Genomic DNA, 113175 nt, shown 5'->3' with positions numbered 1-113175 from the left:
GCTCAACCTGGCCGCGATCACCGCGGCGATCTGCATGGGCCCGGAAGCGCATCCGGATCCGGCGCGCCGCTACGTGGCCGCAATGTGGGCCGGCGTGTTCTACCTGCTTATCGGCGTGTTTGGCGCCACCGTCGCCGCGCTGCTGGCCGCCTTCCCGGGCGAACTGGTGGTGGCCATCGCCGGGATCGCCCTGCTGGGCACGCTCGGCGGCAGCCTGGCCACGGCGCTGCGCGAGGAGGACGAACGCGAGGCCGCGCTGGTGACCTTCCTGGTCACCGCCTCCGGGCTGGCGCTGTTCGGCATCGGTGCCGCGTTCTGGGGGCTGCTGGCGGGCGTGGTCGTGCGGCTGGTGCTGAAGCCGCGCGCGGCGCGGACCTGACGCGGGGCAGCGGGGCGAGCCCCGCTCTACGTGGCACGTGGCAGCGGGGCGAGCCCCGCTCTACGTGGCGACGGTCGCGTCGCAGGCTCGTCACCGCACGGTCGCCGGTCGTGTGCGAGGCGGGTACGCGACCATCGTGCTGTCATCGACGCTGGCCACGCTCCCCGCGCTTCGCGGCGGTGATCATCATGACCGCATTGATCGCACGCGCGGCGTTCGCGCTGCTGGCATTGGCTGCGGGCGCAACCACCGCACACGCGCAGGGCGACGCCGAACGCCTGCGCATCCATGGTTCCAACCCGATCGACGACGCGCCGATGCCAGCACTGGTCGAGGACTGGCTGCTCTAGCGGGGCGGGCGGTTAGACTGGCGTTCCCGCCGCACCGACGGAACGCCAGCCATGCGCCTGGGCCTCGCCGCCAACCGCCTGCACCACGCCACCGAGGACGCCGCGCTGTTCCGCTGGCTGCGCGCCAGCGAGGCGGGCATCCGCGAACTGGGCCTGGAGCTGCACGCGGTCGGCCGCACCCATGATGCGATCGCCGCGGCCGGCATGCTCGCCGGCCATGCCGGGCTGAAGCGCTATCCCTACGGGCGCGAAGGCGGGCTGATGAAGCTGGTCGCCGAAGTCGTGGGCATGGAAGGCGACGCGCGCACGCTGGACGGCGCGATCTACCTCATCGATCCGGTCGACCCGTCCTCGATCTTCCCCGAAGCGGTGGCGCTCAAGCGCCAGTGCGTGATCCACGGCAAGCCCTTCATTTCCACCGTGGCCAGCGCCCGCGACTGGATCGAGAACGAGCGCATCCTCGCCGGGCTGGCGCCGGATCCGGGCGCCGACCGCCTGCACGCGTTCGAGTCCCAGACACTGGCGATGATCGCCCACGACGCGATGAAGCCGCAGATGCTGGCCTTCGCGTCGGAGCACTACGACCTGCTGTCGCGCTTCGAGCGGCGCGTGGCCACCGGCACCACCGGCCAGCGCCTCAACGAGATGGCCTGGAGCCGCGGCTGGCCGCAGGACGCGCCCTGGGTGCACCGCTTCCTCAGCGGGCCGATGGGCGGCGACGCGCAGATCGCCGACCTGGTGCTGGAGCGCCGCTGCCAGCGCGCGGTGTTCTTCGAGGATCCGCACGTGGCGCGCCAGCACGAGGCCGACATCCAGCTGCTCGAGCGCGCGGTGACGACCGTGACCGACGAGGCGGTGTGCATCACCTCGCCGGCGGTGGCCGTGCGCTGGGTCGCCGCCGCGCGCCGCCGCGCGTCGATGCGCGCCTGACCGCCGCAGGCCTGCAGCCATGTGCGTGGTCGCCTTCGCCTGGAACGCGCATCCGCGCTGGCGCATGCTGCTGGCCGGCAACCGCGACGAGTTCCACGCGCGCCCGACCGCGGCCCTGGCCGCGTGGGACGACGGCTCCGGCATCGTCGCCGGCCGCGACCTGGAAGCCGGCGGTACCTGGCTCGGCGTGGACGGACGCGGCCGCTGCGCACTGGTGACCAACGTGCGCGACCTGCGCGCGCCGCAGGACGGGCTGTCGCGCGGCCTGCTCGCCAGCGACTACCTGCGCGGCGACGAAGGCGCGGCGGTGCGTGCCCGGGCATTGCAGGCCGACGCCCCGGCGTACCGCCCCTTCAACCTGCTGCTCGCCGACGCCCAGGACTGCACCTGGACCGGCAACCTGCCGCACCCGCGCATGGCCCATCCCGGCCCCGGCGTGCACGTGCTGTCCAATGCGCAGCTCGACACGCCGTGGCCGAAGGCGGTCGCGCTCGGCGCCGCGCTGCGCCGCTGGATCGATGCTGGCGGCGACGACGACTTCGCGCCGCTGTTCGCGGCCCTCGCCGACGAAACCCGCTGGCCCGACGCGCAACTGCCCGACACCGGCATCGGGCTGGAGCGCGAGCGCTGGCTGTCGTCGGCCTTCATCCGCGGCGACGACTACGGCACCCGGGCCAGCACGGTGGTCGCGCTGGACCGCGACGGCGGGGGCGTGATCGTCGAGGCCCGCTGGGGACCGATGGGCGTGCCGCTCGGCCAGTCGCGGGTCGAACTGCGCTAGCTAGCGGCCGCCTTCCGGCCGCGGATCCGCTTCGCGCAGCTGCAACAGCCAGTGCTGGGCGTCATCGCCAGCCTGCAGCGGCTCGAACTCGAACAGCCAGTCGCGCAGCACGCCATCCTCGCCCTGCAACGGCAGGCATTCGCCGAAGGCGCGGCCTTCGCCCAGGCGCTGCTCCACCCGCGCGGCGGCCATTGCCGCCGACAGCACCGGCTCCAGTGACGCCAGCGCCTGGCCGATCAGCGCGGTGGTGCCGGAGCCGCTGGCCCGGGCGAACGCGGGGTTGGCGAATGCCAGCCGGCTGGTGGCCGGCGACCCGGTGCGCTCGATGATCGCCACGCCGTGGCGCATGCGGGTGAGGGTGGCTTCCATCAGCGCCAGGTCCTGGCGGTCGCGCTTGCGTTCCATCAACTCGATCAGCAGGCGCAGGCTACGCGCCGATTCCAGGTGCAGCGGCGACCACGGCCGCGCGCGGCCGCGCACGATGTCCTGCCACAGTTCGAAGCTCTTGCGCGGCGACAGCCTGGCGCCGGGGATGTCGGCCAGCTTGGACAGCGCGGGGTTCCCGGCCCAGTTCACGGTCCGCACCTGCTCCCGGCGCGTCCACAGCAACGCGCTGCGCGCCTTGGGCGCCAGCGGCACGTACACGAGCCCGGCCGCATCGGGCGCCAGGTCGGCCAGCTGTGGAAAGGCCTCGCCGATCGCGTCCACATGCAGCACGCCGGTGGCGTCGCCGGCGCGCGCCGGCGCGGCTGCCTCCATGGCCTCGCGGATCCGCGCCAGCGACGCCTCGTCCGGGAGCGCGCCGTGGCGGCTGACCCGGTCGCCATGGAATACCGCCACGCCGTCGGCGTCGACCACGTCGATCAGGTGCGGCGCCAGGCCGTCGAGTATCTCCGGGGTGAAGGCCTCTGCTTCGGAGAACGCCGTGATCAGCTTCTCGCGCACGGTCAGCAGCACTTCCTCGTCGGCCAGGCGCTCGATCGCGGCCAGGCTGCCCACGCGCGCGGCCAGCGCCTGGCTGATCGCCTCGCAGGCGTCGCGCAGCGGCGCGTCGATGAAGCGCGGCTGGTAGTGGTGGCCGGCGACCAGGCCCCAGAGCTGGTTGTTGACCACCAGCGACGCCACCAGGGTCGCGGCCACGCCCATGTTGGCCAGGTATTCGCAGTGCACGGGCGAGACGCTGCGCACCGCCACGTCGCTCAGGTCCACCGGCTGCCCGTCGCGCGGGTCGAGCAGCGGCTCGATCGGCACCGGCACGTAGCCGACATCGACGATCTGGCGGACGCGCATGCGCAGGTACAGCGCGCGCGCCTGCACCGGGATGTCGCTGGCCGGGTAATGCAGGCCGAGGTAGCTCTCGAGCCCGGCGCGGTGGACTTCGGCGATCACGTCGCCGTGCCAGTGCTCGTCGAAGCGGTAGACCATGACCCGGTCGTAGCCGGTCAGCGCCCGGATCTCCGCGGCGGCGTGGTGCGCGGCCAGGGCGATGCTGCCGGCGCGGTCGATCTGGCGCTGCGCACGCAAGGCGTCGGTCAGCGCCAGCGACGAAGCCCCGCGCGCCGGCTCCAGTTCCAGCAGCCAATGGCGCGGATACAGGTGCCAGACCGCGTTCCAGCCGATGTCGCCGGTCTGCACCACCGTGCAGGGCGCCGCGGGCACGTGGACGACGCCCTCGGTCGGGTGCAGCCACGCGGCCTGTCCGGGATCGACCTGCACCAGCGCGCCGAACTGCTCGCCGGCCACGCGGCCGACGCCGTCGGTCAGCAGCACGGCGGCGGCATTGGCGCTTGCCTGCAGCACGCGGCCGTCGGCCGGATCGACCACCAGCAGCACGCCGTGCGGCTGGATCGATCCGGGGATGTGGATCGGTTCGCGCGCGCAGGCGTCGAGGTCGGCAGGCCCGGTCATGCGCGAGCGCCGGCAAGGTGGTGGTGGAAGTGGGCGAACAATGCGCGCGCGCCGTCGATCGCGCGGGCAAGCGCGGTGGCATCGCGCAGGTGCCGCTCGAGCAGGGCCTGGAAGCGCGGCCATTCCTGGCCCGCTGGCGTCGCGGCGCCGAAGTGCCGCAGGGCACCGGCCAGCTCCGGCCGGGTGCGGCGCAGGTGCCGGGCGATCACCTGGCCACCCAGCGCCGAGCCTTCCACGACGTAGAGCATGCCCCAGCCACTGGCGTCGTCCACCACCCGGGGCGCCGGCATCGGCGCACCGTCCGGCGCTCCGGCCTGCAACCAGTCCAGGTCGGCGCGCAATGCCGGCGTGCGCGGCCGGTAGGCCCACGCCTGCGCCCGCAGCCAGTCCGCGTTCGCCTGCTCCCAGCCGGCATGGACGCGCCACTGCCGGCGCAGCACGTCGGTGTAGGTCGAGGGGTCGATGTCGGCGGACATCAGTGCACGCATCAGCGGCAGCGACTCCACCGCCCTGTGTGCGGAATGCGTGGCCGTGCGCATTGCGACCGCGGCTCCGGCCGTGCGTGCGCTGCGTGTGCGGGTGGCTTTGCTGGCGACTGCGGTTTCACTCATCGGGGCGCCAGCGTAACAGCCGCCCTGGCGTGGACTTGCTGCCCGGCATTCACGCCGCTGAACGGTCCCGGTATCGACATCGCCGCGTTCACCGGACCCTGAGGTGGGCCGGTGCAGGGTGGGCGTCCCCAACCCACCGGAGAACGACATGACGCTGCGCCCCCTTGCCATCGCCCTGCTTTCCCTGGCCACCGTCCCCGCCGCCTTCGCCGCCGAGAAGGCCGCGTCGTTGACCGAGCCGCAGGTGCGCGAACTGCTGACCAAGCAGGGCTACACCCGCATCGACGACCTCGAGTTCGAGGACGGCATGTGGGAAACCGATGCCACCAGCGCCGACGGCAACCGCATCGACCTGCGCGTCGACGCCACCGGCAAGGTCTATGCCGAGGACGTCGTCTCCAACCTCACCGCCGACGACGTCAAGGCCAAGGTGACCGCCGCCGGCTACTCGAAGGTGCACGACGTGGATTACGACGACGGCGTGTGGAAGGCCGACGCCGAGCGCGACGACGGCAAGAACATCGAAGTGCGCGTCGACGCGAAGGATGGCCGCATCCTGACCGTGGACAACGACTGACGCTCGCGCCGGTGGCCACCACCCGTGGCCACCGGCGGCGCGAATTGTAGGAGCCGATCCTTATCGGCGGCCCGGGGCAGTCGGGCACCCGAACCACCGGTAATGCAGGCGTCACCGCTTCCCGCGCGATGCTGCGACCGGCGGCGCCCGTGTCGCCGATAAGGATCGGCTCCTACGCAGGCGCGGGATGCCGCGGGGCGTGACGCCAACCAACGAACCAGGCGCACGCCAGCAGCAGGGCCGCCAGCAGCCACGGTGCCCCCGGCAGCTGCGCCGGCGCATCCGCACCGACGAAGATCGCGAACACGTTGGCGAACACCAGCGGCCCGGCGATGCCCGCCAGGCTGGTCAGGCTCATCAGTGCGCCCTGGATGCGCCCCTGCACTTCCGGCCCCACCTGGCGCGTGATCAGCGCCTGCGTCGCCGGCGCGGCGAGCGCCCACAACGCACTCACCGGCAAGCCGACGAGGAACAGCCAGCCGTGGCCGGCCAGGCCGTAGATGACGAAGCCGGCCACGCCGCAGGCCAGGCCGAGCAGCAGCGTGCGCCGCTCGCCGATCGCCCGGACCGTGCGCCCGACCAGGCCCACGTTGACGATGATGCTGAGCACGCCCACCGCCGCCAGCACCCAGCTCACCTCGCGCGGCCCCCACTGGTAGCGGTAGTCGGCGAACAGCACGAAGATGCTCGGGTAGACGTAGTGGGCCAGGTTGGCCAGGAACACCACCGCGGCCAGGCCGAACACCTGCGGATATGCGCGCAGCAGCACCAGCGCCCCGAACGGATTGGCGTGGGCCGTGTCGAACCGCGGCGAGCGGCGCTCCGGCGGCAGCGACTCGGGCAGCACGAACCAGCCGTAGAGGAAGTTCAGCAGCGCCAGCCCCGCGGCGAACCAGAACGGCAGGCGCAGGTCGATCCCGCCCAGCCAGCCGCCGATCAGCGGGCCGATCACGAAACCCAGGCCGAACGCGGCGCCGATCATGCCGTAGCTCTTCGCGCGCCGGTCCGGCGGGGTGACGTCGGCGATGTATGCGTTGGCGGTGGTGAAGCTGGCCGAGAAGATGCCGGAGATGATCCGTCCGGCCAGCAGCATCGGCAGCGAACCGGCCAGTGCCATGAACACGAAGTCCAGGCCCAGCCCCAGGCATGACAGCAGGATCACCGGGCGCCGCCCGTAGCGGTCCGACAGCGCGCCCTGTACCGGCGTGGACACGAACTGCACCGCGGCGAAGACCATGCCGAACACGCCGACCCAGCGCGCGGCGCTGGCGATGTCGCCGCCGGTGAAGGCCTCCACCAGGTGCGGCAGCACCGGGATGATCACGCCGAAGGCGAGCACGTCGATCAGCACGGTGACGAAGATGAAGGCCAGCGCCGCGCGCCGCGCGGCCGGCCGATGCAGGGAGGAATCCACTCGCATGTCCTGTGTGTGCCGGCGGCGTCGCCCGAAGCGCCTGCGCGTCGCAGCCCGAAGTCGCGCAGTGTACGGCCTCGCCACCTATCCGCGCCCCGTGGTGTAGGAGCCGATCCTTATCGGCGACTCCGGGGCGTCTGGTCACCCGCGATCACCTGCGGCATCGGTGTCGCCGATAAGGATCGGCTCCTACAATGGCGCCGCCGAGATCGTCTGGACCAGGGTATGGGTGGCGCCGGGTGCCAGTTCGACCACGTCGGGGCCGGCGTTGGCCGCTTCCAGGCAGACGAACTCGCGCCAGTGCGGGCCGACGTCGGCCATGCGCGCGGCGCCGGCTTCGCCCGGGTTCCACACCACCGCGCTGCGCCCGCCGCCCACCTGCAGGTCGATGCGCCGGCGCAGGCCCGGGTCGACCAGGCGGTAGCTGCCGCCGGCGCCCGGGAACAGGCGGTCGGCGCGGCCCGGGTCGCGTGGATCGTGCAGGTCCCAGTGGCCCTGCTGCACGTGGGCATTGCCGCCGTCGTTCTTGTCGAGGAAGGTCAGCCCGTCCAGGCCCTCGATCCGTACCGTGGTCGCGTCGCCGACGCGGAAATAGTTGTGCAGCGCTTCGGTGAAGCGCACCGGCTGCGTCCCCGCATTGGTCGTCGACAGGCGCTGCTCCAGGGTGCGGCCGATGCGCAGCTGCATGCGCAGGCGCAGCGCCAGGTCCTGCAGCACCGGTGGCTCCAGCTCGAGCACCACGGTGCCGTCGGCTTCGCGACTGGCGGCGACCAGCTGCCACGGCACGGTGCGGACGAAGCCGTGCGCGGGCACCTCGTTCGACTGGCCCTGGCGGCCGAAGTACGGCCAGCACACGGGGGTGCCGCCGCGGATCGGGGTCGGCAGCTCCGCCCGCAGCGGCGACAGCCAGAACACGTCCTGCTGCCCGGCCGGCGCGAACGAGACCACCTGCCCGCCGAACAGCGAGACCGCCGCCGTGGCCAGCGGCGTGTCCACCAGCAAGGCGTCCAGTCCGTGGTGCTTGCCGAGGCTGAGGCCGGGAACGTCCTGCATCTTCACTGTCCTTCGGGTGGTGGGCGAGGGCGAGTGCACCAGCGTCGCGTAAGCGGGCGGGAGCCCGAACGCCGTGGCCGGCGCGGGCGCGGGCGGGGCTGCGGCACGCAGGGCCGCCAGGATGCGCTGGCCGGCGCGGCCATCGGCCGGCTGCAGGCCCAGCCGCGCCTGCTCGGCGGCGATCGCCCGCCGGGTGGCGGTGCCGACCATGCCGTCGACCGCGCCGATGTCGTGGCCGCGGGCGAGCAGCAACGCCTGCAGCTCGCGGCGCTGCGCACGCGACAGGCCCGGATCGTCGGTCGGCCAGGCGGCGACGATGCCCGCGCCGCCGCGCAGGCGGTCGGCCAGCGTGGCGATGGCCAGGGCGTAGCTCTCGGCGGCGTTGTACGAATAGATCGCGTCGTAGTTGCGGAACACCAGGAACGCCGGCCCGTCGCGGCCGGCCGGCAGCAGCAGCGCACTGCGTTCGTCGCTGGCCGCGATCGCGCTCCCGTCGGCCCGGGCGACGCCCCGCGCCACCCAGTCCGACAGCGGCCGGCGCGCGGTGCGCCCGGCCAGCGATGCGTCGAACCCCGGCGGCAGCTTGACCTCGTAGCCCCACGGTTCGCCCGTGCGCCAGCCGGCCCGCTGCAGGTAATGGGCGGTGGAGGCCAACGCATCGGGCACGCTGGCAACCAGATCGCGGCGGCCATCGCCATCGCCATCGACCGCGATGCGCGCGTAGGTGCTCGGAATGAACTGGGTCTGCCCGAACGCGCCCGCCCACGATCCGGTCAACTGTGGATCGGACAGGTCGCCCGCCTGGAGCAACGAAAGCAGGGCGAGGAACTCGCCGCGGAAGAAGTCCTGGCGCCGGCCCTCGCAGGCCAGCGTGGCCAGCGACACCCGCAGCGGGCGCTTGCCGGTGATGCGGCCGTAGTCGCTCTCCACGCCCCACACCGCCACCACCGTCTCCGGATCGACGCCGTACTGGGCCTGCAGGCGCGCCAGCAGGTCGCGATGGGTCGCCAGCATCGCCCTGCCGTCGGCCACGCGCTGGTCGTCGACCAGCCCGGCCAGGTAGTCCCAGATCGGCGTGGTGAACTCCGGCTGCGCGTCGAGCAGCGGCAGCACCGTGCGATCGGGCTGCAGGTCGGCGGTGTAGCGCGCGAACGTGGCCGCATCGATGCCGCGCGCGGCGGCCTGCGGCTGCATCGCCGCCAGGCAGCGCTGGAAGGCCGCGTCCTGCGCGCACAGCGGCAACGGCAGCGCCAGCAGCAGCGCGAGAACCGGGGCGGAAATGCGGAGTGGAAAGGTGGGGGCGTGCACGGCTGCCGTCTCCATGGCCTGCGGTGCATTCTAGGACGCGCGGCATGGCCGGCGTTCACGGCGCCGCCAACGCACACGCGCACGCGCCGCGCTCAGTCCGCGTCGGCAGACGCTTCCATCGCTGCTGGCGCCTGCAGCAGTTCCTGCGCCAGCCGCAGCGCCGTGTCCTGCACCTGCGCGCGGCCGTCGCTGGAGTTCGCCATCACCGCCACCGCCAGCCCCTGTTCCGGCACCAGCAGCAGGAAGGCGGCGGCGCCGGCCTGGCTGCCGCCGTGGTGGACCACCTGCAACGGCCTGCCGTTGACGAACAGGCGCGTCGATTCGTCCACCCGCCAGCCCAGCGCGTAGTTCTGCGGGTTGGCGCTGCCGTCGGCCAGCGGCTGCACGGTCCACATTCGCCGGACGCCATCGGCCGACAGCAGCCGGCCGTCCTGCACCGCGACGCCGAAGCGCGCCAGGTCGGTCGGCGTGGACACCAGGCCGCCGCCGGCGATGCGGAAGCTCGAATCGACCGGGCGTGCCACGGTGTAGCGGCCGCCCTCGCCCACGTAGAAGGCGACCCGGTCGGGCATCGCGCCGGGCGTGTCGACCGCGGTCCCGGTCATGCCGGCCGGCACGAACACCTGCGCGGCAAGCAGCGCCGGGAACGGCCGCCCCGCCGCGCCCTCCAGCAGCCGCGACAGCAGCGAATAACCGAATGTGGAGTACTGGAAGCCCGTGCCCGGCGCGAAACGCAGGCGGTCGCCGGCGAACAGGGCCAGCCCGGCCTCCACGTTCGGATAGTGCTGCTGCGAGTTGGCCTCGAACCAGCCCGGCCACCACCAGCCCCAGGGCATCGGCGAGTAATGGCGGACGCCACCGGTGTGCGAGGCCAGCTGCCGCGCGGTCAGTGGCGCCAGGCCCGGGGGCAGGCCGGCCACCACCTCGGCGCCGGGCGCGTCGAGGTCGAGCGCGCCGGCTTCGGCCAGGCGCATCATCGCCACCGCGGTGATCGGCTTGGCGATGCTGCCGGTGCGATAACGCGAAGCCACGCCCGCCGCCTGGCGGCGATCGATGTCGGCCCAGCCGCTGGCGCCGGCCCAGTCCAGTCCATCGGTGCGCGCTACCGCCGCCGACAGCGACGGCAGGCCGGAGGTGCTGCGGGCCTCGCGCACGATCGCCATCAGCCGCGTGGCCAGCGCCGGATCCATGGCCGGCGCGGCGCGCTGCTGCTCCTGCGCCGCGCCCACCTCGGGCAGGGTGGCGCGCGGCCAGCTCCAGCGGGCGTGGTAGGCCAGCGTCGGCGCCGCCAGGACCAGCAGCAACAGCGCCAGCCAGGCCAGGCCGCGCAACAGGCGGCGCAGGAACCGGCGCGGCGTGTGCCCGCCCGGCGCGGGCGGCGTGGCCGCAGGGGTGCTGTCGCTGTTCATGCTGCGCCTTCCCGGTGCCGTGGTGCACCCACTCTAGGTCGGCGCGGGTCCGGCGTGACCTGCCGGAAGTCAACAGATGCGGCCGCTCAGCCCAGGTCGCCGTCGCGGTAGAACCAGCGCCCGTCGATGCGCTCGAAGCGGCTGCGCTCGACCAGGCGCTGGGCGCGACCCCCGCCGACGCGGAAGCGGGCGACGAATTCGACCTCGGCCGTGTCCTGCCCGGTGGCGCCGTGCGATTTCAGCTCCAGGCCGAGCCAGGCGGTGCGCGCGCCGGGCGCGTCGTCCAGGCCCAGTTCGTCCGCCGGTGGGCGCGTGGCGGGATGCCAGGTGGCGAGCAGGTAATCGCGCAGCTTGAGCACGTAGGCGCTGTAGCGCGAGCGCATCAACGCCTGCGCATCCGGCGCCGGCTCGCCGGCGTGCCAGCGGCCGCAGCACTGCGGATACGCCTGGCCGCTGCCGCATGGACAGGCCTGCACCGCCATCGGCGCGCTCAGCGCCGGCCGCTTTCGATGAAGCGCAGGAACTCGGCGCGCGTGCGCGCGTCCTCGCGGAAGCTGCCGAGCATCTTCGAGGTCACCATGCTCACCCCGCGCTTGTGGATGCCGCGGGTGGTCATGCACTCGTGGGTGCCCTCGACGACCACGCCCACGCCCAGCGGGTGCAGGACGTCCTGGATGCACTGGGCGATCTGCGCGGTCATCTTCTCCTGCACCTGGAAGCGGCGCGCGTAGGCCTCGACCACGCGCGCCAGCTTGCTGATCCCCACCACCTTGCCGTCCGGCAGGTAGCCGACATGGACGCGGCCGATGATCGGCGCCATATGGTGCTCGCAATGGCTTTCGTACTCGATGTCGCGCAGCACGATCATCTCGTCGTAGCCGGCCACTTCCTCGAAGGTGCGCTCCAGGTAGGCACGCGGATCCTCGCGGTAGCCGCTGAACCAGTCGCCGTAGGCCTCGGCCACGCGCTTGGGCGTGTCCAGCAGGCCCTCGCGCGCGGGATCCTCGCCGGCCCAGCGCAGCAGGGTGCGCACGGCCTCTTCGGCCTGGTCCCGGGTGACGGGGGCGGAGCTGTCCTGGTCGGTCATGGCGGGGTACCGATGGCGAAGGGGGTGCATCGTACCCGAGTCATACGCATGGCTCCGCCGCGCGGATGCCCCCGGACGGCCCGGCGGCGCCCGAACGGGCCTTCCCGCGGCCCGGAGCATGACCATCCGCATGGTCCATCGGCGCCGGTTGGGCGCAGAATCGGCTGTCCCACTCACCCGAGAGTCCGCCGTGCGCCCAGCTTCCGCCCTGACCCCCCTGGCCCTTGCCTTGTCGATGGCCTTGTTCCTGCCCGCCTGCTCGAAGCCGGCCGGCGACGCCGGCGCGCCGGCGGCCACCGAAGCGGCCGCGGCCGCCACGCCCGAGCAGATCAAGGCCGAATCCGAACGCCTCAACGCCTGGTTCGACGCCAAGTATGAAGAGCAGCTGCAGTTCAGCCCGATCCAGCTCTCGTTCCAGGGCCGCAAGGAACTGAACGACCAGATCGACGACATGTCCGAGGCCGGGATCCGCAAGCAGCTCGCGTGGCTGGAAGCGTCGGTCAAGGAAATGGAGTCGACCTTCGACTACGCCAGGCTCGATCCGGAAACCCAGCTGTCCTGGGACCTGTGGAAGCGCCAGTACGAAAGCGCGCGCGACGGCATGCCGTTCCTGGCCGACGGCTATCCGTTCGACCAGATGAGCGGCATGCAGAACCTGGTGCCGACCTTCCTGATCAACTTCCACCAGGTCGACGACGAGAAGGACTACCTGGCCTACGTCTCGCGCCTGCAGAAGGTGCCGGTGGTGTTCGACCAGCTGCTCGAGCGCACCCGCGCCTCGACCGCGCAGGGCATCCGTCCGCCGAAGTTCGCCTACGAGGGCGTGCTCGACCAGTCGAAGAAGGTCGTCACCGGCGCGCCGTTCACCGACGGCCCCGACAGCGCGCTGTGGGCCGACGCCCAGGCCAAGGCCGACGCGCTGGCCAAGGACGGCAAGGTCACCGCCGAACGCGCGGCCGAGCTGAAGGAGCTGGCGAAGAAGGCTCTGCTGGAGAACGTGGCGCCTGGCTACGCGCGCGTCATCGCCTTCGCCGAGGAGGAGCTGCCCAAGGCCGCGGTCAACGCCACCGGCGTGGGCACCACCCATCCGAACGGCAAGGCCTACTACGAGTACCAGCTCAAGCAGAACACCACCACCGACATGACCGCCGAGCAGATCCACGAGCTCGGCCTGTCGGAAGTGGCGCGTCTGCGCGGCGAGCTGGAGGCGCTGCAGAAGAAGATGGGCATCGAGGGCGACCTGCAGGCGTTCTTCGAGCACGTGCGCAACGATCCGGCGCGCGTGTATCCCAACACCGACGCCGGCCGCCAGGCCTACATCGACCAGGCCACCGCCGACATCGCCAACATCAAGAAGCACCTGCCGGAGTACTTCGGCCTGATGCCGAAGGCGGACCTGGTGGTCAAGCGCGTGGAGGCGTTCCGCGAGCAGCCCGGCGCGGCGCAGCACTACTACCCCAGCACCCCCGATGGTTCGCGTCCGGGCGTGTACTACGCGCACCTGTCCGACATGAACGCGATGCCGAAGACCGAGCTGGAGGTGATCGCGTACCACGAGGGCCTGCCGGGCCACCACATGCAGATCGCCATCGCCCAGGAACTGACCGGCATCCCGAAGTTCCGCACCCAGTACAACACCACCGCCTACGCGGAAGGCTGGGGCCTGTACTCGGAGTGGCTGGCCAAGGAGATCCCGGACACCTACAAGACCGACTACGCCGAGTACGGCCGGCTGATGTCGGAGATGTGGCGCGCGATCCGCCTGGTGGTGGACACCGGCCTGCATGCCAAGGGCTGGACCGAGCAGCAGGCGATCGATTACTTCACCGCCAACAGTTCGGTGCCGGCGGCGGCGGTCAAGTCCGAGGTGCAGCGCTACCTGGTCAACCCGGGCCAGGCCACCGCCTACAAGATCGGCATGATCAAGATCCAGGACCTGCGCAAGAAGGCCGAGGCCGAACTGGGGGACAAGTTCGACATCCGCGGCTTCCACGACACCGTGCTGGGCGGCGGCGCGATGCCGCTGGACCTGCTGGAGAAGCGCGTGGACCGCTGGATCGCGGAGAAGAAGGCCGCGGTGTAATCGCTGTTACCCGCGCCGGAAGGATGAAAGGGCAGGCCATTGGCCTGCCCTTTCTCTTTGCGGCGGCTTGGGGTGCGGCTGGCGAAGGAATCTTTGTTCGGAGCTGGCTGCCGACGTGTCGGCTTCGGAGCGCAGGTGGAAACATCGCCTTAGCGTGCCCGGCCTGGCATCGGCTTCGGAAGGGGCCGCCGTGCCCTGGGGAGAGGGCCCATCCCTCGGGACGACATCCTGTCTTTACTCGGGTCGTGGCACATCCATGTGCCACTTGGGCCCTCTCCCCAGGACACGGCGTCCTCGGGGATCTTCGGGGTCGTGGCTTCGATTGATGGTGGGACTTCGGGCAAGGACAGGGTATTGCCGTTTGCCGTTGCCGTTGCCGTTTGCCGTTGCCGTTTGCCGTTTTGGCCCATTTTTTCGCACAACGCCTGATCGTTCCAGGCGCCGGCAACGATCGAAGGCATGCCTTTGAAGCGCCAATAGGACGCCGTCCTGTCGCCATGGGGGTCGAGCGGCACAGGGATGTGCCGCGGTCGCGAGCTGAGGCAGGGACGCCGGCGCGAGCGACGACCCCCATGGCGGCAGGGCGGCGGCCCCGTCCGAAGCCGCGCTTTGAGGCCGGCCACGCAGGCGATGCGGGTCAACCCGGCACGAATCGATTCGATTCGATTCAAGGCAGGAAACGCGCGCGCCATGCCAGCCAGGCATGGCTGGCATGCCGGCGCGCCCGCCGGCTAGATTCGCCGCGAGAACCAGAGGAAAGCCGATGGCCACGCGCAGGGATCTCTTCAGGACGATGGCCGCCGGTGCGGTGGCCGCACCGCTGGCTGCGCTTTCCGGCGGCAACGCCACGGCCGCTGCGGTCGAATCGTGCGTAACGGCGCCGCCGCGCTGGCGTCGCGGTGTCGAAGGCCAGCGCCGCGCCGACCTGGGCGATGGCACCTACCTCAATCCCATCGTCGCCGGCGACCGCCCGGACCCGACCATCCTCAAGGATGGCGACGACTACTACATGACGTTCTCCTCGTTCCGCGACGTGCCCGGGATCGTCCTCTGGCACTCGACCGACCTGGTGAACTGGACGCCGCTGGGCCCCGCCCTGCACCAGTCGCTGGGCGACGTCTGGGCGATGGACCTGTGCAAGCATGGCGATCGCTACTACATCTACCTGCCGGCCAATCCGGGCGACAAGGGCTGGCGGATCTTCGTGATCTGGACCGACGACATCCGCAGCGGCCGCTGGAGCGATCCGGTCGACCTGGGCATCGAGCACTGCATCGACCCGGGCCATGTGGTCGGCGAGGACGGCAAGCGCTACCTGTTCGTCAACGGCATCCGCAAGATCCGGCTCACCGACGACGGCCTGGCCACCGACGGCGAGATGGAAATGGCCTATGAGCCGTGGCGCTATCCGGAAGAATGGATCACCGAGAACTTCGCCCCGGAAGGCCCCAAGCTGTTCTGGCGCGATGGCTGGCTGTACCTGGTCACCGCGGTGGGCGGCACCGCCGGGCCGGTCACCGGGCACATGGTCATCGCCGCGCGTTCGCGTTCGGTGCACGGGCCGTGGGAGCACTGCCCGCACAATCCGCTGGTGCGCACGCTGTCGGTCGAGGAGCCGTGGTGGTCACGCGGCCACGCCACCGTCGTCGACGGGCCGGCGGGCGATGCGTGGATGGCCTACCACGGCTACGAGAACGGCTATCGCACGCTCGGGCGGCAGGTGCTGCTGGAGCCGGTCGAATGGGGCGCCGACGGCTGGTTCCGCGCAAAGGGCGGCGACCTGTCGCGGCCCCTGCGCAAGCCGCTGCCCTCGTCCACGCCCAGCGCCGGCACCGCACTGTCCGACGATTTCTCCAGCGACCGGCTGGGCACGCAGTGGTGCCTGTTCCAGCCGGGCGATAACGGCCTGGCCCGGATCAGCCGCGGTAACGGCGCACTCGCGCTGGCCGGCGTGGGCACCTCGCCGGCCGACAGCGCGCCGCTGCTGTGCACGCTGGTCGATCGCAGCTACGAGCTCGAAGTGACGATGGACGTGCCTGACGGTGGCGAAGGCGGCCTGCTGCTGTTCTACAACCACAAGGCCTTCGTCGGCCTGGGCCTCACCCCGGAATCGGTCAAGACCTTCCAGTACGCCGAGGAGCATCCCTGGGCGCGGGTACCCCGCCAGGGCGATGGCCCGGTCCGCGTGCGGCTGACCAATGACGCGCACGTGCTGACCTGGCGCTACTCGTTCGACGGCGGCCGCAGCTGGCGGCTGCATGGCACGCGCATGGAAGTGTCAGGCATCCACCACAACGTGTTCGGCGACTTCCTCAGCCTGCGCGCGGGCCTGTACAGCGCCGGCCAGGGAGCGGTGCGCTTCCGCGACTTCCGCTATCGCGCGCTGCCGGGCTGACTGCCGCGCGCCGGCGGCGACGGCGCGATGCCGGCGTGCTCAGGACGAAGCGGCGGCCGGACGTGGCCCGCCACCCAGCAGCCGCGCCGGCAGCATCAGCAGCGCGGCCAGGAACGCGAACAGCGCGGTGAAGGTGATGCCGACCAGCCGGAACGGCAGCGACAGCAGCCACACCAGCGGCCACAGCACCAGCGCCAGCAGGGCGAGCGGCCAACACAGCACCAGCAGCAGGCACCAGGCGAGCAGGGCGATCAGGGTCTTCATCCATGGCTCCTTGCCGGCGCGAGGATGCCGGCGCTGCACAGCCTGCAACCATGGACGGGACGCGGCAATGGCGGTGCGACCGGACCGCGCAGCCGCCGACGAAGCCGGCCCCGCGGCGACGGAACCGGCGCGCCGCCGGCAGGTGCGCGACCGGTGCGCATGCAACACAATGGCCCCCGTCCACCCATGGGCCGCCCGCATGAACGAACGCTTCCGCGCCCTGGTCCACGCCACCGTGTTCGCGGTGCTGCTCGGCTGGGTGCTGCATGTCGGCCGCGACATCCTGGTGCCGGTCGTCTTCGCGATCCTGGTGGTGTACGTGATCATCGGCGCGGCGCGGCTGGCCGCGCGCCTGCCGGTGGTCGGCGCGAAGCTGCCGGTGCAGGTCCACTACCTGCTGGCCACCGCGTTGATCTTCGGCGCGCTGCTGGTGCTGGGCTGGGTGGCGCTGGACAGCGTCGACCGGCTGGTGGCGCAGGTGCCGCACTACCGCGCGCAGCTGGTGTGGATGGTGCAGCAGGGCGCAGGCCTGCTCGGCATCGAATCCGAGCCGAGCTGGCAGGGCATCCGCGACTGGGTGCTGGGCCAGGTCAGCGTGCAGGCGCTGGCCGGTTCCACCCTGGCCTGGCTCGGCGCGATGCTCGCCGGATTCACCGTGGTCGGCCTGTACGTGGTGTTCCTGATGCTTGAGCGCCGGCACTTCGACGCCAAGCTCGGCCGCCTGTCCGACGATCCCGGGCGGGTGGCGCGGGTGCGCCGGATCATCGGCGACATCAACGGCCGGATCGGCACCTACCTGGCGCTGAAGACCGCGCTGAGCGTGCTGCTCGGCTTCGCCAGCTGGGTCATCCTGGCCCTGTTCGGGGTGGAGCTGGCGCCGTTCTGGGCGCTGGTCATCGGCCTGCTCAACTACGTGCCCTACATCGGCTCGGTGCTGGGCGTGGTGCTGCCGGTGCTGTTCGCGGTGCTGCAGTTCGGCGACCTCAAGACCGCGCTGCTGCTGGCCGGCGCGCTGTCGGTGGCGCAGTTCCTCAACGGCAACCTGCTCGACCCCTACCTGATGGGCAACTCGCTCAACCTCAGCCCGTTCGTGATCCTGGTCAGCCTGACCGTGTGGACCGCGCTGTGGGGCGTGCCCGGCGCCTTCCTGGCGGTGCCGGTGACCGCGAGCATCGTGATGGTGCTGGCCGAATTCGACGGCAGCCGCCCGCTCGCGGTGCTGCTCTCGCGCAAGGGCGAGGTCTGAGCCACGCCGCCACCGGCACGGGGCCGGTGGCGGTGCGCTGACGCGCGCTGCGGCTTACCAGATCCGCACGCGGTCTTCCGGGGCGATGTACAGCGGATCGCCTTCCTTGATCCCGAACGCGGCGTACCACGCATCGATGTTGCGCAGCGGGGCGAAGGCGCGGATGTGGCCCGGCGAATGGGTGCCGTTGACCAGCTGCTGGCGCAGGGCGTCGTCGCGCCACAGGGTGCGCCATACTTGCGCCCAGCCCAGGAACAGGCGCTGCTCGCCGCTGAAGCCGTCGATCACCGGCGCCGGCTTGCCGCCGAGCGAGCGGCGGTAGGCCTCCAGGGCGATGGTCAGGCCACCGAGGTCGCCGATGTTCTCGCCCATCGCGGTGCGGCCGTTGATGTGCATGCCCGGCAGCTGCGGGAACGCATAGGCCTCGTACTGCGCGCCCAGCCTGGCGGCCTGGGCCTCGAACTTGGCCGCGTCGTCGGCCGTCCACCAGTCGCGCAGCATGCCGGCGCCGTCGGACTTGCGGCCCTGGTCGTCGAAGCCGTGGATGATCTCGTGGCCGATCACCCCGCCGATGGCGCCGTAGTTCACCGCCGGATCGGCATCGGGATCGAAGAACGGCGGCTGCAGGATCGCGGCCGGGAACACGATCTCGTTCTTGACCGAGTTGTAGTAGGCGTTGACCGTCTGCGGGGTCATGCCCCATTCGGCCTTGTCGACCGGCTGGCCCAGGCGAGCGCGGCGGTAGTCCCACTCGAACGCGCGCGAGCGCAGCGCATTGCCGACCACGTCGCCGTTGGCCACCTGCAGGCCGCTGTAATCGCGCCACTGTTCCGGATGGCCGATCTTCAACCCGAAGCCGGCCAGCTTCGCGCGCGCCTCGGCCTTGGTCGCCGGGCTCATCCACTCCAGCGTCTCCAGGCGCGCGCCCATGGCCGCCTTCACGTTGGCCACCAGCCCGTCCATCTTGGCCTTGGCGTCGGCCGGGAAATACAGCGCCACGTATTCGCGGCCCACCGCCTCGCCGAGGCTGGCTTCGACCAGGGCCACGCCGCGCTTCCAGCGCTCGCGCTGCTCGAGCTGGCCGGACAGGAACTTGTCGCGGAACTCGAAGTGGGCGTTGGCGAACGCGCTGGACAGCAGCGGCGCGGCCCCGTCGATGGCATGGAAGGCCTGCCAGGCCTGCAGGGTGGCCACGTCGGTGTCGGCGAAGATCTTCGCCAGCTTCGGGATCGCGGTGGACTGGCGCACCACCGCGCGATCGCCATGGTCGACGCCGGCGGCGGCGAAGTAGGTCGCCCAAGGGAAGCCCGGCGCGTAGGCCGCGAACGCGTCGAACGCCACCGGGTTGTAGGTCTTGTCGCGGTCGCGGCTCTCGGCGCGGGTCCAGTGCGCCTGGGCGATGCGCGTTTCCAGCGCCAGCACCGCCTCGGCGCTGCCTTTCGGGTCGTTCCAGCCGCCCAGCTCGAGCATCTGCGCGATGTACGCCAGGTAGCGCTCGCGCTGCGGCGCGAAGGTGTCGCGCAGGTACATCTCGCGGTCGCCCAGGCCCAGGCCGGACTGGTTCATGTACAGGGTGTAGCGGTCCGGGTCGCGCTGGTCGTCGGACACGCCCAGGCCGAACAGGGTGACGTTGAAGGTGTCGCGCGCGCCCATCAGCGCGGCCAGTTCGGCGTGGGTATCCGCCTGGCGGATGCGCGCCAGCGCCGGCTGCAGCGGCGCGGCGCCGAGCTTCTCGATCGCCGCCTCGTCCATGAAGCCGCGGTAGACCGCCGCGATCTTCGCGCCATCGCCGCCGGTGGCCGGGTCGCCCGGCGCATGGCCCTCCACCAGCGCGCGCACGCGCGCCTCGGACAGGTCGCGCAACACGCGGAACGAGCCGTAGCTGGACTGGTCGGCGGGGATGGGGGTGTTCTTCGCCCAGGTGCCATTGGCGAAGCCGAAGAAATCGGCGCCCGGCGAGGCCGTCCGGTCCATGCCGGCCGTATCGATGCCCCAGGTGCCGTAGCGGGTGGCGGCGGTGGTGTCGCCGCCGCCGCTGTCGCCGGCGCCCTCGTACAGCCAGTGCTGGGTGCAGGCCACGTCGGCGCATTCGTCGGTGTCGTGGGCCGTGGCCGGCGCGGCGAGGCCGAGGGCCAGCAGGGTGGCGGCGGTCAGCAGGGTCGTCTTCAAGAAGCTCTCCGGGTCGCGGCGGTCATGCCAGTCGGCCCCTCAGGTTAGTTGCAGGCGACACCGGGCACGGGTGCCGGAAGTCGGGGGTCGTGCGACGGCGTAGCCGCCAGCGGTGTGCGCCGCGGCGCGTGGCGGCCGGGATGGCACCGGCTCGGGAGGCAGGTCGCGCCGCCTATTCGGCCGGCTCGGGCGCGCTGAGGGAATTGCTGTACATGCCGGAACGGTCGAAGCAGCAGGCGCGGCGCTGGCCCTTGGCGAGCTTGTCGCAGGCCACCGCGATCCGCTTGACCCGGGTCTCGGCCTTCTTGCCGGAGGTGACCCACAGGACCCAGTCGCGGCGCGCGATCGCGGTGATGTCGTCCCAGGTGGCCCGCGCGCCGGGATTGGCGGCGAGGGCCGCTGCAAGGTCTTCGGGCACCCGCGGTTCGGGTTCCTCGGCCATCGGCGCCATCTGCACGGCCACGGTGGCGCCAGCGTCGACACCGGCGGCCCGTGCCAGCTCCGCCTCGACCTTCATCCAGTGCCCGCCCTTGCCGTCCGGATCCAGCGTGACCTGGAACGGTCGCCCGCCGAGCGTGCCCTCCACGCTCACCTGGCTGCGGGTGGGCAGCTTGTCGCTTGCCTGTTGCGGCAGCACGAAGAACAGCCAGTCCGCGTCCGCCGGCTTTGCCGGGCGCAGCAGGCGGGCCTTGAACTTGTTGGCGGCGATCGTCCTGGGCATGCGCGGACGCTAGCACGCCCGCGCCCGGCCGGCCGTCGAGGGCGGACATCGCCCGCATGGGCACATGCGACGAAGCGGCCGCGAACCCGATGCATGGAAGCAAGCGGCGGCGGACGGGGCTGGCCCGCCCGTCCGCCGGCCCGCCCCTCAGATCGCCTGGCCGCCGGACACTTCGATGCGCTGCGCGGTGACCCAGCGGTTGGAGGGCGACAGCAGGCTGGCGACCATCGGGCCGATGTCGTCCGGCTCGCCGACGCGGCCCAGCGCGGTGATCGCGGCCAGCTGCCGGTTCACCTCGGCGTTGTCGCGCACCAGGCCGCCGCCGAAGTCGGTGGCGATGGCGCCGGGCGCGACCACGTTGGCGGTGATGCCGCGCTTGCCGAACTCCTTGGCCATGTACACCGTCAGCGTCTCCACCGCCGCCTTGGCCGCGGCGTAGGCGCCGTAGCCCGGATACGCGAAGCGGGTCAGGCCGCTGGAGAAGTTGACGATGCGGCCGCCGTCGGCCAGCAACGGCAGCAGCGCCTGGGTGAGGAAAAACACGCCCTTGAAGTGCACGTCGACGAGGCGGTCGAACTGCGCCTCGGTGGTGTCGGCCAGCGGCGCGGTATCGCCATGGCCGGCGTTGTTGACCAGGTGGTCGAAGCTGTCGCGCTGCCACTCGCTGGCCAGCGCCTCGCGCACGCGGCCGGCGAAGGCGGCGAAGGTCGCGACCTTGCCGGTATCCAGCTGCAGCGCCACGGCCTTGCGACCCAGCGCCTGGATGGCGGCGACGGCCGCGGCGGCCTCGTCGGCGCCGCTGCGGTAGGTCAGGATCACGTCGCCGCCGGCGCGGGCCACGTGCTCGGCGGTGTTGCGGCCCAGGCCGCGACTGCCGCCGGTGACCAGGGTGATGGTGGGGGCGCTCTTCGGGGTCAGGGTGCTCATGGCTGGTCTCCTGTCGGGGGTGGATCGTGGAGCACAGCTTCCCTCCCGGCCCCCGCCGGCGGTTGCCGGAACCTCGCCGGTTCTTGCCTGATCCTCCAGCCCGGCGCACCGCGAACGCCCAAAGCGCTAGTCTGGCGGCATGACGACCTTGCTCGAAGCTGTGCGCCGCCATGCCGATGCCCAGGGTATCGATGGCCCCATCGCCACCCCGATCCCCGGGCTGCTCGTGGTCCGCGCCACCTCGCCCAGCGAGCTGATGCACGACGTGCAGCGGCCGCTGGTATGCCTGGTGCAGCAGGGCGCCAAGCGCGTCAGCGCCGGTGCGCGCACGGTCGAGTTCAGCGCCGGCGACTCGCTGCTGGTGACCGCCGACATCCCCACCGTCAGCCAGGTCACCCGCGCCAGCGCCGCCGAGCCCTACTACTCGCTGGTGCTGGAACTGGACCCGGCGCTGATCGTCGACCTGGTGGCGCAGATGGCGCCGCCGCCGGTCGCCGACCCGGCGCCGCTGCGCGTGGACCCCACCGATGCGGAAACCGCCGACGCCGCACTGCGCCTGATGAAGCTGCTCGAGCGCCCCGACGCCCTGCCCGTGCTGCAGGCGCCGCTGGTCCGCGAGATGCACTACTGGCTGCTGGCCGGCCGCCATGGCGATGCGATCCGCAAGCTCGGCTGGCCCGACGGCCACGTGCAGCGCGTCGCCCGCGCGGTGTCGCTGTTGCGCCGCGACTACCACCGCAGCATCCCGGTCGAACGCCTGGCCGCCGAAGCCGGCATGAGCGCCTCGGCATTCCACCAGCACTTCAAGGCGGTGACTTCGCTGTCGCCGCTGCAGTTCCAGAAGCAGCTGCGCCTGATCGAGGCCCGCCGCCTGATGCAGTCGCAGGGCGCCAGCGCCAGCCGCGCCGCGTATGCGGTGGGCTACGAAAGCGTTCCGCAGTTCACCCGCGAGTACGGGCGCATGTTCGGGAGGACGCCGGCGGCGGATGCGCGGGTGGCGTTGGGTGGAGCCGTGCAATCGGCGCAAGTGCTGCAGCGCTAGTCGAGTCGATGCGCACGCTCCCGGCCGCGACAGCACGTGCGGGGGGTCATCGGGCCAGGACAGTGAGGGGAGCGGACATCGCATCCACGCACGCATTCGGCGCGGACCACCGAATGGGCTGGGAGCGGATCGGCGTCAGCCCGGATCGGAACCGTCGCCCGCTCCCAGCCGCCAAGCCAGCCCGGATACGCGGCGGGCGTGGCGGGACAGCGCGGTGGCGAGGATGTCGGGGCTGGCGGCCAGGTGCAGTTCGCGGCGGGCGCGGGTAAGGCCGGTGTAGACCAGTTCGCGCGAGAGCACCCGCGCGTCGCGCGCCGGCAGCAGCAGCCACACCGCGTCGAACTCCGAGCCCTGCGCCTTGTGCACGGTCATGGCGAAGGCGCTGTCGTGCGCGGGCAGGGTGGCCGGGTGGAACGCGCGCGGCGCGCCGGCGCCCTCGCCCGGGAACCAGGCCATCAGCTGGCCGTCGTCGTCGCGCAGGCAGATCCCGGTGTCGCCGTTGAACAGGCGGTGGCGGTAGCTGTTCTCGGTGACCAGCAGCAGGCGGCCGTGGAAGAACGCGCCCTCGGCACGCGCGTTGCGGGCGTGGCCACGCGCGGGGGCGGCGGCGAGGCGGCCGGTCAGCGACGCCTCGATCCGCGCATTGAGGCCGCGCGCGCCCTGCGGGCCATCGCGCACGGCCGTGAGCAGGCGCAGTTCGCCGGCGCGGGCCAGCGCGCTGGCCGGGTCGGGTGCATCGGCCAGCGCGGCCCAGTGCGCGAGCAGGCGCTCGCGCTGGGATGCGTCGGCGAGCGGGTCGGCCAGCGCGGCGTGGTAGTGCACGCCATCGAGCGGGCGGCCGCGCAGCAGGCGCAGGGCTTCGGCGGCATCGCCCTCGCGCACCGCGGCGGCCAGCGGCGCCAGGTCCAGCGCGGCGGACTGGCGCCAGCCGCGCAGCAGGTGGACGTGGCGGGCGGCGAACCCGTTACGCGCGTCGTCGATGCGGGCGGCGTCGACCTCGCCCAGCAGCGGGCGCAACGCTGCCGCGTCATCGGAGGCCAGGCGCAGGCCGTCGCCGGACGCGGCGAGGATGCCGCTGAGCACGTCGCCGGCCTCCACCGAGGGCAGCTGGTCCGGGTCGCCGAGCAGGATCAGGCGCGCGCCATCGGGGACGGCCTCGACGAGCTTGGCCATCAGCGGCAGGTCGATCATCGAGGCTTCGTCGACCACCACCAGGTCCACCTCCAGCGGGTTGCCGGCGTGGTGGCGGAACTCCGGCGCGTCCGGGCGCGTGCCCAGCAGGCGGTGCAGGGTCGAGCCACTGGTGGACAGCGGCGCGAGCAGGCCGGCGTCGATGCCGTCGGCGGCGAGCAGTTGCGCGGCCTTGCGCAGGCTCTCGGCCATGCGCTCGGCGGCGCGGCCGGTGGGCGCGGCCAGGGCGATGCGCGGCGGCGGCTGGCCGGCGGCGGCGGCGCGCGCGGCCAGCAGCACCAGCAGGCGGGCGATGGTGGTGGTCTTGCCGGTACCCGGGCCGCCGGTGACCAGCAGCAGGCGCTGGCGCAGCGCCACCGCGGCGGCGCGCGCCTGGCGGTCGTCGCCGTCGGCGGCGTGCGGGAACAGGCGCGCGAACAGCGGCGCCAGTGCGCCGAGCGCGGCCTCGTCGACCGCCTCGGCACCGCCGAGGCGCTGCAGCCCGGCGGCGAGGCGACGCTCGTACTCGCGGTAGCGGCGCAGGTAGAGCAGGCCGTGTTCCAGCACCAGCGGTGCGTCGGCGGCGGTCTCCGCGTCGCCCGCCGGCGGCGTGGCGACCCAGGGCGAGGCTTCGAGCAGGCGCTGCCACTGGCCCGGGTCGGGCCACTGCACGTCGGCATCGACCAGGTCGCGCGGGCGCCCGGGTCGGAAGCCGGCATGCCCGGCCGAGACCGCCAGCGACGCCAGCGCCGCGGCGGTGGCCACTTCGTCCGGGGTGTCCGGGTCCAGCCGGCGCAGGCCCAGGCCGAGGGCGTGGTCGACGGTGCGCAGGTGGCCGGCGCGGCGCAGGTCGTCGAGCAGGCTCATGCCGCCTCCCCGCGTGCCTGGCCGGCGAACAGCGCGTCGACCGCGTGCACCAGTTCCGGCTCGAAGCGCCAGGCCTGCACGCCGGACGCGTCGCCACGTGCGGCGTCGATGCCGCGGCAGAACAGGTAGCGCACGCCGCCGAAGTCGCGCGCGTAGTCGTATTTCGCGCCGAGGCGGAAGCGCAGCCAGCGGTGCAGGGCGACGGTGTAGACCAGCGCCTGCAGGGGGTATTCGCTGTGCTCCATCGCCTCGGCCATGGCCGGCGCGTCGTAGGCCGGCAGGCGGTTGGACTTGTAGTCGAGCACGTACCAGCGGCCGTCGTGGAGGTAGGTCAGGTCGATCAGGCCGGTCATCAGGCCCTCGAGCTGGCGCCGGCCGCCGAACCCCTGGCGCGTGCGCAGCAGGCCGTGCGCGTGCAGCAGGGCGAGCAGGCGGTCGATGCGGGTCGGCGCGAGGGCGAACTGGAACTCGATCTCCGGGCGGCGTTGCGCTTCGGGCAGGTCGGCCAGGCACGTGCCTTCGGCCAGGGCGACGGTGAGCGTCTGCCCGGCCAGTCCGGTGAGCACGCCGATGCCGGCATCGACTTCGTCGGCCGCATAGCCGCCGCGGCGCAAGGCTTCGACGATGCGCTCGTGTTCGCCGGCCGGAGCCGGGTCGCCGGCACGCCAGCCGCGCCAGGCACCGAAGTCGGCGTGCTCGAACACTTCGTGCAGGACCACGCCGAAGCGGGCGCCGGCGAAGCGCGGATCGAAGCCGTCGCCGGCGTCCGCCAGCGCAGCCGCCTCGTCCGCTTCGGCCGGTTCGTCGCGGCCGCCGGCGGCCGGCTGGGTCGCGGCGCTGGAGGGATCGTGGCCGGTGTCGGCGTTGGCCAGCTGGGTGAAACTGTAGACCCACCAGTCGCTGGCGAGCGGACGGGTCGGCTGGCGCGCCGGCGGAACCTCGCCCTCGTCCTGCGGCGGCAGCCACGGCAGCGACGCCGGCGGCTGCGCCGGATCGAGGACGATGCTGCCGGGAGCGCGCGCGGCCAGCGCGGCCGGATCGCGCACCATCGGCCACAGCGGCGACTGGGCGTGGTTGTAGAACGCGCCGGCCGCCAGCCACAGCGCATCGCGGGCACGGGTGAGCCCGACATACAGCAGGCGTGCATCCTCGGCACGCTGCGCGCGCTTCCAGGCCTCGGCGGCGCCGCTCCAGCCGCTGCTGCCGGCCTGCAGCTTCCAGTGCAGCACGCGGCCGTCGTCCTCGTGCACCACCACGCGGCGGCCGGCGTCCGCCGGCTTGCCGCCGATGCCGACGAAGGGCAGGAACACCAGCGGGTATTCCAGGCCCTTGCTCTTGTGCAGGGTCACCACCTGCACCCGCCGCGCGTCCGATTCCAGGCGCAGCTGCTGCGCTTCGTCTTCGGCGCTGGCGTCGGCAATGGCCTGCTGCAGCCAATCGACCAGGCCGTGCAGGCCCAGCGCGCGTCGCTGCGCTTCCTGCAGCTGTTCGGCCAGTTGCAGGTAGTTGGTCAGGCGGCGCTCGCCGTCGAGCAGGCCGAGCAGGCGGGTGGCGTGCTGCGCGCACAGGTCGCCGACCAGCGCCAGCGGGCCGCCCTGCTGCAGGCGCTCGCGCCAGCCCAGCGCGGTGGCCTGCCACTGGCGCAGCGCGGCGCCATCGGCATCCAGCGCAGCCAGCCGGTGCGCGTCCTCGCCGACCAGCACCGTGGCCAGGGCCGCGCGCAGGCGGGCGTCGTCGCCGCCGTGCAGCAGCGCCTGCAGCAGGGCATGCAGTTCATGCGCCTCGGCGGTGGCGAACAGGCTCTGCCTGCCGGCGGCCACCGCCGGGATGCCGACCGCCGCCAGCGCCTCGCGGATGCGGGTGGCCTCGTTGTGCTTGCGCACCAGTACGGCGATGTCGCCCGGCTGCACGGGGCGGCCGTTGATGGTGGCGCGGCCGGCGCGGGCATCGGCCAGCACGGCATGGATCGCGGCGACGCAGGCCGCGGTGGCCAGCTGCCGCGAGCGGCCGGCGCTGTGCGGCTTCGGCTTGCCGCCGGCGGGTTCGTCCGGGGGCGGCGCCTGCCACAGCACCAGTGCCGGTGCGGGTGCGCCGTCGCGCAGGTAGTCGGGGTCGGCACGATGGCCGCCGGGCCGCACGGCATGGAACGCGATGCGCGGGTCGACGAAGGGCGGGTCCAGCTTGTCGTCGTCGCGGGCCGCGACCGTGGCCTGCGCGTACAGCGCCTCGATCGCGCCGAGCACGGCCGGGCGCGAGCGGAAGTTGTGCGACAGCGGCGGCGCCTGCTCCGCGGTGGCGCGCGCGGCCAAGTAGGTTTCCACGTCGCCGCCGCGGAAGCCGTAGATCGCCTGCTTGGGGTCGCCGATCACGAACAGGGCCGGATCATCGCTGCCGGCGCCGAACACGCGGTCGAAGATCTTCCACTGGCGCGGATCGGTGTCCTGGAACTCGTCGACCAGGGCGATGGCGTACTGCTCGCGCAGCTGCCTGGCCAGTGCTCCGGCGTGCGGTCCTTCCAGCGCATCGGCGACGCGGTCGACCAGGTCGTCGAATGTCTGCACCCGCAGCTGCTGCTTCTGCGCGGCCAGGCGGCGGCGCGCATCCGCGCGGATGCGATGCAGCAATGCGGCGCGGCGCGCCTCCTGGTAGTCGCCCATCGCCGCCAGCGCGCTGGCGTAGTCCTCCACCGCGGTGCACAGCGGCGAATCGGGCGTGCGCCCGGTGGCGGCCTTGGCGGTGCGCGCCTGCAGGGTCTGGCGGTGCAGCTGCGGCAGCTTGGCGTGCGCGAACGGCTGCCGCGGATCGCCGGCGGCGCACCAGCGACGCAGCGCGGCGAACAGGTCCTCGATCCATTCGGCCTTGTAGCTGCCGCCGTGCAGCACCTTGCCGTCGACCGCCGCCAGCAGCGACTCGCGGAAGCCGTCGGCATGGACGCGTGCCGATTCCAGCAGCGCGCCCGTGGCTGCCTGCAGCATCGGCGTGGGATCGGGCAGGGGACCGGGCGGGGGCGGCCGCAAGACCGGTTCGCGCACCAGCAGCGGCAGGTCCTTCGCCAGCGCCGCGTGGCCCGGCGGCCACAGCGCCGCGAGGTCCTCGACGCTGTCGTCGTCGCGGCCATGCGCGCGCCACAGGTCGGCGGCGATCGCCTCGCGCAGCACGAGGTCGCTGGCCAGCAGTTCCGGCGCATGGAAGCCCTGGCCGCTTTCCAGCGCATGCTCGCGCAGTACCCGCGCGCAGAAGCCGTGGATGGTGAACACCGCGGCCTGGTCGATGCCGTCGGCCGCGGCCCGCAGGCGGCGCCGCACCGCGTCGCGGGCCTCGCCGCTGGCGGCCAGGTGCGCGTCGATCAGGGCGGCGGTGGGTGCGGCTTCGGCATTCGCGGCATCGCATGGCGCGCCGGCGGCGATGTCGGCAGTCAGCAGCAGTCGCCGGCGCACGCGGGCGCGCAGCTCCTGGGTGGCCGCTTCGGTGAAGGTCACGGCGAGGATGCGCTCCACCGGCAGCGCGCGTTCCAGCACCAGCCGCACCACCAGGGTGGCCAGGGTGAAGGTCTTGCCGGTACCGGCGGAGGCCTCGATCGCGCGCACGCCGGACAGCGGCAGCGTGAGGTAGGTGTCCGCGCCGCTCATGCGGCGTCCTCCGCGTCCCAGGCATCGGCCAGGCCCTTGAGCGCTGCCGGATCCACGCCCGCGTAGGACTCGCCGTCGATGACCGCGGCGAACACCGCCAGGGTGGCGTCGGCGAAGCGCAGCAGCGTGGCTTCGTCTGCGAACGGATCGCGCCCGCGCAGCACCAGCCGCAACGCCGGGTCCTCGCTTTCGGCGAAACCCTGGCCGTTGCCATGCCACTTTGCGCGCGCCTGCTCCACCGCGTGCTCGAAGCGCTCGCGATGCCGGTACAGCTCCCAGCCGCTGTAGGGCGCGAACGGCAGCGGCTCGCGCAGGCCTGCCGCGCGCAGCTGCAGCAGCCGGCGCAGCGCAGCGCGCGCCTGTTCCGGCGGCAGTGGCGTGCGCACGTGCGGGCCGAGTCCCTCCTTGGCTTCGTGGAACGCCACCAGCGGCAGCGCCATGCCGGCGGCCGAAGCCAGCAGCCAGTCCAGGCCCTGGCGGATCGCGGCCGGGCCGTTGAGGGCGTCGAAGCGCAGCCGCGCCAGGCCATGCGGGTACGCGTCCTCGAGCCGGCCGTGCAGGCGCACGCCGTCGATCTCCAGCGGCGGCAGCGCCAGCGACTGCGGTGGCGCATCGCCACGCCAGCCGAGGAAGGCTTCGGCGTACGGCGCCAGTCTTCCCCGCAGCGATGCCAGCACGCGCCGGCCCGGCGCGCCGGACGGCAGCAGGCCGCGTGCGCGCAGCAGCGCATGGGTGGCGCCCGGATCCTCGCCGCGCAGCAGGCACGCGAACACCGCCTGCTGCAGGCGTGCCTTCTCCAGGCCGCGACCGGGAGCGGCCAGCGGCTCGATGTCTTCGCCGGTCGCTTCCACTTCGGGCACCTGCAGGCCGAGCCGGCGCACCAGTGCGCGCGCCGGATGCAGCAGGAAACGGCGCAGGTCGTCGATGGAAAGATCGGCGCCGTCCTCCTCCGGGGTCAGCGCCTGCCCGGCGAACCACGGCGGCAGCGCGGTGCGCCGGGTCGCCGGCTGTGCGGCCGCCGCGCGCCAGGCTTCGCGGTAGGAGAAGCGCCGCGGTTCGTCGCCGGCGCCGAACGCGGCCGGCGAGAACGGCTGCAGGGCGTGGTGCACGACCAGTTCGCGCGCGGCCGCCTGCGGGTCGGCATGCTGCGCGGCGGCGGCGTCGAGCAGCTCGGACACCAGCACCGACGGCTCGCGTTCGCCGCCGTCGCGCGGGTCCTTGCCGATCCAGCTCACGTAGAACACGTCCTGCGCGGCGACCATCAGCTGCAGGAACAGGAAGCGGTCGTCGTCGCGGGTGGAGCGGTCGCCGGGCCGGCGGTTGGCGCTGCCCAGTTCGGCGGTGAGGCGGTTGAGGCCGGCGGCCGGGTCGCGGCGCGGGAACTCGCCGTCGTTCATGCCCAGCACGCAGATCACCCGGAACGGCAGCAACCGCATCGGCACCATGCGGCCGACGCTGACGCCGCCGGTGAGCAGCGGCGCGCGGGTATCGGCCTCGGCCAGGGCATCGGCGAAGTGCGCGCGCACCGCCTCGGCCGGCACCGGGGCGTCGTAGCCGGCGCGGGTGGCGGTGGCGGCGAACGCGTCGACCAGGCTGCGCAGGCGGTCCAGCGCGCGCTGCGTGGCCGGGTTCGACGGCGGCCGCGGCAGCAGCGCCTCGAGCAGGGCGAGCAGGCGCTCGCGCCACTGCGCCGGCGGCGCCGCCTCGCCGAGCAGGCGTGCGTGGCGGGCGAGCACGCGCAGCAGCCGCACCAGCACGTCCAGCGCATCGAGCGCGCCGCCTTCAAGCAGCGGCAGCGGCGCCAGCACCTGGCCGCCGGGCAGCACGATCGGCGCGTCGCTGCCGGTGGCGTGGCCGAGCAGCAGGCGGTCCAGCGCGAACGCCCAGGTGTAGGCCTCGTCCTCGGGTGCGTCCAGCCGGGCCCGGTGGCCGGCATCGATGCCCCAGCGCGCGCCGGCGTCCTGCAGCCAGGCCTGCAGCCGTTCCAGCGCCGGTGCGTCCAGGCCGTTGGCCTCGGCCAGCGCGGGCGTGGACAGCAGGTCGAGCACTTCGTGCAGGCCGAAGCGCGACACCGGCAAGGCCAGCAGGCGCAGGAACACCTCGGCCAGCGGCTCGTTGGCCAGCGGGCTGGCGTCGGCCAGCGCATAGGGGATCGCATCGTCCTGGCCGCGGCGGCCGAATACCGCGTCCAGGTACGGCAGGTAGGGGTCGATGTCCGGCGCCAGCACCGCGACCTCGCGCGGCTGCAGCGGTGGATCGAAGCGGCGGTCGTCGAACAGTCCGCGCAGCTGGTCGTGCAGCACCTGCAGTTCGCGCAGGCGGGTGTGGCTGGCGTGCAGTTGCAGGCTCGGATCGTGGCGGTCGACCTGCGCGCGCGGCGGCGCGCCCGGCACCGGGCGGCGCTGGAACAGGTCGGACTGCAGGCGCCGCAACAGGCTGCCGCGCAGGGCGCCACCGCCTTCGCCCGGATCGGCGTGCACGGCGAAGTCGGCCGAGGCGTGCACCACCTCGTAGTCGCCGACCATGCGCATGAAGTCCACGCCGGCCGCGCCCCAGCGCTGCAGCAGCGGATGTTCGGCGGCGTCCTCGCGGGTTTCGCCGCGGCGCAGGCGCTGCAGGTCGCCCCAGTAGTCGGCCACCGGCGAAGGCACGAAGCAGTGCAGGCTGCCGACCCGCGCCTGGCTGGCGATCACCCGCAGCACGTCCGGCGAGACATTGAGCGTGGCGAAGGCCGACAGGCGCGGCGGCAGGCCCGCCGGCAACGGGCCGTCGGGCGTACCGAACCGCTCGAGGTACTGCTGGATCCGGCGGGCGCGGTGCGCGCGGCCGCCGGCGACGCGGCGCCAGAGGATCGCCTGCGGGTCGGCCGGGTCGGCCCCGGCTTCCCAGCGCAGCAGCCAGTCGCGACGCCAGGCCTGGTACTTCTCGAACACGCCGGCCAGCTCGCCGGCCAGCGCCCACGCACGCAGCGGGTCGCCGTCGCCGACATGCGCGGCGATGGCCGCCATCGGGGGCATGGCCAGCACCCCGGGATCGGTCAGCGCGGCATACACATGCCAGGGCAGGGTGGCCGCGTCGAGCTCGTCGCGCACCGGCGGTTCGCCCGGCGGCAGGTTGGCCGCCAGCGCCCGGCCGACGAACTCGCCCGGGGTGAGGAACTCCAGGTTGGCGGCCACGCCGTGTTCGGCGGCGAGGGTGGCCTGCAACCAGCGGCGCATCGCCACCTGTGGGATCAGCACCACCTCCGGGGCCAGCAGCGACTGGCCCGGCGCCGGCTCGCGCAGCACTTCGGCCAGGATCCCGGCCAGCACGTCCAGGGCATTGGAGTGGTAAAGGCGGAAGTCGGTGGCCGGGCCGGTCATCGCCCCATCTTGCCGCAGCGGTATCGCATCGGGCGAGACGCCATGCCCGCGACATGAAGCTGCCGGGAGGCGACGCCGGGCGCACGCGCAACCGGCGTGTGCGTGCTCTGGGCAGTCGCGAAGGCGTGGGAATCGTCGCGGCCCTCAAGGCGGGCCGGACGACCTTGGCCACGTCCTGCGATTGGCCCGCGACCGGGACAATTCCTGTACTCCGCAGTTCAATCGATGGGTTAAGATTCAGTTTCCGCGACGCATGATGCGTCGTTTGTGGCGCCCCACCGCAATCGCCCCCCATGCCCATCCAGACTGCCAACGCCGTCGCCTTGCAGGGCGTCCGCCTCGACCGCGGCGGGCGCACGATCCTGCGCGACCTGGACCTGGTGATCCCCCGCGGCAGCATCACCGCCGTGCTGGGACCCTCGGGCACCGGCAAGTCGACCCTGCTGGCCGCACTGACCGGCGAGCTGGTGCCGGCCGCCGGCGAGGTCCGCGTGTTCGGCCAGTCCGTGCCGCAGGGATCCCGCGACCTGCTGGAGATGCGCAAGGGGATCGGCGTGCTGCTGCAGGGTAACGGGCTGCTCACCGACCTGAGCGTGGCCGGCAACGTGGCCCTGCCGCTGCGCGCGCACACCCGCCTGCCCGAACCGCTGCTGCAGCGGCTGGTGGCGATGAAGCTCAACGCGGTCGGCCTGCGCGCCGCCGCCGACCTGTATCCGCGCGAGCTTTCCGGCGGCATGGCCCGGCGCGTGGCGCTGGCGCGCGCGCTGGCCCTGGACCCACCGCTGATGCTCTACGACGAGCCGCTGACCGGCCTGGACCCGATCGCCTCCGGCGTGATCATGAGCCTGATCCGGCGCCTGTCGCGCAGCCTGGGCCTGACCAGCATCATCGTCAGCCACCACGTCCGCGAGACCCTGCCGATCGCCGACCAGGCGGTGGTGGTCGCCAACGGCGGCATCGTCTTCGACGGCACCCCCGCGCAGCTGGAGGCCAGCGGCGACCCGCTGGTGCGCCAGTTCCTGCACGGCGAGCCCGACGGCCCGATCCCGTTCGAGGGCGCGGTGCCGAAGCCGGCGCGGGCGAACCGCGAGGTGGCGGCGACATGAGTACCGCGACCGTGGCCGCCACCCTGCAATCGCTGGGCCGCGCCGGCCTGTTCTCGCTGTCGGTGCTGCGCGCCTCGCTGCCGACCCGCGACTTCTTCGCCGAGCTGACCCGCGAGATCTACAAGATCGGCGGCCGCTCGCTGCCGATCATCGCCGTCGGCGGCGCTTTCGTGGGCCTGGTGCTGACCCTGCAGGGCTACCGCACCCTGACCACCTTCGGCGCGGCCGATGCGTTGTCCACGCTGCTGGGCCTGTCGCTGTACCGCGAACTGGGCCCGGTGCTGACCGCGCTGCTGTTCATCGGCCGCGCCGGCAGCTCCATCGCCGCCGAGCTGGGCCTGATGCGCGCCACCGACCAGATCAAGGCGCTGGAGCTGATGGCGATCGACCCGGTGGCCAAGGCGGTGGCGCCGCGCTTCTGGGCGGCGGTGCTGTGCGTGCCGCTGCTGACCGTGTTCTTCTGCTCGCTGGCGATCAGCGCGAGCTGGTTCCAGGCGGTGCAGGTGCTGGGCCTGGACAACGGCACGTTCTGGTCGGCGCTGCAGGGCAGCGTCGATTTCTGGGACGACTTCGGCGTGGCGCTGCTGAAGTCGGCCGTGTTCGGCGGCACCGCCGCGCTGGTGGCCTCGTACGCGGGCTTCCACGCCGAGCCGACGATCGAGGGCACCTCGGTGGCGACCACCCGGGCGGTGGTCAACGCCTCGCTGCTGGTGCTGATGCTGAACTTCGTGATGTCGGCCTTGCTGTTCAGGTGAGGAGCGGCGTCCCGGTCGCCTTCGTGCATGCGCGACCTCCGCCTGAACCCCGCCAGCGTGAATGCTTCACACGCCTGCACGTCCGCCCGCAGGCAATGAATGAAAACCCCGGGTGTGATCAAGCACCTTGTTGCAATCCCGTTTAGAAGCGATCCGATAGGTATCTACCCATGGCAATCCGTGGTCCCAGGCTCGAATTCGCGGTTGGCGCCTTCCTCGTGCTGGCGCTGGCGTCGCTGCTGGTGCTGGCGTTCGCCTCGACCAACCGCCAGTTCGGCATCGGCGGCGGCAGCTACCCGCTGACCGCGCGCTTCTCCAACCTCGGCCAGCTGCGGCTGCAGGCGCCGGTCAAGATCGGCGGCGTGGTCGTGGGCCGGGTCGAGAAGATCGACCTGGACCCGGTGAAGTTCGACTCGATCGTCACCCTCGCCATCGACAAGCGCTACGCCGATTTGCCGGGCGACACCTCCGCCGGCATCTTCACCAGCGGCCTGCTCGGCGAGAGCTTCATCGGCCTGCAGCCGGGCGGCGACCCCGAGCCGCTGCGACCGGGCGACGAGATCGCCTACACCCAGCCGGCGATCGACCTGATCCAGCTGGTCGGCAAGTACATGTTCGGCGGCGGCGCCGGCGCGGGCGCGCCCCCGCCGCCACCGCACGACGAAGCGACACCCTCCCCCAGCGAAGCGATGCAGCCATGAAGCCCCTCGCCTTTTCCCTCTCCTCCATCCTCTCCCTCGCCCTTGCACTGCCGCTGCTGGCGTCGGCGCCGGTGGCCGTCCACGCCCAGCAGGTCGCCACCATCACGCCGGGCAAGCAGGTCGTCGACAACGGCACCCGCATCCTGTCCACGCTGCAGCAGCGGCGTGCCGAGTTCCAGAAGAACCCGGACACCCTGCGCGCCTACATCGATGGCGAGCTGCGCAACGTGTTCGACCGCGACTACGCGGCGCGACTGGTCCTGGGCCCGCACGGCCGCGGCGCCAGCGACGCCGACGTGAAGCTGTTCGCCGACGCGATGACCGACAACCTGATGCAGCGCTACGGCGCGGCCCTGCTCGGCTTCGACGGCAAGCCGCGGATCCGCCTGAAGGGCGAGTCGCCGCTGCCGAACAACCGCGGCGTGAAGGTCTCCACCGAGATCCTGCGCGAAGGCGGCGACCCGATCCCGGTCGATTACTACGTGCGCAACAACGGCGGCTGGAAGATCTTCGACGTGATGGTCGAGGGCGTGTCCTACGTGCAGACCTTCCGCAGCCAGTTCGACGCGCCGCTTCGGCAGAAGTCGATCCCCCAGGTCGCCGCCGACCTGCGCGCCGGCAGCATCAGCCCCGGCACGGACGCCAATGGCGCGCGCTGAGGCCGCCACCGCCCTGTCGCTGCATCGCGACGGGCCGGTGCTGCGCCTGTCCGGCGCCCTGGACCGCGCCGCGGCCACCGCCGCGTGGCCGGCACTGCTGGCGCAGTTGCCGGGTGCACAGGTGCTGGACGTCGCCGGCGTGCAACGCCTGGACAGTGCCGGCCTGGCGCTGCTGGCCGAAGCCGCCGACCTGCTGTCGGCGCAGGGCGCCGCGGTGCAGGTGAGCGGCGCGCCGGAGGGCCTGGCGGAACTGCGTGCGGCCTACCGCCTCGACGCGGCGCTGGGCTTCGCGGACCCGTCGCCATGACCGGCGTGCTCCGGAACCTGGCGTCCGTCGCGATGCTGCTGGCGCTGGCCGCCTGTGCCAGCGCGCCGAAGCCGGCCGCCGCGCCCGCCGTCGCCCCGGTGGCGGGCCAGGCCATCGGGGCCGGCGTGCCGGCGGAAGCCGTGGCCGACAGTGCGCCGGTACCGGCCGATGCCACGGCGGGCGCGACCGCCGCGGTCGAGGCGGAAGCCACCGCCGACGCCGCGCCGGCCTCCGCCGATGCCGGCGCCGCGGGCGCGCCGACCGCGGCCGAGGACGATTACGCCGCGCTGTACGGGGAGGCCCCCGCCGCGGTGGTGCCGGATGGCAACGGCGGCACCGCCGCGCCGGCGCCGTTCGATCCATGGGAGCCGATGAACCGCCGGATCCATGCCTTCAACAACGTCGTCGACAACGCCATCGCCCGGCCGCTGGCGCAGGCCTATGCGACCGTGGTGCCGCAACCGGTGCGGCTGGGCGTGACCAACTTCTTCGACAACCTCCGCTCGCCGCTGACCTTCATCAACCAGCTGCTGCAGGGCCGCCCGCGCCATGCGGTGCAGACGCTGGGCAGGTTCGTGGTCAATTCGACCCTGGGCATCGGCGGCGTCTTCGATCCGGCCAGCGACCTGAAGATGAAGCGCCGCAGCGAGGACTTCGGCCAGACCCTGGGCATCTGGGGCTGGCGCAGCTCGCGCTACGTGGAGCTGCCGCTGTTCGGTCCGCGCACGGTCCGCGACGTGTTCGGGCTGGTCGGCGACGCGCCGCTGTCGGTGACCCGGCAGGTCGATGAAGACGCGATCCGCTACGGGCTGCAGGGCCTGCAGCTGGTCGACACGCGTTCGCAGCTGCTGTCGCTGGACGTGATGCGCCAGGACGCCGCGGACGATTACGCGCTGGTCCGCAACGCCTGGATGCAGCGGCGCACGTTCCAGATCGAGGGCGACCGCCGCCGGCGCGAGCAGTCCGACGGCCTGCCCGACTACCTCGAGGAAGAGGATCCGTATCCGACCGTGCCGGCCGACGCGATGCCGGTGCCGATTCCGGGCGGCTGAGGCGCAGGCCGCCACGCGCCGAAGCAGATGGAAAGCCCGGGATCGCTCCCGGGCTTTTTCTTTGCACGCCTGCGGGGCTTGGCAGGCGGTTCGGGGAGGGGCGGTTTCGTGGTCGCTGGTCGAAGATCGGCTTGGATGGCCGGAGCGTCGTCCTGGGGTTGGCCGGTTGAAGCGCCGGCTTCGGAGGAGGCGTTCAAGCGTCGGCTCCGGGGTGGCTGGCCGAAGTGCCGGCTTCGCGGTGGCTGGTCGAAGCGTCGGCTTCGGAGGGGGCCGCCGTGCCCTGGGGAGAGGGCCCATCCCTCGGGACGACATCCTGTCTTTACTCGGGTCGTGGCACATCCATGTGCCACTTGGGCCCTCTCCCCAGGACACGGCGTCCTCGGGGATCTTCGGGGTCGTGGCTTCGATCGAGGGGGTGACTGCGGGAGCAGCGCCTCGTGTCGCCGTTCCATGACTTCTGCGGAGTGCGCTATCGCTGCGAGCCCCGGGCAACGATCGAAGCCACGCCCTCGACGCGCCGGAAGGACGCCGTCCTGTCGCCATGGGGGTCGAGCGGCACAGGGATGTGCCGCGGTCGCGAGCTGAGGCAGGGACGCCGGCGCGAGCGACGACCCCCATGGCGGCAGGACGGCGGCCCCGTCCGGAGCTCGCCGGTCCGTACGCCCTTGGTCTGGCCCGCAACCGCGAGAGGAACCTCCCGCGAACGTCTTCTCAGGCAGCGAGCGCGGCGTCGATCGCCGCGCGCAGGCGCGGGTCGTCGGCGGTGACGTCCGGGGCGAAGCGTGCCACGACCCGGCCGTCGCGGCCGACGAGGAACTTCTCGAAGTTCCACAGCACCCCTGGCGCCGGATTGGCGGCGATGCCGGCGCCGGCCAGCTTCTCGCGCATCGGGCCCTCGCCCGTCGCGGCCGGCTGCGCCGCCACCAGCGCGCGGTACAGCGGATGGATGCCCTCGCCGACGACGGCGATCTTGGCGAACATCGGGAAGGTCACGTCGAAGTTGACCGAGCAGAAGCTGGCGATCTGGGCCTCGTCGCCCGGCTCCTGGCCGAGGAAATCGTTGGCCGGGAAGCCCAGCACCTCCAGGCCCGCCGCGTGCTTCTCGCGGTAGAGCTTCTCCAGGCCCTCGTACTGAGGCGTCAGGCCGCACTTGGAGGCGACGTTGACGACCAGGCGCACCTTTCCGGCCCAGTCGCCGAGGGCGGCGGGCCGGCCGTCGATGGTGGTCACGGGAATGGCGTCGAGGGTGTCGGTCACGGGGCAACTCCTGTGGGGGCGGGGCCGGACCCCGCTGGATTGGTCGGCATGGTACGGCGGCGGCCGCGAAGCGGACTCGCCGCCCGCAGGCACGGCCAGCGGCAGGGGAGTGTATCTACGCCTCGTCGGTGTCGTCGGCTTCGACCTCGTCTTCCGGACCGAAGTCGCCGAGCAGCGCCTGCGCCTGGTCCTGGCCGATCGATTCGACGCCGCGCAGCTTGCGTTCGATGGTGCGGGTCTTGCGGCTGGCATCGCCCAGGCTCTTGCCGACCGTGTTGATCTGCTTTTCGGCCTTCTCTAGGATCCCGGCAAACTTGCCGAACTCGCTCTTCACGGCGCCCAGCAGGCTCCAGACCTCGCTGGAACGCTGCTCGATGGCCAGCGTGCGGAAGCCCATCTGCAGGCTGTTGAGCAGCGCGGTGACCGTGGTCGGCCCGGCGATCACCACCCGGTGCTCGCGCTGCAGCGCGTCGGTCAGGCCGGCGCGGCGCAGGGTCTCGGCGTACAGGCCTTCGGTCGGAAGGAACATCACCGCGAAGTCGGTGGAGTGCGGCGGCGCGATGTACTTGTCGCTGATCGACTTGGCCTGGATGCGGATCGCACGCTCCAGCTGGGCGCCGGTGGTGCGCACCAGTTCCGGGTCGCCCTGTTCCTGCGCGTCGAGCAGGCGTTCGTAGTCCTCGCGCGGGAACTTGGCGTCGATCGGCAGCCACACCGGCGCGTCCGCTTCGCCGCGCCCGGGCAGGCGCACGGCGAAGTCGACCATCTCCGCGCCATCCGGGCGCACGCGCACGCCGCGCGCGTACTGGTCCTGGGTCAGGGTCTGCTCGAGGATGTTCTCCAGCTGCACCTCGCCCCAGCCGCCGCGGTTCTTGACGTTGGTCAGCACCCGCTTGAGGTCGCCCACGCCGGTGGCCAGCTGCTGCATTTCGCCGAGCCCGCGCTGGACCTGCTCCAGCCGCTCGGAGACCAGCTTGAACGAGGAGTCCAGGCGGGTGGTGAGCGTGCTCTGCAGCTTCTCGTCGACCGTCTCGCGCATCTTCTCCAGCTTGCGCGCGTTGTCTTCCTGCAGCGCGCGCAGCTGTTGCTCCAGGGTGGCACGCATCTCGCCGATGCGCTGCTCGTTGCGCTGGGTCAGCTCGCGCAGCTGCGCCGACAGCGCCTCGGTGAAGCGCTGCTGCGATTCGCCCGCCTCGAGCCGGCCCTTGCGCGCGTCCTCGGTCAGGGTGTCGCGCAGCTGGTCCAGGCGCCCATCGGTGCGCGTGCCCAGGTCGGCCAGGTGGCGGGCGAAGCCGTCGATGCGCTGGCCCTGGGTCGCGGCCAGGCCATCGAGTTGCTGGCGCAGCTCCAGGCGGCCGTCGCGCTGCTCGTTGCGCAGCGCCTCCTCCAGCCTCGCGCGCAGCGACTCGAGCGCGGCGTCGGGACGGCGCAGGAACAGGGCGATCTGGAACGCGAGCACCGCCAGCAGCAGGCCGGCGAGCAGGTAGAGCAGGGAAGTGTCGGTCATGCGCCCAGTCTAGCGGCGGCGGTCTCGGCAGGCGCGACACCGGGCGCCGCCATCGGCCTTGTCCGCACCGGACCCGCCGGCCCGGGCGGCCGGCGCCGCCCTCTTCGCGTCGTGCCCGGCGCCGCGGGCGGCCACGCCATTCACGCCACTACAACCGGATGCGCCCAGACTGCCGCCATGGCCAGCAGCGCCCGCCCTCCCATCTTCCTCAAGCGCGCCTACGAGGAGCCGGCGCCGGGCGACGGCCAGCGCCTGCTGGTCGACGGCGTGTGGCCGCGCGGGGTGTCGAAGGCGGACCTGCAGGCCGAGGCCTGGTTGAAGGCGCTGGCGCCCAGCACCGCGCTGCGGAGGTGGTTCAACCACGATCCGGCGCGCTGGGAGGGCTTCCGCGCGCGCTACGCCGCCGAACTGGAGGCCAACCCGGAGGCGCTGGCCCAGCTGCGCGGCTACCTGGTCCGCGGGCCGGTGACCCTGGTCTACGCCGCCCGCGACGAGGAGCACAACAATGCGGTCGCGCTGCGCGATTACGTCCTGCACGGGCACCGTCCGGCCCGCCGCCACTCCGGACGCGGGTCCGGCTCCGCCTGATCCGGCCGCAGCCGGGCCATGGCTTTGCTGCGCCGCATTGCGCCACACTCCGCGCTTCGCTTCCGCCGCAGGATTTCCATGAGCTGGCACCGCCGCAAGTCCCTCGACACCATCACCCAGCACGAAGAAGGCCGCCGCCTGGTCCCGACCCTGACCTGGCCGCACCTGGTGGCGCTCGGGATCGGCGCCATCGTCGGTACCGGCATCTACACCCTGATCGGCGTCGGTGCGGACAAGGCCGGCCCGGCGGTGCTGCTGTCGTTCGTGATCGCCGGCATGGTCTGCGCCTGCGCGGCGCTGGCCTATGCCGAGATGGCGACCATGATGCCGGCCGCCGGCAGCGCCTACACCTACAGTTATGCCGCGCTGGGCGAGACCCTGGCCTGGATCGTGGGCTGGAGCCTGATCCTGGAGTACTCGCTGGTGGTGAGCACCGTGGCGGTGGGCTGGTCGGGCTATTTCGTCGGCTTCATGCAGTGGGTCGGGATCACGATCCCGCCGGCACTGGCGGCCGGGCCGCACGCTGGCGGGATCATCAACCTGCCGGCGATCCTGATCACCTTCGCCGTGGCCGGACTGCTGATCGCCGGCACCCGCGAGAGCGCCACGCTCAACGCGGTACTGGTGGTGGTCAAGCTGATCGCGCTGGCGGTGTTCATCGCCATCGCCCTGCCGGCGTTCGACGGCGAAAACCTGCAGCCGTTCATGCCGTACGGCTTCCCGAAGTCGATGGGGGCTGACGGCGTCGAACGGGGGGTGATGGCCGCCGCGGCGATCATCTTCTTCGCCTTCTACGGCTTCGATGCGATCTCCACCGCCGCCGAGGAGACCAAGGACCCCAGCCGCAACCTGTCGATCGGCATCATCGGCTCGATGGTCGGCTGCACCCTGATCTACGTGCTGGTCGCGCTGGCGGCCGTCGGCGCGATGGCCTACACCGTGTTCGGGCAGAGCGCCGAGCCGCTGGCGCTGATCCTGCGCGAGCTCGGCCACGGCCCGGCCGCGGCCGCCATCGGCATCGCCGCGGTGATCGCGCTGCCGACGGTGCTGCTGGCGTTCTTCTACGGACAGAGCCGGATCTTCTTCGTGATGTCGCGCGACGGCCTGCTGCCGCGTTCGCTGTCGCTGGTCAATCCCAGGACCGGCACGCCCGTGGCGATCACCGTGTTCACCGCGATCCTGGTCGCCGCCCTCGCCGGCGTGGCCCGCCTGGACGAGATCGCCGCGCTGGCCAATGCCGGCACGCTGGTCGCCTTCATCGCCGTGTCGGTATGCCTGCTGGTGCTGCGCAAGCGCGAGCCGGATCGCGCGCGCGGGTTCCGCACGCCGCTGGCCTGGGTGGTCGCCCCGCTGGCGATCCTCGGCTGCGCCTACCTGTTCTGGAGCCTGCCGCAGAAGACCCAGCTGTATTTCCTGGCCTGGAACGTGGTCGGCTTCGTGCTGTACGTGGCCTATGCCCGGCGCAACAGCCAGCTCGGACGCTGACGCCGATGGTCCGCACCGCTTGACGTAGAGCGGGGCTCGCCCCGCTGCGCCGGTCTGGCCACGAAAACCCATTGAAGGCAGCGGGGCAAGCCCCGCTCTACGAGGGAGCTGCCTCCGGCGGCATCGCGCGCGGGTGCGTCGGGCTCAGTCCAGCACGCGGCAGAACACCGCCTTGAGGTAGCGCGACTCGGGCACGTTGGCCAGGAACGGGTGGTCGGCGCCGGCACCGGCCACCTTCAGCACCTGCACCGTGCGCCCGGCGTAGAACGCGGCGCGTCGCAGCATGTCCAGGAACTGGTCCTCGGCGACGAGGCCGGTGCAGGAGAAGGTGGCGAACAGCCCGCCCGGCTTGACCACGCCCAGCGCCAGCTTGTTCATGTCCAGGTACTTCTTCAGCGCGGTGATGACCTGGTCGCGGTCGCGGGTCATCTTGGCCGGGTCGAGGATCACCGCGTCGTAGCGGTCGCCGCGGTTGGCCGCGTCGCGCAGCCACGGGAAGATGTCGGCCTGGACGAAGCGCGGCTTGACGCCGTTGAGCCGCGCATTGCCCTTGGCGATCTCGATCACCGCCTCGTCGATGTCGATGCCGGTGACCTCGGCGGCGCCGCGCGCGGCCGCGTACACGGCGAAGCCGCCGGTGTTGCAGCACAGGTCCAGCACGGTCTTTCCGGCGACCTGCCGCGAGAACCATTCACGGTTCTCGCGCTGGTCGGCGAAGAAGCCGGTCTTGTGCGCGCCGGCCGGGTCGGCGCGGAAGCGGATGCCGTGCTCGGTGATGACCGCCGGCTCCGGCGAGCCGCCCTCGCTGTAGACCGGGCGGTAGTCGAAGCTCTCCTGCTTCTGCACGTGTTCGTCGGCGAAGCTGTAGATGCGCGCGCCGGGGAAGTGCGCGCGCAGCGCCGCATAGATCCACTCGCGGTGGCGGTACATGCCGGCGCTGAAGAATTCGACCACCAGCAGGTCGTCGTACCGGTCCACCACCAGCCCGGACAGGCCGTCGCCCTCGGCGTGGACGACCCGCCAGGCGTTGGAGACCTCGTCCAGCTTCAACACCTGGCGGCGCAACTCGACCGCCGCGCCGATGCGGCGCTCGAACCAGGCCGCATCGACGGCCACCGCAGGATCGGTTTCCAGGATGCGCAGCGCGATCCGCGAGTGGCCGTTGTAGAAACCGCGGCCGATGAACTGGCCGTCGATGTCGAAGGCGTCGACGATCTCGCCGGGCTTGGGCTTCTGCGCCGGCTTGTCGACCACCTTCTGGAAGATCCAGGGGTGGCTGGAGCGCCAGGCGTTCTTGAGCCGTACGGTGGGGTAGTGGGTATCCATGCGCGCATTGTAAAGGCCGCCCGCCGTGGCGGCCCGCACCGCCGCACCCGCCACCCGTGCGTCCATCCCGGGCGCGTCCTGCCAAGGAGGCCGGCGCGGAGCGCGCGTGGCGGGCCGATGCGAGCGTGTCGCGCGCGAACGCTGTCCCGGACAGTCCCGCGCCATACCGCCGGGCATGGCCGGCGCGCGCGCAGCGGCGGGCAAAACACGCGACAATGCGGGGGTTTCGCCGCGCCGGGCCGCACCGCTTTCCGTGCCGCCGCCGCCGGCCTTCCCGTTCCGCCTGTCGAACCGAAGAGAGCCCGCCCAGACCATGTCGAACACGCCGAAGATCATCTACACGCTCACCGACGAAGCCCCGTTCCTGGCGACCCAGTCGCTGCTGCCGATCGTCCAGGCCTTCGCCGGTACCGCCGGGATCCAGGTCGAGACCCGCGACATCTCGCTGGCCGGCCGCATCCTGTCCCAGTTCCCGGACTACCTGGGCGATGCGCAGAAGATCGGCGACCACCTGGCCGAACTGGGCGAACTGGCGACCAGGCCCGAGGCCAACATCATCAAGCTGCCCAACATCAGCGCCTCGGTGCCGCAGCTGAAGGCCGCGATCAAGGAGCTGCAGGCCCAGGGCTACCCGCTGCCGGACTACCCGGACGCGCCGAAGGACGAGAAGGAAAAGGACATCCAGGCCCGCTACGACCGGACCAAGGGCAGCGCGGTCAATCCGGTGCTGCGCGAGGGCAACTCCGACCGCCGCGCGCCGGCATCGGTGAAGAGCTATGCACGCAAGCACCCGCACCGGATGGGGCCGTGGAGCAAGGACTCGAAGACCCACGTGGCGCACATGGACGGCGGCGACTTCTACGGCAGCGAGCAGTCGGCCACCGTCGACGCCGCCGGCAGCCTGAAGATCGAGCTGGTCCAGGACGACGGCAGGACCGTGGTGCTGAAGGAGAAGGTCGCGGTCAAGGCCGGCGAGATCGTCGATGCCTCGACCATGAGCCGCAAGGCGCTGGCCGCGTTCGTCGCCGCCCAGGTCGCCGATGCGAAGGCGCAGGGCGTGCTGTTCTCGCTGCACCTGAAGGCGACCATGATGAAGGTCTCCGACCCGATCATGTTCGGCGTGGTGGTCTCGGAGTTCTACAAGGACGCGCTGGCCAGGCACGCCGAGGCGCTGGCGTCGGTGGGCTTCTCCCCGGACAACGGCATCGGCGACCTGTACGCGCGCATCGCCTCGCTGCCGGAAGCGCAACAGGCCGCGATCAAGGCCGACGTCGAGGCCGTGTACGCCGCCGGCCAGGCGGTGGCGATGGTCAACTCCGACAAGGGCATCACCAACCTGCACGTGCCCAGCGACGTGATCGTCGACGCCTCGATGCCGGCGATGATCCGCGACTCGGGCAAGATGTGGAACGCCGAAGGCAAGCTGCAGGACACCAAGGCGGTGATCCCGGACCGCTGCTACGCCGGCGTGTACCAGGCAGTGATCGACGACTGCAAGGCGCACGGCGCGTTCGACCCGACCACCATGGGCAGCGTGCCCAACGTGGGCCTGATGGCGCAGAAGGCCGAGGAGTACGGCAGCCACGACAAGACCTTCCGCATCCCGGCCGCCGGCACCGTGCGCGTCACCGACGAGGCGGGCAAGGTCGTGTTCGAGCACAAGGTTCAGGCCGGCGACATCTGGCGCATGTGCCAGACCAAGGACGCGCCGATCCAGGACTGGGTCAAGCTCGCCGTCAACCGCGCGCGGCTCAGCAGCACCCCGGCGGTGTTCTGGCTGGACACCGCGCGCGCGCACGACCGCCAGGTGATCGCCAAGGTCGAGAAGTACCTCAAGGACCACGACACCGCCGGCCTCGACATCCGCGTGCTGTCGCCGGTGGAGGCCACGAAGTTCTCGCTCGAGCGCATCCGCCAGGGCAAGGACACCATCTCGGTGACCGGCAATGTTCTTCGCGACTACCTGACCGACCTGTTCCCGATCCTGGAACTGGGCACCAGCGCCAAGATGCTGTCGATCGTGCCGCTGATGGCCGGCGGCGGCCTGTTCGAGACTGGCGCCGGTGGCTCGGCGCCCAAGCACGTGCAGCAGTTCGTCGAGGAGAACTACCTGCGCTGGGATTCGCTGGGCGAGTTCCTGGCCCTGGCCGCCTCGCTGGAGCACCTGTCCGAGCAGACCGGCAACGCCTCGGCCGGCGTGCTGGCCGCCGCGCTGGACCAGGCCAACGGCCTGATCCTGGACAACAACCGTTCGCCGGCGCGCAAGGTGGGCGAGCTGGACAACCGCGGCAGCCATTTCTACCTGGCCCTGTACTGGGCGCAGGCGCTGGCCGCGCAGGACCAGGACGCGGGCCTGAAGGCGAAGTTCGCCCCGCTGGCCAAGGCCCTGACCGAAGGCGAGGCGGCCATCATCGGCGAGCTCAACGGTGCGCAGGGCAAGCCGGTCGACATCGGTGGCTACTACCACCCGGACCTGGCCAAGGCCGGTCCGGCGATGCGTCCGTCGGCGACCTTCAACGCCGCGCTGGCGATGCTGGGCTGAGCTGCAGCGCGACGCAGGTCGCCATACGCCCCCGATGCCCGGCCCTAGCCGGGCGTCGGCGTTTCAGGCCGGCCGCGCTGCGATCCGTGCACTGGGATCTGCTTCGGCAATGGCTGCCGCGAACTGTCATCCTGGTCCCTTTCCCAGTCGCAGCGGATGAGGTCGAGGCCACCGGATCGTCATACGGCGCTGGACACCGCCTGCCCAACTGCCAGTTCTGGCCAGATCGGCCTGACTTCAATCGTTGCAGCCTTCGCCATGGGGTGCGTGAGTGCGAGCCTGACGGCAGCATCCATGCTGGCGCATTCCACCAGCTCGTAGGCACACATCTGCTCGTTCGAGCGGGAGAAGGGCCCTGCCACGACTTGCTGTCTGCCGTCCCTAATTCGGACGGTCGTTGCGGTGGCGGCGGGCTGCAAGGGATTGCCATGAATCCGCACTCCGACATGGGCGTTCTCGGAAATCCATTCATGGATGGCGCCAACAAGCTCCTGCGTTGGCGTGAATTCGTCGCCATGGGCAATGATCAGCATGAATTTCACGGCCACTTCTCCGCGCCCGGCGATCAGAGATACGCCGTGATATCCGGTGGCTCCTGGGAGTCGTGCGCCCCGTCGAGATACGAGATGCCGAACTTCATGAAATCTTCGGATGGCAGATCCAGGGTCGAGACGTTGATTGCCGCGAAGGGATGCATGGGTGAGCGCCCGTTCGAGCGGCCGAATGTCCTGATGCCGCAATGCCGGCAGAAGCAGTGCTCGACCGCTCCCTCTCCGAAGGTATAGACGCTGATGGAATCCCCTCCCTCCAGGACCTCCAGCTGGCTCGCCTGCATGGGCAGGATCCAGCTTCTGGATTTCGTGCAGACCGAGCAGTTGCAGCGGAATGTCGGCATGTCGAACGAGACGTCCGCATCGTATTGAACATTTCCGCAATGACAGCTTCCTCGCATTCGTTCACCTCTCCCGTTGATGGAGCGTGCTGTGGCCACGCGCTACCCCGCGACAGGCCACCCGGAAAGCCAGGCCTCGCCCGCCGGGTCCTGGCTCGAATCAAGGGGGTGCGTTGCAGCTACGGCAGACCTTTCATATTGATCGGTGATTCCACCATGGACTCCGGCCAGAGCTACGCGTATGCGGCGGCGGAACAAGGAAGGAACATGCCTAGGCCTCTGGGCGCAACTTCGGCAGCGCGGTGTCCGCATCCCTCCGCCACGCATCGCGACGGAGCAGCGCAGGGGCGTGAGCGCGCGCGGCTGTCTGGTCCGCCGCAGCCCGGCTACGCTGACCGCAGTCTCCGCCGGCGGCCAGGTCGTGATCGACGACGTGGCCGCCCAGGAACAGCAGGCCCTGGTACATCACGGCCAGCTGGTGCCACACCTGTTTCCGGTTCCCGCTGCCCATCACACCGCTCCTATCTGCGCCGCCACGCCGGCTTGAATGACTGCCAAGATAGGGTCACGATTTGCGCTCACATAGCGAAACATCAGCAAGCTAGGCTTGAGGTGAGTTCAAGATGAGCCGACTCCCGCTGGACCAGGTGGACGCCTTCGTCACCGCCGCCCGCCTGGGCAACCTGACCCGCGCGGCCGAGCGCATGAACCTCACCGTGAGCGCGCTGAGCCATCGCATGCGCCTGCTCGAACAGCGGCTGGGGCATCGCCTGCTGGCGCGCGGGCCGCGCGGGGTGGAACTGACCCCGGACGGGCAACGCCTGTTCGACGCGATCGCCGGTCCGCTGGCCACTATCGAGCACGCGCTGCGCCATGCCACCGTGCGCGGCGACAACACGGTGACCCTGAGCCTGATCCCGTCGATGGCGACCGCCTGGCTGGTGCCGCGGTTGCCGGCGTTCCTGGCGCGGTACCCGGAGCTGGCACTGAACCTGCAATCGAGCATCCACGTGGTCGACTTCGAGCGCGAGCCGGTGGACCTGGCACTGCGCCTGGGCGGCGGGCAGTGGCCGGGCGTGCGCGCCGAGCTGCTGTTCGACGAATCCATCGTGCCGGTGGCCAGTCCCGGGCTGGTCGAAAGGCTCGGCACGCCGGCCCCGGACCAGCTCGCACATTGGCCGCTGCTGGGCGATCCGGCCGATCGCTGGAAAGACTGGTTCGCGCGCTTCGGCGGGCAGCCGCCGGATCGCTATGTCGCGCGGTTCGACGACACCGAGACCCTGCACCAGGCAGCGGTGCAGGGCATTGGCGTGGCCTTGGCGCGCTGGACCCTGGCCGAACCACTGGTCCGCGCTGGCCGGCTGCAGCCGCTGGCGCAGGAGCGGATGCAGGCCGGCTTCGGCCACTACCTCGTGTACCCGGAGCGCAGCCTGTCGCACGCCGGCTTTGCCACCGTGCGCGAATGGCTGCTCGAACAGGCGGCCGGGACGCGCGGCTGACCGCAACGGCCACGCATTCGGGGGCCACGGCGTGGCGCATGCATGATCGATGCGCCGGCCGTCCGGCACTGCTGCGGCCCGGCATTTCCCGCCCAAGGAGTGCACGCGATGAAGAGGATCGTCTTCGCCTTCGTGTTCTGCCTGTCCGTGCTGTCCGCTTCCGCCGCGATGGCGCAGTTCACCGGACCCAGTGCCAGCGGCCAGCCCACCACCGTGTCCGCCATCGGCAACGCGCGCATCGGCAGCTACGTCACCCTGACCGGCAACATCGTCAACCACCAGCGCAGCGACTACTTCACGCTCCGCGACGACACTGGCGAGATCCGCGTGGAGATCGCCTCCGGCGTATGGGGCGGGCGACAGGCCGGTCCGGATACCCGGGTGCGACTGCTGGGCGAAGTGGACCGGGGTCCTGCCGGGCGCTACGTCTGGGTCAAGACGCTCGAGGTGCTGTCCCCGTAGAGCGGGGCCTGCCCCGCTTCTTCTCGGGACGAGATCTTTGCAGCAGCGGGGCAAGCCCCGCTCTACGGCGCGATGCGCGCGACGGAACTTGGCCGCGCGGCCGGCGCGCGCCCTACCATGTGCGCATGACCCAGGCCGATGCCATCGCCGCGCAGATCCGCGACGCCTTCGACGACTACCACGCGCGCTTCGCCGCGATCAGCCGTCGCGCGCAGAAGCGCTTCGAAACCCGCGACTGGGCCGCGGCGCGCGAGGACGCGACCGAGCGCCTGGACCTGTACGACGCCTGCATCGAAGAATGCGGCCGGCGCCTGGGCGCGCTGCTGTCCTCCGGCCAGCACGAGCGCGCGCCGTGGATCGACGTGCGCGCGGCGTACGCGGCGCTGATCGACGGCCTGGTCGACATCGAGCTGTACAAGACGTTCTACAACACGCTGACCCGGCGCTTCTTCCGCACCCGCGGCGTGGATCCGGCCATCGAGTTCGTCGCCCTGGAGATCGAACCGACCGATGCGATCACTACGCCGGTCGCCCGGCACAGCTACGCGGTGTCGGAAACGCGGCCGACCGACACCTTCATGCGCGTGCTGGAGAACTACCGCTTCGCCGTGCCCTATGCGCACCGCATGCGCTGCGCGGCGGCGATAGCCATCCGCCTGCAGGACGACCTGGCCCACTGGGGCGGGCACCCCGTGCGCGGGATCGAGCTGCTGGACACGGTGTTCTACCGCGAGCGCCGCGCCTACCTGGTCGGCCGCGTGTTCGGCGAGCACCGCTTCTCGCCGTGCGTGATCGCGCTGGTGCACGGCGACGGCGGGATCCGCGCCGAGGCGGTACTGACCCGGCGCGCCGACGTGGCGCAGCTGTTCGGCGTCTCGCGCAGCTATTTCCAGGCCGACCTGCCTACGGTCGGCGACGCGGTGGTGTTCCTGCGCACGCTGTTGCCGAACAAGCCGGTGGACGAGCTGTACACCGTGCTCGGCCGCGCCAAGCAGGGCAAGACCGAACGCTACCGCAGCTTCTTCCGCTACTTCCAGGGCCACCCGGAAGAGCGCCTGGTCCGCGCCGAGGGCACGCCGGGCATGGTCATGGCCGTGTTCACCCTGCCGGGCTACCCGCTGGTGTTCAAGGTGATCCGCGACCGTTTCGCCTGGCCGAAGGCGACCACGCGCGAGCAGGTGCAGGCGCAGTACGAGCGGGTGTTCCGGCTGGACCGGATCGGCCGCCTGCTCGACGCGCAACCGTTCCGCCACCTGCGCTTCCCGCGTGCCCGCTTCGATCCTCCGCTGCTGGCCGAACTGCGCGCGAGCTGCACCGGCAGCCTGGCCGAGGACGGCGACGACGTGGTGCTGTCGCTGTGCTACGTGCAGCGGCGGCTGCGGCCGCTGGACCTGTACCTGCGCGAGCAGGCCGGCGAGGCGGTGCGCGAGGCCGCGCTCGACTACGGCCAGGCCATCGTCGACCTGGCCCGCAACGACATCTTCCCCGGCGACATGCTGCTGAAGAACTTCGGCGTGTCGCGCCACCGGCGCGTGGTCTTCTACGACTACGACGAGATCCGTTCGGTGGGCGAGTGCCGGTTCCGCGAGTGGCCGCAGGCGCAGACATACGACGAGCAGATCGCGAGCGAGCCCTGGTTCCATGTCGCGCCGGAAGATGTGTTCCCCGAGCGCTTCCCGATGTTCATGGGCCTGCCGGGTCCGCTTGCCGCCGCACTGAAGACCGTGCACGGCCAGCTGTTCCGGCCGCAGTGGTGGTGGCAGTTGCAGGCGCAGCTGCGCAGCGGCGAATGGCCGGACACGCCGCCTTATCCGGATGCGTTGAAGCTGGCGTAGAGCGGGGCTTGCCCCGCTGCACTGGGGGTTCAAGGCGCCATCCGCCACGGCAGCGGGGCAAGCCCCGCTCTACGACGGAGCGGTTGCGGGTGCGGCCTGTCCACGAAGGCCAGGGCGCAAGTCGCGCTCCACGGCGGGGCCGATCACCCGCGCCTCTTCGGCCAGGGTCGACATTGCCGACCCGTGCACACGGGCCGCCACCGCGCGCGTGCTAGGCTCGCCGCCACCTTCCATCGACTGGAGCCTTGCGATGTCGAACCGCACCCCGCTCTCCCGCGCCTGCCTGCTGGGACTGGCCCTGGCACTCGCCGCGCCGCTGGCGCAGGCGGTCAAGCCGGCCGACAGCGCCACCCTGCCGGCGCCCGATGCGGCGCTGCAGGCGGCCATCGCCGGCAGCTGGCGCGACCCGGCCAACACAGCGCGCGACCCGTACCGCCATCCGGGCCAGACCCTGGCCTTCTTCGGCATCCGTCCGGACATGACCGTGGTGGAGATCACCCCCGGTGGTGGCTGGTACTCGGAAATCCTCGCCCCGTACCTGCGCGACGACGGCAAGTACGTGGCCGCGATCGTCGATCCGGCAGCGTTCGAGGCCGGCCGCCAGCGCGACTACTACCAGCGCGGCAAGGACGGGCTGGCGAAGAAGTTCGCCGACGGCGCCGCCCAGTTCGACAAGGCCGTGGTGGTGGCTTACGACCCGAAGGCCCCGTCGTTCGGCGCGCCGGGCTCGGCAGACCTGGTGGTGACCTTCCGCAACGTGCACAACTGGCGCAGCGCCGGCCAGGCCGAAGGCATGTTCAAGGGCTTCTACGAGGTGCTCAAGCCCGGCGGCGTGCTCGGCGTGGTCGAGCACCGCGCCAAGGGCGACGTGCCGGCCGACGACAAGAGCGGTTACGTGGGCCAGGACCAGGTGATCGCGTTGGCCAAGGCCGCCGGTTTCGAGCTGGCTGGCAGCAGCGAGGTCAATGCCAACCCGCGCGACACCAAGGACCATCCGAACGGCGTGTGGACCCTGCCGCCGTCGAACAACCATCCCGAGGCCGAGCGCGCCAAGTACCAGGCCATCGGCGAGAGCGACCGCATGACGCTGCGCTTCGTGAGAAAGTGAGAAGCGGATGGGGGTGAGCGCGCTGGGGCCGCGCCCGCGGCCCAGCCTGCACGCTGCCGCCGCGCACCGTAAACCCGCCGCACACCCATGGACCGACGCAGCTTCATCACCTTGCTGGCGGCGGGCGCGTCGGTCCTGGTCCCGCCCGTCGCGAACGGAGCCACGTCAATGTATGGATTGATCGGAAGGATGCGCGCCATTCCGGGCCAGCGCGCCGCGTTGGCCTCCGTCCTGCTCGAGGGCACTGCGGCGATGCCTGGCTGCCTGAGCTACGTCATCGCCGAAGATCCAGCCGACGAGGACGCGCTCTGGGTCACCGAAGTCTGGGACAGCGCGGCCAGCCACCAGGGCTCGCTGGCGCTGCCGGCGGTGAAGGACGCGATCGCGCGCGGGCGGCCGCTGATCGCCGGCTTCGATTCGCGCACCGAGACGCGCCCGCTCGGCGGCCACGGCCTGGCGACCGGCTGAGGTCCCGCATTCCCGATGCTGGTCGCGTTCAACAAGCCCTATGGCGTGCTGTGCCAGTTCACTGACCGCTCGCAGCCGCCGCGCCCGACCCTGGCCGGCTTCGGCCTGCCGGCCGGCGTGTATCCGGCCGGCCGCCTGGACCACGACAGCGAGGGCCTGCTGCTGCTCACCGACGACGGCGCGCTCGCGCACCGGCTGACCGATCCGCGGCACAAGCAGCCCAAGACCTACTGGGTACAGGTGGAAGGCGACCCGCGTCCGGAGCAGCTGCGCGCCCTGCGCGACGGAGTGGAACTCAATGACGGACCGACCCGTCCGGCGCAGGCCCGGTGCATCGGTGCGCCAGCGCTGTGGCCGCGCGACCCGCCGGTGCGCTATCGCAAGACCGTGCCGGATGCGTGGCTGGAACTCCAGATCACCGAGGGACGCAATCGCCAGGTGCGGCGCATGACGGCGGCCGTGGGACTGCCGACGCTGCGGCTGGTGCGGGTGGCGGTCGGCCCGTATCGACTGGACCGTGCACAGGACGGCAGGTGGCTGATGCCCGGGGACTGGGTCCCCTTGGATCGCGGCTGACGCGCGCTTGGCGGGCGCGCGTCACCGATGACGCTGGCCGGTGTAGCCCTGCGCCGCGGGCACGCTCGACGGCGCCGGGTTGGCACCATCGCTGCTGGAGACCGTGCCCGGCGCGGGGTGGATCAGGTCGACGCCGAGGTCGACGACGGCCGGCGGGGGCGGCTGGCGCGCGCGCGCGCCGAGGCGTTGCCGTTGCTGCGCGGCATGCGCCTGGACTCGCCCTCGATCGGCTCCTGCGCCTGCTGCTGCCGGCGCTTGCGATACAGCACGTAGGCCAGCACGCCGGCGCCGACCACCGCCGCGGCGGTGGCCACGGCGACCGGATGGCGGCGGACGGTGCCGCGGGCGACCTTGAAGCCGGCCTTGGCCGCGCCGAGGGCGGCGCCGGTCTTGATCCACTGTTCGGCGCCGATGCCGGCGTCGCGCAGGCTCGAACCGGCGTGGCGCAGGCCCGCGCCGGCCTGTTCGGCCAGCTCCAGGGCGCGATCGGAAATGATGGTCAGCTTGCTCATGGGGGATCCCCGCGGAGAGGTGGGAGGCGCGGCCAGTGTCGGCCACGGCATGTGGACGATACGTCAGCACCGCCGCAGCCAGGCCGTGGCGGTTCATCGGCCGATGCCTGCGGTTCATTGCCCCGATGCCGGCCCCGTGCCGCGGCGGTCGCCCCACGTTCCGGTCGGGCCGGTCAGGTGCCCCGCGGCTTGGCGCGGTGGGTCGCGGTGGCGCTCCACGGGTCGTCCGGCCATGGGTGCCGCGGGTAGCGACCCTTCATCTCCTTCCTCACTTCGGGGTAGGTGCGATCCCAGAAGCCCTTGAGGTCGCCCGTCACCTGTAGCGGCTTGCCGCCGGGCGAAAGCAGGTGCAGCAGCACCGGGACCCGGCCGTCGGCCACGCGCGGGGTATCGGCCAGGCCGAACAGCTCCTGCAGCTTGACCGCCAGCACCGGCGGGCGCGCCACGCCGTCGTCGTCCAGCGCGTAGTCGATCCGCCGCTCCATGCCGGAGGGGACGACGATGCGCGCCGGCGCGAACCGGTCCAGGTGCTGGCGCGCAGTCCAGTCCAGCGACGATTTCAGCGCCTGGCCCAGCTCCTCCTCCGACAACGCATCGAGCCGGGTCTTGCCGACGAAGGCGGGCCGCAGCCAGGCATCCAGCGTTGCCGCCAGCGCGTCGTCGCCGACGTCGGGCAGGGCCAGTTCCGGCATCCACTGCCGCAGCGAGGACGCCCGCGCCTGCCATTGGCGCAGCGCATCGGTCCACGGCAGCGCGGACACGCCTAGCTCGCGCACCGCATCGGTCAGCGCCTGCGCCGCCTGGGCCGGATCCACGCGCCCGGCCGGCCGGCTGTCCAGCACGATGCGGTCGAAGCGCGATTCGCGGCGCGCCACCAGCGCGCGCCTGTCCGGATCCCATACCGCGCCTTCGCGTTCGACGAAGCGCTGCGGGAAATCCTCGCGCAGCCGCGCCTCGTCGACCGGCGCGGCGCGCAACAGCAGGGCGTCGCCACGCGGTTCGAAGCGCAGTTCGCTGGCCACCAGCCAGGGCTCGCCACGCAGTGCGCTGTCCTCGAAAAGCCTGGCCATGCGGCCGTTGGCGAGCTGGTAGCGCAACGGATCGGCCGGATGCCGGGCGGCGATCCGGTCGGGAAAGGCGTGCGCGAGCAGGTCGCCCACTGCGTGCGCCTCGACGGTGTCCGGCGGCGCGGCGTCGCAGCGCAGGCGGCGTCGCCACTGCCGGGCGGCGGCATCGATCGCCGCCAGCGCCGTACGGCTGGCGTCGGCCGGCGTGCGGCCGCCACGGAACGCGGCCAGCGCACGCCAGCGCTCGGCCAGCGCGTCGCCGCGGCTGCGCAGCGGATCGCGCGCTTCGACCAGCGCGGCCAGGTCGGCGGCCAATGCCTGTTCGCGGGGGTCGCGCGCGGCCAGCAGCATGGCCGCCAGGCGCGGATGCGTGCCCAGCGCCAGCATCCTCTTGCCCGCGGCGGTCAGGCCGCCGCTGTCGGCCAGCGCACCGAGCCGCTGCAGCAGTTCGCGCGCGGCGGCCAACGCACCGGGCGGCGGCGGATCGACGAAGCGCAGTGCGTCGCTGCCCCAGCTGGCCAGTTCCAGCGCCAGCCCGGCCAGCTCGACCTGCGCGATTTCCGGGCGGCGCTGCGCCTCCAGGCGCTGCGACTCCGGCCACAGGCGCCAGGCCCAGCCCTCGGCAACGCGGCCGGCGCGGCCGGCGCGCTGGTCGGCCGAGGCCTGCGAGATCGCCACCGCGTCCAGGCGCGAGAAGCCGCTGTTGGGATCGAAGCGCGGCTCGCGCGCCAGGCCGCTGTCGATGACCACCCGCACCCCGGGCAGGGTGACCGAGGACTCGGCGACGTTGGTCGCCAGGACAACGCGGCGACGGCCATCCGGTGCCGGCTGCAGCACGCGCGACTGCTGCTCCACCGGCAGCTCGCCATGCAGGGCCAGCACTTCGGTATCCGCCGGCAGGGCGGCCGCCTCCAGCGCCGCCTGCAGGCGCGCGATCTCGCGCTGGCCGGGCAGGAACACCAGCACGTCGCCCGGATGCCGCGCCAGCGCCTCCGCGGTCGCCCGGCGCGCCTGCGCCTCGATCGATTCCTCCCGGCGCGCCGGAAAGTGCGCAACCTGCACCGGGAAGCTGCGGCCCTCGCTGGACAGGCGCGGTGCGTCGAGGAAATCCGCCAGGCGCTGGCCGTCGAGCGTGGCCGACATCACCACGATGCGCAGGTCCTCGCGCAGCTGGGCCTGCACGTCGAGCGCGAGCGCCAGGCCCAGGTCGGCGGCCAGGTGGCGTTCGTGGAACTCGTCGAACAGCAGCGCGGCGATCCCGCCCGGTCCGCTGCCGCCGAGTTCGGGATCGTCCTGGATCATCCGGGTCAGGATGCCCTCGGTGACCACCTCGATCCGCGTCCGCGGGCCGACCTTGTTCTCGAAGCGGATCCGGTAGCCGACGGTCTCGCCGACCGCTTCGCCGAGCTGGCGCGCCATGAACGCGGCGGCACTGCGCGCGGCGACACGGCGCGGCTCGAGCATCACGATGCGGCGCCCATCCGCCCACGCCGCATCCAGCAGGGCGAGCGGCACCTGGGTGGTCTTGCCGGCGCCCGGCGGTGCTTCGAGCACGAGGCGCGGATGCGCCGCCAGGCTGTCGGCGATGGCCGGCAGCAGCGGCGAGATGGGGAAAGCGGTGGAATCCATGCAGGCAAGGATACGGGCCCGATACCCTTGTAGGAGCCGGGCTTGCCCGCGAAACGTCACCTCGGCACTGGCGACGTCCCACGGCACCCCGACGCCCGTGTCGCGGGCGCTTTCCCACGGACGGATGTCCGGTCTCCCCGGCTCCTACAATAGCCGGCCCTCACAGGCTCACCGCTCATGCACCTGGTCGACATCGGCGCCAACCTCACCCACGACAGCTTCGACCGCGACCGCGACGCGGTGCTGGCCCGCGCCCGCGAGGCCGGGGTGGCGCAGATGGTGGTCACCGGCGCCAGCCGCGAACATTCGCCGCTGGCGCTGCAGCTGGCACGGGCGCATCCGGGCGTGCTGTTCGCCACCGCCGGCGTGCACCCGCACCACGCCACCGAATACACCGACGAGTGCGACGCGGAGATGCGCGCGCTGCATGCGCATCCCGAGGTGGTGGCGGTGGGCGAGTGCGGGCTCGACTACTTCCGCGACTTCTCGCCGCGGCCGGCCCAGCGCAAGGCGTTCGAGCGGCAACTGCAGATCGCCGTGGACACCGGCAAGCCGCTGTTCCTGCACCAGCGCGACGCCCACGCCGACTTCATGGCGGTGATGAAGGGCTTCGACGGCGCGCTCGGCCCGGCGGTGGTGCACTGCTTCACCGGCACCCGCGAGGAGATGTTCGACTACCTGGACAATGACTGGTACATCGGCATCACCGGCTGGCTGTGCGATGAGCGCCGCGGCCAGCACCTGCGCGAACTGGCCAGGCACATCCCGGCCGCGCGCCTGCTGGTGGAGACCGATGCGCCCTACCTGTTGCCGCGCACGCTCAGGCCGATGCCGAAGGACCGGCGCAACGAGCCGGCGTTCCTGCCGCACATCGTCGAGGAGCTGGCCCGGGACCGGGGCGAGGATGCCGCGGCGGTCGCTGCGCAGACCACGGCCAACGCCCGCGCGTTCTTCCGCCTGCCCGGCTGAGCCGGGCCCTCAGGCGTCCGTGGTCCGCCGTGCCGCCTGGTAGGCCTGCAGGTGGATCCAGGCCGCTTGCAGCCGCGGCGCCGCCAGCCCGGCCCGGCGCGCGCGGTGCACCATGTCGCCGACGATCTGCAGGGCCTCCACCGGGGCGCCGGCCTGCAGGTCGCGCAACATCGAGGCAGTCACCGGCGAGCCGGCGCGGGTGAGGTGGCCGCGCGCGGTCCTGGCTTCGGCATCGGGCACCGGCTGGCCTTCTGCAGCCGCGACCGCGAGGCATTCCCCGTGCAGCGCGGCCATGAACGCCTCGCCCCCTTCGCTGGCGACGATGTCGCCGACGCTGCTGCGCATCAGGCAGGTACCGGCCGCCAGCGCGGCCAGGAAGCTGAACTTGATCCACTGCGCGCGGGCGATGTCCGGCGCTAGCAGGTGGTCGACGTCCGCGGCGGCGCAGGCGGCGGCCAGCCGGGCCAATACCCCGGTGTCGGTGTTGCCTTCGCGCAGGCCGAAGGTGATCGAGGCCGGCCCGCCCATGTGCACCACCTCGCCGTCGGCGCCCAGGGTGGCGCTGATGAAGCACAGCCCGCCCAGCACCCGCGCGCGGCCGAAGCGCGCGTCGAGGCGGTCGTAGTGCAGCAGCCCGTTGAGGATGGGCAGCACGCCGGTGGAAGGCCCGACCGCCGGCGCGATCGCCTCGACCGCGCTCTCCAGGTCGTACGCCTTGCAGCTGAGCACGACCAGGTCGAAGGGCGGCAACGCCGGCAGCGCTTCGGCGGTCGTCGTGGGCACCGCCAGGTCCGCGTCGCCCAGCGCGCTGCGGATGCGCAGGCCGCGTTCGCGCAACAGCACCGCGCGCGCCGGCCGAACCAGGAAGGTCACGTCCGCGCCGGCCTGGGCCAGGCGGCCGCCGAAGTAGCCGCCGGTGCCGCCGGCGCCGAGCACCAGCACGCGCATGGCCGGGCTCAGCTGCGCAGGCCGACGCCGCGGCGCAGCAACCACAACGACAGCATCGACAGGGCCGCCACGAAGGACAGCATCAGCGCGTAGGCCACCCACAACGGCACGTCGGACGTGCCGAGCAGGCCGTAGCGGAACGCATTGACCATGTAGAAGATCGGGTTGGCGTGGGTCAGCGCCTGCGCCCAGCCCGGTAGCAGGGTGACCGAATAGAACACGCCGCCCAGGTAGGTCAGCGGGGTCAGGATGAAGGTCGGCACGATCGCGACGTCGTCGAACTTCTTGGCGTAGACCGCGTTGACGAAGCCGGCCAGCGAGAAGATCGTCGCGCCCAGCAGCACCGTGGTGAAGGTCACCAGCGGGTGCGGGATGCGTACAGGGGTGAAGAACATGGCGATCGCCAGCACGATCACGCCGACCATCAGCCCGCGCAGCACCGCGCCGGCGACGTAGCCACCCAGGATCACCCAGTTCGGCATCGGGCTGACCAGCAGTTCCTCGACGTGGCGGCCGAACTTGGCGCCGAAGAACGAAGAGGAGATGTTGCCGTAGCTGTTCTGGATCACGCTCATCATGACCAGCCCGGGCACGATGAACTGCATGTAGGTGAAGCCGCCCATGTCGCCGATCTTCGAGCCGATCAGGCCGCCGAAGATCAGGAAGTACAGCGTCATCGTGATCGCGGGCGGCACCAGGGTCTGGCCCCAGATGCGCAGGATGCGGCGCACTTCGCGGCGGACGATGGTCCCCAGTGCGGTCCAGTTGCGCGCCGCGTCGCTGCGCGGAGCGGCGATGGCGGCGGCGGTGGCGTCGGCGTCGTGCTTCATGCGGCGGCCTCCTGCTTCGGCCCGGTCAGGCGCACGAACAGCTCTTCCAGGCGGTTGCTCTTGGTGCGCATCGAGCGCACGCGGATGCCGGCGTCCTGCAGCGCGGCGAACACGCGGTTGAGGTCCATCGCCCGCGGCATGTCCAGATCCAGGGTGTGGTGGTCGAGCGCCACCAGGGTGGTGCCCTCGATCACCGGCAGCTGCGCCGGCAGCGCGCCGTCGATGTCGAACAGGAAGCCTTCCACGTCGAGCTTGGCCAGCAGCGCGCGCATCGGCCCGGACTCGACGATCGTGCCGTGGTCGATGATGGCCAGGTGCCGGCACAGGCTCTCGGCTTCCTCCAGGTAATGCGTGGTCAGGATGATGGTGGTGCCGGCGGCGTTGATCTCGCGCAGCACCCGCCACATGTCGCGGCGGATCTCGATGTCAACGCCGGCGGTGGGTTCGTCCAGGATCAGCAGGCGCGGGCGGGTCATCATCGCCCTGGCGATCATCAGGCGGCGCTTCATGCCGCCGGACAGGGTGCGGCTCATCACCCGTGCCTTCTCCCACAGGTGCGCGCGGCGCAGCTCGGCCTCGGCCATCGCCTCGGCCTCCTCGCGCGGGATCCCGTAGAAGCCGGCGTAGTTGACCAGGATGTCGAACGGCTGCTCGAACAGGTTGAAGTTGATCTCCTGCGGCACCAGCCCGATCATCCGCATCGCATCGCTGCGGCGGGTGGTGAGGTCGATGCCGAACACTTCCACCGAGCCTTCGCTGAGGTTGACCAGCGAGCTGGTGATGCCGATCAGGGTGGACTTGCCTGCGCCGTTGGGGCCGAGCAGGGCGAAGAAGTCGCCCGGGGCGACGTCCAGCGAGACGCCCTTGAGCGCCTGGACGCCGTTGTCGTAGGTCTTGCGCAGGTCGCGCACGCGCAGCGCGGGCACGGCTGCTTCGCCGGGGGAAGTCATGGACGCCTTCGCGCCGCGTACCGGCGCCTGGTTCGGGGGCTGCGGCTATTATAGGCCGCCGCCGGGTACGCTCCCGGCCACACACCGTTGCGAAAACGACCCTCGTGCCCGTCCAGTTCCCGCTCCGCCTCGTCGACCGCCGCATGCTGGCGCCCACCATCGGCCACTACGTGCTGGCCCGCGACGACGGCCAGCCACTGGACTTCATACCGGGCCAGTTCATCCAGATCCATTTCGACTACGCCGACGGCACGCCGGCGCGGCGCAGCTACTCGCTGTCCACCATCCACGACCACGCACTGGGGCCGGGCGAAGCGGTGGAGATCGCGGTGAGCCACGTCGCGGGCGGCGCGGCCACCGCACTGTTCGAGGGGATGGCCATCGGCGACCGGGTCAATGCCAGTGGACCCTATGGCCGCTTCTGCCTGATGCCCGGCGACCACAACCGCCGCTACCTGCTGATCGCCACCGGCACCGGCGTCACCCCGTACCGCTCGATGCTGCCGGTGCTGGCGCAGCGCATGGCCGAACGCGACCTGGAGGTGGTGGTGCTGGCGGGCGCGCGCACGCCGGGTGAACTGCTTTACGCGGAGGATTTCCGCGCCTTCGCCGAGGCGCATCCGCGCTTCCGCTACGTGCCTTGCCTGTCGCGCGAACTGCCCGCGGCCGGCTCGGCGCACGCCCATCCGGATGTCCGCCACGGCTACGTGCAGCAGCAGCTGGCCGAGTTCGCCCCGGACCCCACCACCGACATCGCCTACCTGTGCGGCAACCCGGACATGGTCGATGCCTGCTTCGAGGCGCTGAAGGGGTACGGACTGCCGATCCCGCAGATCCGGCGCGAGAAGTACGTCTCCAACAAGTAGGCCGCCGCGCCGCTGCCGGCGCACGCGCGGCAGCACCCGGCGGGCCGGCGGAGCGGTCCGCCTGGCTGTCAAGGAAGCTTGACAAGCCCGCGCCCGGGCCCCTATCGTCCTGTCAAGCTTCCTTGACAAGGATTTCCGCGATGGCGCGCCACCTCCGTCCTTTCCGGTGGATCCAGCCGTGAGCCGGCGCACGACCACCTGGGGCCTGCTGGCCGCGGCGGTACTGGCGGGCCTGGCCGGAGCGGTGTCCCCGCGCCTGTGGCCCGGCCTGCTGCCGGCCTGGGCCGGTCCGGTGCTGTTCGTGTTCGCGCTGGTGCTGGCCTTCGCCGCGCTGCTGCGCGGGCAGTTGCCCGAGCCCTGCGATTCGGCTTCGCCGGGCTTGCGCAGGCGCTACACCCGCGAGCTGCTGCTGGCGATGGGCGCCTACACCCTGGTCCTGTTCGCCTCGGTCTGGCTGCTGCGGCACGTCGAGGCGCCGGCGCTGCGCGCCCTGGTGGCGCTGCTGCCGGTGCCGCCGATCGCGTTCGCCCTGCGCGCCATCGTCCGCTACATCCGCGATTCGGACGAGATGCAACAGCGCATCGAGCTGGAAGCCGTGTGTATTGCCACCGCGCTGGTCTCGCTGCTCTACCTGGCGGGCGGCTTCCTGCAGACGGCCAAGGTCATCGACCTGCCTGCCGGCGCGGTGCTGATCTGGCTGTTCCCGCTGGTCTGCCTCACCTACGGCCTGGCCAAGGTCGTGGTCGCGCGGCGCTACCGGTGAACAACCGCCTGCGCGAACTGCGCGACGCGCGCGGCTGGTCGCAAGGCGAGCTGGCCGAGCGGCTGGAGGTGTCGCGGCAGACGGTCAATGCGCTGGAGACCGGCAAGTACGATCCGAGCCTGCCGCTGGCGTTCCGCATCGCGCGCCTGTTCGGCTTGAGCATCGAGGACGTGTTCTCGCCCGAGTGACCGTGCCACGCAACCGCTTTTCCATCCAGAAGTGCAACCGAGAGGGGCCGTTTCGATGATGTCCCGCAACACCCGCCAGCTCACCGCCGCCACCGTGCTCGCCGTTTCGACGGCTCTGCTCGCCGGCTGCGATTCCGCCCCGGCGCCAGAAGCGGCGACCGGCTCCACCCGCCACTACGGCGGCATCGCCTTCGAACCGTGCACGCTGGCCAGCAGCATGTCCGCCGGCAACGTGCAGGCGCAATGCGCCACGTTCGAGGTTCCCGAAGACCGGGCCACGCCCGACGGCCGCAGGATCAAGCTCAACCTGGCCTGGCTGCCGGCGACCGACGAGGGGTCGGCCACCGACGACCCCGTGTTCTTCCTGGCCGGCGGTCCGGGCCAGTCGGCGGTGCAGGTCTGGCCGCAGCTGGATCCGGCCTTCAGGGAAGTGCGCAAGCAGCGCCACGTCGTGCTGGTCGACCAGCGCGGCACCGGCGGCTCCAACCTGCTGTCGTGCGCGCCCGAAGGCGGGGACGCCGATCCGCAGGCCGCCGCCACCGTCGACGCCGCGGCGATCGCGGACTTCGCCCGGCGCTGCGCCGAACGGGCGGCCGATCGCGCCGATCCGCGCTTCTACACCACCACCGACGCCATCGCCGACCTGGATGCGGTGCGCGAGGCGATCGGTGCGCAGGAGGTCAACCTGGTCGGTGGCTCCTACGGCACGCGCGTGGCCCAGCAGTACGCCCGGCGCTTCCCGCAGCACGTGCGCAGCATCGTGCTCGACGGCGTGGCGCCGAACGACCTGGTGGTCGGTGGCGAGTTCGCGCACACCTTCGAGGATGCGATCGGCCTGCAGTCGCAGCAGTGCCACCAGCTGCCGGCCTGCGCCAAGCGCTTTCCGCAGGATGCGCGCGCGCAGCTCGGGGCCCTGGTAGCCAAGCTCAAGGACGCACCGGCGCAGGTCGAGTACCGCGACCCGGCCAGCGGCGAGAGCCGTACCGGCACGGTCAGCGCCGACACCGTCACCGGGCTGGCCTTCATGTTCTCGTACATGCCGCAGACCGCTTCGCTGCTGCCGCTGGTGCTGGACGAGGCCAGCCAGGGCCGCTACGCGCCGCTGATGTCCCTGCACGACCTGATGGGCCGCAACATGGGCGGCTCGATGGCGCGCGGCATGCAGTGGTCGGTGATCTGCGCCGAGGACGCCGACCGCTACCAGGAGGGCGGCGCCGAAGGCACCCTGCTCGGCCCGGAGGTGGCGCGCATGTTCTTCGCTGCCTGCGCCACCTGGCCGCATGGCGGCCGGCCGGAGGATTTCACCGCGCCGCTGTCGTCGGACGTGCCGGTCCTGCTGCTGTCGGGCGAGCTGGACCCGGTGACGCCGCCGCGCTACGCCGAACGCGTCCTGCAGACCCTGCCCAACGGCCGCCACCTGGTCCTGCGCGGCCAGGCCCACGGCACCCTCGGCCTGGGCTGCATGCCCAGGCTGCTGGGCCAGTTCCTCGAGTCGACCGATGCGAAGGCGCTGGATGCCGGCTGCCTGGATTCGATGACCTACGTGCCGCCTTTCACCAGTTTCAACGGATGGGAACCCTGATGCGCCGACACATTCCAGCGGGAGCCGCGCCATGATCCGCGCCCATGACCTGCACAAGAGCTTCAAGACCAAGACCGGCACCGTGAACGCGGTTTCCGGCGTCAGCTTCGAAGCCCACGACGGCCAGATCACCGGCCTGCTCGGGCCCAACGGCGCGGGCAAGACCACCACGCTGCGCATGCTCTACACGCTGATGCGGCCCGACCAGGGTCGGATCGAAGTGGATGGCGTGGACCCGGCGGCCGATCCGGTGGCGGTGCGCCGCGCGCTGGGCGTGCTGCCGGACGCCCGCGGCGTATACAAGCGCCTGACCGCGCGCGAGAACATCGCCTACTTCGGCCGCCTGCACGGCATCCCGGCCGCGCGCGTGGAAGAACGCATCGCCGCGCTGTCCTCGGCGCTGGACATGGGCGAGATCCTCGAACGCCAGACCGAAGGATTCTCGCAGGGCCAGCGGACCAAGACTGCGATCGCGCGCGCGCTGGTCCACGACCCGCGCAACGTGATCCTCGACGAGCCGACCAATGGCCTGGACGTGATGACCACGCGCGCGATGCGCGACTTCCTGCGCGGCCTGCGCGACGAGGGCCGCTGCGTGATCTTCTCCAGCCACATCATGCAGGAGGTGGCCGCGCTCTGCGACCGGATCGTGATCATCGCCAAGGGCCAGGTCGTGGCCGAGGGCACCGCCGACCAGCTGCGCGAGCAGACCGGCGAAAGCAACCTGGAAGACGCCTTCGTCAAGGTGATCGGCTCCGAGGAGGGTCTGCACGCATGAGCACGCTGTCGACGATGTGGATCGTGATGCTGAAGGAGTTGCGCGACATCGGCCGCGACCGCCGCACGCTTGCCTTGACCCTGCTGCTGGGGCCGTTGCTGTTCCCGGCGCTGATCCTGGGCATGGGCGCGCTGGCCGAGAAGCGGGCCAAGACCCAGATCGACAAGGTCCTGGAGGTGCCTGTCATCGGCATGGAGCGCGCGCCGAACCTGGTGGCGTTCCTCGCCACCCAGGGGATCAAGGCGGTGGAAGCGCCGGCGGACCTGGAAGCGGCGCTGCGCGAACAGCGGCAGGACGTGGGCCTGCGCGTCTCGGAGGGCTTCGCCGAGGACTGGCGCGCCGGCCGGCCGGCGCTAGTGGAGGTGATGCTGGACACGACGCAGCGCGACTCCAGCATTCCCGGGCAACGATTGCGCGGGGCGTTGGCCGCGTACAGCGGCCAGGTCGGGGCGTTGCGCTTGCTGGCGCGGGGCATGGACCCGTCGGTGGCGCAGCCGGTCAACACCGGCACGCTGGACGTGTCCACGCCCGAGGCCAAGCGCGGCCTGATGCTGTCGGTGATGCTGCCGTACTTCCTGATCATCACCGCCTTCCTCGGCGGCGCGGCCCTGGTGCTGGATGCCACCGCCGGCGAACGCGAACGGCAGACCCTGGAACCGCTGCTGGCCACGCCGGCCCCGCGCGGAGCGATCGTCAGCGGCAAGATCGTCGCCGCCTGCCTGCTCGGCGTGGTGTCGCTGCTGCTGTCGCTGCTGGCGATCAAGCTCAGCGCGCAGTTCGCCACCGGCATGGCCCGCTCCCTCGACATGTCGCTGATGTCCATCGCCAGCATGCTGTTCGTGCTGCTGCCGATGCTGCTGATCGGAACTTCGCTGCTCACGTTCCTCGCCGCCGCGGCGAAGAGCCTGAAGGAAGCGCAGAGCCACATGACCTGGCTGATGCTGATGCCGATGATCCCCACCATGATGCTGATGGTGAATCCGGTAAAGACCCAGCTGTGGCAGTTCGCGGTGCCGTTCCTGGCGCAGAACCAGCTGCTGCTGAAGGTGATCCGCGCCGAGCCGATCTCCGCGCAGGTCTGGGCGGTGTACCTGGGCAGCAGCCTGGGCCTGGCCCTGCTGCTGTGGCTGGCGGCGGTGATGCGCTACCGCCAGGAGAAACTGGCGATCTCGACCTGAGCCGTCGCGACCGATCCGCCGGTTCCGGAGTGGAAAAGAAAAAGGCCCGGCATTGCCGGGCCTTTTTTCCTAGCCTTCCGCCGGTGGGGCGCTGTCAGCCGCCGCCCGGGTTGAAGGCCACGGTGCGACGGGTGGTCACCGGCGCGTCGACCGGCTCGAAGCGCCAGCGGCGGACCGCATTGAGCGCCTCGCGGTCGAAGGTGCGGGCCGGGTTGGCGCGCAGCACGCGCGCATCGGTGACCGAGCCATCGGTGCCCACGGTGAACTCGATCAGGACTTCGCCCGACGTGCCGGCGCGCAGCGCGTCCGGCGGGTAGCGCGGCGAGGCCATGCTGATCGGACGCAGGTTGCGCTGGGCCGGCGCCGGTGCCGGCGTGGCGGCCTGCTGCGCGGCGGCCTGGCGGGCGGCCGCCTCGCGGGCCGCGGCGGCCTGGCGTTCGGCCGCGGCCTCGCGCGCGGCTTCGGCTTCTGCAGCCAGGCGGCGGGCGGCTTCGGCTTCGGCGGCCTGCTGCTGCGCCAGCTGCTGCTGCTGGGCCTGGGCGCGCGCCTCCACTTCGGCCTTGGCACGCGCGGCTTCGGCCTCGCTGCGCTGGGCCACCGCCTGCTGCGAATTGGTGATGCTCTGCTTGATCCGCGGCAATGCCGGCGCGGTCTTGTCGGCCTTCTCGATCAGCGCCACCAGGCGCTGGGCCTCGTCGAACTGCTCGCGGCCGACCGCCTGCTCGGCGGCGATGACGGTGTAGGGCATCAGGTCGGTCAGTGCGCTGGATACGCCCGGGTCGTCGGGCAGCTTGTCGCGCAGCGCCAGGTAGTACTCCATGGCGTTGTCCCCGGCCGGCGCGTACATCCGGTTCTCGCGCAGCGCCTGGCTGGCGGCATCGCGCAGCTGGTCGGCGCCCATCGCCTGGACGGTGGCCGCGACCGCCGGGGCGGGCGGCGCCGCCGGAGTGGCCGCGGCCGGTGCGCTCGGGGCCGGGGGCGTGGCGCCCGCTGCGGGCGCGGCTTCTTCCTGCTTGGAGCAGGCGCCGAGCGCGGCGGCCAGCAACAGGCATGCGCACAGCCGCGACTTCGGCGAAATCGTCATGGACAGCATTGGTAACTCCCCCGTGGAAAAACTCGGATACGGCATGGATCGCGTCCCCTAGATCGCGCAATCCTCCGGGGATTGTCAACCGCCGGGGGTCCGGCTACAAGCGCCGCGGTCCCTTGGCGGGGGCCGGCGGACACCGCGAAGCGTGACGCGGGTCAAGTCCCGGCGGCCTATTTGCCGATGCAGAAGCTGGAGAAGATGTGTCCCAGCAGTTCATCGGCGCTGGTCTGCCCGGTGATCCGGCCCAGCGCCCGGTGCGCCAGCCGCAGTTCCTCGGCCGCCAGCTCCATCCGCTCGGCGGACAGCTCGGCGGTGGCTGCCCTGGCGTGCGCCAGGGTCGTACGCAACTCCCCGACCTGGCGCGCGCGCGCGCTGAACTCACCTTCGACGGCCTCCGGAGCCCCTCCCGCAGCCAGCCGCCGCAAGGCCATGTGCAGTTCGTCCAGGCCGGCGCCGGTAAGGGCCGAGACCCGCACCTCGTCGGCTGCCGCTTCGCCGATGGCCGCAGGATCGGCCAAGTCGGACTTGTTCAGGATCCACAACCGTGCCGGCACTCCGGCCGACGCGGCCGCCAGCGCATCGCGGCCGGCGCCCGGTTCGCGCGCGTCGAGGACCAGCAGGGCCACGTCGGCGCGGGCCAGTTCGGCATGGGCGCGGCGCATGCCCTCTCGCTCGATCGCGTCGCCGCCTTCGCGCAGGCCGGCGGTGTCGGACAGTTCCAGCTCCAGTCCGTCGATGCGCACGGTCTCGCGCAGGACGTCGCGGGTCGTGCCGGCGACATCGGCCACGATCGCACGCGCATCGCCGGCCAGCGCGTTGAGCAGCGAGCTCTTCCCGGCGTTGGGCGGACCCAGCAGGACCGCGTGCAGGCCGTCGCGCAGGCGGCGGCCACGTTCGGCCTCGGCGAGCAGCTGGCGCAGCGCGTCGCACAGGCCGTGCAGGTCGACGCGGACGCGGTCGATGCCGAGCGTCTCGATCGGTTCGTCGACGAAGTCGATCGCCGCCTCCACGTGGATCCGCAGGCGCAGCAGGGTCGCCGCGACCGCTTCGATGCGTTGCGAGAACGCGCCTTCCAGCGAGCGCCGCGCCGCCCGCGCCGCGCGCAGATCGGCGGCCGCGATCAGGTCGGCGATCGCCTCGGCCTGGACCAGGTCGAGCTTGCCGTTGAGGAAGGCGCGCTCGCTGAACTCGCCGGGCCGGGCCGGGCGCGCGCCGAGTTCGCAGCAGCGCTCGACCAGGCGGCGCAGCAGCACCGGGCTGCCATGCGCCTGCAGCTCGGCCACGTCCTCGCCGGTGAAACTGTGCGGGCCCGGGAACGCCAGCGCTATGCCGTCGTCGATGGTCTCGCCCGCGGCATCGGAGAACATTGCGCGGGTGGCGCGCCGGGCAAGCAGTGCCCGGCCGCCGATCGCCTCGGCGATCGCCAGCGCACGCGGGCCGGACAGGCGGACGATGCCGACGCCGCCGGCGCCCGGCGCGGTGGCGATCGCCGCGATCGTGTCGTTGGCCGGACGCTCGCTCATCGCGATCCAGTCTGGCACAGCAAAAACCCGCCTGTAAGGCGGGTTTTTGCGGGAAACCGGGCCAGCGCCGCGGTCACTTGGCCGGGGTGGCCTTCGCTGCCGGCTCGCCGTGGCGCTTCATCATCCACCACTGCTGCAGCAGGCCCAGGCCGCCGTTGGTGACCCAGTACAGGACCAGGCCGGCCGGGAAGAAGGCCATCATCACGCCGAACGCCACCGGCATGAACTGCATCATCTTCTGCTGCATCGGATCCATGCCCGGCGCCGGCTGCAGCTTCTGGGTGAACCACATCACCGCCACGTTGATGATCGGCAGGATGAAGTACGGGTCGCGCGCGGTCAGGTCCTGGATCCACAGGATCCACGGCGCGTGGCGCAGCTCCACCGACTCCACCAGCACCCAGTACAGCGCCAGGAACACCGGCATCTGCACCAGGATCGGCAGGCAGCCGCCCATCGGGTTGATCTTCTCCTTCTTGTAAAGCTCCATCATCGCGGTCTGGAACTTCTGCTTGTCGTCGCCGTAGCGCTCCTTGAGCTGCTGGATGCGCGGCTGGAACTTGCGCATCTTGGCGAAGCTCTTGTACTGCGCCGCCGACAGCGGATAGAGCACCGCCTTGACCAGCACCACCAGGCCGATGATCGCCCAGCCCCAGTTGCCGAAGAGCCCGTACAGGTGGCTCAGCACCCAGAACAGGCCTTCGCCGAGGATCGCCAGGATCGAGAACTGGCTGTAGTCGACCGCGCGCTCCAGGCCCGGCACCTGCTGGGCGCGGATCTCGGAAACCAGCTTCGGCCCCACGTACAGGCGCGCCTGGGTGGTGGCGGTCGCGCCCGGGGCGACCAACAGCGGATCGCCCAGTTCGCGCACCAGGGCGCCGCTGGCCGAGGCATCCAGCGAGATCGTCGAGGCCTGCTGGCCCTCGGGGATCCAGGCGCTGAAGAAGTGGTGCTGCAGCATCGCGATCCAGCCGCGCTCGGTGCGCTGGTTGACGCGACCGTCCTCGAGGTAGTCCTCGTCGAACTTGCGGCGCTGGTACTCGCCGTTGTACCAGGCCGTGCCGGTGAAACTGAAGGATTCCGGCTGGGTGTAGCCGCGCTTGATCTGCGGCGGCTTGCGCAGCAGCTGGCGGTAGATCTGGCCCTGCCACGGCGTGCTGCCCTGGTTGACCACCTCGTCGCGCACTTCCACCGCGTAGGAACCACGGGTGAGGGTGTAGGTGCGACGGATGCTGACCCCGTCCGGACCCTGCCAGACGAACGGCACCACCACCTGCTCCTGGCCGTCGGCCAGGACGAAGTCACGCTCGGGTCCGGCCGGGACGAACCCGGACTGGTGGTTGGGCGCCGCGCCGCTGGCGCTGACCCAGCCGGCCTGGGCTGCATAGAGATGGGCCGGATCGGTGTCGAACAGGCGGACCGGGGCGCTGCCGGGCTGGCGGGTCTGCGGGAACTTGGGCAGGTCCGCCTGCAGCACGCTGCCGCCATCCAGGACCAGGTCCAGGACATCGGTGCGCACATGAACGCGGGCGGCGGCGGCCGACGGCGACACGGGGGCCTGGACGGACGCGGCCGCCGGCACGGACGCGGCGGGCACGCTCGGATCGGCGGACGGCGTGGTCGCCGCGGGCACGGCGGCGGGGATCGCGGCCGCGTCCGGACCGGCTGCCGGCAGGGACGTGGTCGTGGCCTCGGTCGGCGGCGCGGCCTGCTCCTTGCCCCATTCCATCCACAGCAGCATCGCCACCATCAGCCAGGCAAGGATCAGGAATACGCGGGTCTGGTTCATCGGGCAGGCAGGCTCGGCCGGCTCAGGAGTCCGGCGTGGAAGGGGGCGTCGGGGGACGGGGGGTGTTCGGCGACAGGGCCGCGGGCATTGTGCCGCCGGCGGCCGGGGGGGGCAATGCACCGGCACGGCGCAGCAGTTTCAGGTAGGCCTCGAGGATCTGCGCCCGCGCCGCCCGGCCGGCCGCCGGACGCGCGACCACGACATAGTCGCCACCGGCCAGTTGCGGCCGCATCCGGCGGGTCGCTTCGCGGAGGATGCGCTTGATCCGGTTGCGGCCGACCGCGCGGGGATCAACCTTGCGCGACACCGCCAGGCCCAGGCGGGCGGGCTGCGGCCCGGGTACCCAGTGCAGTCCAAGCAGGCTGTCGCCGGAACGCCGGCCCTGCTCGAACACGGCGGTGTATTCCGCGCGCAAACGAACCCGCGCGCTGCGAGGGAATCGCGCGCGCGGGTCGGAGGTCATCAGGTGTTGCGGATCGCGGCGGCCCCGCTGATGCCCGTCGATGCCGGGCAGGGACCGCGGCGCGATCAGGCGGTCAGGCGCTTGCGGCCCTTGGCGCGGCGACGCGCCAGGATCTTGCGGCCGTCGGCGGTCTTCATGCGGGCACGGAAACCGTGGTCGCGCTTGCGCTTGAGGTTGCTGGGCTGGTAGGTGCGCTTGGTGGCCATGGCGGCACTCGGCTTGTTCGGATCGAAAGAACCGGAAATTCTACGGGGCGCCTGCCGGTCGGGTCAACCCGCCTAGCGCCCGCGCCGCCGCGGGCCGCCTTGGACGCTGTGGATGCCCTGTGAATAAGTCTTGGGAAACACCGGGGCCGATGATAGTCTGCCCAGTCCCACTCCGACCCCTGCGGTCGTCCGGCGACGCGATGGCGGCGCGGCGATCGCCCCACGAGCTTTGCCTTTCCGATGGATGCCTGGCCCCGTTGTCTGGAACGCCTCGAAGCCGAATTCCCGGCCGAGGACGTCCATACCTGGCTCAAACCCCTGCAGGCCGAGGAGCGCGCCGACAGCGTCGTGCTGTACGCGCCGAACGCCTTCATAGTCGAACAGGTCCGCGACCGCTACCTGGCGCGCATCCGGGAGCTCGCCCAGCATTTCGCCGGGCTCAACGTGGCCCTGGAGATCGGGTCCCGGCCCCGGGCGGTCGAGCCGGTGCCTGCCGCCCGCCCGGGCGCGAGCGGTTCCGCGCCGGGCGCGCAGCCGCGCTCCGTCCCGGCCGAGCCGTTCAACGGCAACCTGGACACGCACTACACCTTCGAGAATTTCGTCGAGGGCCGAAGCAACCAGCTGGGCCGCGCCGCCGCATGGCAGGCCGCGCTGCGCCCGGGCGACCGCGCGCACAACCCGCTGCTGCTGTACGGCGGCACCGGCCTGGGCAAGACCCACCTGATGTTCGCCGCCGGCAACGCGATGCGGGCGGCCAATCCCGGCGCACGCGTGCTGTACCTGCGTTCGGAGCAGTTCTACAACGCGTTCTTCCGGGCGCTGCAGGAAAAGACCGCCGACCAGTTCAAGCGCCAGTTCCAGCAGATCGACGCGCTGCTGATCGACGACATCCAGTTCTTCGCTGGCAAGGACCGCACCCAGGAAGAGTTCTTCCACACCTTCAACGCGCTGTTCGACAGCCGCCAGCAGATCATCATGACCTGCGATCGCTACCCGCGCGAAGTGGACGGGCTGGAGCCGCGGCTGAAGTCGCGCCTGGCCTGGGGGCTGTCGGTGGCGATCGATCCGCCGGACTTCGAGACCCGCGCCGCGATCGTGCTGGCCAAGGCCCAGGAGCGCGGCGCGCACATCCCGGACGAGGTCGCGTTCCTGCTGGCCAAGAAGATGCGCAGCAACGTGCGCGACCTGGAAGGGGCGCTCAACACGCTGGCCGCGCGCGCGAACTTCACCGGCCGCACGATCAGCATCGAGTTCGCCCAGGAAACCCTGCGGGACCTGTTGCGCGCCCAGCAGCAGGCGATCGGCATCCCCAACATCCAGAAGACGGTGGCCGACTACTACGGCCTCCAGGTCAAGGACCTGCTGTCCAAGCGCCGCACCCGCTCGCTGGCGCGCCCGCGCCAGGTGGCCATGGCCCTGACCAAGGAGCTGACCGAGCACAGCCTGCCGGAAATCGGCGATGCGTTCGCAGGCCGCGACCACACCACCGTGCTGCATGCCTGCCGCCAGATCCGCAATCTCATGGAGACCGACGGCAAGCTGCGCGAGGACTGGGACAAGCTGATCCGCAAGCTCAGCGAGTGAGCGCAGCGGTCAGGTGCGGTAGATTCTGCTGCGGGAAGAACTTCCAGTGGAAAGCACGGGGGCGGGCTGGGGATAAGCAGGGGACAGAATCGGGCGTCGAAATCCATCCACAGCTTTTCCCGCCAGCGCACGGCACCTTGTCCGCACCCTTTGTACCGCCAAACATCTGTTTCGTTTCAATGATTTAGTGGTGTTTTCCACAGCTCCGGAGCTACTCCAGCACCACCGCTTTTAGTTTTATTCCACATTCCTTTAAAGCGTAGAGGCACGGATTCCCATGCGTTTCACTCTGCAACGCGAAGCCTTTCTCAAACCCCTGGCCCAGGTCGTCAATGTCGTCGAACGCCGCCAGACCCTGCCGGTGCTGGCCAACTTCCTGGTCCAGGTGCAGGGTGGCCAGCTGTCGCTGACCGGCACCGACCTGGAAGTGGAAATGGTCGCGCGGGCAGCGGTGGATGACGCCCAGGACGGCGAAACCACGATCCCGGCACGCAAGCTGTTCGAAATCGTGCGTGCGTTGCCCGACGGCAGCCGGGTTACCGTGAGCCAGTCCGGCGACAAGGTCACGGTGCAGGCCGGGCGCAGCCGCTTCACCCTGGCTACGCTGCCTGCCAACGACTTCCCCTCGGTCGACGAGGTCGAAGCGACCGAGCGCATCGGCGTGCCGGAAGCAGGCCTGAAGGAGCTGATCGAGCGCACCGCGTTCGCCATGGCCCAGCAGGACGTGCGCTATTACCTCAACGGCCTGCTGTTCGACCTGCGCGACCAGACGCTTCGCTGTGTCGCCACCGACGGACACCGGCTGGCGCTGTGCGAAGCGCCGCTGGAGCAAACGGTGGCGGCCAAGCGCCAGATCATCGTCCCGCGCAAGGGCGTCACCGAACTGCAGCGACTGCTGGAAGGCGGGGATCGCGCGCTCGAGCTCGAGCTGGGCCGCAGCCACGTACGGGTCAAGCGGGACGATGTCACCTTCACCTCCAAGCTCATCGACGGCCGCTTCCCGGACTACGAGGCAGTCATCCCGATCGGCGCGGAGAAGGAGGTCAAGCTGGACCGCGAGGTCCTGCGGGCCGCCCTCCAGCGTGCAGCGATCCTTTCCAACGAGAAGTACCGCGGCGTGCGTGTCGAGGTATCGCCCGGCCAACTGAAGATCAGCGCCCACAATCCCGAACAGGAAGAAGCCCAGGAAGAGATCGAGGCCGACACCCGCGTCGACAACCTGGCGATCGGCTTCAACGTGAACTACCTGCTGGACGCCCTGAGCGCCCTGCGCGAGGAGAACATCATCATCGCCCTGCGCGACGCCAACTCCTCGGCCCTGGTCCGCGAGGCAAGCAGCAGCAAGTGCCGGCACGTGGTGATGCCGCTGCGGCTGTGATTCCAGGTCGACGTCCGGACATGTTCCACGTGGAACGCGCACGACGCCCGGCTCACCCCGGGCGTCGTGCTTTGAGGCGCCATCCATGCACGTGACCCGGCTGGCCGTGGGCGATTTCCGCCGTTTCGATAGCGTGGAGATCGCGCCGGGCCCGGGCCTGAACCTGCTGCTGGGTCCCAATGGGGCCGGCAAGACCAGTGTCTTGGAAGCCCTGCACCTGATGGCTTACGGCCGGAGCTTTCGTGGCCGGGTCCGTGACGGGCTTGTCCGCGAGCACGCCCAGGCACTCGAGGTGTTCGTCGAGTGGGAAGAGGCCGGTGTCCCTGGAGAGTTGCGCAGGCGAGCAGGACTGCGCCACAGCGGGCAGGACTGGACCGGTCGCCTGGACGGGCAGGACGTCGCCCATCTGGGGCAATTGTGCGCGGCGCTGGCCGTGGTCACCTTTGAACCGGGAAGTCATGCGCTGATCGCGGGCGGCGCCGAGAACCGGCGCCGCTTCCTCGATTGGGGGTTGTTCCACGTGGAACCCGACTTCCTCCCGCTATGGCGGCGCTATGCGCGCGCGCTGAAGCAGCGCAACGCGCTGCTGAAGGCGGGGGGCAGTACCGGCCAGCTGGATGCGTGGGACCATGAGCTGGCGGATGCCGGTGAGGGGCTGACTGCATTTCGCGAACGCTATCTCGGCGAGCTCATCGCCCCCGTACGCGAGCTGGGCGCTCGACTCGCCCATGGCCTGGAGCTAGGGGGGCTGAATTTCCACCCCGGTTGGCGCCGCCAGGACCTTTCGCTGGCGGATGCGTTGTTGCTGGCGCGGGAGCGGGACCGGCTCAGTGGGCACACCGGCGTGGGGCCCCATCGGGCGGACTGGAGCCTGGCGTTGCCGGGATTGCCGGGCAGGGAGGCGCTGTCGCGCGGCCAGACCAAACTCGCGGCGCTGGTGGTGCTGCTTGCCCAGGCCGGCGACTATGCGGCGCGCCGCGGACAGTGGCCGGTCATCGCGCTGGATGACCTGCCCTCCGAGCTGGATCGCCTGCACCAGGCGCGGGTGCTGGAGTATCTGTGCGGACGCCCCGGGCTGCAGTTGTTCATCACCGCAACCGAGTCTACCGAGGCCTTGGCGGACCGAAGCGCCGGGGCAAGCGTGTTCCACGTGGAACAGGGACGCATCATCCGCCAGGCGCAGTAGGTGGGTCGGGGAGATGGCCACGGTGGGGTATAATCGCCCGTCAACCCTATAGCTAAGGTGTCCGCAGCCAACAGGCCGCGGCCCGGCCCCGATTGCGGCGAAGGCATGAGCGAGCACACCCCGAGTTCCACCCCCGGCAACGACTCCTACGACTCCAGCAAGATCACGGTCCTGCGCGGCCTGGAAGCGGTGCGCAAGCGTCCGGGCATGTACATCGGCGATGTGCACGACGGCACCGGCCTGCACCACATGGTCTTCGAGGTCGTCGACAACTCGGTCGACGAAGCCCTGGCGGGGCATGCCGACGACATCATCGTCCGCATCCTGGAAGACGGGTCGGTCGCGGTATCCGACAACGGACGTGGCATCCCGGTCGACACGCACAAGGAAGAGGGCGTCTCGGCGGCCGAGGTGATCCTCACCGTGCTGCATGCCGGCGGCAAGTTCGACGACAACAGCTACAAGGTCTCCGGCGGCCTGCACGGCGTCGGCGTATCGGTGGTCAACGCGCTGTCCGAGCACCTGTGGCTGGACATCTGGCGCGACGGCTTCCACTGGCAGCAGGAATACTCGCTGGGCGAGCCGAAATATCCGCTCAAGCAGCTCGAGGCTTCGACCCGCCGCGGCACCATGCTGCGCTTCAAGCCGGCGGCCGAGATCTTCACCGACACCGAGTTCCACTACGACATCCTCGCGCGGCGCCTGCGTGAGCTGTCGTTCCTCAATTCGGGCGTCAAGATCACCCTGATCGACGAGCGCGGCGAAGGCCGCCAGGACGTCTTCCAGTACGAAGGCGGGATCCGCAGCTTCGTCGAGCACCTGGCCCAGCTGAAGACGCCGCTGCATCCGAACGTGATCTCGGTGACCGGCGAGCACCACGGCATCGTGGTCGATGTCGCCCTGCAGTGGACCGACGCGTACCAGGAAACGATGTTCTGTTTCACCAACAACATCCCGCAGAAGGATGGTGGCACCCACCTGGCAGGTTTCCGTGCGGCCCTCACGCGCACGCTCAGCAACTACATCGAGCAGAACGGGATCGCCAAGCAGGCCAAGATCAACCTGTCCGGCGACGACATGCGCGAAGGCATGATCGCGGTCCTGTCGGTCAAGGTGCCCGACCCCAGTTTCTCCAGCCAGACCAAGGAAAAACTGGTCAGTTCGGAGGTGAAGCCCGCAGTTGAAGGCGCGTTCGGCGCACGTTTGGAGGAGTTCCTCCAGGAGAACCCGAACGAGGCCCGCGCCATCGCGGCCAAGGTGGTGGATGCGGCCCGTGCGCGCGAAGCCGCGCGCAAGGCGCGCGAGCTGACCCGCCGCAAGGGCGCCCTGGACATCGCCGGCCTACCCGGCAAGCTGGCCGACTGCCAGGAGAAGGATCCGGCGCTGTCGGAACTATTCATCGTCGAGGGCGACTCGGCGGGCGGTTCGGCCAAGCAGGGGCGCAACCGCAAGAACCAGGCGGTGCTGCCGCTGCGCGGCAAGATCCTCAACGTGGAGCGTGCGCGCTTCGACCGCATGCTGTCCTCGGCCGAGGTCGGCACGCTGATCACCGCGCTGGGCACCGGCATCGGCAAGGACGAGTACAACCCCGACAAGCTGCGTTACCACCGCATCATCATCATGACCGACGCGGACGTGGACGGCTCCCACATCCGCACGCTGCTGCTCACCTTCTTCTACCGGCAGATGCCGGAGCTGATCGAGCGCGGCCACGTCTACATCGGCCTGCCGCCGCTGTACAAGATCAAGCAGGGCAAGACCGAGTTGTACCTGAAGGACGATGCGGCGCTGGATACCTACCTCGCCAGCAACGCGGTCGAGAACGCCTCGCTGGTGCCAGCCGAGGGCGAGCCACCGGTCACCGGCGAAGGCCTGGAAAAGCTGCTGCTGGCCTACGCCGGCGCGCGCGACGCGATCGCGCGCAACGCGCACCGCTTCGATCCGCTGCTGCTCGAAGCGCTGATCGACTTCACCCCGCTCGATGCCGAGCACCTGGCGCGCAACACCGACGAGCGCCATGAGCTGGATGCCCTGGAGGCGCGCCTCAACCGGGGCAGCCTCGGCACGCCGCGCTTCGCGCTCAGGCTGCTTCCAGCCGTTCCCGCCCAGGATGATGGCCAGGCCGGGCGCCCGGCCGCGCTGCAGATCACCCGCCGGCACATGGGCGAGGAGCTGCAGCAGGTCCTGCCGCTGTCGATCTTCGAGCACGGCGAGCTGCGCCCGCTGCGCGACGCCGCGGCCCTGCTGCACGGACTGGTGCGCGAAGGCGCGCAGGTCTCGCGTGGTGGCCGCTCGCAACCGGTGACCAGCTTCGCCCAGGCCCAGGCCTGGCTGCTGGAGGAGGCGAAGAAGGGCCGCCAGATCCAGCGCTTCAAAGGCCTGGGCGAAATGAACCCGGAACAGTTGTGGGATACCACGGTGAACCCGGATTCGCGCCGCCTGCTGCGCGTGCGCATCGAGGATGCGGTGGCCGCCGACCAGATCTTCAGCACCCTGATGGGCGATGTGGTGGAACCGCGCCGCGAGTTCATCGAAACCAACGCGCTGAAGGTCGCCAATCTCGACGTCTGATCCCGCGTCGACGGACATGGCCGGGGAGCCGCGGCAGGCACGGCCGCCGGTCCCGGCCGCTTCGGTGTTCCCGCTGCTGCGCGCGTTCGCCTTCGATGCCCTGATCGCGGTCGTGCTGGTGCTTGGTGGAACCATTGCCGCGGCCGCAGTCTGGACCGCCTGGCGTGCGATGGCGGTGGCAGGCGAAGTCGGCCGCGATGCAGCCGCGATCCAGGCAGGCATCGGCCAGCCCGGTGCGCTGGCGCAGATGCTCTTTGCCTTGGGCGCGACCTCATTCGCGGCGCTGGTGCTCTACTTCTGGCGCCGACGCGCTGATGCGGCCGAACGGGCGCTGGCCCATGCCGCACTGCGGCAACGCGCTACCTGGGGGTGGACGGTGCTCGTGGGCGTGGCGGTGTTCCTCGGCAGCTCGTTGCTGGGCTGGCTCGGCGAACAGGCCGGCAGCGCGCCGATACCGACCAACCTGGCGCTGGTCGAAGAAGCCTCCCGGCAATGGCCGGTTTTCCTGTTCCTGTTCGCGGTGCTGCTGGCCCCGGCCTATGAGGAACTGCTGTTCCGGCGGGTGTTCTTCGGCCGGTTCCTGGCCGCGGGCCGGCCGTGGCTCGGCGTACTGGTGAGCAGCGTGGCCTTCGCGCTGGTCCACGAGGTGCCTGGCATCAGCGCCAATCCGCCGCTGGCGGTAGTGCAGCTCTGGCTCATCTATGGCGGCATGGGTGCGGCCTTCGCCTGGCTTTACTGGCGCACCGGATCGCTCTGGGCACCGTTCCTTGCACACGCGCTGAACAATGGCATCGCCCTGGCCGTACACGGGCTCGCCTGACGCGGGTTTGACGAAAAGTTAAGCCGCCAGCGCGGACACTGAACGCGAAAGTGAACAGGGCGGGAGCCGAACATGCGCTGGAAGCATCTGGGAGTGGCGGTGGCGCTCGGGGCGGGTCTGGCCGCATGCGCGACCACGACGTCGCCGACCGGCCGTACGCAGTACATGGCCTATTCGGACAGCCAGCTCAACCAGATGGGCGCGCAGGCGTTCGCCGAGATGAAGAGCAAGCAGAAGACCCAGACCGGGGGCCAGCAGAGCGCGTACGTGCAATGCGTGGTCAAAGCCCTGGTCGCGCAGCTGCCACCCGAATGGCGCCAGCTGCAGTGGGAAACGGCGGTATTCGTCGACGACAGTCCGAACGCGTTCGCGCTGCCGGGCGGCAAGGTTGGCGTGAACACCGGGATGTTCACGGTGGCGAAGAACCAGGACCAGCTGGCGGCAGTGATCGGCCATGAGATCGGCCATGTCTATGCGCGCCACACCAACGAGCGCGTGTCCCGGCAGAGCGCCACCTCGACCGGCCTGGCGGTGCTGGGCGCGCTGGCCGGTACCCGCTACGGACAGACCGGTTCGGACCTGGTCACCCAAGGCGGCGGCACGCTGGCGCAAATGGGCCTGCTGCTGCCGTTCTCGCGCACCCAGGAAACCGAATCCGACCAGATCGGCCAGCAGCTGATGGCGCAGGCCGGCTTCGACCCGGCCCAGGCCGTGGACCTGTGGCAGAACATGGTGGCCGCGTCGGCGAACCGCTCGCCGGAATGGCTGTCGACGCATCCCGATCCACAGAACCGGATCCGGGCGCTGGAGGCGCGGACGCCCTCGCTGCAGCCCGTTTACGAGGCCGCGCGCAAGGCCGGCCATACGCCCCGGTGCGGTTCCTGACCCGCGGTACAACGCACTTTTGGTGGCATTCCGTAAGAAAGCCGGTTCTGTTAGCGTTGCCGACCCGGTTCCCGCCCCGCCTGCCGGCGGAGCTCCGCACGAGGTGATTCAATGAAACTCCGCAGCAAGCACGTCCTCCTGTCGATCTTCATCGGCGCAGCGCTCGGTGGCATGGTGGTGGCCGACGCATCGGCCCAATCCTCGCGCTCCAGCAAGAAGTCCGAGAAGTCCGAGAAGGCCGAAGTGCTGTACCCGGAGGCGACCCGGCAGCAACCGGAAGCCAAGACGTCGAAGAAGGCGGGCAAGCCGCTGCAGAAGCTCATCGACGTGTACAACGAAGAAGACTACGCGCAGACCCGCACACTCGCCGACGAGCTGATCGCCCTGGAGGGCGCCAACGAGTACGACAAGTCGCTGGCATCGCAGCTCGCCGCGCAGGCCGCCTACAACCTCGACGACACCGCCGCGGCCAAGGCCTACCTGCAGCAGGTGCTGCAGTTCAACGGCCTGGAGAACAATGGCCACTACCAGTCGATGCTGATGCTGGCGCAGTTGCAGCTGGCCGACGACGAATACCAGGCGGGCCTGGCGACCCTGGACCGCTTCCTGGCGGAAACCAAGTCGACCAAGCCGGACGACCTGGTGCTCAAGGGCCAGGCGCTGTACCAGATGGAGCGCTTCCAGGAGGCGATCCCGGTGCTGAAGCAGGCCGTCGACAGCAGTCCCGAGCCGAAGGACAGCTGGGTACAGCTGCTGATGGCCTCCTACGCCGAAGCCAACCAGAATGCCGACGCGGTCGCGCTGGCCGAGAAGCTGGCGGCGAAGAATCCGGCTGACAAGAAGGCGCAGATGAACCTGGCCACGGTCTACGCCCAGGCCGACCAGATGGACAAGGCCGCCGGCGTCCTCGAGAAGCTGCGCGCCTCGGGCCAGCTCAGCGACGAGCGCGAGTACCGGCAGCTCTACATCACCTACGCCAACATGGACGGTCGCGAGAAGGACGTCATCTCGGTGATCAACGAAGGCATGCAGAAGGGCGTGCTGAAGCCGGACCACCAGACCTACCTGGCGCTGGCGCAGTCGTACTACTACAGCGAGCAGATCCCGCAGGCGATCGAGAACTGGCAGAAGGCCGCGCCGATGTCGAAGGACGGCGAGACCTACCTCAACCTGGCCCGGGTGCTGTGGCAGGAAGGCCGCGTCCCCGAGGCCAAGCAGGCCGCCCAGCAGGCCTTGGCCAAGGGCGTCAAGAAGCCCGAGGATGCCAGGAAAATCATCAACTTGAAGTGACGTCACGGAAAAGCGCCGCGCCCTAGGCACAGGGGCGCGGGATTGGTATATGCTTGGCGGTTCATGCGGTGTCACCCGCGAGAATCTGGGCTGCCCGGTGGAAATTCCCACCGGCGGCCTGGCCCCACACCTGAGTTACTAGGCGCATGGCTGAACAACTGGTTGTCCACAGGAACTACGATGAACCCGAGGAAAGCGGCCTGAGCTGGCCGCGAATCATCGGTATTGCGTTCGTCATCGCGCTGCACGCTGCCGCGCTCATGCTGCTGCTGATCCCCGCCGTCGCGCCGAAGGCCGAAGTGGAGAAGGAGCGCAACGTCCTCGTCACCCTGGTCGACGCGCCGCCGCCGCCGCCGCCGCCGCCGCCGCCGCCGCCGCCCCAGGACAAGCCGCCGCCGCCGATCAAGGAGCTGTCGCCGCCGAAGCCCTCGCCGGTGCCGCCACCGCCGGAAGCGCCGCCGATCGATGTGGCCGAGCCGCGTCCGACCGACGTCTACCAGGAGCCGTCGCCGCCCGCGCCGCCGGCGCCAGTCGCCGACATCTCGGCCAGCGTCGACATCTCCTCCAAGAACATGAACCCCCCGCGCTACCCGCCGGCCGCCGCGCGCGCCGGAATCGAGGGCGAGGTGGTTCTGGTCATCGACGTGGCGGCCGACGGTACGGTCACCAACGTGTCGGTCGAAAAGTCCAGCCGCAACCGCGACCTGGACCGCGCCGCCATGGAGGCCGCCCGCAAATGGCGTTTCAATCCCGCTACTGTGAACGGCCAGAAGGCGGCCGGTCGCGTCCGGGTCCCGGTGAACTTCACCCTGGGTTGATGTCCGCACTCCGTGGCGGTGTCCGCCGCCACGGCAACCGGGCCTAGCGTTTCCGCCTTCCTTCTCCACCAATCAAACCAAAGGTAAGCGTCATGCTGCAGGAACTCTTCATCGCCGCCGCCGCCGGGGGCAACGCATCGGCCCTCACGCAGATGGGCTTCGACCACCTTCTGTCCGAGATGATCGCCAATCCGGGCGAATTCGCCGTCTCCTGGATCGTGCTGCTGACGCTGGTCTTCATGTCGGCCGCGTCCTGGTACTGGACCATCTTCAATGCCATCAAGAACACCCGCCTGAAGTCGTACGCGGACCGCGTCGTCAACGCGTTCTGGGACGCCCCGAACGCCCAGGAAGCCATCCGCGTGATGGAAGAGCAGCCGCGCAGCGAGCCGTTCTCCAAGATCGCCCTGGACGCCGCCCAGGCCGCCGCCCACCACCAGCGTTCGGAAGGCACCGGTGCCGGCCTCGGCGAGACCCTGACCCGTTCGGAGTTCGTCGATCGCGCCCTGCGCCAGGCCGTGACCCGCGAAAGCTCCAGGCTGCAGTCGGGCATGGTGCTGCTGGCGACCGTCGGCGCGACCGCTCCCTTCGTGGGCCTGCTGGGTACCGTGTGGGGCATCTACGGCGCGCTGATCAAGATCGGTGCCACCGGCTCCGCCTCGATCGACGCCGTCGCCGGCCCGGTGGGTGAAGCGCTGATCATGACCGCGATCGGCCTGTTCGTCGCGATCCCGGCCGTGTTCGCCTACAACTTCTTCAGCAAGATCAACAGCTCGACGATCGCCAAGTTCGATTCGTTCGCCCACGATCTGCACGACTTCTTCGCCACCGGCTCGCGCGTTCGCTGAGCCGGTACCCCGAAGAACGATCCAGGCACGTAACGGAGAGCCCGCATGGCCTTCAGTTCTGACAACAGCGGCGGCCCGATGGCCGACATCAACGTCACGCCCCTCGTGGACGTGATGCTGGTGCTGCTCATCATCTTCATCATCACCGCGCCGCTGATGCAGCACAAAGTGAAGATCGAGCTGCCGGAAACGGACGTCGTCGCCAAGGACGAAGACGAACCGCGGGTCATGCCCATCACCATCTCGGTGAAGGAGGATGGCTCGCTGTTCTGGAACGACGAGGAGATCTCGCGCGAGATCCTCGAGTCGCGCCTGTCCAGCAGCGCGCAGCAGGTGCCCCAGCCCAAGTTGAACCTGCGTGGTGACAAGACCACGAAGATGCGCACGATCAACGACATCACCCAGATCGCGCAGCGCAACGGCATGCTGGACATCGGCTTCGTCGCCACCAAAGAGAAGGGTCAGTAAGCCATGGCTTTCAGTTCCGGTTCCGGCAAGGGCCCCATGGCCGACATCAACGTCACGCCCCTCGTGGACGTGATGCTGGTGCTGTTGATCATCTTCATCGTGACCGCGCCGATCATGACCTACCCGATCGACGTGGCCCTCCCGCAGCGGGTGATCAACCCGCCGCCGGTCACGAAGGAGCCGCCGCCGCCGATCGAGCTGCGCATCGATGCGTCGAACCAGATCTTCTGGAACAACAGCCCGGTCTCGGTGACCGCGCTGCCGCAGATGATGGAGACCGAAGTGCAGCGCGACCCGACCAACCAGCCGGAGCTGCGCATCGACGCCAGCGCCGACTCGGAGTACGAGGTCATGGCGCGGGTGCTCGCTTCGGCCAAGAACGCGGACATGAAGAAGATCAACTTCGTCCAGCCGTAGTAGACGGTGACGTCCACGGAAGCCGCCCCTGCAGCGGCGGCGACCGGGGACCCAGCGCCGTGAAACGCCGCCTCCGGGCGGCGTTTTCTTTTGCGGCCTCTTGGCCGCCGCGAGCGACGTGGCGTCAGGCCGGGTTGGCGCCTGCCGCGATGGCCAGGTAGGCGCGGACGGTAGCATCCAGGCCATCGTAGAGGGCTTCGCCGATCAGTGCGTGGCCGATCGAGACCTCCAGAACGCCCGGCACCTGTGCCAGGAACGCGCCGAGGTTCGCCTGCGACAGGTCATGCCCGGCATTGACGCCCAGTCCGGCGACCCGCGCGCGCCGCGCCGTATCGGCGCACAACGCCAGCTCGCTGGCCGCATCGCCTGCGGCGAAGGCCTCGGCGAACGGCCCGGTATAGATCTCGATGCGGTCCGCGCCGAGCGCGGCAGCCTTCTCCAGGCCGGCGACGCCCGCATCGACGAACAGGCTCACCCGGCAGCCCAGTGCCTTGAACGCAGCCACCTGCGATGCCAGCGCCGCGTTGTCGCCGTCGAAGGTGAAGCCATGGTCGGATGTCAGCTGACCGTCACTGTCCGGCACCAGCGTCACCTGCGCGGGGCGAACCTGCTCGCACAGCGCGAGCAGGCCGGGATAGCCCGGGCGCGGCGGCGCAAACGGGTTGCCTTCGACGTTCAGTTCCACGCCGAACCGTCGCACCAACGCGGCCAGCGGCGGCAGGTCTTCGGCCACGATATGGCGGCGGTCGGGACGCGGGTGGATGGTGATGCCCTGGGCGCCGGCCTCGAGGCAGGCGAGCGCGGCCGCCTGTACGTCAGGCTCGCGGCCGCCGCGCGAGTTGCGCAGCACGGCGACCTTGTTGACGTTGACGCTGAGGTGCGTGCTCATGCGGCTGGCGGTGCCGGCCCCTGCGGCGGCGCGCTTGCGGGGGCGGCCTCGCGCTTGCGCGCGTCCGCCAGCTCGCGCAGCCGGCGCAGCTCGGCCGGGTCGATCATCGCCAGCTCGTTCTGTTGGCGCCCGCCGATCCGGTCGAGATACCAGCCGCGGATCCAGGCGAGGAAGAATCCCAGCGCCGCCAGCAACGACAGCAGGAGGAGCCAGCCGTGCACGGTGGTGATCGCCAGCAGCAGCGCGCCAAGGGACAGGAGCAGGTAGAACCAGTGCATCGCGGACCTCCCCGGAAGATGGCCTGGCGGCGCGGATGCCGCCGGGCGCGGTCATGATGCCGCTTCGCCGGGCGCCTCTGCCACCCGCGCGTCCGTCGCCGCGATCCGCCCGTCGTGCCGCTACAGCAATGGCGATAGCAGGCGGGCGAACGCTTCCGGCAGGCGGTGCCGCCACAGGCCCATCGCCCGGTCGACGCGGACCCGCTCCGCCTGGTCGAACTCGCCCCCGAGCAGCCGCTCCAGCGCCTGGCAGCTGTCCTGGTCGCGCAACATCGCCGAGATCTCGAAGTTGAGCCTGAAGCTGCGGTGGTCGAAGTTCGCGCTGCCGACGATGCACAGGTCCTCGTCGACGAGCAGGGCCTTGGTGTGCAGCATCCGCGGCCCGTACTCGTAGACCTTCACGCCCGCCTTGAGCAGCTCGTCGAAGTACGACCTCGCTGCAAGCGTGGCCAGGCGGGAGTCGCTCCGCCGCGGCACCAGCAAGCGCGTGTCGAGGCCGCCCAGCGCCGCCGAGGTCAGTGCCATGCGCGCCGCCTCGCCCGGCACGAAGTAGGGGCTGACCAGCCAGACCCGCCGGCGCGCCTCGTGGATCGCCGCCACCTGCAGGCGATGGATCGCCTCCCACGAGGAATCGGGGCCGGATACCAGGACCTGCGCGCCGATCGGACCGTCCTCGACCTCCGGCCAGTACCCGGCCTCCCCGAACGCGCGCGGGTCGCAACCGGCGGCATAGACCCAGTCCTCCACGAAGACCAGTTGCAGGCTGCGTACCACCGGGCCCTCCATGCGCAGGTGCAGGTCGCGGAACGCATCGGGTCGCAGTGCTTCGTTCTCCTCGTCGGTGACATTGATGCCGCCGACGAACCCCACCCGGCCGTCGACCACGACGACCTTGCGGTGGCTGCGCAGGTTGAGCCACGGCCGGGTAAACGGCCTGAACTTCGTCGGATGGAACCAGCCGATCTCCGCGCCGGCGTCCAGCAACGGCCGCAGGTGGCGCCGGCGCATGCTGCCGGCGCCGACCGCGTCGAGCAGCAAGCGCACCTGGATCCCTTCGCGGGCGCGGTCCACGAGCGCGTCGCGCAGGCGCAAGCCGGTCTTGTCCGGTGCCCAGATGTAGTACTCCAGGTGCACGTGGTGGCGGGCATCGGCGATGGCCGACAACAGCGCCTCGTACTTCGCGTGGCCATCGACCAGCCACTGCGCGGAAGTGGCGCTGGAAGGCGGAAGGCCAGTGGTGGCCTGGCCCAGCCGCGCCAGCTCCAAGCATTCGGGCTTGTCGCCGTTGGGCGCGGAAAACTGCTCCAGGCCCGAACGCGACCGCCCGCGGCGCAGCCGCTGGCGCTGGATCTTCTGCGGACCGAGCAGGAAATAGATCAGGAAGCCGACGTAGGGCAGCAACGCCAGCGACATCACCCAGCTGAGCGTGGCCACCGGCTCCCGCTTCTGCAGGATGATCCAAAGGCTCAGGCCGAGCACGTATGCCAGCCAGGCGAGGACGAGGTAGAGCCCAAGGGCCGGCAGCTCGCCAAGCCAGGCCCAGGCCGTTTCGAAATAGGTCATGGGCGGATTCTAGGCGAGCGCGCGGCGCAGGCCCGGTGATGAACGTGGCCCCAGTGCGCGACCGCCATCGCGCCTGGCGCGACGCCGGGGGCGTAGCCTTGGACCATGGCCGACACGATCAAGGGCCGCGGCTCGCGGCAGTACCTGCCAGGGCGATTCGAAACGACCACCGTCGAGGCGGCCGATGACGGCTGGGCGCCGCTGGCGGAGCCGGAGGCGGACCCGGACCCATCGCGGCCCAGGACCGAGGTCCAAGAGGAGATCGCCCGCAGCATCGTCACCCGCAACCGCTCGCCGGACGTGGGCTTCTCCCAGTCGGTGAACCCCTACCGCGGCTGCGAGCACGGGTGCAGTTACTGCTTCGCCCGGCCTTCGCATGCGTACCTCAACCTGTCTCCCGGGTTGGACTTCGAGACGAAGATCTTCGCCAAGACCAACGCCCCGGAACTGTTGCGGCGCGAGTTCGCCCGGCCCGGCTACCGCCCCAGCCCGATCGCGCTCGGGATCAACACCGATGCCTACCAGCCGGTCGAACGCCGCCTGCAGCTGACCCGCCGGCTGGTCGAGGTCATGCTCGAGTGCCGCCACCCCTTCAGCCTCGTCACCAAGAATGCCCTGGTCGAACGCGACCTCGACCTCCTGCAGCCCCTGGCGGCGCTGGGGCTGGTGCACGTGTACTTCTCCGTGACCACGCTCGATCCGCAGCTGTCGGCGCGCCTGGAGCCGCGCGCGACGGCGCCGCATGCCCGGCTCCGGGCGATGCGGAGGCTGCACGATGCCGGCGTCCCGGTCGGCGTGCTGTTCGCCCCGGCGATCCCCTGGGTCAACGACCACGAACTGGAGGCGGTGCTGGAGGCGGCGCGCGGAGCCGGCGCCGCAAGCGCCGGCTACGTGCTCCTGCGCCTGCCGCACGAGGTCGCCCCGCTGTTCCGCGATTGGCTCGAGGCGCACATGCCGGACCGCGCCGCGCGGGTCATGGCGGCCGTGCGCCAGATGCGCGGGGGGCGGGACTACGAGTCCGGGTTCGGCGCGCGCATGCGCGGCCGCGGCCCCTATGCCGACCTGCTCGAGCGGCGTTTCGCGCTCGCCCGTCGCCGTGCCGGCTACCCCACGCAGCCCCTGGCGGCGCTGGACTGCAGCCGGTTCGTCCCGCCACTGGCCGCGCCTGCCCAGCGCGAGCTGTTCTGAGCCGACTGTAAACCCGCCGCACGGGGTGTATCACTCCTGAAACAGCATGGCGGAGGCCGTAGTGGCGGGCCCTGGCGGCCGGAACACATGTCCGCACCGCTTCACGGATGTAACACATCGGGACGGGCGCAACCTCGCGTTAGAACGCAAGCGACTGATAAATAAAATAAAAAAGGCTTGGCACGGGACGTGCGCTGTTGTCTCCGCCTATACGCGGGGACTGCATCCATGTCACGACGCCTTGTCTGCCTGCCCTTGTTCGCCTTGCTGGCGGCTCCGGCCGCCGTACGTGCCGCCGATGCCCACGTCGGCGTGCATCCGGAGCGCGGCGAGATGGTGCTGTTGCGGGACGTCAACGCCCGCCACGCCTATCGCGAGGCGCCGCCCAGTATCGCCCTGATCGTCGATCCGACCCCGAACCGGGAGATCGACCATGCCTTGGGCACCGGGGAGATGTCGGACGACGAGATCGCCGGCATGGCGTCGGGCCAACTGGACGCGCGCGGCAGCGTCACCATGCCCGAGCAGATGACCAGCCAGGCGCTGCAGCGATCGATGGGACGGCTGACGGGCGACAGCAGCGTCTTCTCCGGCAGCGGCTTCAGCCGCAGCGTCGGCGGCGCGACGGGTGCGGTGACCGGCGCCACCCGCGGCATCGGCTCGACCGTCACCGGCGCACTGTCCCAGTTCCCGCTGGGCGGCAACCAGGGAACCGGTCCGTGAGCAGGCCGGTCGCCGTCCCTCGCCCCGCACGGGGCATCTGGCAGCCACTGCTGGCGCTGGCCTGCGCCGCCTGGCTCGCAGCCGGCCCTGCGCGTGCCGCCGATGACTACGCCGACATGCTCGGCTACCTGGCGCAGACCCGGATCGCGGATCGCGCGCTGGCCGGCAGCAGCGGCGCCATCGGCGTGAACATGGCGGCCGGCGACCTCAACCAGCAGTCCAACCTGCGCGCGATCGCCATCGGCGACGGCGCGGCCATGGTGCAGGTGAGCACCTCCCAGGCACGCAGCGACGACGTCTACGACGTGCCAGTGGCCGCCAGCGCGACCATCGGCGGCTCGGCGCTGGCGGGCGCCAGCGGCATCGCATCGATCAACCAGGCCAGTGGCAGCGGCAACGCGGAACACAACGCGGTGGCGATGGTGCTGGCGCAACAGGGCATACGCGAAACGCCGGACAGCCAGCTGTCCAGTGGCGTTGCCGCGTCGGCGGAGCGGCAAACCGCCTTCAACCCGGCGGGGAGGACCGCCAGTCGCAAGGTGGCAGTGGAAGCCACCGCGCTGCGTGGGTTCGAAGGCGTTTTCCAGCTCAATCAGATCGCGGGTTCGGCCAACGAGACCGGCAACGTCCTGACGTTGTCGCTCCCGCCCGGCCCGTGAGGCGGTAATCCAACCAACCAAAGAGCAAGAGAGAGAGGACACCATGAAAAGGACCGTGAAGTGGACCGTGCTTGCCGTGGCGATCGCCGCCGCGACAGCCGCCAACGCCGAAACCACCATCGACAACAACATCGTCAACAACTGGACGACCAACACCACCATCGATACGAACATCGATACCGACCTGAGCAAGAGCAAGTCGTACACCTCGACCGTCGACAAGTCGTACAGCTCGGACGTCGACAAGACCTACAGCTCCGACGTGAGCAAGACCTACACCTCGGACGTCAGCAAGACCATGGACCTGTCGTACAGCGACTCGTTCGATCGCGAGACGACCGCGACCCATTCGATCGACACCTCGTACAGCGACAACTTCGAGAAGAACACCACGATCAACAAGAACATGAGCTGGGACTACCAGCGTAATGTCGTGGACACCGACATCAACCACGACGAAGACGTCAACATCGACCACGACATCACCGTCGACAAGGAAGTGGACGAGCATGGCGTCTCGGCCGAGCTGGAGTCCGACCTGTCGCTGACCTCCGACATCGACTTCAGCGGCAGCCCCACCGTTTCGGGCGACCTGGAGATCGACTCGGCCGCGATCGCCGTGATCGACAACCGCCAGTCCAACAGCGGCAACCTGGGCATGAACGACGTCCTCACCAATGACGCGTCCATCGCCGACAACACCGCCACCGCGGCCGAAGGCAACCTGCAATTCAACGTGGCCGCCGGCGACAACAACCAGCAGGACAACGCCGCCGCCCTGTCCGCGGCCGACGCCAGCTTCGCGTTCGGCCTGGCCGATTCGAAGGTGTTCGTGCAGCAGGCCGGCATGGCCAACGTCACCAAGAACATCGGCAACACCAACACCGCCAGCGTCGGCGACGCCGCGTTCGCGGACGCCTCCGGCAACATCGGCGTGAACGTGACCTCGGGCAACAACAACCAGCAGAAGAACGCGCTGGCCGCCTCGGTCGCCACCTCGCGCTACGCCTCTGCCGCGGTCAGCTCCAACCAGCAGTCGTCCGGCAACTTCGTGGTCAACGCGCCCAAGCGCGACGTGCAGTACGACCGCGTCGGCATCTCGCTCAGCGGGCGCGTCGCTGGCGGCACCATCGCCGTGGGTGCGGGCGGCTACGAGGGCACCGAGTCCGGCACGACCAGCAGCGAGGGCGCGGCCTACCAGCAGAGCAACCTGTATGCCGATGCCTGGCAGGGTGAGAGCCACCCGGGCGGTGGCAACACCGGCCACATCGACTTCGATGCTGCCGCACAGGGCGCCGTCGCCAATCCGAACCGTCCGGGCGTGGGCGGCTTCGCCTTCGACACCGAGGATTCCGGCAGCTACGAGGGCACCGAAGAAGGCGACCTGGGCTTCCTGGAGCTCGGCTATGCCGACCTGTGGGCCAGCCTGAGCGGCTACGTGACCATCGCCCGCAACGTGGTGGACACCTACACCACCAACACCGCCTCGCTGTCCGGTGACGCCTTCGCGCGTGCCACCGGCAACATCGGCGTGAACGTGTCGGCCGGCACCGGCAACCAGCAGGCCAACAGCCTGTCGATGGCCGTCGCCCAGCCCTCCACCGGTGGTGGCGGTGGCGGTGGCGGCGAGTAAGCCACGCAGCGCAGTACGCATATCCCGCAAGGGATGAAAGAGTGACTCCCGGCCATCCGCCGTGACCGGGAACTCACGGAATGCCCCGTCCCGCCTCCCCCGCGGGACGGGGCTTCCACTCCGACCGACGCTCCATCGCCACCCAACGTCCTGGAACGGAAACCGCCGCCATGCCGCGACTGCTCCCGCCGAGCCTGCTCCTACTGCTTGCGATGTGCGCGCTTCCTGCGCCGCACGCCCAGGCCGCGGACATCGCCTTCTCCGGCGTGCTCCCCAATGGGGCGCTGTACTACACGCCGGTGGAAAGCATGCGCGAATCGCGCTTCCGCCACCTGGTCCGGCAACAGACGGACTACAGCTGCGGGGCCGCGTCGCTGGCGACGATCCTCAAGTACGCCTACCACCTGGACGCGGACGAGAACACCGTGATCGAGGGCATGCTGACCCTGGCCGACCCCGAGGTGGTCAAGGAACGCGGCTTCTCCCTGCTGGACATCAAGCGCTACGTCGAGTCGCTGGGCATGCGCGGCCGCGGCTACCGGGTCGACGAGAACCGCCTGCGCTCGCTACGGGTTCCCAGCCTGGTACTGATGGACGTCAACGGGTTCCGCCACTTCGTGGTGCTCAAGCAGGTCCGCGGCGACCTGGTCGAAATCGGCGACCCCATCCTCGGCAACCGGGTGATGCCGCTGCCGGATTTCCTGGAGGCGTGGCCGTCGCGGGCGGTGTTCGTCGTTATCGGCACCGACTTCGACCGAAACACGGTTCTGTTGCAGCCCAGCACCAAGCCCAGTGCGCGGGCGCTTTACGCACGGCAGGGTCCGCTTACCGATGCCGAACTGCTCGACTTCGGATTCACCCATGCCGACCTGTTCTGAAAGGAGTTGAACATGAACGGAAAACGCACGCTCTGCATCGCCATTGGACTGGCGACCGCACCGGCCGCGTTGCCCGCCTTCGCGCAGGCGCAGGCCTCGCCCTCGCCCGCGGCGACGCCCGCCACCGGCCTGACCGAACTGACCGACGAGGAAATGGGTGACATGCGCGGCCGCTACACGGTCAGCAACAACACCGTGGCGTGGTTCGGCGTGACCATGGTCTCGACCTGGCAGAACCAGGCCGGCCAGCAGCTGACCAGCAGCATGAAGGTGACCATGGACGCCCGCACGCCGGACAAGCCGGTGGTCAGCTTCCAGCCCCACGTGAGCATCACAACGGTCGATGTGGCGCCGCCTTCGCCCGACGGCCAGCGCGAAATCGACAACGCCGGCCTTGCCAACGTCACCGGCGTAACCCAGAGCATCCAGGTCGCCGGCGATGACAACGCCGCCCACAACGTGGCCCAGGTAACCGTGCGCGACCAGGTGCCCACCGGAGAAGGCGCAGCTCCCGCCACCGCCGAACCGGCGGGCGGCGCGACGGCGGTTTCCGTGGCGCCCCCGGTGGCCCTGCCGGATCCCGTCGCCTCCCCGGCCACCATCGCCACCGCCAGCGCCGCCGGCATGAACGCGGTCGCCCAGCTGGACGGCAACGCGGCGCGGGTGCTGCTGCAGATCGACGGCCAAGGCGCGGTCGAGCAGTGGATCAACCGCAGCGGCATGGGCCAGACCATCATGCTGTCCAGCGATGGCCAGACCGCCAGCAACTGGATGGAGCTGGACATCGTGCGCAACACCTCGCAAGCGCGCGCCGGCGTGGCGCAGAACGTGGCGCAGGCCATTGCCCTCAGCCGCGGCATCGCGGTCGGCTACTGACGGACCGTTCCAGAAGGAGAGGCAGGTGATCAGGAAGACGGCGGCTACATCCACTCCGGCCCTGCGGCTGGCGATCATCTCCACGCTGGCCGCGTCGGCATTCGCGCCAGCGGCCTCGGCGCAGCAGGCACCGGGGGCCACGCCGGCCGACGAGGCCGAGCTGCGGCAACTGAGCGAGCAGCTGGCCGAGCTGAAGTCGGCCTACGCGCAGGAAGTACGCCGCTTGCGCGAGCTGGACATGCAGGTGCAGGCGCTGCAGGCGCGCCTGGCGGGAAAAGTGCCCGCGGCCACCGGAACCGCCTCCGCACCCGCCGCGGCCGCCGCCGTGGCCGCGCAGCCCGCGGCGCCTCCTGCCGACAGCGCGCCGCCGCCCTCGCAGGCCGGCTACGCCAGCACCGCGGCCGAAGCGGAGAAGGCGAAGAGCGAATCGATGACGCGCAGCGTCGCCGACGTGAAGCAGGCCACGCGCACCCTGTTCGACCAGCGGCTGGTGATCGAGAACGGCCTCACCTACAACCGCTACGACCGCAAGCAGCTGACCCTCAATGGCTTCCTCGCCCTCGACGCGATCTTCCTCGGCAACATCGCCATCGAGAACGTCGAATCGGACACAATGAACTACAACTTCGCGGCGCGCTGGGGCGTTACCCCGAAGCTGACGCTCAACCTCGATGCGCCCTACCTGTGGCGCAAGACGGTCTACCAGAAGGGCGGGGCTGGCGGCGCCGCCGGCGCGATCGCGCAGGAGGAGACCACCGGCAGTGGCCTCGGCGACATCACCCTCAGCGGCAACTTCCTGATGCTGCCCGAGACCACCGGCCGCCCGGAGCTGGTGTTGAACGCCGGCGTGACCCTGCCCACCGGTCAGGAGCCCTACGGGATTCCGTGGCGCGTACTGGAACGCGACGACGACGACTTCATCCGCTTCGCCGTGCCGGAGGAACAGCCCACGGGCAATGGCGCGTACCAGGCGAGCATCGGCGTGTCGGCGGTGAAGACCAGTGATCCGGCAATCCTGTACGGAAACTTCGGCTACACCTACTCATTCGAGTCCAGCTTCGACGACATCGACAACAATCCCGACACGGTGAACCCGGGCGACGTGAAGCTGGGCGAATCGTTCTACTTCGGCGCCGGCGTGGCGTTCGCGTTCAACGAGCGCACCAGCTTCAGCATGTCGCTGAGCAACCGGCTCAGCGCCCGTACGCGGACGCGCTACGAAGGCCAGCCGTGGTCCAAGGTGATCGGCAGCGATGCCAATTCGGCGCTGTTCAACCTGGGCGTCACCTACGCGCTGAGCGAACAGGCCACCATCGTCGGCCTGCTCGGCATCGGCCTGACCCCGGACGCGCCGGATTTCAGCCTCGGCTTCCGGGTTCCATACTCGTTGTAGGGCGCAGCCTGCAGGCGGTGGGAGCGCGTAGGCGCCGGCCTAGCCGTAGCTTCCAGCCACGGGCGCCTTTTCACGGACGAATGTCCGGTCTCCCCGGCTCCTACACCCGCAACGCCTCGAGCTCGAGCTGGTGCTTCTTGCACAGCCTGTAGACGGTGACCCGCGAAACGCGCAGGCGTCGCGCGCACTCGCTGACGTTGAAGCCCGAGTCGCGCAGGGTGGCCAGGATGGCCTCGCGCTCGGCATGGATCCGGACTTCGCCCAGGGCGTCCGCGCCGGTCGCGACGCCATCGCCCAGCTGCAGCGCCTGCGCGTCGATCAGCTCGCTTTCGCTGACCACGGCCGCGCGCCGCACCCGGTTCATCAGCTCGCGGACGTTCCCCGGCCACCGGTGCGAATGCATCTGCCGGCGGGCGGACGCATCGAAGCCGCGGGCGCGCACCCGGTGCTGTTCGCGGAACTGGGCCAGGAAGTGCCGGGCCAGCAGTTCCACGTCGGCGCCCCGCTCGCGCAGCGGCGGCATGTGCAGGCGCAGGACATCGAGGCGGTAGAACAGGTCCTGGCGGAAGCGGCCGTGTGCGATCGCCTCCTCCAGGTCGACGTGGGTGGCGGCGACCACGCGCACGTCGATGTGGATCGAGTGGTGGCTGCCGACGCGTTCGATCGTGCCTTCCTGGAGGACGCGGAGCAGGTTGGTCTGCGCGTCCAGGGGTAGGTCGCCGATCTCGTCCAGGAAGATGGTGCCGCCGTCGGCGGCCTCGAACAGGCCGATCCGGCGCGCCGCGGCACCGGTGAACGCGCCCTTCTCATGGCCGAACAGTTCGGCCTGCACCAGGCTGGCCGGCAGGGCGCCGCAGTTGACCGCGATGAAGGGGCGGCCGCGCCGCGACGACATTTCGTGCAGGGCGCGCGCGGCCAGCTCCTTGCCGGTACCGGTCTCGCCGGTCACCAGCACCGGCAATTCGACCGGCGCGAACTTGTGCAGGTTCGCATGCACGGCGAGCATCGCCGTGCTCGAGCCGACCAGGCAGTCGATGCCATCGCCCGCGCTGCGCCGCGTGTCGCCGTCGACGATCTTGGCAAGGCGCTGGATCTGGACCAGGTCCAGCGGCTCGCACAGTTGCAGCAGGCAACCCCGGGGCGGCATGTCGGCATCGCCCAGTATCACCAGCGGAAGATCAGAATGGGGCGCAAGCAGGTCGAGCATCGCCGTCGACCAGGCTTCATCGGCGTGGCGCAGGTCGAGCAGGGCGGCGACGCGGTCGCCGCCGCGCAAGCCGATCCGCGCCCCGCGCGGGTCCTCGATGACGCGCACGTCCCAGCCGGTCGCGGCAAGGACATCGCGCTCCTGCGGCGTGGGACGCCCCAGCCAGATCATGCAACGCGGTCGGATCTCGGGAACTGCCGCCATAGTTCCTTGCTCCTGGTGCCATCCCGGCGAACGGGACGTTTGCGGGACGGACATCCTTGCGGACGGCCGTCGGCGCAGCCTGCCTACGCTTCGTGACAGGCGGTTAATAAGTGGATGAAAGGCGCCCGGGCAAGCCGGCCGCACGCCATCGGCGCTGCACCTCAGTGTCCGCCCGCTGCCGCATCGCGGCGGGTCCGATTCGGTGAAGGGATCGGATAGGGCGGACGATCTCGGCGTGCCATGGTGTTCCCCCGGAAAACAAGCGTGTTGCCAGCCGCGCAGGTTGGAATGACGGCTGTATCCGGGAAAACGCCGGCGGCCAGGAGGACAGGACAGACGTCCCGTCCGTCCTTCAGCATGATGAGTTGTTCAGCGAGATGAAGCAGGGTAGGCCAACAGCAGGACCAGGTCGTCCTCGCCCACCTGTTCGATCGCATGGGTGCTGCCGGGGCGGGTCAGCATGGCGTCGCCGGCGGCCACGTCATGGACCTCGCCATCGAGCACGTAGCGCCCGCGGCCGGCGAGCACGTAGTAGATCTCGTCCTTGTGGTGCTGGTGCAGGCCGATACCGGCGCCCTTGTGCAGGACCCGCTTGCGCATCACGAAGGACAGCCCCGGCGCCTCGGCGAACAGCGGATAGGCGGTGGTGGTGCCCGCGCCGCCATGCGGACCCGGCTGCTGCCGCGCAAGGTCGCGCTCGTGCACGACCGAAGACGGATTCTTCTGCGCGGCCAGGTCGGCGCGCGCGCTGGACGGTGCACCGCAGTCGGTGTCGCGCACCACGTGTGCGCCCAGCGCCGGGTCCAGCGCCTTCCAGTCGCGCACCACCAGGCAGGCGACCATGGTCGCCCCGGCGACGCTGAAGTGGGTGTCGTCGCGCACCTCGCGCTCGGGCACGTGCTCGAAGTACGCCTTGGACGCTTGGTCGCCGAGCGCGCGCAGCCAGTCGGTGCTGCTGGCGTTGAGGTCGATCAGCGCGACCTGTTCGCGCGCGGCCAGTTCGCGCACCGCCTGGGTGTAGCGGGCGTGGGTGTCCAGCAGCGAGCCGAAGTCCCAGACGCGCCGCGACACCGGAGTCAGCAGGACCGGAGTCGCGCCGCGCTCGCGCGCCAGGGACACGTAGCGCATCAGCCATTGCGGATAGGCCTGCCCGGGCTCGTTGTAGCGCCGCGGATCTTCGTACTTGGCATCGTTGTGGCCGAACTGGATCAGCAGCACGTCGCCCTTGCGCAGCTCGCGCGCGACCGGCTCCAGCCGGCCTTCCTCGATGAAGCTGCGCGAACTGCGCCCGCCCATCGCGTGGTTGCGCACCTCGAAGGCCGCGGGGTCGAGGAAGCCCTGCAGCTGCTGGCCCCAGCCATTGCGCGGCGCGCGCTCGGGGCCGTACTCGGCGGCGGTGGAATCGCCGGCGATGAACACCCGGCGCGGCCCGGCCCATGCGTCGGCCACGCTGGCAAGCGAGGCGAGGGCGGCGAACGCCAGGGCGATCGGCAGCAGGCGCATGTGCATGATGGTCACTCGCAAAAAGAAGCCCCGCTGACGGCTGGGCCGGGCGGGGCTGGGTCGGTACTGGCTCAGGCCGCGGATGCGGAGAGAGTGCATCCGGCGGCACGACGAATGCGCAACCGCGGCCGGAGCGCGCCCCGACGTGGGGTTCAGCGCGCCAGCCAGCCGCCGTCGACCGGGATCACCGCGCCGTTGACATAGTCGGACGCCGCGCTGGACAGGAACACCGCGGTGCCGCCCAGGTCGGCCGGCTCGCCCCAGCGCGCGGCCGGGATGCGGTCCAGGATCGCCTTGTTGCGGTCCTCGTCGGCGCGCAGCTGCGCGGTGTTGTCGGTGGCCATGTAGCCCGGCGCGATGGCGTTGATGTTCACGCCCTTGGCCGCCCACTCGTTGGCCAGCAGCCGGGTGATGCCGGCGATGCCGCTCTTGGAGGCGGTGTACGACGGCACGCGGATGCCGCCCTGGAACGAGAGCATCGAGGCGATGTTGATGATCTTGCCGCGGCCCTGGGCGATGAAGTGCTTGCCGGCGGCCTGCGACATGAAGAACGCGGACTTGATGTTGACGTTCATCACGTCGTCCCAGTCCTTTTCGGAGAAATCGACCGCGTCGGCGCGGCGGATCAGGCCGGCGTTGTTGACCAGGATGTCGAGCCCGCCGAGGCCGGCGACGGTCTCGGCGACGATGCGCTCGACCGGTTCGATGCTGATCAGGTTCGCTTCGATGTTGAGGAAGCGGCGACCCAGGGCCTTCACCTTCTCGCCGGTCTCGTCGGCGGGAACGATGCCGGCGGCGGCGATGTCGGCGCCCGCGGCGGCCAGCGCCAGTGCGATGCCCTGGCCCAAGCCGGTGTTGGCGCCGGTGACCAGCGCGACCTTGCCTTCGAGGCTGAACGGGTTGCTTGCCATGACATATCCTCTGTAGAGCGGGGCTTACCCCGCTGGAGCCGTGTGGAGAAGCCGGCTGTTTGGGCTCCGGCCTGTTCGTACGTGCTTGGAATAGCAGCGGGGCAAGCCCCGCTCTACGCCCGTTGCGCCTGCGGCGCGCTACTTCAGCTGGCAGATGTCCAGCACGTTCATGTCGGTGTAGTCCAGGTTCTCGCCGCCCATCGCCCAGATGAAGGCGTAGTTGCTGGTGCCCGAGCCCATGTGGATGGACCACGGCGGCGAGACCACCGCCTCGTCGTTCTGCATGACGATGTGGCGCTGCTGGTCCGGCTGGCCCATGAAGTGGTAGACGCGGTCGTTGGCACCGAGGTCGAAGTAGAAGTAGACCTCGCTGCGGCGGTCGTGCAGGTGCGGCGGCATGGTGTTCCAGACGCTACCCGGCTTGAGCACGGTCAGGCCCAGCAGCAGCTGCGAGGACTGGCAGGTGGCCGGCACGATGAACTGGTAGATGGTGCGCTCGTTGCTGGTTTCCAGCGCGCCGCGCTCCAGCGCCACCGCGTCCTTGATGGACAGCTGCTTGGTCTCGAAGCGCGCGTGCGCCGGGGTCGAGGTCAGGTAGAACTTGGCCGGGTTGGCGGCGTCGGCCGAGGCGAAGCTCACGTCCTCGCTGCCCATCGCCACGTACAGGCCGTCCTTCGGACCCAGCGTGTAGGCGGTGCCGTCCACGGTGACCGTGCCGGTGCCGTTGCCGACGTTGATCACGCCAAGCTCGCGACGCTCCAGGAAGGGCTTGCCCGCGGCCGAGGCCGGCTCGGTCTGCTTCGGCAGCGACACGGCCTTGGCCACCGGCGCGGCGCCACCGATCACGAAGCGCTCGTAGTGCGTGTAGCTCAGCCGCACTTCGTCGGCGGCGAACAGCTCGCCGATCAGGTACAGGTCGCGCAGCTCGTCGTTGCTGGCGCCCTGCATGACGCCGGGGTGGGTCGCGTAGTAGGTCTTCTGGTACATCGGATCGGGCTCCTGGGGCGGTGCGCCAGCGACGCGGGGGCGGCTCTGGCCTTGTATTGGGACCATTCTAGCGAAGGACGGTAACCGGTGTCATTCCGCGTTGCGGCAAAAGACCGGAGCTTCCCCCGGTGGTTGGATCAGGTCAGGCGGGAGGCTGGCAGGAGTCGCGGACGATCAGGTGCGGGCGCACGCTGGCGACCGGGAGCGGACCGGTGTCGGTGCGGATCAGCATGGTCGCGGCGATGCGCCCGGTGTCGCGGGTCTGGCGGCGCACGGAGGTCAGCGACGGCCACAGGCGCGCCGCCAGCGGGCTGTCGTCGTAGCCGACCACCGACAGGTCGCGCGGGATGCTGATCCCCGCGCGCATGGCGACCTTGTAGACGCCGGCGGCCATTTCGTCGTTGCCGCAGAAGATCGCGGTCGGCCGCTGCTTGCCGGCCAGCAGCTTCTCGGCGGCGGCCACGCCCGACTCGAAGGTGTAGCTGGCTTCGATGATGCGCGACTTGGGTACTTCGATGCCGCGCCTGGCCAGGGTGTCGACGAAGCCTTCGGTGCGTTCGATCGCCGAGCGGTAGGCCAGCGGACCGGTGATGAGGGCGATGTCGCGATGGCCCAGGGTCAGCAGGTAGTCGGCCGCCTCGGCCGCGCCGTCGCGATCGTGGGTTACGATCATCCGGCCGTCGGTGTCCTCGAAACCGACCGGGACGATGCGCGTGTAGCGGCAGCCCATCTCGGCGAGCATGTCGGCCAGGTTCTGGTCCTCGGAGGCGCGCGGGATCAGCATCACCCCGTGCAGTTTCTGCTGCTGGACGAAGCGCCGCACGCCGTCGATGTAGCCGGGGCTGCGGGTGTCGCAGGGGTGCACGACCAGTTCGAAACCCGATTCGCGCAGCGCGTCCAGCGCGCCGTACTGGATGTCGACGATGTACTGGGCGGTCGGGTTGTCGTAGACCATGCCGATCAGGAACGAGCGGCGGAAGGCCAGGCCCCGCGCCAGCGGGTCGGGCACGTAGCCGACCTCGCGCATCAGCGTTTCCACTTTCTCCCGGGTGTCCTTACGGACCAGCGGCGAGTGGTTGATGATCCGCGAGACCGTCTTCTTGGAAACCCCGGCCAGCCGTGCGATGTCGTTGATGGTCGCCGCCTTGCCGGCGGGCGGCCGGGCGGACGGGGGGGCGGGGGTCGGGCGCGCTGGCATTGGCATGTTCGGGGTGGAGTCCGTCGATTCTAGCCGGAGCCGCGGTGCTGGCGGGTCCCGGTCGCCAGGGGCGCCGGGATCCGGTCAGGCCAGCAGGTCCGGCAGCCAGAGCGAAAGCTGCGGGAAGAACGCCACCACCAGCAGCACGGCCAGGCCCGCCAGCCAGAACGGCCAGATCGTGCGCATGCTCTGGGCGATGGTGATCTTGCCGATCGCCGTGCCGATGAACAGCACCGAGCCCACGGGCGGGGTCACCAGGCCGATGCCGCCGGTCAGGACCAGCACCAGGCCGAAGTGGATCGGATCGATTCCGTAGGCTTTGGCCACCGGCAGGAAGATCGGGGTGCAGATCAGGATCATCGGCGCCAGGTCCATGAAGGTGCCCAGCAGCAGCAGCATGACGATGATCATCAGCAGGACCATGTACTTGCTGTGCGCGAACGACTGCAGGAACTCCACCGCCGCCGCCGGCACCTGCAGGTAGGCCAGCAGCCAGCCGAACACCGCCGCGGTGGCGATCACGAACAGGATCACGCCGGTGCTGCGCGCGGCATGGGTCACCGTCTCCAGGAACACGCGGAACTTGAGTTCGCGGTAGAGCACCGCGGTGACCAGCAGCGCGTAGACGACGGCGATCGCCGCCGATTCCACCGCGGTGAAGATGCCGGCGCGGATGCCGACGAAGATCAGCGCGACCAGGCCCAGCCCGGGCAGCGCCGAGACCAGCCGCACCAGCACCGCGCGCCAGCCGGGGAACGGCTCGACGCCGTAGCCGCGGTGGCGCGCGACCACGTATCCGGTGACCATCAGCGCGGCGGTCATCAGCAGCGCCGGCATGATCCCCGCGGCGAACAGCCGCGCGATCGACAGCCCGCCACCGGCTGCGGCCGAGAACAGGATCAGGTTGTGCGAGGGCGGCACCAGCAGCGCCACGAGGGCCGCGGTGATGCTGACGTTGACCGCGAAGTCGCGGTCGTAGCCGCGCTTGACCATCTGCGGGATCATCGTCCCGCCCACCGCCGAAACGTCGGCGATGGCCGAGCCCGATACGCCGCCGAAGAACAGCGACGACAGCACCGAGACCTGGCCCAGGCCGCCGCGCATGCGTCCGACCAGCGAGGAGGCCAGCGCGATCAGGCGTTCGGAGATGCCGCCGCGCATCATGATCTCGCCGGCGAAGATGAACAGCGGGATGGCGATCAGCGACGCCGAGCCGGCGCCGGCGGAGACCTGCTGGACCATCACCACCGACGGCAGGTCCAGGTACAGCAGGGTCACCAGCGAGGCGGCGGCCAGGGCGAAGGCGACCGGTACGCCGACCACCAGCAGGATCGCGAACACGAGGAACAGCAGCGCGATGGCCATGTCAGAGGTCCCCTTCCTGCGGCGGCGCCTGCGGCGCGGCGTGTTGCGGCGGCGCCACCGCCTGGACGAGCTGGTGGGCGGCGAACAGCGCCATCAGCGCGCCGCCCAGCGACAGCGGCAGGTAGTTGATGCTCTGCGGCAGGTTCGCGCCGGCGGCACGGATGTCGAGGCCGTCGAGCAGCAGGCGCGCGGACCAGTAGGCCAGCACCATGCCGATCGCGGCGACGATCAGCGCGGCCAGCACGTCGATGGCCCGGCGGATCCCCGGGCGCACGTGGTCGTGCAGCAGGAAGAAGCCGAAATGCCGTCGCGTGTGCACGCCTGCCGCCGCGCCCAGGCTCATCGCAGTGGCCAGCAGCAGCAGGGTCACCGGCTCGGTCCAGCTGGGCGAGTCGTTGAGCACGTAGCGGGTGAACACCTGCCAGCCCTGGACCACGACCAGCCCGAGCAGGGCGGCGGCGGCCACGGCGATGGCGATGCCTGCGATCCGGTCCAGCGCGCGCTGCGCGGGGCTGGCCGGGAGGGAAGTGGCGGTCTCGCTCGTATGACTCATGGGGACCCGGATCAGGCGAGGTCGCGGATGCGACGGTACAGGGCTTCGATTTCCGGCTTGCCGTGGTACTCGTCCAGCAGCGGCTGGGCCGCCGCGCGGAACGCAGGCAGGTCGGCTTCGTTGGCCTGGACGCCCCACTCGAGTACCGCCTCGCGGGCCGCGCCCTCGGATTCGTCCCACTTGGCGCGCATCACCGGCACCGAGGCGCGGGCAGTGCGCAGCAGCAGTTCGCGGTCGGCGGGAGCCAGCGACAGGAGGCTGGCCCGCGACATCACCAGGATGTCGGGCGCGTAGGAATGGCGCGTCTCCGACCAGAACCCGGCAGCCTCGAAATGGCGGCTGGAGTGGAAGCTGCGCATGTTGTTCTCGGCTCCGTCGATCATGCGCGTCTCCATCGCCGAGAAGGTCTCGCCCAGCGACATCGGCGTCGGGTTGGCGCCGAGCAGGCGCACCAGCTTGATGAAGATGTCCGAGGCCGCGACGCGCATCTTCATGCCGTGCAGGTCCTTCGGTGCGACGATCGGATGCCTGGTGTTGTAGAAGCAACGCGCGCCGGAGTCGTAGATCGCCAGGCCGACCAGGTCGCGCGTCTCGAAGCCGCGCAGCACCTCGTCGCCGACGTCGCCGTCGACCACGCGGCGCAGGTGCTCGATCGAATCGAACACGTACGGCAGGCACAGCGCCTGGGTCAGCGGGAAGGCGTTGTTCAGGGCGCCGGAGAACACGCGGGTGATGTCGATCACGCCGTAGCGCGCCATGTCGATCGCTTCGGCCTCGCGGCCGAGCTGGCCGGAGTGGTAGAGGCGGATCTTCAGCCGGCCACCCGTTTCCTCCTCAAGGGTCTTGCCGATCCAGCGCACCGCCTCGACGGTCGGATAGTCCGATACGTGCACGTCGGTCGCGGTCAGGACGCGCTGGCCGGCGTCGTCGACCGTGTCCGCGGCGGCGACCGCGCGGCCGCCGAACGCCAGCGGCAGCGCGCAGGCGGCGCTGGCGCCGCCCAGCAGCAGGCGGCGTCGGCTCAAGCCGGTCATGCAGGCGTCTCCTGGCTGGCGGGAACGGCGTGGCAGTCAAGCGTGCCATGCCCGTGGAACACCACGCGCGCGCTCTGCCCGGCGGCGATGTCATGGATGCCGGTGGCGTTGCCGGTGGCGATGTACTCGCCGGCCTTGAGCGGCCGGCCGCGCCGGGCCGAGCGTGACAGCGCGAAGGCGAACGCCGTGCGCAGGCCGCCGGGGAGGCGCTCGGCGCCGCCGCTGCCGACGCTGGCGCCGTCGATGAAGGTCTCGGCCAGCAGCTGCGCCTCGTCCAGCGAGGTCCAGTCGGCGATTTCGGCGCCGAGCAGCAGGCCGTTGTTGTTGCCGAAGTCGGACACCACCACGCGCGGCCCGAGCTGGTTGATCGTCGCCAGCGGACTGCTGGCGACTTCCACGCCTATGAACAGGGTGGAAGGCAGCGCGGCCGCCTCATCGGGCGTCCAGTCCAGCTTGTCGACCGGCGCATCGGCCTCCAGGCGCAGGACGTACTCGGCCTCGACCGCGCCGAAGCCGCCGACGAACACCGGGATCGGCATGCTGCCACCGGTGGCATTCCAGAAGTGGCGGGCAAAGATCGGGCCGAGCAATCGCTCGTCGCCCGAGGCATCGCGGCGTTCCGGGGCGATGTAGCCGACCTTCCAGCCGACCACGCGGTCGGGCCACTGCGCGATGGCCAGGTCCTGGACCCGGTAGGCGGTGACCAGGTCATCGGGAACGGTCCCCGGAAACCCTTCCAGCGCAGCGCCGGCGCGCCTGGCGGCGACGAAGCGGTCCGCGATGCCGCTCAACTGCGGCGACGGCGCCGTATCGTCCTGATGGCCTGTAAGCGTGCTCAAGGTGTCTCCCGGGGAATGTGCTTAGCGTGTTGCGCCGCGGATCGACAGCAGGCGCGGAAGCTGTATATGGTAAACCGGTGTCATGCCGCAATGTGCACTGCGACAACGCGGCACTGCACGCTGCATCGCAACATGTGGAGGCCCTTGGAATGCGACTGCTTTACCGGCCCGCTGCGCGTCGCCCCCGGATCCGCGCGGCCGGCCTCTGGCTGCTGCTCGCGGCGCTCCCCGCAGCCGGCGGCGCGTCGCCCGGCAGTCCACTGCCGGCATCGGTGCCGCCGGTGGAAATCCCGCTCTGGCCCGCCGCCGCCCCGGGTTCGGAAGCGCTCGCAGCCGGCCAGCGCGTGGTCGAGCGCAGCCGCGACCCGCGGGTACCGGACCGCTATGCCGAGCGCATCGGCACGCCCTCGCTGGCCATCTACCGCCCTGCCCGTCCGGACGGACGCGGCCTGCTGGTCGTGCCCGGCGGCGGCTACCAGCGGGTGGTGCTGGACAAGGAAGGCAGCGCGCTGGTGCCGGCGTTCGCCGAGGCCGGTGGGTTGACCCTGTTCGTGCTGCGCTACCGCCTGCCGGGCGAAGGGCATGCCAACCCGCGCGAAGTTCCGTTGGCCGACGCGCAGCGGGCGATGCGGCTGATCCGCCACCGCGCGGCCGAATGGGGCGTCGACCCCGACGGCCTGGGCGTAATGGGCTTCTCCGCCGGTGGCCACGTGGCCGGCAGCCTGGCCACGCGCCACGCCGAGCGCGTGTATCCGCCGGTCGACGCCGCCGACACGCTCGACGCGCGTCCCGCCTACGCGCTGCTGGTGTACCCGGTGATCGACATGGGTGCGCACGCGCATCCGGGCTCGCGCCGGCAACTGCTCGGCGAAGCACCCGACGCGGCGGCGGTGGAGGCTTACTCGCTGCAGAACCGCGTCGGCGCGGCCACGCCGCCGGTCTTCCTCCTGCACGCGCAGGACGACGAGGTCGTGCCGGTCGAGAACACCCTGCTGTTCGAAGCCGCGCTGCGCGACGCCGGCATCGAGCACGAGACCCATCTCTACGCGCGCGGCGGGCACGGCTTCGGCGTGCGCCAGGCCGGTGGCACGCTGGCGCGGTGGCCATCGCTGGCACTGGCCTGGATCGACGCCCACGCGCCCGCATCTGCCTCCGCACCCCAGGATTGAACGATGTCGGATATCCCTGCTCCCATCACGCCTTCCGTCGACGCGCAACGCCGCCGCCTGCTGCAGGCGACCGCCGCCGGCATCGCACTGGTAGCTCTTGCCCCGCCGGCCTTCGCCACGACTGACGCAGCGAGCACCGTTGGCGCCACGCGCGCCGGCCGCGTGCGTGGCCTGCGCGAGCAGGGCGTGCATGCCTTCAAGGGCATCCGCTATGGGGCCGACACCACGGGTGCGCGCTTCCAGCCCCCGCGTGCCCCGCGCGCCTGGTCCGGCGTGGCCGATGCGACGGCCTACGCCGCCTCCGCGCCGCAGCGGGGGGGCGCCGGTCCCGGCAGCGAGGATTGCCTGTTCCTCAACGTCTGGACGCCTGCCCTCGCCGATGGCGGCAAGCGGCCGGTGCTGGTCTACATCCACGGCGGCGGCTACGACACCGGTTCGGGCAGCGATCCCCTGTACGACGGCACGCGCCTGTGCCGGCGCGGCGACGTGGTCGTGGTTACCGTGAACCATCGGCTCAATGCGTTCGGCTACCTGCACCTCGGCCGGATCGGCGGCTCGGACGTGGCCGCGTCGGGCAACGCCGGCCAGCTCGACCTGGTGCTGGCGCTGCAGTGGGTGCGCGACAATATCGCCGGTTTCGGCGGCGACCCCGGCAACGTCACCGTGTTCGGCCAATCCGGTGGCGGCGCGAAGATCGCCACGCTGATGGCGATGCCGGCAGCGCGCGGACTGTTCCATCGTGCGTGGACGATGAGCGGGCAGCAGGTCACCGCCGCCGGTCCGCGCGCGGCGACCCAGCGCGCGCAACTGTTCCTGCATACGCTGGGCATCGACCCGGCCGCGCCCGATGCGGTCGCCCGCCTGCGTGCGCTGCCTGCGGCGGAGATCCTGGAGGCGACCACCGTGCGCGACTTGTCGCGGGTGGAGGACACGCGCCTGTACTTCGGCCCGGTCATGGATGGCGAAGTGCTGCCGCGGCATCCGTTCTGGCCCGACGCGCCGCCGCAGTCGGCGGCGATCCCGATGGTGATCGGCAACACCCGCGACGAGACGCGCGCCTTCCTCGGCAACGACCCGCGCAACTTCGAGCTGGACTGGGAGGCGCTTCCCGCGCGGCTGGAAACGCAACAGTTCGTGGATATCCGCGCCGACCTCGTGGTCGCCGAATACCGCCGCCTGTATCCGCACTACACGCCGTCGGAGGTGTTCTTCGCCGCGACCACGGCCGGGCGCTCCTGGCGCGGCGCGGTGGAGGAACTGGAGGCGCGCGCGCGCCAGGCCGGTCCGGCCGCCCCGACCTGGGCCTACCAGCTGGACTGGGGCTCGCCGCTCGACGGCGGCAAGTTCCGCGCCTTCCACACTCTCGACATCCCGCTGGTGTTCGACAACATCCGCCAACCAGGCTCGCGTACCGGCGACGGTGCCGATGCGCAGGCACTGGCCGACCGCATGAGCGACGCGCTGCTGGCGCTGGCGCGGCATGGCGATCCGAACCACGCCGGCCTGCCGCGCTGGGAGCCGTACTCGATGGCGCGGCGGCAGACGCTGCTGTTCGACGTGCCGCCCGCGCTGGCCGACGATCCACGCGGGGCCGAGCGCCGCTTCTGGCAGCAGGCCCCGTTCGTGCAGCGCGGGACGATGTGACGGCGCCGGCGGGCGGGCGTCCGGCTCAATAGTCGAGCGCGCGATACCGGAAGTCGCGGAAGTGCACCTTGCCCTCGCCGGCCGCGTAGATGCCCGGCTTCAGCGCAAGGAACTGCCCGGCGACGTTGTGGTGGTAGCCGGACACCTCCATCTGCACCGGGTACTTCTCCCAGGCCTTGCCGTCGGTGCTGGTGTGGAAGGTGACGATGTGCTCGTCGTTGGTCACCCGCAGCCAGAGCCTGCCGCCCTTGCCGGGCGCCAGTCCATTGGTGGGACGTTCCTGGCCGTAGCGGTGCATGACGAACTTCTCGCCGTTGCTGCCCACGCCCACGTACAGGCGGTCGTTGTAGAACAGCAGCGCGCCACCGATCGCGCCCGGCTCGATTTCCATTTCCACTTCGAACTGGTAGGCCTTGTCGCCGGCGATCACGGTCAACGGCGAACTGTCGCGTGGCGTGCTGCCCTTGCCCTGAAGGGTCATCACGCCGCCGCCGAACGATAGGCGCGCGTACTCGTCCTGGGCCGGGTCGAAGAACGACCACTGGTGGCCCAGCCGGCTGCCGTCGAACGCGTCCGACAGCGCCATGCCGTGCGGGCCGACCGACGTTCCGCTGGGCTTCTCCATGGGCCGGCCGAGGTCGCCGCCCTTGGCGATGAACCAGCCGTCGTCGGTCCACTCGACCGGATCGAGCAGCGCCTGGCGGCCCAGCGTCCAGTAGCCGTTCTCGTAGCCGTGGTAGATCATCCACCAGCGTCCATCGGTGCCTTCGACCACGGTGGCGTGGCCGCGCGACCACCACGGTTCGCTGCGGTCGACGGTGCGCGTGATCGGATTGTGCGGCGAGTTCTCCCACGGGCCGTGGATCGACTTCGAACGCGCGGTGATCACCATGTGCCCGGTCGGCGGGCCGGCGGTGCCGCCCACGGCGGTGGTCATGTAGTACCAGTCGCCGCGCTTGTGTATCTTCGGGCCCTCCTGGGCGTAGCTCTCCACGTCCCAGCTTTCCGGGTACTGCCAGCCGTCGTAGACGTGCTTCGGTTCGCCGACCACGCGCAGGCCGTCGTCCGACAGCTGCACGTAGTCGCCGCCCGACAGGAACAGGTAGCGCTTGCCGTCCTCGCCCACCGCGTGGCCCGGATCGATGTACTGGCCCAGGCCGATGTTCACCGGCTCGCTCCACGGGCCGCGGATGTCGTCGGCCCACACGACGTAATTGCTGCGCGTGCTGCCCTCGGTGCCGCCGGTACGGGCCGGGAAGTAGATGTAGTAGCGGCCTTCGTGCTTGACGATGTCCGGGGCCCAGATCGAGCCGACGTTCTTCGTGATTGCATGGCCCAGCGGCTGCCAGTTGACCAGGTCGCGCGAGTGCCAGATCGGCAGGCCCGGATAGGCGTCGAACGAGGACGAGGTCAGGTAGTAGTCGTCGCCGTCCTTGAGCACCGACGGGTCGGGCCGGTCGCCCGCGAACACGGGGTTGAGGAAGGTGCCGTCGCCCAGGTCGGCCTGGCGCTGGTGCTCGATGCCGCGCTTCCAGGGGCTGGCCGGTGTGTCGGCGGCCAGCGCCGTGGGCACGGCCAGGCTGGCCAGGCCGTAACCGGCGAGGGCGGGCAAGGCGAGCAGCAACAGGGAATGCAAGGGGCGCAGGGCCATGACTGGTCCTTTGGGGCAGGGGGAGGGTCCGGTGCATGGCGCGCGGCACGGCCAAATGACACCGATGGTCAATGGACCGTAACAGACACCGCCCGACCCGGGCATCCTGCGCCGCAGCACGTGGTCGTCGCGGGCGCGGCTAAAGTCGGATTGTCCGCATCGCCAGCTTTGTGGCCGGATGACACCGATGCCATGCCCGGACGCCGACGAGCACCGGAGCCCGCCAAGAACGCCCGCAACCCTCTTGAGCCCCATGTCCCCATCTTCGACCTTTGCCAGCCGTCGCCTTCTCGCCCACGCGTCCCTGCTCCTGCTGCTGGGCGTATCCGCCGCCAGCCTGGCCGCGGTCGATCCCTCGATCGGCGAGCGGCCGCCGGTCACCCCGGTCCGCGCCAGCAAGATCATCCTGGTGGGCGATTCGACCACTGCGGTGCAGGGCGGCTGGGGGCCGTCGTTCTGCGCCGATCATGTCGCCTCGTTCATGGCCTGCATCAACCTGGCCCGTGGCGGTCGCAGCACCTACAACTACCGCGCCGAGGGTTCGTGGGAGATCGCGCTGCATGAAATGCGCACCGACGCCTATGCCGGTGGCGTGTACGTGTTGATCCAGTTCGGTCACAACGACCAGCCGGGCAAGCCCGGACGCTCCACCGCCCTGGCGACCGAATTCCCCGACAACCTGCGCCGTTACGTGCGCGAAGTGCGCGCCGCCGGTGCGACGCCGGTGCTGCTGACGCCGCTGACCCGGCGCCAGTTCAAAGAGGGCATGCTGGTCGACGACCTGGCGCCGTGGGTCGAAGCCACGCGCAAGGTCGCGGCCGAGCTGAATATACCGCTCGTCGACCTGCACGCGCGCAGCGTGGCCGCGGTGCAGGGCATGGGCCCGGTGCAGGCGATGCGCCTGGCCCAGGCGCGTCCGCTGCCGGAGCAGGTCACCGCCGCGCAGGCCGGCACCACGATCGGCGCGACACCGGCCGCATCGGCGGGCGCCACGGCCGCCGCGCCGCAGGACAATGCGGCCGTCGAGCCGATGGGCGCGCCGAAGGCGGCGTTCGACTACACCCATCTGGGCCGCGAGGGCGCGGACTTCTTCGCCGCCATCGTCGCCGACGAGCTGGCGCGACAGGTGCCGGCGCTGCGACGCAACCTGATTCCATGAAGGACGATTGCCTGCCCCTCACCCGATGCGCGCGACCGCTGGACTGCGGCGGCGACCGGACGGGACCCGACGCATGAAGATCACACCCACACCCGTCACGGCCGCGCTGGCGGGCGCGTTCGCAGGGGTAGTGATGCCGCTGCTCTGGCCGCGCCTGGGCGATGACACCCTGGACTGGATCCTCGCCTTCCTGCTGGTGATCGCGCTGCCCGCGCACGCGCTGGTCGTGGGTTTCCACGCGCCACGCGAGTCGGCTGCCAGGGGGGCACTGGACACCGCGCTGCTCAAGCGCGTGGCGGCGTGGCTGCTGGCGGCGTTGGCGACAGCCGCATCGATGAAGGTGTTGCCCCCGTAGGGCCGGGCTCGCCCGGCTGCCAGCGCTTGCGGGGGCGACGAAGGGCAACCGGGCAAGCCCGGCTCTACGCCGCGAGGGTGGCCCATGTTGGCGACGCGCGGTTACCCCGGGAAAGGGCCGGCCGAGACCGGCCTTCCTCGGCTGTCTGCGCGCGCCGGCCTCAGGGCACCGCGCGCCGGTTGTTCAGGCGCGTGACTTCTTCGGCCTCGCCCTCGAGCGCGACACGCACGTAAAGACCGTCGGCCTTGCGGCCACCCAGCGGCAGCGACACCTTTGCGGTCTTGGGCAACAGGTCGGTCGGCGCCGACATCGCCGGCACCGCCACGCGCGCCAGCTCGCGACCGCGTGCGTCCTCCAGCACCGCATAGCCCGCACCGGTCGCCACGTGGCCCAGGCTGTGCACGACCACCTCGACCGAATCGCCGGCCACGCGCACGTCGCCGCGGCCGATGCCCAGGTCCGGTCGCGTCTCCACGGCCGCGCCCTTCTCGAGCAGCTCGAATTCCATCACCACGGTCTGCATCGGCGGGAACACCACGTCCACCGGGGCGCTCTTTTCGAAGTCGAATTCGCGCGTGGACGCCTTGCCATCGATGCGGTCGTCGCCGTCGCGGTCGATCCCCGAGGTCATGCGCCAGGTGCCTGGCGCCACGTTCCAGCCGGTCATCGTCGCCGGATGCGCCTTGCCGTCCAGATTGAAACCGATGACCTTGAAGCGGTCGCGGCGCGCATCGGGCAGCAGGATCGCCACCTGCTCGGCACCGTCCTCGCGGGCGAAGCGCCAGCTCACGGTATGGCCGGGGTAGGACTGGTTGCGCTCCAGCGCCACGCCGCCCAGGCGCTCGCGCTGCAGCAGCTCGCTGGCCGATTCGACCCGGTCGGACCACCAGTGGCCTTCGGTGACCATGTACTCGCGCAGCGCCTTGAGTTCGATCGACTCCGCGTGCATCGCCTCCAGGTACTTCTTGTCGCCGGTCTGCTGCCAGGCGGCGAGGCTGGCGAAGCCGGTGTCGCCCTGGTCGGCCGCCTCGACCAGCGCCTGGCCCCAGTCGCCTTCGCGGCCGAGCACGCCGATGAAGTTCTCGCCCAGGTTGGACAGGCTGGCCGGGCCGCTGCGCCCGGCGCGGTAGTCGAGCGCGCGCAGGTACTTTTCGTCGCCGGTCCAGCGGTACGCGGTCCAGAACAGGTGCATGGTGTCGCCGCCGCCGGAGCCCTTCACCAGTTCGCCGCCGCGGGTCTTGCCGGTGGCCCAGTGGATCTCGTTGGGCAGCACCCAGGTGCCGTCGTCGGCGGTGTAGGCATGGGCCAGGTAGCCATCGGCCAGGCCGGTGACCAGCTTGCGGCCCGTGGGATCGGCGTTCCAGTCGCCGACCAGGAACGCAGGGTGCAGCGCCGGGAACGAATAGGGCTTCTGCCACTGCCAGTTCGGCTCGCGGTAGACCTTGTTGCCGCCGAACCAGTTGCTGGACCACAGCAGGTGGCCCTGCGGGTTGGGCAGGATGATCTTCTCGTCGTAGGCCTTGACCGTCTCCATCAGCCGCTCGACGGTCAGCGGGTCGCCCCAGTTGAGGTAGAGCATCGCGCTGTTGGCGTTGATGCCTTCCTCGTACGCGTGCAGTTCGTCGGTCTCGATCGTGCTGAGGCCGCCACTGAACATGCCATTGCGGTAGATCGCATCGGACACCGCGGTCAGCGAGGCATTGAGCTTGTCCGGCTTGATCCCCATCAGCGCCGCGCCCGGCCACTGCTGCACCAGGTCCGAGTCGTCGGACAGGCCGCCGCCGAAATCACCGTACTCGACCTGGCGGTGGTCGATCCACCAGTCGATGAACCGGCGCACGTACTGCATGTCCTGCGCCTGCAGGAACGCCCACTGCGGCACGCCCTTCGGCGCGGTGGGCAGGGTGAACGGCGGCCGGCCCTGGCTGTTGTAGCTGATGTAGTTCCAGTAGCGGCGACCCTGCTCGTGGTCCGGGTCCACGCGCAGCAGGTCGCTGAGGTCGGCATGGACGCGGGCGTACAGGCGCTGGCGCTTGGAAGTGGTGTGTTCCTCGACCAGGAAGCCCCAGTTGTCGCGCACCTGGTTGAAACGGTCGGCGACGTGCTCTTTCTTCGCCTCGGCGCGGTCCTTGAACACCAGCCGGACCTGGGCGCCATCGAGCGAGTGCGCGTTGAAGCCCGGGGCGGCCGAGGCGATGCTCAGCCACAGGCTGTGGTCGGTGAGGATGCGGTCGCGCAGGTCCAGCCACAGCGTGCGCTTCTGGTTGGGCTTGACCGACACCGAGACATCGATCATGTCGCGCGCCGGCCAGATCGGATCCTTGATGCGGATGTTGAGCGGAATCAGGCCATCGCGCGTGGCCGGCAGGTCCAGCGCCGGGAGGTCGATGGCCACGCCGTCCAGGCCGTCGTACATGTTCTCCCAGCTGTAGGCCCAGCTGCGGATCAGTGGCTGCGCCGCCGGCGCGGCGCCGACGCTGGACGGAATGAGCACGTGCACGATCGGTTCGGCGGCGATGGGCAGGCTGTCGTCGCCGCGCTTGCGCGAGCCGGCGCCCTTGGGCAGCGCCATCACCGTGGCCCGGCCCGGCGGCAGGAAGCGGCCATCGATGTAGCGGCGCAGCGCCTGCACGTTCTCGTAGTCGGGCAGCACGCGGCTGTCGACCACGTAGGCCTGCTTGACCGTGCCCTCCGGCTCGGCTGCATCGGTGACGTGGTAGGCCCAGATCTCCTGGATCGGCGTTTCCGGGGTGGTGTTGGTGAAGCGCACGTGGCCGCCGCGGCGCGCGGGAAACTGGTCGTAGGTGCGGACCAGGCCCTGCTCGCGCTCGAACAACGGCTGCTGCCGCGAGGCGTCCTCGCCGTGACTGGCCTTCCCATAGGCAGCGCCGCGGATCTCGATCCGGTTGAAGGGCTCGTCGGGCATCGCCAGGTCCATGGCCTGGCCGCCTTCCACGTACGTGTTCCAGTCCGGCAACTGGAAGTAGTCGTCGCGCCCGGGCAGGCGCGAACGGTTGTACACGCCCGGCCAGGTGGTTTCGGGAATGCCGTCGCTGCCCTTCCACATCCACTGCTTCTTGTCCTTGACGTCCAGGAAGCCGAGCATGCGCACCGAGGTCGTTGCCGAAGCCAGCCCCGGCGGTGCGCCGTGGTCCCAGCCGTACCGGTGGCGCCAGGCCGATCGCAGCGGTCCCTCGCCGATGGCCACCGAGGTGGATGGCCGGGCGCCGGCGAGGTCGCCGCGCCGGGCGAGCGTGGCGGCGGCCGGCGCGTCGAGCATGCGGTCGTACACGCGGATCTCGTCGAAGTCGCCGCCGCGCAGGAAGTTGTAGCGGCTCTGCACCTGGTAGGGCGCCATCACCCGTCCGGCCAGGCCGAGCTGGTCGAGCGCGGCGTCGTAGTCGAACGCGGCGCGCGGCTCGCACGAGGCCACGCAACCGACGGCCGACTGCTCGACGATGTCGACCTTCGCCACCTCCCTGCCATCGACGAACAGCCGCACGCCGCGGGTCTCGTCCCAGGCGAAGGCCAGGTGGGTCCAGTCCCGTGGGCCGGGCACCTTGTCGAGCTCGAACGACACCCGGGTGCGCGCCAGGTTGGCGTCGGTGACGAAGGCATCGAAGCCCTGGCCGTTCCAGTCGATCCGCAGCCAGGCCATGTCCCAGCTGCTGTGGTCGGCGTAACCGACCCGGAAGATGACGAACGGCGCCTCGCCCACCGCATAGCGGGGACGCCAGAAGAACGAGAGCGTGCCGCGCTCGGCATAGATGTTGCCCGGCGCGTTCCAGGCCAGCACGCCGTCGTCGGCCCATTCGATCGCCCCGCCCTGCACGCCGGTCGGGACGACCTTCACCCTGTCCTGGAAGTTGGGCACCGCGTCGCCGCCGGCATGGTCGGCGACGAAGCCGGCGTCGGCCGAGACCCGGAACAGCAGGTTCGGCGCCGTGTCGGTGCTGGCCGGGGCGGGGCCGGCGGCGAGGGCGGCGGCAAGGACGAGGGCGAACAGCGCCGGACGCATGGGGTCATTCATCGATTCGTGGTTCCAGTGGCGCAAACGTAAGGGATTGCGGGGTCAATGCGGCGCCGCGCCGGCGGCATGGACCTCGCGCCAGCGCGGGAGTTCCTGCGCCAGCAACTTTTCCGGCCAGGTGCCGTACCAGGCATAGCCTGTGCGGCGTTCGTTGGGCAGCGCCGCGAACGCGACCGGGCGGCTGTCGCGGTCGACGAACAGTGGCTGCTGTCTCTCCAGGTCGTAGAAGCGCGCCCACAGCGAAGCGCCCGGCCGCGCGACCACACGCACGTCCTCACCGGCCTCCTCCGAGGGCGCGTCGATGCGCTCCACGGCCAGGTCCGGAAGACGGTGGGCCTCCAGCCAGCGGGCGGCGGATTCGATCGCCGCGACCGTGCGCGCATCCGGGTGCGGCTGCCGCATCAGCAGGCGCACCACGCCCACCGATTCGGCAACGGCCAACGAAGGCAGCTCGTACGCCCGGGCCTTGGCCGGTTGCAACGTCGTCTCGTCGTACTGCGCGGCCCAGATGGTGGGCGTGCCGGAGATCCGCACGTGCAGCGCGAGCAGGCTGTCGATGCCACGCCTGGCGGCCGCGGCCGCCCTCGTGCCGAACTCCGGCTGCAGCGACGCCAGCGCACCCTCGCCCGCGGCGACCTGCTGCAGCAAGGTGATCGCATGCACCATCGCATCGTCGTTGAGCGTGATCTGGTGCCGGTACGAAGAGCTGTCCGGATAGAACTGCGGCCATCCGCCATCCGGATACTGGGCCCGCAACAGATACTCCACTCCCCGGCGCGCGCCGTCCAGGTAGGCCGGGTTGCCGGTGCGCGCATGGGCGGCGGCCAGGTAGGCGATCTCGCTGGTGGTGGCCTTGTTGTCTAGCGTCGCGTCGTCATGGCGGCCCGGCGCGCGCAATGCGGCGCGCTCGGCTTCGTCGTACCGGCGGCCGTAGTCGACCTTCCGGCCCAGGTAATGCTTGGACCAGCCGCCGGATGGCGTCTGCAGCAGCAGCATGTTGTCGGCCACCGGGTCGCTGGCACTCACGGCCGGCGCGGCGCTCGCGCATGCGGTGGGCAGCAGCATCGCCAAAGCGAGCGCCAAGCGTGGACCGAAAAGGGGGTTCATCGGAACGGCCTCCATTGGCCGAGGATCGCATCGGGGAGTACGCGGCGGCCTGCTCCGGCGTGAGCGGGTGCGACCAGGGAACCGGTCCCCCGGCGGCGACGCTGGCTTCGCGGTTGCCGGCTTCGGCGAAGAACGTGGCCGGCGGGGATGGACATCACTTCGCGGTAGGTGCCTGCCCGCAGCCGGATCGTGGCCGACATCGCGCCTGCCACGGTTGCGTCGACCGCGGCCTGGACCCAGTCGAAGCGGCCGCTGCCGTCGGCGGCGATGACTAGCACCGGGCGCCCGTCCATGGCCCACGCCGCGCCGGGCAACCCCGTCAGCCACAAGAAAACGCCCGCGGCCCACCGGCGTCTGGAGGCCGGCGGGCCCGGGCGCAAGGCCCTTGCGCGTCCTGGGGAGGCCGTTCGCGCCTGGGACATCACGTCAGAACGTGTAGCGGGCGCCGACGAAGTACTGGCGGCCGTTGACGGTGTAGCGGTCAGGCATCGACAGGGTGGAGTCGACGTAGCGCGAGTCCGCCGTATCGGTCAGGTTGATCGCCTCGAAGGTGAGCGTCAGGTTGTCGCCGAAGCGGTAGGCCATGTTGAAGTCCACATTCTGCACCGAGTCCTTGCCGGTCACGTCGGGGGTGATCAACTGGTTGCCGTCCAGGTCCCAGACGTTCTCGCGGGTCAGGATCTCGCTGATGTAGCCGTCGCGGTAGCTGGTCGACAGGCGCGCGCTGAAGCGGCCATCGTCGTAGTAGAGCGTGGCATTGTAGGAGTTCGGCGAGA

99 protein-coding genes (2 of these 99 running past the window's edge) are annotated in these 113175 nt (G+C 70.8%); 53 read left to right on the top strand and 46 right to left on the bottom strand.

The annotated features are described in order from the left end of the window. The 4 genes from ABKA19_RS02225 to ABKA19_RS02210 all read left to right on the top strand — a co-directional run. Positions 1 to 379: the 3' portion of a benzoate/H(+) symporter BenE family transporter gene (locus ABKA19_RS02225; RefSeq protein WP_353687458.1), read on the top strand. It extends 812 nt beyond the left edge of the window; 379 of the gene's 1191 nt are visible here — the last part of the coding sequence; its start codon lies off the left edge, out of view; the stop codon is at positions 377 to 379. 188 nt (positions 380 to 567) lie between these two features. Further along, a complete protein-coding gene (locus ABKA19_RS02220; RefSeq protein WP_353687457.1) occupies positions 568 to 729 on the top strand; it encodes a hypothetical protein in 162 nt (53 codons plus the stop codon). Between the two features lie 51 nt (positions 730 to 780). Beyond that, complete coding sequence (locus ABKA19_RS02215) at positions 781 to 1659, top strand: methylglyoxal synthase (protein ID WP_353687456.1); 879 nt, start codon at positions 781 to 783, stop codon at positions 1657 to 1659. Between the two features lie 19 nt (positions 1660 to 1678). After that, positions 1679 to 2440 carry an NRDE family protein gene (locus ABKA19_RS02210; RefSeq protein WP_353687455.1) on the top strand — a complete coding sequence of 254 codons (762 nt, stop codon included), beginning with the start codon at positions 1679 to 1681 and terminating at the stop codon, positions 2438 to 2440. Here the strand turns inward: ABKA19_RS02210 and ABKA19_RS02205 are convergent, their stop codons facing one another. Next, positions 2441 to 4348 carry a GAF domain-containing protein gene (locus ABKA19_RS02205; RefSeq protein WP_353687454.1) on the bottom strand — a complete coding sequence of 636 codons (1908 nt, stop codon included), beginning with the start codon at positions 4346 to 4348 and terminating at the stop codon, positions 2441 to 2443. After that, positions 4345 to 4887 (bottom strand): biliverdin-producing heme oxygenase, encoded by a 543-nt coding sequence (locus tag ABKA19_RS02200; protein ID WP_353687453.1) that lies wholly within the window; start codon positions 4885 to 4887, stop codon positions 4345 to 4347. The genes ABKA19_RS02205 and ABKA19_RS02200 overlap by 4 nt, the downstream gene beginning before the upstream one ends. Positions 4888 to 5107: 220 nt before the next feature. On the opposite strand from ABKA19_RS02200, the gene ABKA19_RS02195 reads away from it, so the two are divergent. Next, complete coding sequence (locus tag ABKA19_RS02195; RefSeq protein ID WP_353687452.1) at positions 5108 to 5536, top strand: PepSY domain-containing protein; 429 nt, start codon at positions 5108 to 5110, stop codon at positions 5534 to 5536. 172 nt (positions 5537 to 5708) lie between these two features. Here the strand turns inward: ABKA19_RS02195 and ABKA19_RS02190 are convergent, their stop codons facing one another. The 5 genes from ABKA19_RS02190 to folE all read right to left on the bottom strand — a co-directional run bounded on the left by ABKA19_RS02190 (position 5709) and on the right by folE (position 11807). Next, on the bottom strand, positions 5709 to 6950 hold the full coding sequence (locus tag ABKA19_RS02190) for a TCR/Tet family MFS transporter (protein ID WP_353687451.1): 1242 nt from the start codon (positions 6948 to 6950) through the stop codon (positions 5709 to 5711). 189 nt (positions 6951 to 7139) lie between these two features. Continuing rightward, positions 7140 to 9311, bottom strand: a complete 2172-nt coding sequence (locus ABKA19_RS02185; RefSeq protein WP_502945689.1) for a lytic murein transglycosylase — start codon at positions 9309 to 9311, stop codon at positions 7140 to 7142. 92 nt (positions 9312 to 9403) lie between these two features. Next, positions 9404 to 10720, bottom strand: a complete 1317-nt coding sequence (locus ABKA19_RS02180) for a serine hydrolase domain-containing protein (protein ID WP_353687450.1) — start codon at positions 10718 to 10720, stop codon at positions 9404 to 9406. A gap of 86 nt (positions 10721 to 10806) precedes the next feature. Next, positions 10807 to 11202 carry a YchJ family protein gene (locus ABKA19_RS02175; protein ID WP_353687449.1) on the bottom strand — a complete coding sequence of 132 codons (396 nt, stop codon included), beginning with the start codon at positions 11200 to 11202 and terminating at the stop codon, positions 10807 to 10809. 8 nt (positions 11203 to 11210) lie between these two features. Further along, a complete protein-coding gene (gene folE / locus ABKA19_RS02170; protein ID WP_162375988.1) occupies positions 11211 to 11807 on the bottom strand; it encodes a GTP cyclohydrolase I FolE in 597 nt (198 codons plus the stop codon). Positions 11808 to 11997: 190 nt separating this feature from the next. Here folE and ABKA19_RS02165 point away from each other — a divergent pair, with 190 nt between their 5' ends. Beyond that, on the top strand, positions 11998 to 13890 hold the full coding sequence (locus ABKA19_RS02165; protein WP_353687448.1) for a DUF885 domain-containing protein: 1893 nt from the start codon (positions 11998 to 12000) through the stop codon (positions 13888 to 13890). 763 nt (positions 13891 to 14653) lie between these two features. Continuing rightward, positions 14654 to 16285, top strand: coding sequence for a family 43 glycosylhydrolase (locus ABKA19_RS02160; RefSeq protein WP_353687447.1), 1632 nt, complete (start codon positions 14654 to 14656; stop codon positions 16283 to 16285). 39 nt (positions 16286 to 16324) lie between these two features. Here the strand turns inward: ABKA19_RS02160 and ABKA19_RS02155 are convergent, their stop codons facing one another. Continuing rightward, positions 16325 to 16549 (bottom strand): hypothetical protein, encoded by a 225-nt coding sequence (locus tag ABKA19_RS02155; protein ID WP_353687446.1) that lies wholly within the window; start codon positions 16547 to 16549, stop codon positions 16325 to 16327. A gap of 199 nt (positions 16550 to 16748) precedes the next feature. On the opposite strand from ABKA19_RS02155, the gene ABKA19_RS02150 reads away from it, so the two are divergent. After that, positions 16749 to 17795 carry an AI-2E family transporter gene (locus tag ABKA19_RS02150; RefSeq protein WP_353687445.1) on the top strand — a complete coding sequence of 349 codons (1047 nt, stop codon included), beginning with the start codon at positions 16749 to 16751 and terminating at the stop codon, positions 17793 to 17795. A gap of 54 nt (positions 17796 to 17849) precedes the next feature. Here the strand turns inward: ABKA19_RS02150 and ABKA19_RS02145 are convergent, their stop codons facing one another. From ABKA19_RS02145 to ABKA19_RS02135, 3 genes are all read right to left on the bottom strand, one after another. Next, positions 17850 to 19964, bottom strand: coding sequence for a M13 family metallopeptidase (locus ABKA19_RS02145; RefSeq protein ID WP_353687444.1), 2115 nt, complete (start codon positions 19962 to 19964; stop codon positions 17850 to 17852). Positions 19965 to 20136: 172 nt separating this feature from the next. Further along, positions 20137 to 20685, bottom strand: coding sequence for a YdeI/OmpD-associated family protein (locus tag ABKA19_RS02140; protein ID WP_353687443.1), 549 nt, complete (start codon positions 20683 to 20685; stop codon positions 20137 to 20139). Positions 20686 to 20832: 147 nt separating this feature from the next. Next, a complete protein-coding gene (locus ABKA19_RS02135; protein WP_353687442.1) occupies positions 20833 to 21612 on the bottom strand; it encodes an SDR family NAD(P)-dependent oxidoreductase in 780 nt (259 codons plus the stop codon). Between the two features lie 139 nt (positions 21613 to 21751). Between ABKA19_RS02135 and ABKA19_RS02130 the strand changes: the two genes are divergently transcribed. Next, positions 21752 to 22654 carry an AraC family transcriptional regulator gene (locus ABKA19_RS02130; RefSeq protein ID WP_353687441.1) on the top strand — a complete coding sequence of 301 codons (903 nt, stop codon included), beginning with the start codon at positions 21752 to 21754 and terminating at the stop codon, positions 22652 to 22654. Between the two features lie 135 nt (positions 22655 to 22789). On the opposite strand, the gene recD is transcribed toward ABKA19_RS02130, so the two are convergent. Genes recD through recC form a run of 3 tightly spaced genes read right to left on the bottom strand, consistent with a single transcriptional unit; the run spans position 22790 to position 31682 of the window. Beyond that, a complete protein-coding gene (recD, locus tag ABKA19_RS02125) occupies positions 22790 to 24691 on the bottom strand; it encodes an exodeoxyribonuclease V subunit alpha (RefSeq protein WP_353687440.1) in 1902 nt (633 codons plus the stop codon). Then, the gene (locus tag ABKA19_RS02120; RefSeq protein ID WP_353687439.1) at positions 24688 to 28320 is read right to left on the bottom strand and encodes a UvrD-helicase domain-containing protein; all 3633 of its coding nucleotides are present in this window, start codon (positions 28318 to 28320) and stop codon (positions 24688 to 24690) included. The genes recD and ABKA19_RS02120 overlap by 4 nt, the downstream gene beginning before the upstream one ends. Continuing rightward, positions 28317 to 31682 (bottom strand): exodeoxyribonuclease V subunit gamma, encoded by a 3366-nt coding sequence (gene recC, locus ABKA19_RS02115; protein WP_353687438.1) that lies wholly within the window; start codon positions 31680 to 31682, stop codon positions 28317 to 28319. The genes ABKA19_RS02120 and recC overlap by 4 nt, the downstream gene beginning before the upstream one ends. Before the next feature lie 293 nt (positions 31683 to 31975). On the opposite strand from recC, the gene ABKA19_RS02110 reads away from it, so the two are divergent. The 6 genes from ABKA19_RS02110 (at position 31976) to ABKA19_RS02085 (ending at position 36262) form a co-directional block, all read left to right on the top strand. Continuing rightward, positions 31976 to 32788 (top strand): ABC transporter ATP-binding protein, encoded by an 813-nt coding sequence (locus ABKA19_RS02110; protein ID WP_353687437.1) that lies wholly within the window; start codon positions 31976 to 31978, stop codon positions 32786 to 32788. Continuing rightward, positions 32785 to 33543, top strand: a complete 759-nt coding sequence (locus ABKA19_RS02105; protein ID WP_353687436.1) for an MlaE family lipid ABC transporter permease subunit — start codon at positions 32785 to 32787, stop codon at positions 33541 to 33543. Before ABKA19_RS02110 ends, ABKA19_RS02105 begins: the two co-directional genes overlap by 4 nt. Before the next feature lie 170 nt (positions 33544 to 33713). After that, a complete protein-coding gene (gene mlaD / locus ABKA19_RS02100) occupies positions 33714 to 34244 on the top strand; it encodes an outer membrane lipid asymmetry maintenance protein MlaD (protein WP_353687435.1) in 531 nt (176 codons plus the stop codon). Further along, positions 34241 to 34903, top strand: a complete 663-nt coding sequence (locus ABKA19_RS02095) for an MlaC/ttg2D family ABC transporter substrate-binding protein (RefSeq protein ID WP_353687434.1) — start codon at positions 34241 to 34243, stop codon at positions 34901 to 34903. The genes mlaD and ABKA19_RS02095 overlap by 4 nt, the downstream gene beginning before the upstream one ends. Continuing rightward, positions 34890 to 35210: an STAS domain-containing protein gene (locus ABKA19_RS02090; RefSeq protein ID WP_353687433.1), complete on the top strand. Its 321-nt coding sequence runs from the start codon at positions 34890 to 34892 to the stop codon at positions 35208 to 35210. Before ABKA19_RS02095 ends, ABKA19_RS02090 begins: the two co-directional genes overlap by 14 nt. After that, entirely contained in the window at positions 35207 to 36262 is a 1056-nt protein-coding gene (locus ABKA19_RS02085) for an MlaA family lipoprotein (RefSeq protein ID WP_353687432.1), read from the top strand. The genes ABKA19_RS02090 and ABKA19_RS02085 overlap by 4 nt, the downstream gene beginning before the upstream one ends. Before the next feature lie 711 nt (positions 36263 to 36973). Here the strand turns inward: ABKA19_RS02085 and ABKA19_RS02080 are convergent. Together ABKA19_RS02080 and ABKA19_RS02075 are read right to left on the bottom strand one after the other, a co-directional pair. After that, positions 36974 to 37519: a glutathione peroxidase gene (locus ABKA19_RS02080; RefSeq protein ID WP_353687431.1), complete on the bottom strand. Its 546-nt coding sequence runs from the start codon at positions 37517 to 37519 to the stop codon at positions 36974 to 36976. 115 nt (positions 37520 to 37634) lie between these two features. Then, on the bottom strand, positions 37635 to 39026 hold the full coding sequence (locus tag ABKA19_RS02075) for a DNA recombination protein RmuC (RefSeq protein ID WP_353687430.1): 1392 nt from the start codon (positions 39024 to 39026) through the stop codon (positions 37635 to 37637). 177 nt (positions 39027 to 39203) lie between these two features. Between ABKA19_RS02075 and ABKA19_RS02070 the strand changes: the two genes are divergently transcribed. Beyond that, positions 39204 to 39614: a DUF488 domain-containing protein gene (locus tag ABKA19_RS02070; RefSeq protein WP_353687429.1), complete on the top strand. Its 411-nt coding sequence runs from the start codon at positions 39204 to 39206 to the stop codon at positions 39612 to 39614. Positions 39615 to 39692: 78 nt separating this feature from the next. Beyond that, positions 39693 to 41099, top strand: a complete 1407-nt coding sequence (locus ABKA19_RS02065; RefSeq protein ID WP_353687428.1) for an amino acid permease — start codon at positions 39693 to 39695, stop codon at positions 41097 to 41099. Between the two features lie 144 nt (positions 41100 to 41243). Here ABKA19_RS02065 and ABKA19_RS02060 read toward each other — a convergent pair whose 3' ends face one another. Further along, on the bottom strand, positions 41244 to 42425 hold the full coding sequence (locus ABKA19_RS02060) for a class I SAM-dependent rRNA methyltransferase (protein ID WP_353687427.1): 1182 nt from the start codon (positions 42423 to 42425) through the stop codon (positions 41244 to 41246). 313 nt (positions 42426 to 42738) lie between these two features. Here ABKA19_RS02060 and ABKA19_RS02055 point away from each other — a divergent pair, with 313 nt between their 5' ends. Beyond that, complete coding sequence (locus tag ABKA19_RS02055) at positions 42739 to 44967, top strand: NADP-dependent isocitrate dehydrogenase (RefSeq protein ID WP_353687426.1); 2229 nt, start codon at positions 42739 to 42741, stop codon at positions 44965 to 44967. A 179-nt stretch (positions 44968 to 45146) separates the two neighbouring features. On the opposite strand, the gene ABKA19_RS02050 is transcribed toward ABKA19_RS02055, so the two are convergent. The 3 genes from ABKA19_RS02050 to ABKA19_RS02040 form a co-directional block, all read right to left on the bottom strand. Further along, positions 45147 to 45500 (bottom strand): YciI family protein, encoded by a 354-nt coding sequence (locus tag ABKA19_RS02050; RefSeq protein ID WP_353688025.1) that lies wholly within the window; start codon positions 45498 to 45500, stop codon positions 45147 to 45149. Between the two features lie 32 nt (positions 45501 to 45532). After that, positions 45533 to 45919: a GFA family protein gene (locus ABKA19_RS02045; protein ID WP_502945688.1), complete on the bottom strand. Its 387-nt coding sequence runs from the start codon at positions 45917 to 45919 to the stop codon at positions 45533 to 45535. A gap of 211 nt (positions 45920 to 46130) precedes the next feature. Then, entirely contained in the window at positions 46131 to 46370 is a 240-nt protein-coding gene (locus ABKA19_RS02040; protein ID WP_353687424.1) for a hypothetical protein, read from the bottom strand. 112 nt (positions 46371 to 46482) lie between these two features. Between ABKA19_RS02040 and ABKA19_RS02035 the strand changes: the two genes are divergently transcribed. The 6 genes from ABKA19_RS02035 to ABKA19_RS02010 all read left to right on the top strand — a co-directional run bounded on the left by ABKA19_RS02035 (position 46483) and on the right by ABKA19_RS02010 (position 51807). Further along, complete coding sequence (locus ABKA19_RS02035) at positions 46483 to 47358, top strand: LysR substrate-binding domain-containing protein (protein ID WP_353687423.1); 876 nt, start codon at positions 46483 to 46485, stop codon at positions 47356 to 47358. Between the two features lie 108 nt (positions 47359 to 47466). Further along, positions 47467 to 47820: a YgiW/YdeI family stress tolerance OB fold protein gene (locus ABKA19_RS02030; RefSeq protein ID WP_353687422.1), complete on the top strand. Its 354-nt coding sequence runs from the start codon at positions 47467 to 47469 to the stop codon at positions 47818 to 47820. Between the two features lie 125 nt (positions 47821 to 47945). Beyond that, positions 47946 to 49655 carry a bifunctional isocitrate dehydrogenase kinase/phosphatase gene (gene aceK / locus ABKA19_RS02025; protein WP_353687421.1) on the top strand — a complete coding sequence of 570 codons (1710 nt, stop codon included), beginning with the start codon at positions 47946 to 47948 and terminating at the stop codon, positions 49653 to 49655. 250 nt (positions 49656 to 49905) lie between these two features. Further along, positions 49906 to 50763: a class I SAM-dependent methyltransferase gene (locus tag ABKA19_RS02020; protein ID WP_353687420.1), complete on the top strand. Its 858-nt coding sequence runs from the start codon at positions 49906 to 49908 to the stop codon at positions 50761 to 50763. Between the two features lie 168 nt (positions 50764 to 50931). Beyond that, positions 50932 to 51231: a putative quinol monooxygenase gene (locus ABKA19_RS02015; protein WP_353687419.1), complete on the top strand. Its 300-nt coding sequence runs from the start codon at positions 50932 to 50934 to the stop codon at positions 51229 to 51231. A gap of 15 nt (positions 51232 to 51246) precedes the next feature. After that, a complete protein-coding gene (locus ABKA19_RS02010; protein WP_353687418.1) occupies positions 51247 to 51807 on the top strand; it encodes a pseudouridine synthase in 561 nt (186 codons plus the stop codon). Between the two features lie 122 nt (positions 51808 to 51929). Here the strand turns inward: ABKA19_RS02010 and ABKA19_RS02005 are convergent, their stop codons facing one another. Beyond that, positions 51930 to 52319: a hypothetical protein gene (locus tag ABKA19_RS02005; protein ID WP_353687417.1), complete on the bottom strand. Its 390-nt coding sequence runs from the start codon at positions 52317 to 52319 to the stop codon at positions 51930 to 51932. A gap of 173 nt (positions 52320 to 52492) precedes the next feature. Next, positions 52493 to 55015: an ATP-dependent helicase HrpB gene (hrpB, locus tag ABKA19_RS02000; RefSeq protein ID WP_353687416.1), complete on the bottom strand. Its 2523-nt coding sequence runs from the start codon at positions 55013 to 55015 to the stop codon at positions 52493 to 52495. A 177-nt stretch (positions 55016 to 55192) separates the two neighbouring features. On the opposite strand from hrpB, the gene ABKA19_RS01995 reads away from it, so the two are divergent. Continuing rightward, the gene (locus ABKA19_RS01995; protein ID WP_353687415.1) at positions 55193 to 55984 is read left to right on the top strand and encodes a TatD family hydrolase; all 792 of its coding nucleotides are present in this window, start codon (positions 55193 to 55195) and stop codon (positions 55982 to 55984) included. 9 nt (positions 55985 to 55993) lie between these two features. Here the strand turns inward: ABKA19_RS01995 and panE are convergent, their stop codons facing one another. Genes panE through ABKA19_RS01980 form a run of 3 tightly spaced genes read right to left on the bottom strand, consistent with a single transcriptional unit; the run spans position 55994 to position 58712 of the window. Further along, positions 55994 to 56932, bottom strand: coding sequence for a 2-dehydropantoate 2-reductase (panE, locus tag ABKA19_RS01990; RefSeq protein WP_353687414.1), 939 nt, complete (start codon positions 56930 to 56932; stop codon positions 55994 to 55996). 8 nt (positions 56933 to 56940) lie between these two features. Next, positions 56941 to 57762 (bottom strand): ABC transporter permease, encoded by an 822-nt coding sequence (locus ABKA19_RS01985; protein WP_353687413.1) that lies wholly within the window; start codon positions 57760 to 57762, stop codon positions 56941 to 56943. Beyond that, the gene (locus ABKA19_RS01980) at positions 57759 to 58712 is read right to left on the bottom strand and encodes an ABC transporter ATP-binding protein (protein WP_162375953.1); all 954 of its coding nucleotides are present in this window, start codon (positions 58710 to 58712) and stop codon (positions 57759 to 57761) included. Before ABKA19_RS01980 ends, ABKA19_RS01985 begins: the two co-directional genes overlap by 4 nt. A gap of 143 nt (positions 58713 to 58855) precedes the next feature. Here ABKA19_RS01980 and ABKA19_RS01975 point away from each other — a divergent pair, with 143 nt between their 5' ends. The 6 genes from ABKA19_RS01975 (at position 58856) to ABKA19_RS01950 (ending at position 64067) form a co-directional block, all read left to right on the top strand. Beyond that, entirely contained in the window at positions 58856 to 59578 is a 723-nt protein-coding gene (locus ABKA19_RS01975) for a ferredoxin--NADP reductase (protein WP_238394247.1), read from the top strand. Between the two features lie 178 nt (positions 59579 to 59756). After that, a complete protein-coding gene (locus ABKA19_RS01970; protein ID WP_353687412.1) occupies positions 59757 to 60341 on the top strand; it encodes a hypothetical protein in 585 nt (194 codons plus the stop codon). After that, a complete protein-coding gene (locus ABKA19_RS01965; protein ID WP_162375950.1) occupies positions 60338 to 60529 on the top strand; it encodes a helix-turn-helix transcriptional regulator in 192 nt (63 codons plus the stop codon). The genes ABKA19_RS01970 and ABKA19_RS01965 overlap by 4 nt, the downstream gene beginning before the upstream one ends. 58 nt (positions 60530 to 60587) lie before the next feature. Continuing rightward, positions 60588 to 62111: an alpha/beta hydrolase gene (locus ABKA19_RS01960; RefSeq protein WP_353687411.1), complete on the top strand. Its 1524-nt coding sequence runs from the start codon at positions 60588 to 60590 to the stop codon at positions 62109 to 62111. Positions 62112 to 62142: 31 nt separating this feature from the next. Next, on the top strand, positions 62143 to 62889 hold the full coding sequence (locus ABKA19_RS01955) for an ABC transporter ATP-binding protein (RefSeq protein WP_162375948.1): 747 nt from the start codon (positions 62143 to 62145) through the stop codon (positions 62887 to 62889). After that, positions 62886 to 64067: an ABC transporter permease gene (locus ABKA19_RS01950; RefSeq protein WP_353687410.1), complete on the top strand. Its 1182-nt coding sequence runs from the start codon at positions 62886 to 62888 to the stop codon at positions 64065 to 64067. Before ABKA19_RS01955 ends, ABKA19_RS01950 begins: the two co-directional genes overlap by 4 nt. A gap of 94 nt (positions 64068 to 64161) precedes the next feature. On the opposite strand, the gene ABKA19_RS01945 is transcribed toward ABKA19_RS01950, so the two are convergent. The 5 genes from ABKA19_RS01945 to rpmH form a co-directional block, all read right to left on the bottom strand. Beyond that, on the bottom strand, positions 64162 to 65160 hold the full coding sequence (locus tag ABKA19_RS01945) for an energy transducer TonB (RefSeq protein WP_353687409.1): 999 nt from the start codon (positions 65158 to 65160) through the stop codon (positions 64162 to 64164). A gap of 167 nt (positions 65161 to 65327) precedes the next feature. Next, positions 65328 to 66680 (bottom strand): tRNA uridine-5-carboxymethylaminomethyl(34) synthesis GTPase MnmE, encoded by a 1353-nt coding sequence (gene mnmE, locus ABKA19_RS01940; RefSeq protein ID WP_353687408.1) that lies wholly within the window; start codon positions 66678 to 66680, stop codon positions 65328 to 65330. Between the two features lie 73 nt (positions 66681 to 66753). Then, positions 66754 to 68469, bottom strand: a complete 1716-nt coding sequence (gene yidC / locus ABKA19_RS01935; RefSeq protein ID WP_353687407.1) for a membrane protein insertase YidC — start codon at positions 68467 to 68469, stop codon at positions 66754 to 66756. Between the two features lie 22 nt (positions 68470 to 68491). Further along, positions 68492 to 68935: a ribonuclease P protein component gene (gene rnpA / locus ABKA19_RS01930; RefSeq protein WP_353688024.1), complete on the bottom strand. Its 444-nt coding sequence runs from the start codon at positions 68933 to 68935 to the stop codon at positions 68492 to 68494. Positions 68936 to 68997: 62 nt separating this feature from the next. Continuing rightward, positions 68998 to 69138 carry a 50S ribosomal protein L34 gene (rpmH, locus tag ABKA19_RS01925; protein ID WP_013536759.1) on the bottom strand — a complete coding sequence of 47 codons (141 nt, stop codon included), beginning with the start codon at positions 69136 to 69138 and terminating at the stop codon, positions 68998 to 69000. Between the two features lie 240 nt (positions 69139 to 69378). On the opposite strand from rpmH, the gene dnaA reads away from it, so the two are divergent. The 11 genes from dnaA to ABKA19_RS01870 all read left to right on the top strand — a co-directional run bounded on the left by dnaA (position 69379) and on the right by ABKA19_RS01870 (position 81403). After that, on the top strand, positions 69379 to 70722 hold the full coding sequence (dnaA, locus tag ABKA19_RS01920; protein WP_353687406.1) for a chromosomal replication initiator protein DnaA: 1344 nt from the start codon (positions 69379 to 69381) through the stop codon (positions 70720 to 70722). A gap of 277 nt (positions 70723 to 70999) precedes the next feature. After that, a complete protein-coding gene (gene dnaN, locus ABKA19_RS01915; RefSeq protein WP_162375942.1) occupies positions 71000 to 72100 on the top strand; it encodes a DNA polymerase III subunit beta in 1101 nt (366 codons plus the stop codon). Positions 72101 to 72185: 85 nt separating this feature from the next. After that, a complete protein-coding gene (gene recF, locus ABKA19_RS01910; protein WP_353687405.1) occupies positions 72186 to 73286 on the top strand; it encodes a DNA replication/repair protein RecF in 1101 nt (366 codons plus the stop codon). Between the two features lie 105 nt (positions 73287 to 73391). Next, on the top strand, positions 73392 to 75857 hold the full coding sequence (gene gyrB, locus ABKA19_RS01905) for a DNA topoisomerase (ATP-hydrolyzing) subunit B (protein ID WP_353687404.1): 2466 nt from the start codon (positions 73392 to 73394) through the stop codon (positions 75855 to 75857). 16 nt (positions 75858 to 75873) lie between these two features. After that, the gene (locus ABKA19_RS01900; RefSeq protein ID WP_353687403.1) at positions 75874 to 76677 is read left to right on the top strand and encodes a CPBP family intramembrane glutamic endopeptidase; all 804 of its coding nucleotides are present in this window, start codon (positions 75874 to 75876) and stop codon (positions 76675 to 76677) included. 72 nt (positions 76678 to 76749) lie between these two features. Beyond that, positions 76750 to 77562, top strand: a complete 813-nt coding sequence (locus tag ABKA19_RS01895; protein WP_353687402.1) for a M48 family metallopeptidase — start codon at positions 76750 to 76752, stop codon at positions 77560 to 77562. 111 nt (positions 77563 to 77673) lie between these two features. After that, positions 77674 to 78852 (top strand): tetratricopeptide repeat protein, encoded by a 1179-nt coding sequence (locus ABKA19_RS01890; RefSeq protein WP_353687401.1) that lies wholly within the window; start codon positions 77674 to 77676, stop codon positions 78850 to 78852. Between the two features lie 146 nt (positions 78853 to 78998). Next, positions 78999 to 79670 (top strand): energy transducer TonB, encoded by a 672-nt coding sequence (locus ABKA19_RS01885; protein ID WP_449301469.1) that lies wholly within the window; start codon positions 78999 to 79001, stop codon positions 79668 to 79670. A 92-nt stretch (positions 79671 to 79762) separates the two neighbouring features. Beyond that, entirely contained in the window at positions 79763 to 80518 is a 756-nt protein-coding gene (gene exbB / locus ABKA19_RS01880) for a TonB-system energizer ExbB (RefSeq protein WP_162375935.1), read from the top strand. A gap of 45 nt (positions 80519 to 80563) precedes the next feature. Then, on the top strand, positions 80564 to 80986 hold the full coding sequence (locus ABKA19_RS01875) for an ExbD/TolR family protein (RefSeq protein WP_162375934.1): 423 nt from the start codon (positions 80564 to 80566) through the stop codon (positions 80984 to 80986). Positions 80987 to 80989: 3 nt separating this feature from the next. Next, complete coding sequence (locus ABKA19_RS01870) at positions 80990 to 81403, top strand: ExbD/TolR family protein (RefSeq protein ID WP_162375933.1); 414 nt, start codon at positions 80990 to 80992, stop codon at positions 81401 to 81403. A 124-nt stretch (positions 81404 to 81527) separates the two neighbouring features. On the opposite strand, the gene ABKA19_RS01865 is transcribed toward ABKA19_RS01870, so the two are convergent. The 3 genes from ABKA19_RS01865 to cls all read right to left on the bottom strand — a co-directional run bounded on the left by ABKA19_RS01865 (position 81528) and on the right by cls (position 84133). Next, positions 81528 to 82292, bottom strand: a complete 765-nt coding sequence (locus ABKA19_RS01865; protein ID WP_353687400.1) for a pyridoxine 5'-phosphate synthase — start codon at positions 82290 to 82292, stop codon at positions 81528 to 81530. Next, positions 82289 to 82570, bottom strand: coding sequence for a hypothetical protein (locus tag ABKA19_RS01860; RefSeq protein ID WP_353687399.1), 282 nt, complete (start codon positions 82568 to 82570; stop codon positions 82289 to 82291). The genes ABKA19_RS01865 and ABKA19_RS01860 overlap by 4 nt, the downstream gene beginning before the upstream one ends. 120 nt (positions 82571 to 82690) lie before the next feature. Continuing rightward, a complete protein-coding gene (gene cls / locus ABKA19_RS01855) occupies positions 82691 to 84133 on the bottom strand; it encodes a cardiolipin synthase (RefSeq protein ID WP_353687398.1) in 1443 nt (480 codons plus the stop codon). Positions 84134 to 84238: 105 nt separating this feature from the next. On the opposite strand from cls, the gene ABKA19_RS01850 reads away from it, so the two are divergent. From ABKA19_RS01850 to ABKA19_RS01820, 7 genes are all read left to right on the top strand, one after another. Next, entirely contained in the window at positions 84239 to 85321 is a 1083-nt protein-coding gene (locus ABKA19_RS01850; RefSeq protein ID WP_353687397.1) for a PA0069 family radical SAM protein, read from the top strand. A gap of 228 nt (positions 85322 to 85549) precedes the next feature. Then, positions 85550 to 86044, top strand: coding sequence for a FapA family amyloid fibril periplasmic chaperone (locus tag ABKA19_RS01845; protein ID WP_353687396.1), 495 nt, complete (start codon positions 85550 to 85552; stop codon positions 86042 to 86044). Further along, positions 86041 to 86703: a FapB/FapC family functional amyloid domain-containing protein gene (locus ABKA19_RS01840; protein WP_338016011.1), complete on the top strand. Its 663-nt coding sequence runs from the start codon at positions 86041 to 86043 to the stop codon at positions 86701 to 86703. The genes ABKA19_RS01845 and ABKA19_RS01840 overlap by 4 nt, the downstream gene beginning before the upstream one ends. A gap of 43 nt (positions 86704 to 86746) precedes the next feature. Further along, positions 86747 to 88336, top strand: coding sequence for a FapB/FapC family functional amyloid domain-containing protein (locus ABKA19_RS01835; RefSeq protein WP_353687395.1), 1590 nt, complete (start codon positions 86747 to 86749; stop codon positions 88334 to 88336). A 212-nt stretch (positions 88337 to 88548) separates the two neighbouring features. Continuing rightward, entirely contained in the window at positions 88549 to 89214 is a 666-nt protein-coding gene (locus tag ABKA19_RS01830; protein ID WP_353688022.1) for a C39 family peptidase, read from the top strand. Positions 89215 to 89226: 12 nt separating this feature from the next. Further along, positions 89227 to 90090, top strand: coding sequence for a hypothetical protein (locus tag ABKA19_RS01825; protein ID WP_353687394.1), 864 nt, complete (start codon positions 89227 to 89229; stop codon positions 90088 to 90090). A 25-nt stretch (positions 90091 to 90115) separates the two neighbouring features. Continuing rightward, the gene (locus tag ABKA19_RS01820) at positions 90116 to 91483 is read left to right on the top strand and encodes a transporter (RefSeq protein ID WP_353687393.1); all 1368 of its coding nucleotides are present in this window, start codon (positions 90116 to 90118) and stop codon (positions 91481 to 91483) included. A gap of 100 nt (positions 91484 to 91583) precedes the next feature. On the opposite strand, the gene ABKA19_RS01815 is transcribed toward ABKA19_RS01820, so the two are convergent. The 9 genes from ABKA19_RS01815 to ABKA19_RS01775 form a co-directional block, all read right to left on the bottom strand. Beyond that, positions 91584 to 92894: a sigma-54 interaction domain-containing protein gene (locus ABKA19_RS01815; RefSeq protein ID WP_353687392.1), complete on the bottom strand. Its 1311-nt coding sequence runs from the start codon at positions 92892 to 92894 to the stop codon at positions 91584 to 91586. A gap of 369 nt (positions 92895 to 93263) precedes the next feature. Further along, on the bottom strand, positions 93264 to 94397 hold the full coding sequence (locus ABKA19_RS01810; protein ID WP_353688021.1) for a GDSL-type esterase/lipase family protein: 1134 nt from the start codon (positions 94395 to 94397) through the stop codon (positions 93264 to 93266). Positions 94398 to 94549: 152 nt separating this feature from the next. Next, positions 94550 to 95308 (bottom strand): 2-dehydro-3-deoxy-D-gluconate 5-dehydrogenase KduD, encoded by a 759-nt coding sequence (kduD, locus tag ABKA19_RS01805; RefSeq protein WP_162375923.1) that lies wholly within the window; start codon positions 95306 to 95308, stop codon positions 94550 to 94552. Between the two features lie 138 nt (positions 95309 to 95446). Beyond that, the gene (gene kduI / locus ABKA19_RS01800; protein ID WP_353687391.1) at positions 95447 to 96295 is read right to left on the bottom strand and encodes a 5-dehydro-4-deoxy-D-glucuronate isomerase; all 849 of its coding nucleotides are present in this window, start codon (positions 96293 to 96295) and stop codon (positions 95447 to 95449) included. Positions 96296 to 96437: 142 nt separating this feature from the next. After that, positions 96438 to 97493, bottom strand: coding sequence for a LacI family DNA-binding transcriptional regulator (locus tag ABKA19_RS01795; protein WP_353687390.1), 1056 nt, complete (start codon positions 97491 to 97493; stop codon positions 96438 to 96440). 84 nt (positions 97494 to 97577) lie between these two features. Then, positions 97578 to 98858 carry a TRAP transporter large permease gene (locus ABKA19_RS01790; protein ID WP_353687389.1) on the bottom strand — a complete coding sequence of 427 codons (1281 nt, stop codon included), beginning with the start codon at positions 98856 to 98858 and terminating at the stop codon, positions 97578 to 97580. 1 nt (position 98859) lies between these two features. After that, on the bottom strand, positions 98860 to 99411 hold the full coding sequence (locus ABKA19_RS01785; protein WP_353687388.1) for a TRAP transporter small permease: 552 nt from the start codon (positions 99409 to 99411) through the stop codon (positions 98860 to 98862). 11 nt (positions 99412 to 99422) lie between these two features. Continuing rightward, a complete protein-coding gene (locus ABKA19_RS01780; RefSeq protein ID WP_353687387.1) occupies positions 99423 to 100445 on the bottom strand; it encodes a TRAP transporter substrate-binding protein in 1023 nt (340 codons plus the stop codon). Further along, complete coding sequence (locus ABKA19_RS01775) at positions 100442 to 101284, bottom strand: 2-keto-4-pentenoate hydratase (RefSeq protein WP_353687386.1); 843 nt, start codon at positions 101282 to 101284, stop codon at positions 100442 to 100444. Before ABKA19_RS01775 ends, ABKA19_RS01780 begins: the two co-directional genes overlap by 4 nt. Before the next feature lie 149 nt (positions 101285 to 101433). Here ABKA19_RS01775 and ABKA19_RS01770 point away from each other — a divergent pair, with 149 nt between their 5' ends. Next, entirely contained in the window at positions 101434 to 102453 is a 1020-nt protein-coding gene (locus ABKA19_RS01770) for an alpha/beta hydrolase (protein WP_353687385.1), read from the top strand. Between the two features lie 12 nt (positions 102454 to 102465). Continuing rightward, a complete protein-coding gene (locus ABKA19_RS01765) occupies positions 102466 to 104097 on the top strand; it encodes a carboxylesterase/lipase family protein (RefSeq protein WP_502945711.1) in 1632 nt (543 codons plus the stop codon). A gap of 25 nt (positions 104098 to 104122) precedes the next feature. Here the strand turns inward: ABKA19_RS01765 and ABKA19_RS01760 are convergent, their stop codons facing one another. Further along, the gene (locus tag ABKA19_RS01760) at positions 104123 to 105748 is read right to left on the bottom strand and encodes a family 43 glycosylhydrolase (RefSeq protein ID WP_353687383.1); all 1626 of its coding nucleotides are present in this window, start codon (positions 105746 to 105748) and stop codon (positions 104123 to 104125) included. A 253-nt stretch (positions 105749 to 106001) separates the two neighbouring features. On the opposite strand from ABKA19_RS01760, the gene ABKA19_RS01755 reads away from it, so the two are divergent. Together ABKA19_RS01755 and ABKA19_RS01750 are read left to right on the top strand one after the other, a co-directional pair. Next, on the top strand, positions 106002 to 106907 hold the full coding sequence (locus tag ABKA19_RS01755; RefSeq protein WP_353687382.1) for a rhamnogalacturonan acetylesterase: 906 nt from the start codon (positions 106002 to 106004) through the stop codon (positions 106905 to 106907). Between the two features lie 73 nt (positions 106908 to 106980). After that, entirely contained in the window at positions 106981 to 107262 is a 282-nt protein-coding gene (locus tag ABKA19_RS01750; protein ID WP_353687381.1) for a hypothetical protein, read from the top strand. Positions 107263 to 107422: 160 nt separating this feature from the next. Here ABKA19_RS01750 and ABKA19_RS01745 read toward each other — a convergent pair whose 3' ends face one another. The 3 genes from ABKA19_RS01745 to ABKA19_RS01735 all read right to left on the bottom strand — a co-directional run. Continuing rightward, the gene (locus ABKA19_RS01745; protein ID WP_353687380.1) at positions 107423 to 111292 is read right to left on the bottom strand and encodes a LamG-like jellyroll fold domain-containing protein; all 3870 of its coding nucleotides are present in this window, start codon (positions 111290 to 111292) and stop codon (positions 107423 to 107425) included. Positions 111293 to 111334: 42 nt separating this feature from the next. After that, positions 111335 to 112399: a pectate lyase gene (gene pelA / locus ABKA19_RS01740; protein ID WP_353687379.1), complete on the bottom strand. Its 1065-nt coding sequence runs from the start codon at positions 112397 to 112399 to the stop codon at positions 111335 to 111337. A 426-nt stretch (positions 112400 to 112825) separates the two neighbouring features. Then, a protein-coding gene (locus tag ABKA19_RS01735; protein WP_502945687.1) for a TonB-dependent receptor crosses the window boundary here: on the bottom strand, positions 112826 to 113175 show its final stretch. 2830 nt of this gene lie beyond the right edge of the window; 350 of the gene's 3180 nt are visible here — the last part of the coding sequence; its start codon lies beyond the right edge, outside the window; the stop codon is at positions 112826 to 112828.

This window comes from Pseudoxanthomonas sp. Soil82, assembly GCF_040446535.1.
In the GTDB taxonomy this organism is placed as follows: Bacteria; Pseudomonadota; Gammaproteobacteria; order Xanthomonadales; family Xanthomonadaceae; genus Pseudoxanthomonas; species Pseudoxanthomonas kaohsiungensis.
This window is presented reverse-complemented; position numbering and strand designations above follow the sequence as displayed.

Excerpts from the sequence above, each read along its gene's own strand:
- ABKA19_RS02220 (WP_353687457.1), top strand. The coding sequence starts at position 568 with ATGACCGCATTGATCGCACGCGCGGCGTTCGCGCTGCTGGCATTGGCT.
- ABKA19_RS02215 (WP_353687456.1), top strand. The coding sequence starts at position 781 with ATGCGCCTGGGCCTCGCCGCCAACCGCCTGCACCACGCCACCGAGGAC.
- ABKA19_RS02210 (WP_353687455.1), top strand. The coding sequence starts at position 1,679 with ATGTGCGTGGTCGCCTTCGCCTGGAACGCGCATCCGCGCTGGCGCATG.
- ABKA19_RS02205 (WP_353687454.1), bottom strand. The coding sequence starts at position 4,348 with ATGACCGGGCCTGCCGACCTCGACGCCTGCGCGCGCGAACCGATCCAC.
- ABKA19_RS02200 (WP_353687453.1), bottom strand. The coding sequence starts at position 4,887 with ATGCGCACGGCCACGCATTCCGCACACAGGGCGGTGGAGTCGCTGCCG.
- ABKA19_RS02195 (WP_353687452.1), top strand. The coding sequence starts at position 5,108 with ATGACGCTGCGCCCCCTTGCCATCGCCCTGCTTTCCCTGGCCACCGTC.
- ABKA19_RS02180 (WP_353687450.1), bottom strand. The coding sequence starts at position 10,720 with ATGAACAGCGACAGCACCCCTGCGGCCACGCCGCCCGCGCCGGGCGGG.
- ABKA19_RS02175 (WP_353687449.1), bottom strand. The coding sequence starts at position 11,202 with ATGGCGGTGCAGGCCTGTCCATGCGGCAGCGGCCAGGCGTATCCGCAG.
- folE (WP_162375988.1), bottom strand. The coding sequence starts at position 11,807 with ATGACCGACCAGGACAGCTCCGCCCCCGTCACCCGGGACCAGGCCGAA.
- ABKA19_RS02160 (WP_353687447.1), top strand. The coding sequence starts at position 14,654 with ATGGCCACGCGCAGGGATCTCTTCAGGACGATGGCCGCCGGTGCGGTG.
- ABKA19_RS02155 (WP_353687446.1), bottom strand. The coding sequence starts at position 16,549 with ATGAAGACCCTGATCGCCCTGCTCGCCTGGTGCCTGCTGCTGGTGCTG.
- ABKA19_RS02150 (WP_353687445.1), top strand. The coding sequence starts at position 16,749 with ATGAACGAACGCTTCCGCGCCCTGGTCCACGCCACCGTGTTCGCGGTG.
- ABKA19_RS02140 (WP_353687443.1), bottom strand. The coding sequence starts at position 20,685 with ATGCCCAGGACGATCGCCGCCAACAAGTTCAAGGCCCGCCTGCTGCGC.
- ABKA19_RS02135 (WP_353687442.1), bottom strand. The coding sequence starts at position 21,612 with ATGAGCACCCTGACCCCGAAGAGCGCCCCCACCATCACCCTGGTCACC.
- ABKA19_RS02130 (WP_353687441.1), top strand. The coding sequence starts at position 21,752 with ATGACGACCTTGCTCGAAGCTGTGCGCCGCCATGCCGATGCCCAGGGT.
- recD (WP_353687440.1), bottom strand. The coding sequence starts at position 24,691 with ATGAGCCTGCTCGACGACCTGCGCCGCGCCGGCCACCTGCGCACCGTC.
- ABKA19_RS02120 (WP_353687439.1), bottom strand. The coding sequence starts at position 28,320 with ATGAGCGGCGCGGACACCTACCTCACGCTGCCGCTGTCCGGCGTGCGC.
- recC (WP_353687438.1), bottom strand. The coding sequence starts at position 31,682 with ATGACCGGCCCGGCCACCGACTTCCGCCTTTACCACTCCAATGCCCTG.
- ABKA19_RS02110 (WP_353687437.1), top strand. The coding sequence starts at position 31,976 with ATGCCCATCCAGACTGCCAACGCCGTCGCCTTGCAGGGCGTCCGCCTC.
- ABKA19_RS02105 (WP_353687436.1), top strand. The coding sequence starts at position 32,785 with ATGAGTACCGCGACCGTGGCCGCCACCCTGCAATCGCTGGGCCGCGCC.
- mlaD (WP_353687435.1), top strand. The coding sequence starts at position 33,714 with ATGGCAATCCGTGGTCCCAGGCTCGAATTCGCGGTTGGCGCCTTCCTC.
- ABKA19_RS02095 (WP_353687434.1), top strand. The coding sequence starts at position 34,241 with ATGAAGCCCCTCGCCTTTTCCCTCTCCTCCATCCTCTCCCTCGCCCTT.
- ABKA19_RS02090 (WP_353687433.1), top strand. The coding sequence starts at position 34,890 with ATGGCGCGCGCTGAGGCCGCCACCGCCCTGTCGCTGCATCGCGACGGG.
- ABKA19_RS02085 (WP_353687432.1), top strand. The coding sequence starts at position 35,207 with ATGACCGGCGTGCTCCGGAACCTGGCGTCCGTCGCGATGCTGCTGGCG.
- ABKA19_RS02075 (WP_353687430.1), bottom strand. The coding sequence starts at position 39,026 with ATGACCGACACTTCCCTGCTCTACCTGCTCGCCGGCCTGCTGCTGGCG.
- ABKA19_RS02070 (WP_353687429.1), top strand. The coding sequence starts at position 39,204 with ATGGCCAGCAGCGCCCGCCCTCCCATCTTCCTCAAGCGCGCCTACGAG.
- ABKA19_RS02065 (WP_353687428.1), top strand. The coding sequence starts at position 39,693 with ATGAGCTGGCACCGCCGCAAGTCCCTCGACACCATCACCCAGCACGAA.
- ABKA19_RS02060 (WP_353687427.1), bottom strand. The coding sequence starts at position 42,425 with ATGGATACCCACTACCCCACCGTACGGCTCAAGAACGCCTGGCGCTCC.
- ABKA19_RS02055 (WP_353687426.1), top strand. The coding sequence starts at position 42,739 with ATGTCGAACACGCCGAAGATCATCTACACGCTCACCGACGAAGCCCCG.
- ABKA19_RS02050 (WP_353688025.1), bottom strand. The coding sequence starts at position 45,500 with ATGCTGATCATTGCCCATGGCGACGAATTCACGCCAACGCAGGAGCTT.
- ABKA19_RS02045 (WP_502945688.1), bottom strand. The coding sequence starts at position 45,919 with ATGCGAGGAAGCTGTCATTGCGGAAATGTTCAATACGATGCGGACGTC.
- ABKA19_RS02040 (WP_353687424.1), bottom strand. The coding sequence starts at position 46,370 with ATGGGCAGCGGGAACCGGAAACAGGTGTGGCACCAGCTGGCCGTGATG.
- ABKA19_RS02035 (WP_353687423.1), top strand. The coding sequence starts at position 46,483 with ATGAGCCGACTCCCGCTGGACCAGGTGGACGCCTTCGTCACCGCCGCC.
- ABKA19_RS02030 (WP_353687422.1), top strand. The coding sequence starts at position 47,467 with ATGAAGAGGATCGTCTTCGCCTTCGTGTTCTGCCTGTCCGTGCTGTCC.
- aceK (WP_353687421.1), top strand. The coding sequence starts at position 47,946 with ATGACCCAGGCCGATGCCATCGCCGCGCAGATCCGCGACGCCTTCGAC.
- ABKA19_RS02020 (WP_353687420.1), top strand. The coding sequence starts at position 49,906 with ATGTCGAACCGCACCCCGCTCTCCCGCGCCTGCCTGCTGGGACTGGCC.
- ABKA19_RS02015 (WP_353687419.1), top strand. The coding sequence starts at position 50,932 with ATGTATGGATTGATCGGAAGGATGCGCGCCATTCCGGGCCAGCGCGCC.
- ABKA19_RS02010 (WP_353687418.1), top strand. The coding sequence starts at position 51,247 with ATGCTGGTCGCGTTCAACAAGCCCTATGGCGTGCTGTGCCAGTTCACT.
- ABKA19_RS02005 (WP_353687417.1), bottom strand. The coding sequence starts at position 52,319 with ATGAGCAAGCTGACCATCATTTCCGATCGCGCCCTGGAGCTGGCCGAA.
- hrpB (WP_353687416.1), bottom strand. The coding sequence starts at position 55,015 with ATGGATTCCACCGCTTTCCCCATCTCGCCGCTGCTGCCGGCCATCGCC.
- ABKA19_RS01995 (WP_353687415.1), top strand. The coding sequence starts at position 55,193 with ATGCACCTGGTCGACATCGGCGCCAACCTCACCCACGACAGCTTCGAC.
- panE (WP_353687414.1), bottom strand. The coding sequence starts at position 56,932 with ATGCGCGTGCTGGTGCTCGGCGCCGGCGGCACCGGCGGCTACTTCGGC.
- ABKA19_RS01985 (WP_353687413.1), bottom strand. The coding sequence starts at position 57,762 with ATGAAGCACGACGCCGACGCCACCGCCGCCGCCATCGCCGCTCCGCGC.
- ABKA19_RS01980 (WP_162375953.1), bottom strand. The coding sequence starts at position 58,712 with ATGACTTCCCCCGGCGAAGCAGCCGTGCCCGCGCTGCGCGTGCGCGAC.
- ABKA19_RS01975 (WP_238394247.1), top strand. The coding sequence starts at position 58,856 with ATGCTGGCGCCCACCATCGGCCACTACGTGCTGGCCCGCGACGACGGC.
- ABKA19_RS01960 (WP_353687411.1), top strand. The coding sequence starts at position 60,588 with ATGTCCCGCAACACCCGCCAGCTCACCGCCGCCACCGTGCTCGCCGTT.
- ABKA19_RS01955 (WP_162375948.1), top strand. The coding sequence starts at position 62,143 with ATGATCCGCGCCCATGACCTGCACAAGAGCTTCAAGACCAAGACCGGC.
- ABKA19_RS01950 (WP_353687410.1), top strand. The coding sequence starts at position 62,886 with ATGAGCACGCTGTCGACGATGTGGATCGTGATGCTGAAGGAGTTGCGC.
- ABKA19_RS01945 (WP_353687409.1), bottom strand. The coding sequence starts at position 65,160 with ATGCTGTCCATGACGATTTCGCCGAAGTCGCGGCTGTGCGCATGCCTG.
- mnmE (WP_353687408.1), bottom strand. The coding sequence starts at position 66,680 with ATGAGCGAGCGTCCGGCCAACGACACGATCGCGGCGATCGCCACCGCG.
- yidC (WP_353687407.1), bottom strand. The coding sequence starts at position 68,469 with ATGAACCAGACCCGCGTATTCCTGATCCTTGCCTGGCTGATGGTGGCG.
- rpmH (WP_013536759.1), bottom strand. The coding sequence starts at position 69,138 with ATGGCCACCAAGCGCACCTACCAGCCCAGCAACCTCAAGCGCAAGCGC.
- dnaA (WP_353687406.1), top strand. The coding sequence starts at position 69,379 with ATGGATGCCTGGCCCCGTTGTCTGGAACGCCTCGAAGCCGAATTCCCG.
- dnaN (WP_162375942.1), top strand. The coding sequence starts at position 71,000 with ATGCGTTTCACTCTGCAACGCGAAGCCTTTCTCAAACCCCTGGCCCAG.
- recF (WP_353687405.1), top strand. The coding sequence starts at position 72,186 with ATGCACGTGACCCGGCTGGCCGTGGGCGATTTCCGCCGTTTCGATAGC.
- gyrB (WP_353687404.1), top strand. The coding sequence starts at position 73,392 with ATGAGCGAGCACACCCCGAGTTCCACCCCCGGCAACGACTCCTACGAC.
- ABKA19_RS01900 (WP_353687403.1), top strand. The coding sequence starts at position 75,874 with ATGGCCGGGGAGCCGCGGCAGGCACGGCCGCCGGTCCCGGCCGCTTCG.
- ABKA19_RS01895 (WP_353687402.1), top strand. The coding sequence starts at position 76,750 with ATGCGCTGGAAGCATCTGGGAGTGGCGGTGGCGCTCGGGGCGGGTCTG.
- ABKA19_RS01890 (WP_353687401.1), top strand. The coding sequence starts at position 77,674 with ATGAAACTCCGCAGCAAGCACGTCCTCCTGTCGATCTTCATCGGCGCA.
- ABKA19_RS01885 (WP_449301469.1), top strand. The coding sequence starts at position 78,999 with ATGGCTGAACAACTGGTTGTCCACAGGAACTACGATGAACCCGAGGAA.
- exbB (WP_162375935.1), top strand. The coding sequence starts at position 79,763 with ATGCTGCAGGAACTCTTCATCGCCGCCGCCGCCGGGGGCAACGCATCG.
- ABKA19_RS01875 (WP_162375934.1), top strand. The coding sequence starts at position 80,564 with ATGGCCTTCAGTTCTGACAACAGCGGCGGCCCGATGGCCGACATCAAC.
- ABKA19_RS01870 (WP_162375933.1), top strand. The coding sequence starts at position 80,990 with ATGGCTTTCAGTTCCGGTTCCGGCAAGGGCCCCATGGCCGACATCAAC.
- ABKA19_RS01865 (WP_353687400.1), bottom strand. The coding sequence starts at position 82,292 with ATGAGCACGCACCTCAGCGTCAACGTCAACAAGGTCGCCGTGCTGCGC.
- ABKA19_RS01860 (WP_353687399.1), bottom strand. The coding sequence starts at position 82,570 with ATGCACTGGTTCTACCTGCTCCTGTCCCTTGGCGCGCTGCTGCTGGCG.
- cls (WP_353687398.1), bottom strand. The coding sequence starts at position 84,133 with ATGACCTATTTCGAAACGGCCTGGGCCTGGCTTGGCGAGCTGCCGGCC.
- ABKA19_RS01850 (WP_353687397.1), top strand. The coding sequence starts at position 84,239 with ATGGCCGACACGATCAAGGGCCGCGGCTCGCGGCAGTACCTGCCAGGG.
- ABKA19_RS01845 (WP_353687396.1), top strand. The coding sequence starts at position 85,550 with ATGTCACGACGCCTTGTCTGCCTGCCCTTGTTCGCCTTGCTGGCGGCT.
- ABKA19_RS01835 (WP_353687395.1), top strand. The coding sequence starts at position 86,747 with ATGAAAAGGACCGTGAAGTGGACCGTGCTTGCCGTGGCGATCGCCGCC.
- ABKA19_RS01830 (WP_353688022.1), top strand. The coding sequence starts at position 88,549 with ATGTGCGCGCTTCCTGCGCCGCACGCCCAGGCCGCGGACATCGCCTTC.
- ABKA19_RS01825 (WP_353687394.1), top strand. The coding sequence starts at position 89,227 with ATGAACGGAAAACGCACGCTCTGCATCGCCATTGGACTGGCGACCGCA.
- ABKA19_RS01815 (WP_353687392.1), bottom strand. The coding sequence starts at position 92,894 with ATGGCGGCAGTTCCCGAGATCCGACCGCGTTGCATGATCTGGCTGGGG.
- ABKA19_RS01810 (WP_353688021.1), bottom strand. The coding sequence starts at position 94,397 with ATGCGCCTGCTGCCGATCGCCCTGGCGTTCGCCGCCCTCGCCTCGCTT.
- kduD (WP_162375923.1), bottom strand. The coding sequence starts at position 95,308 with ATGGCAAGCAACCCGTTCAGCCTCGAAGGCAAGGTCGCGCTGGTCACC.
- kduI (WP_353687391.1), bottom strand. The coding sequence starts at position 96,295 with ATGTACCAGAAGACCTACTACGCGACCCACCCCGGCGTCATGCAGGGC.
- ABKA19_RS01795 (WP_353687390.1), bottom strand. The coding sequence starts at position 97,493 with ATGCCAGCGCGCCCGACCCCCGCCCCCCCGTCCGCCCGGCCGCCCGCC.
- ABKA19_RS01790 (WP_353687389.1), bottom strand. The coding sequence starts at position 98,858 with ATGGCCATCGCGCTGCTGTTCCTCGTGTTCGCGATCCTGCTGGTGGTC.
- ABKA19_RS01785 (WP_353687388.1), bottom strand. The coding sequence starts at position 99,411 with ATGAGTCATACGAGCGAGACCGCCACTTCCCTCCCGGCCAGCCCCGCG.
- ABKA19_RS01780 (WP_353687387.1), bottom strand. The coding sequence starts at position 100,445 with ATGACCGGCTTGAGCCGACGCCGCCTGCTGCTGGGCGGCGCCAGCGCC.
- ABKA19_RS01770 (WP_353687385.1), top strand. The coding sequence starts at position 101,434 with ATGCGACTGCTTTACCGGCCCGCTGCGCGTCGCCCCCGGATCCGCGCG.
- ABKA19_RS01760 (WP_353687383.1), bottom strand. The coding sequence starts at position 105,748 with ATGGCCCTGCGCCCCTTGCATTCCCTGTTGCTGCTCGCCTTGCCCGCC.
- ABKA19_RS01755 (WP_353687382.1), top strand. The coding sequence starts at position 106,002 with ATGTCCCCATCTTCGACCTTTGCCAGCCGTCGCCTTCTCGCCCACGCG.
- ABKA19_RS01750 (WP_353687381.1), top strand. The coding sequence starts at position 106,981 with ATGAAGATCACACCCACACCCGTCACGGCCGCGCTGGCGGGCGCGTTC.
- ABKA19_RS01745 (WP_353687380.1), bottom strand. The coding sequence starts at position 111,292 with ATGAATGACCCCATGCGTCCGGCGCTGTTCGCCCTCGTCCTTGCCGCC.
- pelA (WP_353687379.1), bottom strand. The coding sequence starts at position 112,399 with ATGAACCCCCTTTTCGGTCCACGCTTGGCGCTCGCTTTGGCGATGCTG.